The following is a 115,343-nucleotide window of genomic DNA, read 5'->3' as shown; positions in this document are numbered from 1 at the left end:
AATTATACGGACTTGTGTGCCTCAATGAAGGCTGCCGAGATGCATCGTGTGTTTGTGAAGCTTGCGTGCGGCTCCGGGGCTTCAGGAGTTGTTGCCTATCAAGTCAATCCCCGAACGGGTGATGAGATCGCTGTAACAACGATGGGGATCGAACAGATACAGGGCAAGACAATTTTCTTCAATGAAGGACGTCTACGCAAGTATACCCGCAGTGAAGAGATTGCTACGCTGATGAACTGGTTATGTGCAGAAGGTGCACAGATTGAACGATGGATGCCCAAAGCCACGCTTGATCAACGGGCCTATGATATTCGCCAATTGGTTGCGGGTGGACAGGCAGGTCATGCGATTATGCGGTTGAGCCATACGCCAATTACCAATCTGCATCTGCGTAATGAACGTATGCTGCCTGCTGAAGCAGGACTGGATGAACAGCGGATGTCGCTGGTTCGGTCGGCGGCGCAAGCAGCGATGTCTGCATTTCCCAACTCGTGGTCAGCCGGGATTGATGTGATGCTTACGAGTGGTCCAAATCCGCGTGCCTATGTGCTGGATGTGAATCCGTTTGGAGATCTGTTATACAGGGTTGAGCACCATGGCCTCGGAACCTACGAGTGGGAAATGGAACTTTTACGAAAGGAGCCTATTCAACATGCCTGATATGAACACCATTGTGGGCTCCCATGATCTGTTAATGATTACGCTGGATACGTTACGATATGACGTAGCCAAGCTGGAAGAGAAAAATTGTCCTAATCTGTGTGGTTCGGGTCCGTGGGAGAAACGTCATACCCCGGGCAGTTTTACATATGCAGCGCACCATGCTTTTTTTGGTGGTTTTATGCCGACTCCTGCCAATACAGATAAGGCATCTCATGTAAGGCTATTTCATTCCCGGAATACTGGGCTCAAGACACATCCGCACACCTGGTTGTTTGATACACCGGATATCGTATCCGGGTTCGCAGCTGAAGGTTACCGTACAATCTGTATTGGCGGCGTCATCTTTTTTACGAAAAAAAACCCGCTTGCGAAAGTATTGCCCGGTTATTTCCAACAGAGCTACTGGCGAATGAACTTTGGGGTAACCAACCCCAAATCGACAGAACATCAGGTAAAGCATGCATTAAAGCTGCTTGAACAGACAGCGCCGGATGAAAAGATATTTATGTTTTTGAACGTGTCTGCCATTCATGGTCCCAATCGTTACTTTGTAGAAGGAGCCAAGGAGGACTCGGTGGAGACTCAGCGAGCTGCACTTCGATATGTAGATGAGGCTCTTGGTCCATTGTTCGAGGCGATGAGGAAACGCGCCCGGCCTGCGTATTGCCTAGCTTTTTCCGATCATGGTACAGCTTACGGTGAAGACGGGTATCAAGGACACCGGCTTGCGCATGATGTCGTCTGGACGGTGCCTTACCGTGAATTTTTAGTATAGTGTGTATTGATCTTATGAGGACAACAACCGGAGACAGGAGGAAACCGATGGAGAAACATTTACAACATACAACAACAGGCCATTCCACACAGTCCGGATCCAATATAGCTACAGGTCTCAGTGAAGTATTGGCATTCCCTTATCGTTCTTACTTATACTCGTACCCGCACAAGACCGCCTATCGGGAGCTTGACCCACCACTGCCGTTGGGGCCACTGTGGGAACGAGAAAATACCGATACGTATTTTTTATATATGCATATTCCCTTTTGCGCTGCTCGTTGCGGATTCTGTAATCTGTTCACACTGCCGGATCGACGGGATGATACGCATGAACGCTATGTGGATGCACTGGAGCGTCAGGCGAAGCAGTGGGCACCCATTACATCTCGGAGACCGTATTCGCGGTTTGCGATTGGTGGAGGAACGCCTACATTATTGAATGAGGTTCAGTTGAATCGTCTGTTTGATATTGCCGAACATGTGATGGGGCTGGACCCTGCGAAAGCATCGATTTCGGTGGAAACGTCGCCGGATACCGTTACGGAAGCCAAGCTGGCCATTATGAAGGAACGAAGTGTGGATCGTATTAGCATGGGCATCCAGAGTTTTATTGAAGCTGAAGCATCTGCCATCTATCGTCCGCAAAAACCGCAGGAGGTCGAACGAGCGCTTGAGAAGCTTACTCGGTATGATTTCCCATTGTTAAATCTGGATCTGATCTATGGTCTGCCAGGGCAAACGGTTGAATCGTGGATCTATTCATTGGAAAGAGTTCTGGCCTACGAACCGGGCGAAATCTTTATCTATCCCTTGTATACACGGGAAAATACAATCGTGAAGCCTGATGATATTCGCCGTCAGGGACCTGACATCCGGATGGAACTGTATAAAGCTGCACGTGAGACTTTAAAAAGTAAAGGTTATGTGCAATATTCGATGCGCAGATTTGCCAAGGAACAGTCGTCCTCCAAAGTGCTTCTGCCTTATAGCTGTCAGGAGGAGGGCATGGTTGGTCTGGGATGTGGCGCACGCTCTTATACGAGTGAAGTACATTATGCTTCCAAGTATGGCGTGAGTTACAAGGCCACACAAAGCATCATTGCCGATTATGTAGCAACTGAGCGCTACGATGTGGCGGATTATGGCATCGTGTTAAGCCGTGAGGAACAGAGACGTCGCTTTATTCTGAAAGCCTTGCTGCATCGCGAGGGATTGACGTTGTCTGACTACCAACAGCGCTTTGGTACCGATGTGATGTCCGACTATGTCTGGTTGGCTGAACTTTTGACCGAGGGCATGGCGGAGTTGGAGAGCGATGAGGGCAAGCAGGTGCTGCGTCTGACAGAAGAAGGACTGGGTTACTCCGATGCGATTGGAGATTGGCTTATATCTGCCGAAATTCGTGAACAGATGGAAGGGTTTGTTTTCTCATGAGAGCGACTTTGTATTATCGGGGGAAGTTGTCTTCCTGTAATTACGACTGTCCATACTGCCCTTTTAGCAAAACGGTGGACTCCAAAGAGACGTTGGAAGTGGATGAACAACAATTGCGTCAATTTGTGAACTGGGTGAGGGAGCAGGAAGTTGAGGGGCACCAATTTTCGATTTTTTTCAATCCTTACGGTGAAGCTTTGGTACGTCGTTGGTACCGGGAAGCGATGGTAGAGCTGTCACATATGCCACATGTGGATAAAGTTGCAATTCAAACCAACCTGTCCGTCAAACTGGATTGGGCGAGGGAGCTGGATGCGAATAAAGCAGCCTTTTGGGCGACGTATCATCCTCGTGAGACAAAAGAGGCTTCTTTTGTAAAACAATGTCTGACCTTGCGTCAGATGGGACTTGCTTTTAGTGTCGGTACTGTCGGACTCCGTAGTGCTTTCCCCGCAATTGAGTCCATGAGACAGGCTTTGCCGGATGATGTGTATATGTGGGTAAATGCCTTCAAAGATCGACCCAAGTATTACACGCCGGAAGAGATTCAGTTTTTACGTGGGCTTGATCCGCTTTTTGAAGGTAATCTGCAGGATTATGAGAGCTTGGGCAAACGATGTGCTGCCGGTTCGGAAGTGTTTTATGTACAAGGGTCAGGGCATGTGAAGAGGTGTTACAAGGATCGCCGGATCATCGGACATCTATATCGCGATGGTTTGCAGGCTTTGGCCGCTGATCGGCCTTGTCGCATGAAAAAATGTGGCTGTTACATCGGTTATATCCATATGGAGGATTCCCCATTCAGAGAAACCTTTGGTAGCGGGCTGCTTGAACGAAATCCGGTATTGATCAATCGGTAATTTTGAATTGAAATGCGCTGAAAACGATAAAGACTTTACACCAGTAGGTACTGCTGGGTAAAGTCTTTTTTTTATTTTAGTCTAACGATTCAAAATGTGTAATTTAGGATAAAAGAGATGTAGTATATTGTCGGTTGGTTATGTATAAAAACCTAAATTATAGTATGGGTAGATACTATAGACCTATATTTGATTGCGCAATATGCTAACCTATTTTAATTATTCTCATATTTATCCATTTTTAATTGAATAAAAAGGAGGGAGAATTTTAGCATTTAGACTGACTACATAATTCATGATTGAAATACATTGAAACGTATGGGGGAAATGAAATGAAAAGAGTATCCATTAGTAGGAAGTTGCTTTTAGGTTTTGGTTCTGTACTGCTGTTATTGGTGGCCGTTGTAATCATCTCATATACTCAGTTTGTATCGGTTGAGAAAACGTTTACAGATTTAATCCGGGAGCGAACCGCGAAACTGCTCATTATCAAAAATATGATCATTGATGTGAAATCCCAGCAGGTTGCTTTACGGAATTTTGTGACGGAAGAGAATGATCAAAGCGAGCAACAATTCAAGTCTTTTTATGAAGATTACCGTAAAACAAGCGAAGAATTAAGATCAGGGATACAAACCCCAACGATGATTGATTATCTGGATCGTTCAGACCGCAGTGCGGAGGAATATTATGCCTTTGGACAGAATGTCATCGAGTTGAAGAGACAAGGGGAAACTGGCGAAATCACAAGGATGCTGTTAGAGACAGGTCCAACGATTATATCCGGATTTGAAGAAACGGTAACGGCCATGGAACAACATCAACAAAACTCGTTGGACACCGGCATTGTTAATGCCAATCAACTCATTCAAACAGTGCTTCGTTTAATCATAATTATTGGTATTGTCTCGATCGTTTTAGGCGTGGTAATTGCTTTGATCATGGGGAGAATCATATCCAAACCGGTTGCACATGTTGCAAGGGCTGCAAGCCGAATTGCTGATGGGGACCTGACGGGTGAGGCGATTGTTGTTCGTAATCGGGATGAGATCGGAGAACTGGCGGAATCCTTCAACAAAATGATGGACAACTTGCGTCATTTAATCCATCAGGTGGGTCATAATGCGGATCGGGTAGCTGCTTCATCTGAGGAATTAACGGCAAGTACAGAGCAAACGGCGACAGCGACCGAACAGGTAGCTACGACGATGGAAGAGATTGCTACGGGTATGGATACGCAAGTGAGTATGGTTGGAGACGGATTTCATACGATTAGTGAATTGTCCACAGGCTTCCAGCAGATGACAGAGAATACACAAAATATGTCGGATGAAGCAACCAATGCGTCAGCAAAAACCATAACTGGTAATGATGCAGTTCAATCGGCTGTTGAGCAGATGAACTCGATTCATCAGACTGTACGTGTACTTGCTACGGTTATTGAAGAACTGGGTAATCATTCCGATGAGATTGGATCCATGGTTGAAAGTATCTCCGAAATATCGGCACAAACCAATCTGCTGTCTCTTAATGCGGCTATTGAAGCGGCAAGAGCAGGGGAGCATGGGCGTGGATTCGAGGTGGTTGCTACCGAGGTGCGCAAGCTGTCTGATCAATCTGCGAAATCAGCGGAACAGATTAGTGTACTCGTAGCTGCTATACGCAAAGGGATGAATAATGCATCACAATCCATGGGAGAAGTAAACGCTGAGGTTCAGGAAGGTATAGAACTTGTCCGTAAAGCGGGAGGTATCTTTGAGGAGATTCGTGAAGCTGTCAGCAATGTCGCAGGTCAGACTCAGGAGGTATCTGCATCCATTGAACAAATGGCGGCGGGTGTGGAGCAGATCAATGTGTCCATGAAGACTATCATGGAAGTAACAGAGAATGCAGCTGCCGGAACAGAGGAAGTCAGCGCAACGTCCGAGGAACAACTGTCTGCCATGCAGGAAATCGCTTCGGCGGCTAATGACCTTTCCTCTATGGCGGAAGAGTTACAGGAGTCCGTCAGTCGATTTAAGGTGTAATCATGGGTATACTTCTGGGTGAAGTTCAATATTTATGAACGATCATATCGTGTATGTAAAACAAGTGGGTGCCCAAGAGAACAACAGTTATGCTGTTCTCCTGGCACCCCTTTTTTGGTGAAGTAGCGATCAGTGGGTCATTTTAACGAATAGCGACTTTATATGTCCGCAACCAGGTATTGATCTGAGTCAGATATGCAAATAACTGTGGCCCTGACATTAACTGTCCGAACCAGGGGAGGTTGGAAGCTGCATCCGGTGAAGACGCAAGATTGCGGATCTGAGTTTTGTCGATCAAAGGCAAAATAGGTGATGTGGGATCATCCAGGATATCAAGTACCTGCTGTTTGACCGCGGCCAGATATTGCGGATTATGTGTTTTCGGGTATGGACTCTTTTTGCGATATAACACATCGTCAGGCAGGACACCTTCGAGCGCTTTACGCAGAATACCTTTTTCCCGCCCGCCGGTTATTTTCATTTCCCACGGGATGTTAAACACATACTGGATCAGACGATGGTCACAGTAAGGTACCCGTACTTCCAATCCTGCCCCCATGCTCATCCGGTCTTTGCGATCCAGAAGTGTAGGCATGAAACGTGTGATGTTCAGATAGGACATCACACGCATTTGTGCTGCTTTACCTGTTTCCCCATCCAACAGAGGCACTTCAGCCACTGCATCCGAATAGCGGTCTGCCAAATAATCGAGTGGCCGAATCCATTCCCGAATGTCCGGGGATAACAACGCGGCTCGCATATCAGGCGCTACAGACCACGGAAACGTACCGGAGTTCAACATATCTTCTCGATGGAACCAGGGGTAACCGCCAAACACTTCATCCGCTGCTTCGCCTGAAATGGCAACCGTGGCTCCTTTTTTGATTTCTTTACAGAACAAATAGAGCGAGGAGTCTACATCTGCCATACCTGGCAGATCCCTTACTAGCATGGCCTGTGTCAGTGCATGAACCAGTTCTCCGTTCTCAATCTCAATCCAGTGATGGTCGGTCTTGAGTTCATCCACCATTCGCTTAATCCAGGGACCATCTGCACCCGGCTGAAAGGAATGCGCCTGGAAATGCTTGGCGTTATCCACATAATCGACAGAATACGTGCTGACTTGGCCTTGCCCGGTCCGGTTGTAATAATCCACGGCTAATGCAGACAAGGCACTGGAGTCCAGTCCTCCTGATAAAAGAGAGCATACCGGAACATCCGAAGCCAACTGGCGCTCCAGTGTATCTTGCAAGAGAGTTCGCACCTCGGCTGCCGTCTCTTCCAGGTTATGTTCGTGATTCTGGCTTTCCAGTTTCCAGTAGGCATAGGTTCGGATCCCGTTTCGGTTATAGATCAGCGCGTGCGCAGGCTTGAGTTCGCTTAGTGAAGAGTATACGCCGTGTCCTGGTGTCCGTGCAGGACCTACGATAAACACTTCGGCCAATCCTTCCGGGCCAATAGCGGCTTCCACATCGGGGTGAATGAGCAGAGCTTTGGGCTCTGATCCAAATACGAGTGTGTCTTTGGCATTACTGTAGAACAGAGGTTTCACGCCAAGGCGATCTCGTGCGATAAAAACCTGTTCGCGTCCCCCATCCCATATGGCAAAAGCAAAAATACCGTTAAACCGGTCAACACATGCCGGTCCCCACTCAATATAAGAGGCGAGCAACACTTCCGTATCACATTGCGTGCGGAACTGATGCCCTCGCTGGAGTAATTCCTTTTTCAACTCGGGTGCATTGTATAGTTCTCCGTTATACACGACGGTATAGGAGGTATCTCCCTGTAACGCATGCATGGGCTGTGCGCCGTTCTCGGGGTCCATTACACTAAGACGCCGATGTCCAAAGGCACAAGGATTGGAGATCCATGTACCTGAAGCGTCGGGCCCCCGGTTCGACAAGCTATCCGTCATACGGACCAGCAGCTCTGATTCCTGGGTCAAATCCCGATTCCACTGTATGAAGCCGGTAATACCGCACATGGTTTGTTCATCCTTTCTTGGTCGAGTCATTCATCCGTATGGCTGCTTAGTTACTGGCAACCAGCAAATGTTGTCTTTTTCGTCAGAGGTCGTAACAAATATATGCCGAAAGCAGGCATAAAATGTCTGTCCTCTTCGGAAACTAGTTCTAGGGACAACGGCCTCAACATGCCTGTGAAGGAGAGAACATGCAATGGACAGTATGAAGTATTATGTGTCTGTCATGGGCCGCTCCGTTATTCCGGATCCGTCGGTAACATCGTATGAATGGATCATTCAGGCAACGCCGCAGGAAGCGGAGCAATTACTGGGACTGCTGAGCCTCATGCAGGAAAAGGAGGAAGAGGCCTTTCCTGGCATGGTATTCCCATGGCCAGATACACCGGAGGAGTCCGTAAACCGAGCTTATGAAACGGTATTACAACAGGTATATCGGGAGATTTACCGATTGGGTACACCAGAGACACGATACCAGATTGAACAAAGTACATGATAAGCACAAAGGAAAAGGAGCGATGACGAATGTATGCCATTCAAGATGCCAAAATACGCAGATTAACCGAGGTAGATGGATTGTCTTGTGCAGAGGTTGAAGTGCAGCCTGGGAATGCCGGAGATCCGTCGTTACTTGTATACGTGGCCTCAACACAGCCCGGAAATTCGCTGGAAGTTGTTCGAATTGTACGCAATCACTCCGATTCAGCGATCGACTGGTATAACAATAATATGCATACCGCGTTTGAAGAGGCGACAGAAACCGCATTTGAGAACAGCGAAGGCATTACTGCCGAAGAAGATAAGGCTCGGTTTCAGAGTGAGCTGTTTGCTTTTGGTTTGCTGGGTCCAACACTTCAGCGGTACCTGGTTGGGCAGGCTTAAGAGGGAATGCCACAGCAACAGATGTGGTGTTAGCGGGATAGAGTTCGATGTTGAGCTATATGTAGGTGTGACCTGTTGCTGGTTGCTCTGACTGTATCTGTAACAGTAAAAACCCGCCGTTGTTGAACGGCGGGTTTTGTTATGCGATGGTCAGATCAGGTGTGATCAAGCATACTCGCGCAGTACTTGAATTCCTTTAACCACATTGTACACAAAGCTTAATCCGTAGATCACAAAGAATAGAATGACAAACCCAACGGCGGAACCCAGACTATGCGCAGTTACGAAGAAATAAAATAACGGAATGGCAGCGAGGAAGGGGAATACATGTGAGAATAAGGCGCGTTTTGCATGTCCCTCAATGTAATCATCCTTGGCAACAATCCATATAATGATCGGAAACAGGAACGGGGCAAAGAAAATACTAAAGTAGGATAGCGCTGATAAAAGTTGTCTCATGACGATTCTCTCCTTCAATGGATCATTGAATGTATGTATGCAAAAGATTACCCAGCAATTCTGACATTGAAAATGTTTTGTTAATCTTACTCTAAATGTATCAATCTCCTCAATATAACCTGGTTCAAGCTATCATATTCTCAAAGGGGCTGAAGTATGAGAATAACACGGTAAAGTACATTTATCGCCTTTGATTACGAATGATGCCTAGTGGCATCATCAACATCGAATATGGAATTCAGCCTAATAAGCATAAGCTTACGAAGTATGTTTCCTTCGGAAACATTGTAGTTGCTCACGTAGTTTGCCTACGCTCCGCTACTCCATTTCTAGCTTCATTCCATCTTCTCGGTACTGAAAACCGGACTTTCTGAACCTGTATTTAAGTATAATTATTAATTTTTTTATAAAACTATTGAAAAATATAGAAATCAGAGTATAATAAGAACCGCGCCGAAAATTTATTATACATATTTGTCTCAGTAGCTCAGCTGGATAGAGCAACGCCCTTCTAAGGCGTCGGTCGGGGGTTCGAATCCCTCCTGGGACGTAAAGAACAAGAAGCTTCCTTCGGGAAGCTTCTTGTTCTTCGTTCAAGGGAAGAGAACCCCAATGTTTCGTCGGAGTATTCGCTTCGATAGCAATACAACGCAGTCTCGACTGGAAGGAGAGTATCCTTACTGGGACTTAAAAAAGAAACTTCCTTCGGGAAGTTTTTTTGCGTTCAAGGTAAAATTGTTTTATTGGTTATACCTATAAACAATATAGAATTTATATATTTAAAGAATAAACAATTCTATGCCACAATGAGGATATCAATAACGAAAGCGATGGTGGTATTCATGAAATCATTAAATCAATGGCAACCAGATGAGTATGACAACAAACTGGCTTTTGTGTCCGGATATGGCAAAAATCTGATCTCTTGGCTTCAACCCCAAAAAGGGGAAAACATTCTTGATCTGGGTTGTGGGACGGGGGATTTGACGTATGAAATTTCTCTGACCGGTGCTGAAGTTATCGGCATGGATGCATCGACGGACATGATTCGTCGGGCGAGGGAGAAATTCCCTGAACTTGAGTTCGTGGAAGGAGACGGTCATCAGTTTGTGACAAATAGAGTGTATGATGCCGTTTTCTCCAATGCAGCCCTGCACTGGATGCGAAGCCCACGATTAGTGGTGGATAGTATATGGAACTCTTTGAAGCCTGGAGGGCGTTTTGTAGCAGAATTCGGTGGTAAAGGGAACGTTCAGACCATTGTGAATGCATTAGAGCAGGTTATGGAGCGTAACACGGGCATTCGTGCATCGGAACGCAATCCTTGGTATTTTCCTTCGATCGGAGAATATAGCTATATTTTAGAACAACGTGGATTTGTGGTGCGTCATGCCTATCACTATGACCGTCTTACCAGATTGGAAGATGGTGAGCAAGGTATAGTAGGCTGGTTGACTCATTTTGGAGGGGACTATTTTGAGGGTCTCAGTCATGAAGAGGTACAACAAATATGCAAGGAAACCAGTCAGATCGTGAAGCCTCACCTTTGGAAAGAAGATGCTCTCTATGCCGATTACAAGCGCCTGCGTATTGAAGCCGTGAAGCCAGAATAACTAGAATTTTGCGATAGTAGCAATTTTTATTGATGTTAAACGAATTATCGCGATCCTTTGTATACTAACCACGCTTCCCCTATACACCAGGAATCTCTTTCGGATAAAGAGGCTCTTGGTCTTTTTTTGATGCATTATTTTAAAAATGAAATATTCAAACGACAAATAATTACAAATGGATATTTTTATCGTACTCAAGACCCATATAAGTAATTTCTATATCATATTTGTAAGTATTTAGAAGGAAAATGTGGTATTTTGATAGAATAATTTACCAAGGGTCAATCTTCTTGCAGATAGGTGGTGAAATTGGAGTGTGTATTGCAGTACGCACAAACAGCAGGAACCCATCATTTGGTGAGGTATTCACATTTAAAAGGAGGGGCAAAGCCTTGAGTAAACGATTAATATCCACGTTATTAAGTGTTCTGATGGTCTTTTCCATTATTCTCCCCGCGGCTGGAGCCGCTCCCGCAGATTCAGGTATTCAACTTGAGAATTTACCAAGTACGGCCGAAGCCAAACAATGGAGAGAGATTCTTGCAGGACGGGAAGCAAAACTTGCCGCAGATCCATTTTTGGATAAAAGCTTGGAAGGTCTGGGTGGAGAGAACACCCGAGTGATCGTTGAGCTTTCCAATAAACCTGTTGCAGTAGCGCAAGGTGAATCAACCCTCTCCGGAAAATCTTTTACCTCCTCTATGGAAACAAAGGCTGTGACTCAAGTTGAGCAACAACAACAGTCATTTGTACATAGCCTCACTCAGAAGAAAATCAAACATGAAGTATTGGAAGAATATGCATATGCCCTGAATGGTGTAGCGATTGAGCTTAAAGGAAACCAGGTGGGACAATTGCTTCAAATACCTGGCGTGGTCAGTGTATATCCTGACCTTGAAGTTACAATAGCGCCAGAGACAGATGAAGTGAACCCGTACATGAAAGACACAGCGCCTTTTATTGGTGCACCTGAAGTATGGGATCTGGGTTACAAAGGAAATGGCATCAAAGTCGGAGTCATTGATACAGGCATTGACTATGAACATCCTAATTTGCAGGAAGCTTACAAAGGCGGATGGGACTTTGTTGGAAACGACAATGATCCGTATGAAGCAACATATCAGGAATGGAAAGCTTCGGGCGAACCTGAGTTCAATGCTACTGGAAGTGCCTATTACACCTCCCACGGTACGCACGTAGCAGGTACGATTGCTGCTCGTGAAGCAGGGGACTACGGCATTGTTGGTGTTGCTCCAGAAGCGGATATTTATGCTTACCGTGTACTTGGACCGTATGGTAGTGGTCAAACCTCATGGGTACTGGGCGGAATTGATCGTTCTGTTGAAGATGGCATGGACGTAATCAATCTCTCATTAGGTAACGCCGCCAACGACCCGAGTTATATCACTTCTGTTGCCCTGAACAATGCGATGTTGTCTGGTGTGACAGCGGTTGTAGCAAGTGGTAACAGTGGACCTAACCGTTATACACTCGGTTCTCCGGGTGCGTCTGCAATGGCTATCACGGTAGGTAACTCTACAGGACCTAGTCAGCTGATTACAGCTGATACTCACTTCTGGATTGGTGAAGAAGGAGAAGAAACACAACCTGAACAACAACCGGTGCCAGAGGTTGAACTATCTCCTGAACTGGGGACGGCACCTGGAACAGAAGGGCCTGAAAGTTCAGAGCAAGGTGTACCCGCAACTGCTGATGAGGAAAGTGCAGCAGCTGTGGAGGACACAGTTTCTAACGAAGTTGAAGTTCCGAATGTAGAAGAAGCTACAACGGAAGAAAATACTCCATCTGCATCACCTTCTGCACCGGTGGAAGCTTCTCCTGAAGCTGCTCCAGTGGAAGAAGAGTCTATAATTGCTCCGACTGAAGCTCCACTGGCTATTACAGAGTCGGTTTACCGTCTGGATCTGATGGGATGGAGTCTGTCAGCAGATCCTGAAACTGTTTTGACAGGGAAATATGAGCTTGAATTTGCAACACTGGGTAAGCCAACTGACTTTGAAGGTAAGGATTTTACAGGTAAAGTGGCATTAATAGAGCGTGGTGAAATCGCATTTGTAGAGAAAATCGCCAATGCTAAAGCGGCCGGAGCCGTGGCTGTTATTGTATATAACAACATTCCGGGTCCAATCGGTGTAAGTCTGGGCGATAACTTTGAACTCATTCCAACACTGAGCATGTCCAAGGAAGATGGAGATGTGATCAAGGCTGAGCTGGACGCAGGCCAAGCAGTTGAAGTGAGCTTTAGTGACTTTGAACGTTCTCAAACTCCGGGCGATGAAATGAATTCATCCAGTTCACGTGGACCTGCTAAGGTAACGCTGGATATCAAACCGGATATTGTTGCACCAGGTACAAGCATTTTGTCTACGATTCCCGCCTACGGCAAGGATGAGCCAGATGCAGATTACGCACAAGCTTATGATCGTAAATCAGGTACAAGTATGGCTACACCTCATGTAGCAGGTCTGATTGCGCTGTTGATTGAGAAACATCCGGACTGGACGCCATTTGATATCAAAGTTGCGCTCATGAACAATAGTAAGGTGCTGGATACAACCAAGTTTGATGTATTTGATCAAGGTGCTGGCCGCATTCAGGCTGTAAACACCATCGATCCTGCTGCTTTTGTCAAAGTGCTTGATGTAACTCAATACACAGAAAGTGGCTCTGTTGTTGAAAAAGAAAATATTACTGGAAGCATCAACTACGGTAATTTCCTGAGCACAGATGAAAAGACGATTACCAAAACGATTAAAGTTGAAGCGCTGAATGGTAGTGGCGGGGATTACACCGTAAATGTGAATCCAACTCGTAATGTTGCTGGTGTATCCGTTGCGGTAGACAAGAGTTCCTTCACACTGAATGGTGAGGAAGAACTTGCAGTAACAATCACCGTACCACGAGGGGTTACTGCGACTACAGAAGCACAAGGATACATCGAGTTGTCGAACGGAACCAATACCTTTACGGTGCCATATGTTGCTCATTTCAACGTTACGTTGACTGGAGTTAAATATATTGAAACCGTAAAAGGCACTGAAAAAAATCCATTCCACTATCCATTGAAGGCTGATGGTACGTTGGATACCCTTAATGTAGCGATGGAATTCTATAATCCAATGACATTTGCCCTGATTGAGATCTATGATGGTCTTAATCCGGAAGGCGGATATTATCAAGATGGTTATATCGGCTCCATCTTTGGTAACTATTTTAACTTCAATGCCAATGCAAGATACAACCTTGCTTGGGACGGCTCATATGCAGATTACACAACCGATGAAGTGACTGAGATTCCGGATGGTTTATATACGGTAGACATCACTACCATTGGTACGGACGGCAAAACCTATAAGGAAGACACTTCGCCATTTTTGGTGAAAAAGACAGCTCCGGCTATAACTGCACCAGAAGCGTTAGAGTTCACAGAGGATGAGTCTGCTGTTCTTAATGGTAGCGTGGAGGACTTGTACTTCCGTGTAGCTCCTGCGCTTGCCAGCGGATGGGACATCACGTTTGATCCGGCAGCTTCCCTGGAAGCAACGTATGTTGTGAAAAAAGAGGATGGATCGCTTTATAAAGAAGGAGTCTTTGAAGTACAAGCTGATGGCAGCTTCAGCCTTCCTTTGGAGGGGATTGAAGCAGGCGAGTATGCTGTTGACCTTACAGTAAAAGACCAACAGGGGCTTTCGGGTACAGCCAATACGGCACTGAAATTGGAAGCCGTGGAGACCGAACCTGAAACTCCGGCAACTAAGGCCCCAGGTACACCTGTATTGTCTCACAATAACTGGGTAGGCAACGGCTTACCAGAGGGCGCGTATATCGTTACAATGAACCTGTGGTGGGGCGAGAACGCAACTAGCTACAAGTTATATGAGGATGGGGTTTTGGTTGATACGCAAAAGTTGACTTACAACGCGCCGTGGGCGCAGTTTGCTCAGACGAAGATCACGGGCAAAGCCAATGGCACGTATACGTACGTGGCTGAGCTGACTAACGACAAGGGAACAACGCGTAGTCAGACGTTGACTGTTCGGGTTACCAACGCAACGCCAGGCAAAGCGGTTCTTTCTCACGATAACTGGGATGGCGATGGCAATTATAAGGTGTCTATGAACCTGTGGTGGGGAACCAACGCTACAGAGTATCGTCTCTATGAAAATGATAAGTTGATCGATACGCAAGAACTCCGTTCGGCTACACCTTATGCGCAAAGTGCTGTGACTACACTGTCCGGGAAAGCATCGGGCACGTATACGTATCGGGCAGAGTTAATTAACGCAGCCGGAGTTACCAGCACAGACACGATTAAGGTAAAAGTGAAGTAAGTTCATTCCTCATTGAAATTGATTAAAATTGATTAAATTAATGAAGGAATTGTTCTATGAATAAACGGCCTCCATCCTGATTTGCAGGATAGAGGCCGTTTTGTTTTTTTATAAATGAATTATATGACTAACCGATCATTCTATTTTTGCTGGCCTGAATCCCTGCGATTAGCAGAGCGACGGCCAGAATGACCTGTATTAGCAACGGCAGGGTCCATCCTTTTGTCCAGTCATGAAGCATGCCGAACAGTAGAGGTCCCACTGCAGCAAGCATATATCCGAAGGACTGAGCCATTCCGGACAGGCTGGCAGCTTGTCTGGCATCTTTTGTGCGAAGGACGAAGAACATGGTTACCATTCCAAATGAAGCTCCAGCACCTATTCCTGCCAACGTGACACCGATGGTAACGAGCGAAGCGATACCACTTAACAATAAAGCATACCCGACAATTAAAGAAGAGCACGTTATCGCAGTTAGAACACGCTGATCTTGCGTTCGGCCGGCGAGGATTGGAACGATAAAGGTAGCCGGTACACTAACCATCTGCATTAGGGAGAGCATCCACCCTGCTGAGGTGGGGCTGAATCCTTGCTCAGCGAGAATCTCGGGAAGCCAGGTAATCGTTGTATAGAATATTAGAGATTGCAGACCCATAAATAAAGTAATGAACCAGGCCAGAGAAGAGGTCCGTAGACGTACAGGCGTCCCTTCACTTTGTGTGGCTATAAATAACATTCGCTGACGTCCTGCGGCGATCTGGGGGAGCCACAAGAGAAGCGCCAGTATGGACAATAAGGCCCACATGCCTAACGAAGCACGCCAACCCATAGATGTGGCTCCTGCTACGGGCACACTCACACCTGAGGCGATGGCGCCAAATATGTTCATGGATACAGAGTATAATCCGGTGACGATACCTACCCGCAATGGAAAATCACGTTTGATCAAACTTGGCAAAAGCACGTTGCTTAATGCAATGCCGCACCCCAAAATTGCGGTTCCTGCATATAAGGAGAGAACGGAAGGCAACAAGCGTAAGGCCACCCCCATGGTTACGATCATAACAGCCAATAGCAGAGCAGATTCGAGTCCTAAACGTTTGGCAAGACGTGGTGCAAAGGGGGAGACTGCTGCAAAGGCGAGCAAAGGTAGTGAGGTCAGAAGCCCGACCATCGTATGGCCGATACCTGTATCTGAGCGGATCATCTCCACTACAGGTCCGGTTGCTGTAATCGGTGATCTCATGGTAGCGGCGATGACGATAATGCCTGCTAACAACAGGCCGAATCTTTTGGATGTCGAAGAATGTTCTTCCTCCGTATGGATAGATGAGTGTTGCTGTATTGAAGATGACATTGATAAAATCTCCTGTTTCCTAAGAAGTTGATATGTATGGATTGTTACATAATCCACTCCGTAAGCATAACATTCTATGTCAATATTGAGCAATGAAATGAAAAAAACACCCAATGGACCGTGGGTGCCTCGACTAGCCGGTGAACTCTAACGAATCCACGAGGTCTTATAATGGGTAAAATCGCTATTTTCAGATTCTAACGAACCTCAGCGACGTTAATCTGGCTATGAAGTGTAAATAAGTGAGTTAATCCCCAGAATTGGTGAGATAAGCTCTCTAAGATTCGTTAGAATTCAGTGATGCTGAATTTGGAGCAAATAAAGTGTCCCGCGTTCGTTAGAACATCGATTCTTCAACGTGTTGCTTATAGAGTGAGCAAATGCGGACGCTCCAATGCAGCGACATAGAGCATATAACGAAGTGAATGCTCCGACGAACCGTCGGGGTTCTCATCCCCAGAACGCAAAAAAAGCTTCCCGAAGGAAGCTTCTTTTAATACGTCCCAGGAGGGATACTCTCCTTGCAGTCGAGACTGCGAAGTGTTGCTAACGAAGCGAATGCTCCGACGAACCGTTGGGGTTCTCATCCCCAGAACGCAAAAAAACTTCCCGAAGGAAGTTTTCTTTTTATACGTCCCAGGAGGGATACTCTCCTTGCAGTCGAGACTGCGAAGTGTTGCTAACGAAGCGAATGCTCCGACGAACCCTTGGGGGTTCTCATCCCCAGAACGCAAAAAAACTTCCCGAAGGAAGTTTTCTTTTTTACGTCCCAGGAGGGATACTCTCCTTACAGTCGAGACTGCGAAGTAGTGCTAACGAAGTGAATGCTCCGACGAACCCTTGGGGGTTCTCATCCCCAGAACGCAAAAAAACTTCCCGAAGGAAGTTTTCTTTTTATACGTCCCAGGAGGGATTCGAACCCCCGACCGACGCCTTAGAAGGGCGTTGCTCTATCCAGCTGAGCTACTGAGACATGAATTTTTTCAAGCAAAATTGATTTTATCATATGCATACAGGAATATCAAGCATTTTATTTTAAACTGTTTTTCGTATATGATATTTGGCGGCAGTAACGTTTTTTTCATTATATTTAAGGTTATGTTAGAATATCAGGAGAACTCAAAAATAGATCAACAATCGTTTTAATATATACATCTATTTAGGTTGATTCCAACTGGATATTCAGGATATAGAGGAGGTGCTCCCATTAAGGAATCCACGACCCCGGAAACCGAGCATAACAACAATATTGTGCTGTTTCCTAAGACGCTGGACTATTACCAGATTCAATTGACAGTTATGCTTGAAAATGAACGGTATGGTGAAGCGATGAAATTGCTTCACTTTTTGCTGCAATGTCAGGGACAGGAAGAGCGCCACTATGATGAATGGCGGGCCCTGCTTGAATGGCTTCAGGCTGCGTTTCCTCAATATGAAGAAACCTCGCCTGCCGTTCTTGAAGAACGAGAAGAGGAAGAAGAGATTAGTGAGGAGGACATGGCACGGCAGCATGCCCGAATGAAGCTTGAGCAGGATGATGGCTATGCAGATAAGATGCTTCGCACAGTAATGGAGGAGCCGCTGTCTGAACAGACGATGCTGGCTTTGGAGCAGCTTGCCTATCTTGATCTGCCGAAGATTGACGAGGCACTTACGAGTTGGTTAAAAGATAAGTCGCTTCACCCTCTGCTTCAATTCCGGGTGCTGCAAACCTTGCGTCGCCGAGGTGTTCAAGGTATGATCCTGTTTACGAGAGGCGAAGAGCAGGTTGAAGTCGAGATCGACACCGTGCCTCTTAGACCAGAGGAATTCCCAATCCAAATCGTTCAGATTCTGGAACGAGTGGCAGATCAGACGGAGGTTCATGAACCTACGCTCTTTTATTTTGCCCAGGAACTGTGGATACAATATGTCATGGCGGTGTATGGAACCCGTGATTATGTATCGATGCTGGAAGAAAATGATTCCATGACAGATATATGGGCAGCAGCTCTACATATGACCGTTGCAGACAGTCTGGGTGGTTCTCATGATGAGGAAAATACCCGCTCAATGTATGCTGTGACAGGCGCGATGCGCTTTCGACTGGAGCAGGCTTATCGTTCCATGAAACAGTTTGTATCTGCCGGTTTGGACGGTTAATCGAGGCCGGAAACGTTTTCCTTAAACCGTATCAAGGGATTCCCCTTGAAAAAGAATCTAATCTTGTTTATACTAAAATGGTTATTTTGTACGTGATTGCCTACGTGAACATGTGAATTTTGGAGGGGAAAGTATACAATGAAAGCAACTTGGGAAAAGATAGAGAAGAACCTTGGGGTTCTTGAGGTTGAAGTGGATGCAGATCGTGTAACTGCAGCACTCGACAAAGCTTTTAATAAAGTGGTTAAACAAGCAAACGTACCTGGATTCCGTAAAGGTAAAGTACCACGTTCCATCTTCGAAGCACGTTTTGGTGTAGAGAGCCTTTATCAAGAAGCAATCGACATTTTGCTTCCTGAAGCTTATACAGAAGCAATCGACCAAACGGATATTTTCCCGGTTGATCGTCCTGACGTAGATGTTGAACAATTCGCTAAAGGACAAACATTCAAGTTTAAAGCAAAAGTAACTGTGAAACCTGAAGTTACTCTTGGTGAGTACAAAGGAATCGAAGTTGCTGTAGCAAAAGGTGAAGTAACTGACGCAGAAGTGGCTGAAGAACTTGAGCGCCTTCAACAACGTCACGCTGAACTCGTTGTAATCGACGAAGGTTCCGCTGCTAACGGCGACGTTGCAGTAATCGACTTCGACGGTTCCGTTGATGGTGTACCTTTCGAAGGTGGACAAGCTGAGCGTTATTCCCTGGAACTGGGTTCCAACACATTCATTCCTGGATTTGAAGAACAAGTTGTGGGTCTTTCCACAGGCGACTTCAAAGACGTAGAAGTGACTTTCCCAGAGAGCTACCATGCAGCAGAACTTGCTGGCAAACAAGCGGTATTCAAAGTGAAAATTCACGAAATCAAACGCAAACAACTTCCTGCATTGGATGATGAGTTTGCTAAAGATGTTAGTGAATTCGATACACTGGAAGAGTACAAAGCTGACCTGAAAACACAATTGGAATCCCGTAAAGCTGACGAAGCCAAAGCTGCACAAGAAAATGCAGTTGTAGAAAAAGTGGCTGAGAACGCTGAAGTGGACATTCCTGCTGCAATGGTTGAGAGCGAAGTACAAAACATGATGCGTGATTTCGACAACCGTCTGCGTAACCAAGGTATGAACCTTGAAATGTTCCTGAGCTTCTCTGGCCAGACTCAAGCTGACCTGAGAGGACAAATGCAAGAAGATGCTTCCAAACGTGTTCGCAACAACCTGGTGCTGGAAGCTGTAGGTAAAGCGGAAAACATTGAAGTATCTGACGAAGAAGTGAATCAAGAACTGGAGAAAATGGCTGAATCTTACAAGCGTCCTGCTGATGAGATCCGTGGCATCCTCGAAGGTAATGGTTCCCTGGACAGCCTTCGCGATGAAGTTAAACTGCGCAAAACGATTGACGTTCTTGTTGAGAACAGCACAGTTGTTGAACCAGTTGAAGCTCCAGCTGAAGAAGTTGTTGCAGAAGCTGACGAAAAATAAGACAAGCTGTTATCAACTTGTCAGTTGAATAAACGATAAGGCACGTGAATTATTGCGTGCCTTATTTTTAAATTATGACATCCATTTTATAGAAAATGAAGTAATTATATGGATGAACACTAATTTTATTGATCCGTGTACACTTTTTACATACCTATGTACTTCATGCAAATAAAAAACGGCAAGACGGCATAGGATGGCTTCAATTTGCACATACATAGAAAACATGGTTAAATATGATCAGGCTAAAAAAGTAAACAAACGGATGTCTGACCCCTCTTGTGAAAAATGACATTGTCACAGGAAAGTGTTAGAATGAATTTGGGTTTGCTTTACAGGTGGCCTATGTCTAATTACATGTAGAAAAGAGGTTGGTCTCATGAGTCTGGTGCCAATGGTTATAGAACAAACCAATCGAGGCGAGCGGTCTTACGATATATATTCACGTTTGCTGAAAGATCGCATTATCTTTCTAACCAGTGCGATTGATGACGATGTAGCCAATCTTGTCATAGCACAGCTTTTGTTTTTGGCAGCCGACGATCCTGAGAAGGATATCAGCTTGTACATTAACTCACCTGGTGGTTCTGTCACCGCAGGGATGGGTATATACGATACGATGCAATTTATCAAGCCGGATGTATCTACCATTTGCGTAGGGATGGCAGCAAGCATGGGCTCGTTATTGCTGACAGCCGGTGCACCTGGCAAGAGATATGCGCTGACAAACAGCGAAGTAATGATTCATCAGCCGCTTGGCGGCATTCAAGGACAGGCTGCGGATATTAAGATACACGCAGAATGGATTATTAAAACACGTCAGAAACTGAATCAAATATACGTCGATCGTACGGGTCAGCCTCTTGAGAAAATTGAGCGGGATACCGACCGTGACTTCTTCATGAGCGCTGAAGAAGCTAAGACGTACGGCATTATTGACCAGGTGCTCAGTAGACCGATCAATTCCTAAAGGGGTGGTTTCATGTTTAAATTTAACGATGAGAAAGGGCAATTGAAATGCTCTTTTTGCGGTAAATCTCAGGAGCAGGTACGCAAGTTGGTCGCTGGACCAGGCGTGTACATTTGTGATGAATGTATCGAACTTTGCACCGAAATCGTTGAGGAAGAACTTGGTCATGATGAAGAAGTAGACCTGAAAGATATTCCGAAACCAAAAGAAATTCGTAATATTCTGGATCAATATGTTATTGGACAGGAACAAGCGAAAAAATCATTGTCTGTTGCCGTGTATAATCACTACAAACGGATCAACACACAAAGCAAAATTGAAGACGTTGAATTGTCAAAGAGTAACATTTTGCTGTTAGGACCAACAGGTTCTGGTAAAACGTTGCTTGCGCAAACGATGGCGAAAATTTTGAATGTTCCTTTTGCTATTGCGGATGCTACGTCATTAACAGAAGCGGGTTATGTAGGTGAGGATGTAGAGAACATCCTGCTCAAACTGATTCAAGCTGCTGATTATGATGTGGAAAAAGCAGAGCGTGGCATTATTTATATCGATGAGATTGATAAAGTAGCGCGTAAATCCGAAAACCCATCCATTACTCGTGATGTATCGGGCGAAGGTGTGCAACAGGCTCTCTTGAAAATTCTTGAAGGAACTGTGGCTTCTGTACCACCGCAAGGTGGTCGTAAACACCCTCATCAAGAATTCATTCAGATCGATACAACGAACATCCTGTTCATTTGCGGCGGTGCCTTTGATGGTCTGGAGCAAATGATCAAACGCCGGATCGGTAAAAAAGTCATTGGCTTCAATACCGTTTCTGAGCAAAAAGATCTGAAACCAGGTGAATACCTGGGTATGGTATTGCCGGAAGATTTGCTGAAATTTGGTCTGATTCCAGAATTTGTAGGCCGTCTGCCAGTCATCTCCACTTTGGAGCCGCTGGATGAAGATACGCTGGTACGGATTCTTTCCGAACCAAAAAACGCGCTTACCAAACAGTACCAAAAACTGCTTGAGCTGGATAATGTGAATCTGGTATTTGAACCAGCTGCATTGCTCGCGATTGCAAAAGAAGCAATTAAGCGTAACACAGGTGCACGTGGATTGCGTGCCATCATTGAAGGTATCATGCTGGAAATCATGTATGAAGTGCCTTCACGTGAAGATGTTACGAACTGTGTCATTACCGAAGAAGTTGTTGAGAAAAGAGTCGTGCCTGAACTAAGCCAATCGAAGGACGATAAGCAGGAAGAGAGTGCCTAATAAAAGGCCTGAATCCCGTTGAACTCTGAAATATAGACTTGTCAGTTCTCCACTTTGGCAGAAGGCGAATTCATGTCTCTGTCAGGGTGGAGCTTTGACGTTGTGGGGAGAGAAATCACTCATGTATTTAAGACAGGATACACGTCCCGTGAAAGTGGGAAACGTAACGATCGGTGGCAGTAACGAAGTCATTATCCAAAGTATGTGTACAACCAAAACGGCAGACGTTGAAGCCACGGTTGCAGAGATTCTGCGACTGGAAGAAGCGGGCTGTCAAGTGGTACGTGTAACGGTGAATAATGAGGAAGCTGCCGCAGCCATCAAGGAAATTAAAAAACGCATTCATATACCGCTCGTAGCGGACATTCATTTCAACTATAAGTTGGCTTTACTTGCGATTGAAAACGGCATCGATAAAGTTCGGATTAATCCAGGTAACATCGGTAAACGTGCAAAAGTGGAAGAAGTGGTTAAGGCTTGTAAAGACCGCGGCATTCCGATTCGGATTGGAGTAAATGCGGGGTCTTTGGAAAACCATCTCCTTGAGAAGTATGGGTATCCTACGGCAGATGCTATGGTAGAAAGTGCATTGTATCACATTGGTATTTTGGAAGAGCTTGATTTCCATGATATCATCGTGTCTCTCAAAGCATCGGATGTGCCGATGGCGATTGAGGCATATACCAAAGCAGCTCAAATCATTCCGTATCCGTTGCATCTCGGGATTACCGAAGCAGGTACACTGTTCTCCGGTACGATCAAAAGCTCCGCAGGTATGGGAGCCTTGTTGTCGATGGGTATTGGTTCAACGATGCGGATCTCACTGAGTGCGGACCCGGTAGAAGAAATCAAGGTTGCTCGTGATCTGCTCAAAACATTTGGACTCATTACAAATGCAGCCACATTGATCTCCTGCCCAACGTGTGGACGTTTGGATATCGACCTGTTCTCCATTGCCAACGAAGTGGAAGAGTATATCTCCAAACTGAAGGTACCGATTAAAGTATCGGTGTTGGGTTGTGCGGTTAATGGTCCAGGTGAGGCCAAAGAAGCGGATATCGGGATTGCCGGTGCTCGTGGAGAAGGTCTCTTGTTCCGTCACGGCAAGATGATCCGTAAAGTGCCTGAAGAAATCATGGTTGAGGAATTAAAAAAAGAGATCGACAAAATCGTCGAAGCCTACGAAGAGACAGGTGTTATTCCTGGTCGTTCGCACTGATTGATTCATATCTTGTTACAACAAAAGCTCGCCAGTTATGGCGGGCTTTTTATTTTCTCGCATACAAATTCCGCATCGCCCGTTTACGTCGCGTCGAAAAGGCTATACTACCAAGTATTAGCATGATCTCATATGAGAATAGCGACAAAATAGGAGGATGTGAAGACATGGAATTTGGTATGGTCATCATGTTGATTCAGTTATTTTTTGGAGTGGTGATTGGTTTGTATTTCTGGAACCTGCTGCGTGGCCAGAAAACGAACCGCAGTGCCGTTGAGCGTGAATCTCGCAAGGAACTGGAGAAGCTGCGCAAGCTGCGTTCGATCTCACTCACCAAGCCGCTGTCGGAGAAGACGCGTCCAGCTACCATTAACGATATTGTTGGGCAAAAAGACGGGCTACGTGCCCTTAAAGCTGCATTATGCAGTGCGAATCCGCAACATGTTATCATTTATGGCCCTCCCGGAGTCGGGAAGACAGCTGCCGCAAGGGTTGTGTTGGAAGAGGCCAAGAAGAATCCATCTTCTCCTTTCAAGCCAGACGCCAAATTCACGGAGCTGGATGCAACAACAGCCCGTTTTGATGAACGTGGTATTGCGGACCCCTTAATTGGCTCGGTTCATGATCCGATATATCAGGGAGCAGGAGCTATGGGCGTTGCTGGTATTCCCCAACCAAAACCAGGCGCTGTGACGAAAGCGCATGGGGGAATGCTTTTTATTGATGAAATTGGTGAATTACATTCGATTCAGATGAATAAGCTGTTGAAAGTGTTGGAGGATCGCAAGGTGTTTTTGGAGAGTGCGTACTATAACTCGGAAGACACGCATACTCCTGCTTATATCCACGATATTTTTCAAAATGGGCTGCCGGCCGATTTCCGCCTTGTTGGAGCGACGACACGTTCGCCTCATGAACTGCCACCAGCTTTGCGTTCACGCTGCATGGAAGTTTATTTCCGTCCTTTGTTGCCTGAGGAGATTGGGCGAATTGCAGAGGATGCTGTTCAGAAAATAGGGTTCAGTCCATGTCCGGATGCCGTTGATGTGGTCAAGCGATATGCAACCAATGGACGTGAAGCGGTCAATATCATCCAGCTGGCTGCTGGACTTGCGCTGACAGAGAAGCGTGAGACGCTTCAGGCGTCTGATGTGGAGTGGGTGGCGGGTAGCAGCCAGATTCAGCCACGGCCTGATCGGAAGGTCCCTACACAGCCGCAGGTGGGGTTTGTTAACGGCTTGGCCGTATACGGACCGAATATGGGAACCATTTTGGAGATCGAAGTGTCTGCTGTTCCGGCTCTTAAAGATCAAGGCCGAATCAACATTACAGGCGTTGTGGATGAGGAAGAGATTGGAGGCGGTTCGCGTACACTCCGGCGAAAAAGTATGGCCAAAGGCTCGGTTGAAAATGTGTTAACCGTATTAAAAGCCATGGGTATTCGTCCGAATGATTACGATTTACACGTGAATTTCCCAGGTGGGACGCCTATTGATGGTCCATCCGCCGGGATTGCGATGGCGACTGCCATTACATCAGCCATTCAGGGACGCCCTGTGGATCATGAGACAGCGATGACTGGCGAGATCAGTATTCATGGTAGGGTTAAGCCTATTGGTGGCGTGCTGGCCAAGGTGGAGGCTGCCTTTCAGGCAGGAGCGAAGACCGTTATTATTCCCGCGGAGAACTGGCAGTCCATTTTTGAGAATCTGGATGGCTTGCGCGTTATCCCGGTAGATACGGTACAGGACGTATTCCGTGAAGTGTTTGCCTGGGTTCCGGAATCACAACAGATGGAACAAACGAAGCTTGCAGAGGAGACAGTTGCACCTGCACCGGAGATTTTTCCACCAGCATCCGCTTCCTATTTGCGTGCGGACGTGCCTCGTCCAGGACAGGTTACAGATTCGGGAAGCTGCTAAGCGCTTCCCTTCATTGGTTTTTTATGTGAACATTTGATAGAATAATGAATGACTACAACCTGAGAGCCATTGGAGGTGCGAAAGCGATGGGACCGAGCAAAGCGAAAGGTCGTCGTTTTCCTTTACTGCCTTTAAGAGGACTTCTCGTCTACCCGAGTATGGTACTGCATCTCGATGTGGGCCGGGAGAAATCGGTCAAGGCTTTAGAAAAAGCGATGGTAGAAGAACATCTGATTCTCCTATGTTCCCAAGCCGAAGTAAATATTGAAGAACCAACACAAGAGGACATTTTCAGAATCGGAACCGTGGCCAAGGTCAGACAGATGCTGAAGCTTCCGAACGGTACGATTCGTGTACTCGTGGAAGGCTTGGAACGGGCTGAAATTATTGAATATACGGACAACGAGGAATATTATGAAGTACTGGCTAAAGAGCTGCCTGAAGAGGAGAATACCCATCCGGAGACGGATGCCTTGATGCGTACCGTTCTGAACCAGTTCGAGAATTATATTAATCTGTCCAAAAAAGTGACACCAGAGACACTCGCAGCGGTGTCTGACATCGAAGAACCAGGGCGTCTGGCCGATGTCATCACGAGTCACCTGTCCTTGAAGATCAAGGACAAACAGGAAATTCTGGAGACCATCGACGTTCGGGAACGTCTGGAGAAATTGCTGGATATCCTGAACAATGAGCGCGAGGTGCTGGAGCTTGAACGCAAGATTAGCCAACGTGTGAAGAAACAGATGGAGAAAACGCAGAAGGAATATTATTTGCGCGAGCAGATGAAAGCGATCCAGAAAGAACTGGGTGAAAAAGAAGGCCGTGCGGGTGAGGTCGAGGAACTTCGCACTCAGATGGAAGAACTCGGCTTGCCGGACAAGGTGAAAGAAAAGGTCGAGAAAGAAATTGATCGACTGGAGAAAATGCCTGCAAGTTCAGCCGAGGGCGGAGTCATTCGCAACTACGTGGATTGGCTGCTTGGCCTTCCTTGGAGTCAGATGACAGCGGATGACCTGGATATCCAAAAAGCCGAAGATGTGCTCAATGCAGATCATTACGGATTGGAAAAACCCAAAGAGCGTGTGCTTGAATATCTGGCTGTCCAGAAGCTCGTCAAGAAGCTCAAAGGGCCAATTCTCTGTCTGGTTGGACCTCCAGGGGTCGGTAAAACATCACTTGCCCGTTCGATCGCCAGATCGCTGGGTCGGGAGTTTGTAAGAATATCTCTTGGCGGCGTGCGTGATGAAGCCGAGATTCGTGGTCACCGACGCACCTATGTAGGCGCCATGCCTGGGCGTATCATCCAGGGGATGAAAACGGCGGGTTCACTTAATCCGGTATTCCTGCTGGACGAGATTGATAAGATGGCTTCAGATTTCCGCGGAGATCCTTCCGCAGCGTTACTTGAGGTGCTTGATCCGGAACAGAATAATACGTTTAGTGATCACTTTGTAGAATTGCCGTTTGACTTATCCAACGTTATGTTTATAACAACTGCCAACACGGTGCACAATATTCCGCGTCCATTGCTGGATCGGATGGAAATGCTCAACATCCCTGGTTACACGGAGCTGGAGAAGCTGCAAATTGCGAAAAACTATTTGTTGCCCAAACAGAAGCAGGACCATGGTCTGGAAGAAGAGCAATTGGAAATCCCGGATGACGCGTTGTTGCGTGTAATTCGTGAATATACACGGGAGTCAGGTGTACGTAATCTGGAACAGCAGATGGCTTCGTTGTGCAGGAAAGCTGCGAAGAACATCGTATCTGGTGTGGAAGGTCAGATTAACATCTCATCAGATGAGATCAAAGACTACCTTGGACCTGGCAAGTTCCGTTATGGTATGGCCGAACTGGAAGATCAGATTGGTACCGTAACGGGTCTGGCGTGGACTGAAGTAGGTGGAGATACACTTGTCATTGAAGTGACTGTTGTGCCTGGAACAGGTAAATTGACTCTCACAGGTAAACTGGGGGATGTCATGAAGGAATCGGCACAAGCCGCATTCAGTTACACCCGTTCCAAAGCTACACAGCTTGGAATTTCGCCTGATTTCCATGAGAAAAACGATATTCATATCCACGTTCCGGAAGGAGCGATTCCGAAGGATGGTCCATCTGCCGGGATTACGATGGCAACAGCGTTAATCTCTGCCTTGACGAACAAACATGTGTCCAAGGATATCGCGATGACTGGTGAAATAACACTGCGTGGACGTGTGCTGCCGATTGGTGGTCTGAAAGAGAAATCACTGGCAGCCCATCGTGCCGGCTATAAAAAAATATTATTGCCTAAGGATAACGAACGGGACCTGCGTGACATTCCAGACAGCATCAAGGAAGATGTGGAGTTTGTCCCTGTAGCCCATATGGATCAGGTATTGCAGCATGCACTTGTTGAGCAGACAGGAATTCACCTGTAATCCACGTATCCGAAAGGTTCGTATGAAGATTAGACCGTTCTGCGGAGGCTTCGGCGTCCGCTGGAACGGTTTTTTTGGTATGATAGAACAATCCATGGCATAATACCTTCAACAGGTGATGCATAGCACAGGCGTTCAAGAGAGGAAAGATACAATATGAAAGTAAATCAATCTGAATTTATTATCAGTGCCGTTCGGCCTGAACAATACCCCGAGGACGGTCTGCCAGAGATTGCTTTGGCGGGACGCTCCAATGTGGGAAAATCTTCCCTGATCAACCGTTTGATCAATCGTAAAAATTTGGCTCGGACGAGCTCAACACCGGGTAAGACACAGCAACTCAACTATTATAAAATTAATCAGGATCTCTACTTCGTCGATTTCCCGGGATATGGCTACGCTAAAGTTTCCAAAGAGCAACGCTTTGCTTGGGGCAAAATGATGGAGAAATACTTGCTAGGACGCGAAGAATTGAAACTGGTTATGCAGATGGTGGATATGAGACATGAGCCATCGAAGGATGACAAGATGATGAATGAGTGGCTTCGTCATAACGGATTGCCTCTGGTTGTCGTAGCGACCAAGATGGACAAGATTCCAAAAACACGCAGAGCCAAACACATCAAAGTCATTAAGGAATCACTGGGCCTTCGTTCAGGAGATTTGTTTGTGCCGTTTTCATCCGAAGAGGGATTGGGGAAAGAAGAGTTATGGGACATCATAACCCGCCATGCTCAGATAGATAAGTATGCACCAGTGCCGGATGCAGAGGGTGCTTCTGATGAGGAAGAAACCAACGAAATTAACGGATAACCGAGATAGTATATCGTTTTAGTGCAGGAAAGTGAGCATGCTAAGTGAATCTTAGATGAGATCAAGATTAATCCGGTTTTTTATGGAATTTCGTGAGAATTCATCATCTGGGTCTGGAGAAAAATAGTGTTAGGGTAGTGTATAATGAGCATAGGTGCATATTGCCAACAGTACCAAAAATACCGGCCTTGCCGGCCTGAAGAATTTTGAGATGACTGCTACATGTGCAGGAAGACAAAACAATCGGGAAAGAATTGAGGGATTTGTATGGCTCAGCGGTTAGCCACAGAGTATGTTAAGGCCACTATGAAATTGTCAGAACCCCAGATGCATCAGTTTTTGCGCATGACAGAAGACGGCAGGCTTCATCATCGGGTTAAGGTGTTGGACAATGGTTGTCAGGAGGTTGTGCTGGGGGATGTAAGTGGAGAAGAAGTGCATTTCCCTTTTGACCGCATAGAAGGGTTTTATATCTGTGAGTTATCTTGCCGCCTGGTGAATCTGCATTTGACCAACGTTGTCCGGAAGCTCTTTGTGACTTTCAAAGGTGACGGGGTCGTGCATCGGATCTATAAAGGGTTCACCATGACGTATGTTTATGCTCAAGGCACTGTCCGTAAAATTGTGGAGAAAACCGGGGAGAACACCCGAGTGATCTATGAATACAAAAATACGTTGCTTGAATTGCAACATCTGTTCCAGGCAAGAGATGTAGAACGCGAAATCAACCGTGTGTATGCCGAGATCGATTCACTGCTGGACACTAGAAAAGATGCGACTGCTGATCAGCTCCATCAGATTGATGAGACCCTTGCTCGTCATCAAAAACGGTTGTTTGAGCTTGAAGCTTATTAACTTAAAGTTGTATGTTTATAAACGTATATGAATGTAATGAATTCCCTTGTATCTTCCGGGCAGTGGCACTCGCCAATGTGGAGGTTTCAGGGGATTTTTTAATGTGAGATCGAATATTCCGATTAGAAAATATTTATTTTACAATCTTCTGGAAAAGGGTTGATTTCACTCTGATTCAATGTTATTTTTAATCTCGTTGAAAACAATATAGGAACCAGGATTCACTCAGGACATTATATGTTGCGAGAGATTTTTCCCTCGGGAAGTGAATGACGTAGGTCCTAGCGGATGAAATTTTTCAAACATTTTATTCCTAGGAAGGGGGAACCGAAGGATGGAATATTCAACTTTCGGAAGACACGTTGCTGTTGATACTTGGGGTGTCGACTTTAATCTACTGAACAATGCAGAGTATCTGGAAGCCCAAATGGTTGAAGCAGCAGAGGCATGTGGCGCGACAGTGATGTCCGTACAGTCCAAGCAGTTTGATCCACAGGGAGCGACCGTACTTGTACTATTGTCTGAGAGCCATCTCTCCATTCATACGTATCCTGAGAGAGGTTTTGCAGCGATTGATTGTTACACTTGTGGGGAGACTGTAGATCCACAGCTTGCTATTGACTACCTGGTATCCGTATTAAAGCCTGAAAAAACGTATGCAAAGAAGTTGGTACGTGGTTTGGGCGAATTGCAAGTTGAAACACCAGACATGAACAACCAGACTGAACGGGTTTAAATAAAAAGTATATTGCATACACAATGTTCACATATCGGGATGGACACATAACCTCCCAAACTCTAATAGTCATGGAATAATTCCATGGCTATTTGTTTTAATATGCGTATCGTTATGAATATTCATAATCGACACTTTTTAACGCATAACGGTGAACTTTGGTGAGACACTACAATAAATGACAGTGCATATGATGATGAACATGGTGATTTCATAAACATTTCATAAAAAGGACCCGGTCACGGCTATGATGTGTGATATAATTAACCATGTCAATCATAAATGGATAGACATATGCAGTAAGCACTTTGATTGGAAATTTATTAGGCAGGTGAACTTGCAATGCACATCGTTGTCGTTGGTTTGAATTATCGCACGGCGCCTGTAGAGGTTAGGGAACGATTCACATTTGCAGAAAAGGACTTGTCTGAAGCGCTGCAGCAGCTCAAGCTGACCAAGAGTGTATTGGAAGGTGTAATCGTAGCCACATGTAACCGTACCGAGTTGTATGTTGTGGTGGACCGTCTTCACATGTGTGGTTATTTTATTCGAACATTCATGGAACAATGGTTTAATGTACCACGGGAAGAATTTACGCAACACTTATATATATATGAAGATGATCAAGCCATGCGCCATTTGTTCCGTGTCATCTGCGGACTAGATTCCATGGTCATTGGTGAGACTCAGATTCTTGGACAGGTGAAACAGGCTTTTCTTAAAGCGCAGGAAGAGAAATCAACAGGTACATGGTTTAATAAGTTATTTAAGCAGGCAGTTACATTGGGCAAACGGGCACATTCGGAGACTTCCATTGGGGAAAGCGCCGTATCTGTCAGTTATGCTGCTGTTGAACTCGGTAAGAGGATTTTTGGCATGTTCACAGACAAGAAGGTGCTCATTCTGGGTGCCGGCAAGATGAGTGAACTAACCGTGAAACATCTCTATGCCAACGGGGCATCCGAGGTCATCGTGGCGAATCGTACGCTTGCAAGAGCAGAAGAATTGGCAGCCAAGTTCCGGGGTACACCTTGTACGATGGAACAGGCATTAAATCGACTTAATGAAGTTGATATTGTGATTAGTTCCACTGGAGCTGAACGTTATGTCATGGATGCAGCAGTGGTACGGGAGAGCATGAAGCGTCGTCAATCTCGTCCATTGTTCCTGATTGATATTGCGGTTCCACGCGATATTGATCCGGCGATTGGTGAATTATCCAATGTATTTCTCTATGACATTGATGATCTGGAAGGAATCGTGGAGAGCAACCTGGAGATGCGTAAGGTGGAAGCTGCCAAGATTGAGAGAATGATCGAGCTTGAGATGGAGGATTATTACCATTGGCTCAAAACGCTGGGTGTTCGTCCCGTTATTCGCGCTTTGCAGGAAAAAGGTGTCTCCATTCATGAAGAAACGATGGATAGCCTGTTTAATAAACTGCCTGAGCTCGATGAACATCAACGTAAAGTCATTCGTCGTTTGACCAAGAGTATTGTGAACCAAATGACGACAGATCCGATTAATCGGATTAAGGAAATGGCAGGCACGAAGCAAGGTGATGAAGCTCTGCGCATGTTTACTCAGATCTTCGCTCTGGAAGATGCAGTAGAGGTGGCCGCTGAAAAAGTGAGTCAGAGTGATGCTACAGCTCTGGCGAAACCAGCTGCTCACCTTAACGAAAACCGGCAAGACCCCGTGCCGGCTTATGCTCCGGCAGGCGTATAAGGCGGGTGGGCAGCTTGACCCTTGCTGAACAAGTCTATGAAGCTCTAATCTATATGTATGCCCTGAGCCTACTGTTCTATTTCTCGGACTGCATTCGACGCAATGCGGGGGCGAAGCGGACAGGCACAGGGTTTCTTGTCGTTGTTTGGGGACTGCAGGTGACGCATGTCATATTGCGCATGTGGACTGAAGGCCATTTCCCCATCTACACCACCTTTGATTTTTTGTTTATATTTTCATTCAGTATTGTGCTGATGTCTCTTGTCATGACTCGCATTCAGCGTTCCGAATTTGTGATTTTGTTGCTGAATGTTGTAGGTTTTTCCGTTACGGTATTAAACCGACTATGGTTTACGGCCGGAGAGATATCACTGCATAACTGGCAAACGGTACATGGATTACTCATTATGCATATTACCTTGGCGAATCTTGGTTTTGCGGCGTTAACCGTTGCTACGGTATTTGCCTTGTTATATCTGTTCTTGCACCGTAAGTTGAAGAAGAAAAAGTGGAATGATACGATGCGACGGCTGCCAAGCCTGGAAGTGATCGGTAAGTATATGGATGGTGCTACGTTGATAGGAACACCGCTCCTTGGTGTTTCTGTGATGCTTGCCGTATTATCCATTGTGGCGGAAAGACGCTGGATTCTACTCTTGGATCTCAAAGTTATTTCGACAGGTCTTGCTATAGCCATCTATGTGGGTTACTTCGTATCCAAGAGAAGGAAACAGTTCTCTACAATTATCATGGCAAGATGGACACTGATCGGGTATGGATTTGTCATTATAAGTTTTTTATCCAATGCGTATTCAGCGTTTCATCGTTGGACGGGAGAGTGAAGGGGATGGACCGTTACACGCCGATATTTGTGAATACTTCAGGCAAGAAGTGCTGCGTGGTTGGTGGTGGACGTGTTTCCGAACGTAAAATTAAGGGATTGCTGCATGCTGAGGCACAGATTACGGTCATTAGTCCGGAGCTTACTCCCGTATTAAAACAACTGCATCATGAATCCCGAATTCAATGGATAGACCGGTCCTACCGCAATGGAGATTTGCGGGGGGCCTTTCTCGTATATGCAGCGACTGACCATTCAGAGGTCAATTCAACTGTGGTTCGGGATGCTGAGGCTGCGGGCATATTGGTGAATGACGCAATGTCTTCGAAGCACAGCAGCTTTATCACACCAAGCGTGGTAAGGCGCGGGAGATTAAGCATAGCGATATCCACAGCAGGAGCGGGACCGGCAGCAGCTGCGGAGATACGTGCCACACTCGAACGACAGTTCGGTGATGAGTATGAGACGTACCTTGAGTTTTTGCACCAGATGAGGACCGAGGTGAAGTCACGCGTATCATGTTCAAGTCTCAGAAATGCGTTGCTTCGGCAATTAACTGAAATGCACATATTAGAAGATATTCGTACAGGCCATTTTCGTTGGTGGACCGAAGAAGAAATCGGGGACTGGATATCCCGTAATCAGGAGGAAGTGTAGATATGCGTACAATTAAAGTTGGAAGTAGACAGAGCGCGCTTGCGCTAACCCAGACAGGCCATGTCATTCAGGATTTACGTGATATTTGTGAGCGGGAAGGATTAGCTTTTGACTTTGAAGTACATAAGATTGTTACCAAGGGAGATCTCATTCTGGATGTAACGTTGTCAAAAGTCGGAGGCAAAGGTTTGTTTGTCAAAGAGATTGAACAGGCGATGCTTGATCGTACGATTGATATGGCTGTGCATAGCATGAAAGATATGCCCTCCGAGTTACCCGAAGGATTAATCAATGGCGCTATTCCCCGTCGTGCAGATCCACGGGATGCGCTGATCTCCAATGGTGGACTTACTCTGGATCAACTGCCAGAAGGAGCTAGAGTCGGAACAAGCAGTCTGCGCCGGTCGAGTCAATTAAAGGCCTATCGTCCAGATTTGCAATTGGAATCGATTCGCGGCAATATTGATTCCCGTCTGCGGAAGCTGGAGACCGAAGGATTCGATGCGATTATTCTGGCAGCTGCAGGATTGTACCGTATGGGCTGGGAAGACCGGATCACAGAATACCTGACGGAAACAGCTTGCCTTCCGGCAGTGGGTCAAGGCGCGCTTGGTATCGAATGTCGTGAAGACGATGAGGAACTATTGCACTTGCTGCAGCTGTATAACGATCCGGAGACAGCATTTCCTGTACAGGCGGAACGCCGTTTTCTCAGTGTATTGAATGGGGGCTGTCAGGTTCCAATTGGTGCTCATGCGGTATGGCTGCCTCAGGAAGATGCGGATTCCCTGAATGGTGAAAACACGTTACAATTAACAGGTATGGTCGGCACGCCGGATGGTGGACTGATTCTTAAGGAAGCTATGATCGGCAAGGACCCGGTTCGTCTGGGAGAAGAAGTGGCTTGGAGATTGATTGAACGGGGAGCAGAGCAGATACTGGCAGAAGTTAGGGGATGAAGACATGGTGGGAAAGGTCTTTTTGGTAGGAGCAGGTCCTGGGGATGCAAAGCTGATTACGGTAAAAGGGTGGGAATCCATCGGTAAAGCCGATGCTGTAGTCTATGATCGTTTGGCAAGTCCGAGATTGTTGAAACAAATGAAACCCGGCGCAGTCAAGATTTACGTGGGCAAGCGCCCGGATCGGCATACGATGAAACAGGAAGAGATCAATCAACTGTTGGTTGATCTGGCTCTTGAAGGCAAGGTTGTGGTTCGGCTTAAGGGTGGGGATCCAACGATCTTTGGACGCGTGGGCGAAGAGGCAGGTTTGCTGTACAAAAACGGGATTCCGTTTGAGATTGTGCCTGGGGTAACCGCTGCAATAAGTGTACCTGCGTATGCCGGAATTCCTGTGACTCACCGTGACTATGCATCTTCCATCTCTATTATTACGGGGCACGAGAGTCCGGACAAGCTTGATCGCAGTATCCATTGGGATAAAGTGACGAATGCAACGGGTACACTGGTATTTATGATGGGGGTTGCCAAAATTGGATATATCAGCGAACAATTGATTCGTCATGGTCGTCCAGCGCAAACACCGGTCGCTCTGATTCGTTGGGGAACACGAGCGGAACAGGATACCATTACAGGTACCCTTGAGGATATAGAAGCGAAAGTGATCGCAGCCAATTTCCAACCACCAGCTGTTATTGTGGTGGGGGATGTCGTCAATCAAAGGGAACAATTGAAATGGGCAGAAGCGCTGCCGCTGTTTGGCAAACGAATTCTGGTAACCCGTGCTCGCAGTCAGGCGAGTGAACTGGTGAATCGCATTGAGGAACTCGGCGGGGAACCGTATGAGTTTCCGGTTATTGAGACGGTCATGCCGTCCAGTGAATCTGCGCAGCAAAGTGTCAAAGACGCCTTCAGTGCTTTAAATACCTATGACTGGGTGTTTTTCACAAGTGTGAACGGCGTGGAGTTTTTCTTCCGCCATCTGGAACAGGAAGGCAAGGATATTCGCTCGATTCATCAAGCGAGAATTGCCGCCGTAGGACCTTCCACGGCAGATGCTTTGCGCAAACATGGCATCGTTGCAGAGGTTGTCAAAGGTCCTTTCCAGGCCGAAGGTATGCTTGAGGCTTTTGAAAGCGAATTGAAGGAAGGTCAGAGAGTATTGCTTCCGCACGGTGATCTTGCACGTACATGGTTACGTGATCAGTTGAGAGAACGAGGACTTCAGGTCACCGAAGCCATCACCTACGATACGATCCTCGCTGGTGAGAATGATGATGAACTGCTCAAGCTGCTTGAAGAAGGTGGTATTCATGCGGTGACCTTTACAAGTTCGTCCACAGTTACCAACTTCATGAGTATGTTGAAACGTATGGGGTTGCAAGATCCACTGCCTTTATTAAAAGATGTGGAGGTTGCGTGTATCGGACCTGTTACAGCGAAGACGGCAGAAGCCGCTGGACTAAAGGTTACACTGATGGCAGAGGAAGCAACGATGGATAGCTTGATCACAGTGCTATGCGACTGGAAACGGTCAGGCACCAAAGAAGGTGCTCTTCGAAATTAATACACATGTAATCATGTCAACATATGAAGCGTGCTGAATTCGATAGGATACCAGCGCGCTTCCCTTTTTGCTCTATTTAACTTTCAGGGAGGTTTTACTCGTATGAGTTTTCCAATTGTACGGCATCGCCGTTTACGTCAATCCGCAGGTATTCGCAATATGGTTAGAGAGACCCATCTGACCGTGGATGATTTTATTCAACCAATCTATGTTACGTATGGAGAAAATGTAAAATCTGAAATTAAATCCATGCCTGGCGTATTCCGCTTTTCGCTGGATCGTCTTCAGGAGGAAGTAACGGAAATTGCCGAGCTGGGAATTCCAGCCGTGTTATTGTTCGGTATTCCGGAGACCAAGGACAGTGTGGGTTCATCTGGCTTCGCTGAAGATGGCATCGTGCAGGAAGCGACGAGATTGATCAAATCCTGGTATCCAGAACTGCTGGTTGTTGCGGATACTTGTCTGTGTGAATTCACGGATCACGGTCACTGCGGTATGGTACACACCGTGGAGATTGACGGCCATATCTGCGGAGATGTATTAAATGACGAATCATTGGATCTGCTCGTGCAAACTGCAGTGTCACAAGCCAAAGCAGGAGCGGACATTATTGCACCATCCAACATGATGGATGGATTTGTACAAGCGATCCGTGCCGGGCTGGATGAGAATGGATTCAGTCACATTCCGATTATGTCTTACTCTGTTAAATATGCATCTGCATTCTATGGCCCATTCCGCGAGGCGGCAGATTCCACGCCACAATTCGGAGACCGCAAGTCGTATCAGATGGACCCGGCGAACGCGCGTGAAGCCTTGCGTGAAGCAGAGACGGATGTGCTCGAAGGAGCGGACATGTTGATGGTAAAACCATCCCTTTCCTATCTGGATGTTATGCGCACCATCAAGGATCAATTTGATCTTCCGCTTGTTGCCTATAATGTAAGTGGCGAGTATGCCATGGTGAAGGCGGCGGCGATTCAAGGCTGGATCGATGAGAAAAAAGTCGCCATGGAAATCCTGCTCAGCATGAAACGCGCAGGTGCAGATATGATCATTACCTACTACGGAAAAGACGCTTCACGCTGGTTGGCTGAGAAATAAAATAAATTACATTAAGGAGGATATTCATGACTGCACAACAAGGTAATCGTCGAAATGATGAGCGCTCACGCAGCGCGTTTGAGGAAGCGAAGCAGTACATACCCGGGGGTGTGAACAGCCCTGTACGCGCATTCAAATCGGTGGGACTTACTCCGATCTATGCAGAACGCGGCGAAGGGTCCAAAATCTACGATATTGATGGCAATGTTTTTATTGACTATGTGGGATCGTGGGGCCCACTCATTATGGGACATGCACACCCTGACGTTGTAGAAGCTTTGCGTGAGACAGCCCTCAAAGGAACAAGTTTTGGTGCGCCTACCTTGCTGGAGACCGAGATGGCAAAACTCGTCTGTGAGCGTGTACCTTCTATCGATATCGTGCGGATGGTTAATTCCGGTACGGAAGCAACGATGAGTGCCATTCGACTGGCACGCGGAGTAACCGGACGTAGTAAAATTCTGAAGTTTGAAGGATCATATCATGGACATGCCGACAGCTTGCTGATCAAGGCGGGTTCAGGTGTTGCAACACTGGGTCTACCGGATAGTCCAGGTGTACCTGAAGGTGTAGCTGTGAATACAATTACGGTACCTTACAACGATCTGCAATCCGTTAAGCTTGCTTTTGAACGTTATGGTGAAGAACTGGCCGCTGTTATTGTGGAACCTGTGGCAGGTAACATGGGGGTTGTACCTCCGGCTTCCGGTTTCCTTGAAGGCCTGCGCAGTTTGACGACCCAATATGGCAGCCTGCTTATTTTTGACGAAGTCATGACCGGTTTCCGCGTAGGGTTGAACTGTGCTCAGGGACGGTATGGGGTTACACCTGACCTGACTTGTCTGGGTAAAGTGATCGGTGGCGGACTCCCGGTTGGTGCTTATGGTGGCCGTCGCGATCTGATGGAACAGATTGCTCCAACAGGACCGATCTATCAGGCGGGTACACTTAGTGGGAACCCGCTGGCTATGGCCGCAGGATATACGACGCTCAAATTGTTAACACCAGAGGTCTATGACCGTCTGGAGACATTGTCTGCACGTCTGCAAGCCGGATTCGAGAAAAATGCAGCTGAGACGGGTGTTGCGATAACCATCAACCGTGTGGGTTCCATGGTTTGTCCATTCTTCAGTGCCGTTCCCGTAACTAATTATGATATTGCCAAAGAAAGCAATCTGGATCAATTCCGTCGTTATTTTGCGGCCATGATTGATCAAGGTGTGAGTGTTGCTCCTTCGCAATACGAAGGTATGTTTGTCTCTGGTGTGCATACAGAGCAGGATATTGACGATACGATTGAGGCGAATCGTAAAGCTCTTCAATCGCTATGACCATCAAAAGTTGGAAACGCCGCGGGGAATGGCTTGAGCTGATGCCAGGGAAAGCCGTAACAGGCAGTTCAGACAAACCGATGGCTGCAGAGCAATGGCTATTGTCTGAGCTTCAGTTTCCGGAGAAACTGCTTCGTCAGCTGAAATCAAACCAAGGAATACAACTTGCAGGGGACCGGCTTCGGCTGGCCCTTTTTGCGTCCCAGCCAATCGATGTTGAGCCACGCTGGGCTGATGTGGATGTATTGTTTGAGGATGATTTCTGTCTGGTTATGCACAAACCGGCAGGCATGAAACTGCATCCAGATGGAAGCCGTGCTGATCAGGCCATCACGCTGGATCATGTGGTTGCCTCCTATTATGAAATGAACGGAATACAGGCGAGTGTACGCCATGTTCATCGACTGGATGAGGATACAACGGGACCTGTCCTATATGCCAAAAATGCTTTTGCCCTCGCCAAACTGGATGAAGCGATGCGTCGCAAAGAGATTGGCCGTCATTATGTAGCCATTGCAGGTGGACAAATCCCCCTTGAACTCCACAAAATTGATGCTCCGATTGGCAAGGACAGACATCACAAACAGCGCAGGCGTGTCTCGGAAGGTGGACAGGAAGCTGTTACTCATGTGGAGATCGTCGAAGTGTGGGAACGAGCAACCCTTGTACGATTAAAGCTGGATACAGGACGTACACACCAAATTCGTGTACACCTGAGCTACGCGGGACACCCGCTCATTGGTGATGCGTTGTATGGAGGTAGAGCGGATGCCATTGGGCGACAAGCACTTCACGGAGAGATGCTTAGGTTTAGTCATCCGTTAACCGGAGCGATGATTGAAGTGAGCGACCCTTGGCCATCCGATTTCACACAATTGGCAGAGCGTGAGGTGGCTTACTAATACACTATTTAAGTTCGACTAACTATTTACACGAAAACGGAAAGGATAGAAACAACCAGAAGAAGCAAAGCGTTCGCCTAAAAGCTTTCTGAAAGAAAGCTGCTTCGGAAGCATAAGCTATCCCCGGATTTTCCCTTTTATAAAAAGGAATGAAAAAAATCTGGGGATAACAGCGATCAGAGGGTTGTTCTGTCATTGGAGTGACAGTGTAAATAACCATGAGTTGAACATATATAGCAAGGTTTTTCAAAAGGTGGCATGCTCCTCTCATTCAAGGCATATAGATGGGGTAACGAAGGATTTGGACCATGGATCAGTCCCATGAGAAGGATCATGGTGAACATATGCCGAAAGGAGGACGCCACCTTTGTTGAATCAACCTTATGGTTTACGGTTCGATATTTATGAGCGCGTTCATTTGTCTGAGGGAGTCCCTGCGATTGAGGAATTGGAGGAGATTGAACTTTACCCGCGCATTCAAGTCATAGGGCAGGATGATCATGCCACGTTAAGAGGACATCTTTTACTTACAGGTGCGTACAGAGGAGAAAATGAGGCTTCAGAGGAGCTCAAACATTTTATTCCCGTGGAGATCACAGTGCCGCTGAACCGGGTCAGATCGATTGAGGATATTTCCATCGAGATCGAAAATTTTGACGTGGATCTGTTATCCAATCGCAGTCTGAACATTACAGGCGTATTGTCGCTGCGAGGCATCGAGGGGTTTCCTGTTGAAGAGCCACAAGTGTGGTCAGCAGATGAGTTTACAGTTGTTCATTCACCTGATGCTCAGCAATCCAACCGTTCCGATGAAGCAGCACAGACAGGCAGCGACCCCAACACATTTGCACAAGAGTACCTGCTCCAGCGGAGTGAGGAAGAGAGACTTGCGAATGCAGCAGAACTTGCATATGGTGCCCCGGAATTCGCTGACCTGTCTACAAGGGAAGAGACATTAAGGAATAGCGAAGAATGGCAGCAAGAATATGCGGATTCGTCATCGGCCGAGCCAATTCAATCTGAGGAGCAAAGTGCGGAGTACGCTAACGAAAACAGACAACCTGATGTAAACGAAGATCCCGCCTCTCTGACAGAGAATGGGGATGAATTGGCATCTCATGAGCAATACAGCGAACCTTCTCCGATCTCGTCATTTATGGCTGAGACCGCAGATCGGTTAGCTTCTTACCCTGAGTCGGAACCATTGCTGCCTCTGGAAGATGAGTCTTCGGGTTGGTCCGAGCCTTCCGTGGATGCATTGCCTGCGAACTCGAGAAGTGCAGATCAAGCAGTCACAGAGCCTACTGCTCAATCATCTAATGAGTTGGCAGCACCGGATGTACCGGACGCACCAGAGGTATGGCACTTCGAATCAGCGAGATCTGTACCTCAGCAGGAGAATCAGGCAGTTGCCGATGTCCCGAGCGAATCACAGGCGGAGAACTGGCAAGGTGTATTTGCTTCGTCTGAACCACCAGGCAACGCTGAGGAAGACCGACCGTCTTTTGAAGCGACTGGGGTAGACGAGTTCGTACAGAACGAAGCATTTGTTCCTGAACCTGTGGCTGAGACGGAAGACAAGCCGGAGCTGAAGGTTGCTTTTGGCAGCAAAAAAGAATCCGCACCACGGCAAGAAGAGGGCGTAGGTATCTCTTCCTTGTTATCCTCGGGCAGAGCGGCACGCGATGCTGAAGTGGAGCGAGGCGATGAGGTTCCTGCGGGTGTGGTACAGGAAGAAACATATCCAGCTGATGATGGGGAATGGAAGAACCTGTTCCTGGGAACGATTGTCGACCAGACCCCATTCCGCAAGGTGAAACTGTGCATCGTTCAGCGAGAAGACACACTGGATGCCATTGCAGATCGATATCAATTGAGCACGAGGGAACTTCAGTTGTATAACCGATTATCTGAACAAGTTGTGGAAGAAGGTCAGATATTGTACATCCCTTAATCCGTAGTTAAAGCCTTCGTGACAACCCGTGATCCCCTTGAGGATTGCGGGTTTTTGCATAATTCGCCCTAAACCTGCATTCCAGCGCTCTTTATCCGCTGTTGTCAGGTTGACTATCGCGCACGAGCAAGGTATGATGTGTGTAGGTTTTTTGAAGAACAACGTGGAACGGGAGTAGTAGACAGTATGACCTTTCAGAGAGTGGAATTGCAGCGCTGTGAGATTCCGCAGGAACCAACTGATCGAAGTCGCCCGGGAGTTGCCTGTTTGAATACAAGAGATGAATGAGATCTATCGTCATTTATTTCTGAGGTAGGATGGGCCGGTAGCAGCCGTTATCTGCTTGAAGTGTCACGTCATGTACAGAGGGTGAAGTCTATCTTGCTGTAGGCGTGAAACAAAGGTGGTACCGCGAAAGCTAACCTTTCGTCCTTTGATGGATGAAAGGTTTTTTTTGTTTTTTTTGGCGAAGATGATGAAGTAACGGAGGAATGACACATGTCTGAGGAAAAAAAATCAGCTGCAACAGAAATGCCGACCACTTATGATCCTAAGGCGGCAGAGGACAAATGGTACTCCACCTGGATGGAGCGCGGATATTTCAAAGCCGGTCAACGTAAGGATGCCGAGCCGTATACGATTGTAATTCCACCCCCGAATGTAACCGGGATGCTGCACATTGGGCATGCGCTCGATTTTACACTGCAGGATATTCTGATCCGTACCAAACGGATGCAAGGTTACGACGGACTGTGGCTTCCGGGTTCCGACCATGCAGGTATTGCTACCCAAACCAAAGTGGAGCAGAAGCTGCGTGAAGAAGGTCTGACTCGTTATGATCTGGGACGCGAGAAGTTTTTGGAAAAGGTATGGGACTGGAAAGATCAATATGCCACTACCATTCGTCAACAATGGGGCAAAATGGGATTGTCGCTTGATTACTCACGTGAACGTTTTACGCTGGATGAAGGTCTGTCCCAAGCGGTTCGCAAAGTATTTGTTCAACTGTATGAAAAAGGCCTTATTTACCGAGGCAAACGCATCATTAACTGGGACCCGGTGAACCGGACAGCTCTGTCCGACATTGAGGTTGAATATAAAGAGGTTCAGGGTCACTTGTACCATCTGCGTTACCCGCTCAAAGACGGAAGTGGCTACGTTACAGTGGCAACAACACGTCCTGAAACGATGCTGGGTGATACAGCGGTTGCTGTTCATCCGAAGGATGAGCGCTATGCAGATATGATTGGTAAAGTACTTGTACTGCCTATCATTGGACGAGAAATTCCAATTATCGCTGATGATTATGTGGATAAAGAGTTTGGAAGTGGTGCAGTTAAAATCACGCCTGCGCATGATCCAAATGACTTTGAAGTAGGTCTTCGTCATGATCTGCCTCAAATTACGGTAATGGATGAGAGCGGCACAATGAATGCTGAGGCTGGCAAGTATCAGGGACTGGATCGCAGTGACTGCCGCAAGCAGATTGTTGCTGACTTGAAAGAGCAGGGCGTATTGATCAATATCGAGGATCACACGCATCAGGTTGGACACAGTGAGCGTACCGGAGCTGTTGTTGAGCCGTATCTGTCTACACAGTGGTTCGTTGAGATGAAGCCACTTGCAGAGAGAGCGATTAAGAAACAACAGAGTGGTGAAGGAGTTAATTTTGTTCCAGATCGTTTTGAGAAAACCTATCTGAACTGGATCGAAAACGTTCGTGACTGGTGTATTTCCCGTCAACTGTGGTGGGGACATCGTATTCCTGCTTGGTATGATGAAGAAACGGGTGAAATCATTGTATCTGCTGAAGATCCAACAACGCTGCCAGAGTATGCTGGACGCAAGCTCAGACAGGACGAAGACGTACTCGATACTTGGTTTAGCTCCGGCTTATGGCCATTCTCCACACTAGGCTGGCCGGAAGATACGGAAGACCTGAAACGTTATTATCCGACAAGTGTACTTGTGACAGGGTATGACATCATATATTTCTGGGTTGCACGTATGATTTTCACTGCATTGGAATTCACCGATGAGATTCCGTTCAAGGATGTGCTGATGCATGGTCTTGTTCGTGATGCAGATGGACGCAAAATGTCCAAATCACTGGGCAACGGTGTAGATCCGCTGGATGTGATTGAGAAATACGGCGCAGATGCAATGCGTTACATGATCTCAACCAGCAGCACGCCAGGTCAGGATCTCCGTTTCCGTTGGGAACGGGTGGAACAGGCTCGGAATTTCGCCAACAAGATCTGGAATGCTTCGCGCTTTGCATTGATGAATCTGGAAGGATTCACTTATGAGGAACGTGACATTAGCGGAGAGCTTGGTACAGCGGATTATTGGATTTTGCACCGTCTGAACGAAACTTCCCGCGATATTACGCGTCTAATCGAAGCGTATGAATTTGGGGAAACGGGTCGTGTGTTGTATAACTTTATCTGGGATGACCTGTGTGACTGGTACATTGAGTTTGCTAAGCTGTCCTTCTATGGGGAAGATCCGGTTGCCAAGAAGAAAACACAATCAGTACTTGCTTATGTTCTGGATCAGACGATGCGCCTGATTCATCCGTTTATGCCATACATCTCCGAAGAGATCTGGCAGCATCTCCCACATGAAGGTGAGACCATTACGCTGGCAGCGTGGCCGGTATATGATCCTGCTCTTGAGAACCCAGAGGCTGTTGCCGAGATGAACCTGCTCATGGATACCATTCGTGCAGTTCGAAACATTCGTGCAGAAGTGAACGTGCCGATGAGCAAAAAGATCGAGTTGATGGTCAAAGCAAATAGTGCTGAGACGTCCAGCATCATTGCGCGTAACAGTCACTACATCAAACGTTTCTGTAATACGTCCGAGTTCGATAGTGGGCTGGATCTAAACTCACCGGATAAGGCAATGACTGCGATCATTACGGGGGCAGAACTATACTTGCCGCTCGCAGGTCTCATTGATATCGAGCAGGAAGTGGCTCGTTTGGAGAAAGAGTTGGAGAACCTTGAGGGCGAAGTTCTCCGTGTAGAGAAAAAGCTGGCGAACGAAGGCTTTGTTGCCAAAGCTCCTGCCAAAGTTATTGAGGAAGAGCGCGCCAAGCAAGCAGATTATTCCGATAAACGGGATAAAGTGATTGCACGAATCAAGGAACTTAAAGGTTAATATATTTGGGTCGGATGGAGAGCGATTATGCCATCCGGCCGCTTTTTTCACTCAAACTCGGGACCGAAGGTGAATCAGATGACGGAATTAGACGGGACAGATGCAGCAGCTCCTTTACTTACGTATAACGAGGCCGTGGACTGGATCAATGGCCTTATTCCTTTTGGCATCCGACCTGGATTGGAACGAATCGAGAGTCTGATGTCCATGTTAGGCAATCCACACCAACGTCTCAAATTTATTCATGTCGCGGGAACGAACGGCAAAGGTTCGACTTGCGCTTTTTTGACGTCAGTGCTTCTTCAGGCGGGATATGATGTGGGTACCTTTACGTCGCCTTATATCACCAAGTTTACAAACCGTTTTCAATACAACGGTGAGGATATTCCTGAAGAAATCCTGCTTAAGCTCTCGAATCGATTACAACCACTGGTCATGGAAATGGCCTCCACTCCGCTTGGATCACCCACGATGTTTGAGGTGTCCACGGCTCTCGCGCTTCTGTACTATGCAGAGGAGTGTTACCCTGACGTTGTGGTATGGGAGACGGGGCTAGGGGGAAGGATGGACGTAACGAATATTGTCGCACCTGTTGTGTCCGTCATCACCAACATTGGTATGGATCATACGGATGTGCTTGGAGATACGATTGAGCAGATTGCTGGAGAAAAGGCAGGTATTATCAAGCCGGGAGTACCCGTTGTGACTTGCGCGACTCAACCCGAAGCTGTGAAGGTGATTCAGGAGAAAGCACAGCAGCTTCAATCAAGCGTGTATTTGGCTGGAGATCAATTCTCTTATCATAGACTGGACAGCAATGAGAACGGACAATCTTTTCATTTTACAGGCCCGTTTCGTGATCTGGACGTTCGCATACGCATGCAGGGCTCACATCAATGTGACAATGCAGCGGCCGCACTTATGGTGCTTGAATTGCTCAGACAATACATGGCATTTATGCTGGATGACAACGATATTGCACTTGGACTGGAGAATGCTTTCTGGGCAGGGAGATTCGAAAAAGTCGTCGATGAACCTCGAATTGTGCTCGATGGAGCACATAATCCGGAAGGGGCAGAGTCACTGGCCAAGAGCATTATGGATGTCTATCCGCACAACAAGTTAATTTTGATGATGGGTATGTTGGCAAATAAGCATCACGAAGCGTATTTGCAGCATATACTGCCACTAGTGGATACGCTGATCCTGACCGAGCCAGATTTCCGACGCAAAATGGATGCAGCCGAATTGCTGCAGATTGTCGAACGGGTACGTCCCGCCATTGCGAAGCAGGAACTGGAAATCATCGTCGAGCCCGAATGGGCAAAGGCACTTGATCTATTGAAGTCACGGACGGAAGCGGAAGATCTGGGGGTGGTCTCCGGCACACTGTACCTGATTGCGGATGTGCGGGCAGCCCTTTTGCATCAAACCGATTCTGAAAAAGGTTGGTGAAAGTTTTGTTAAATACATCGGAACACGTTCATTTTATAGGGATTGGCGGATATGGCATGAGTGCCATCGCAAGAGTTATGTTGGAAATGGGATACACCGTTACCGGATCGGATGTCGCTTCACAGGAGTTGACCGAGAAGTTGGCAGCCAAGGGAGCGAAAATATATATCGGACATACGGCAGAGCACGTCACTGGAGCAGATCTTGTTGTCTACTCTACGGCAGCGCCTGCTGATAATGTGGAACGGGTAGCAGCTGCAGAGCTGAACATTCCGATTCTGCATCGTTCCCAGATGCTTGCACGTTTGTTGAACGAACGTAAAGGTGTGGCTGTTGCTGGAGCTCACGGTAAAACAACCACCTCATCCATGATTGCACTTGTTATGGATAAATGTGATACGGACCCGACATATATCATTGGCGGAGAAATCATGAATGTGGGTACCAATGCCAAAGCAGGCCAAGGAGACTGGGTTGTCGCTGAGGCGGATGAGAGCGATGGCTCATTTTTGCAGTACCATCCATGGCTCGGTATTGTAACGAATATTGAGGCAGATCATCTGGAGAATTATAACAGTGATTTTGAGGAGCTCAAAAAGGCTTATGTGCAGTTCCTGAGCCAGATTCGTCCGGAAGGAACAGCGATTGTGTGTTCTGACGACGAGAATGTTCAAGCGATTTTGCCAGAACTCAAGTCACGGATTACAACTTATGGTATTGATCGTGCTGCGGATTATACGGCAACGGATATTGTATTGGGCGATCGCCGTATCTCCTTTACGATGAATCATCAGGGTGCTGCTATGGGCACGGTGGAATTATCAGTGCCGGGTAAGCATAACGTTTATAATGCGATGGCTACTGTGATTACCTGTCTGGAAGCAGGCATTCCATTTGAGAAGATTGTGGCAGCTATCATTCAGTTCCACGGAGCCAAACGCAGATTCCAGGTATTGGGCGAGGCGCGCGATATGCTGATCATTGATGATTATGCTCATCACCCGACTGAGATTGAAGCTACCATTAGTGCCGCCAAAGCAACGGGCAAACGTATTATTGCGGTATTCCAGCCACAGCGTTATACGCGTACGTTCTTCCTGCTGGATGCGTTCAGTCGTGCTTTCGCGGAAGCGGATGAGGTGCTTATTACGGATATCTATTCTCCTGCAGGCGAAAAACAGATCGAAGGCGTAACCTCAGCCAGACTGGTTGAACTGATCGTTCAAAACAGTAATGCTTCTGCACGTTACCTCCCTACAAAAGAAGAAGTTGTAGCTGATCTGCAGCATCGTTTGCAGCCAGGAGATCTTGTGATTACGATGGGTGCAGGTGATATTTGGAAAGTCGGCGATACACTTGCCAAAGGTTTGAAATAAATCAAATGAGAAATCGCCTGTCTTCGATACGAAGCAGGCGTTTTTTTGCGTTATATGGAATGTTTTCTCCAGTCTCTGCATATAGCTGATATAAATGGGACAAAGGAGAGGGTACGGGTGAGCAATGCTAGAATGACGTTTCGCTTCGGGGATCATGAGTCGGACAAGCCTGAAAACAAGAGGATATCCGCGTCCAGTCCATTGGTGACGTTAAGTGAAGAATTACCGCATAATCAACCGCTAACGCCTAAGCAGATGGATACAACCCCATCATGGACGCCTGAGGATATCCCCGGAGACTGGGGAGAGACGGTGCTGACAAGCTCTACTGTACCTGAACCTGACGAGCGGGTGAGCCATGATTCGAACTTGAACTTGGATGAGGCCCATTATTTTGGGAACCGTACCGGTTACGGTTATGTTAATCACACCGATAATCCGGAGGAAGAGCGTCGTGATCTGTCCAATACACATGATGATCAAGGCCACGACTGGCTTGCAGATTCAGAGAACTATTCCTATAAACGCAATCGCCCTCCAAGGGGATGGAAAATGATTGGTTCTGTCACTGGGGCACTTGTTACCGGAGCGCTTTTCGGCATGGTTATTCTTTCATTTTTCAATAAAGAAGGAGCCGTCAAGCCAGGCGATCTTCTGCCCGTCAATCAGGCAGTTTCCACTGTGACGGGTCAGGAGGGGGCTGCAGGTACAGAACAGCAGGTTCAGACAGCGGCGACTGGCAGCACGTATTATGCACTTCAATACGGCGTATTCAGTTCTCCTGAACGAGCTGAGCAAGCCAAGCTTGAGCTGGCTCAGGCAGGTATAGCCGCGGGTTCTGATCCTGAAGATGGCAATCGAGTATATGCAGGCATTTCAGCTGATCGTGAAGAGGCCAAGCTACTTAGCTCCAGGCTAAAAGCCCAGGGAGTTGAACTGTACGTCAAGGAGATCGTGAACCCTGAGATCAATCCGGCTATATTCGGTGGCAAGCAAGAGGATGTGCAGCTTTTCTTCACAAACAGTTCTGCACTGGTTGAACAATTATCTACCTTGTCCATTCAGCAACTGGGTCAGTCTGCTCCGGCAGCAGTCTCTACAGAAACAATGACCGCGATTCAAAATAAGCACGAGTCATGGCTGACGGGATTGAATAGTCTTACACCTGGTCTGACCACAGATGTACAACCTATTATTGGCGGAATGGAGAAATCAATGAACAGCGCAATTACGGCTATCGCGGAGTACAACAAAAACCCGGATGATGTGCACATGTGGTCCGTGCAGTCCGATCTGATGGAATATGTACTGCAGCAGAAAAAATGGCTCGAAGCGATAAAGCAGTAACATGCTCTTTCCCATAACAACGCTTGGAAATACCCATCCGGCAAGGAACTGGAAATAGTTCCCCTTGCCGGATTTGTGTTTGTATTGACGTACAAAACCCCGTATAATAATGTGGGTGTCAAAAAATGGCGAGGGAAGATTACCGATGAAAAAAAACTTCGGCATGTTATTGCTGTTTCTGCTGCTCGGCTGGATGGCCGGAGCGTGGATCGCCAAGGCACTGCAGCCTGTTAAGGCAGTAGCCTTTCTTACGAAAGCCACGACCATACGTTGGTCGCCGCAGGCTGATCTGGATATTATCAGTTATGATATTTCACTTCAATTTCAAATGAGCCTTCTGAGTCTGATCGGTATGATTGCCGCTGTGTGGCTGTATCGCAGACTGTAGGAGAATGACGAGTTATGACGAAAAAAAATTAAACCAGTGACATCTATTATCGTGATCCGGACAGGATGTTGCCGTGGCATAAGGAGCCGTTCATTTTGGATAACACTCAACAGCGCCCTATTATTCTGGCCTCCACATCGCCTCGGCGCAAAGAACTGATCGCATCACTCCACCTAGCGTTTGATGTAATACCAAGTCATGCCAATGAAGATACACCACCAGAGTGGACACCTGAACAGACGGTACAGGAGCTTGCTTTGCGCAAGGCGCTTGCCGTGTATCGCGGGCTTGAAGGCCGCGAGCAGGAAGCCATTATTGTAGGTAGTGACACCGTTGTTGTTCTGGATGGTGAGATTTTAGGCAAACCCGTAGACGAAGCGGATGCTGAACGTATGTTATCCCGGCTGCAGGGCCGTGTACATCGGGTGTTTACGGGCGTCGCTTGTATTGATGCGGGCAATGGACAGTCGTTAGTTCATTACCGCCAGACCGATGTAACGATGAAAGAACTGTCGGATGCGACCATTCGTGCTTATGTGCAGACAGGTGAGCCTTCAGACAAAGCAGGATCATATGCCATTCAGGGCATTGGTGCTTCACTGATCGACCGCATTGAAGGATGTTATTTTAATGTGGTTGGCTTGCCGCTATCCTTGCTAAGTGATATGTTGGACGGGTTCGGCGTACATGTGTTGCCACGAACATGAATGAAGCAAAATGTTGTGAAATGAAAAGAGGGAACATATGGAGTCGCCTCAATACATGATGCGCGACATCCCCCAGGAAGAACGCCCGAGAGAACGCATGATGGAATACGGGGCGGGCGCCTTAAGCCATGCTGAATTGTTGGCAATTTTACTTCGAACAGGCACAAGACAGGAATCGGCGGTGCATATGGCACAGCGGATTCTGACCGAGGCGGGTGGAATTCGCTCGTTAATGGATCTGAGTCTGGAAGAATTGACTGCGATGAAAGGGATCGGCAATGCCAAGGCTGTGCAATTGAAAGCTGGCATTGAGCTGGGGCATCGGATTGCCAAGAGCAGACTCACACAGTCGACTTCAATTCGTACACCGCGTGATGCAGCTGATATCCTGATCGAACAATTGCGTTATTTGCAAAAAGAACATTTTGTGTGTCTCTTTCTGAATAGCAAAAATCATATTATTGCCCAGGAAACACTCTCCATGGGCAGCCTTAACGCTTCGATTGTACATCCGCGTGAAGTGTTCCGGGCTGCCATCAAATGCAGCAGCGCATCGATTGTGTGCGCACACAACCATCCGAGTGGTGATCCTACGCCCAGTCCGGAGGATATCCAAATAACCAAGAGACTGATTGAAGCAGGCGCTATTGTTGGCATTGACGTGCTTGATCATATTATTATCGGAGATGGAACGTACGTAAGTTTGAAGGAGAAGGGCTTAGTATAATATAATGGTTGGCGTTGATGTTTTCCTATGAATGTTAACGGCGTTGTCCGTAAAAGATAGGTTCACTTTACTAATGCAAAAAAACAAATGCGAATATTAGCTCCACGTGTTGCGTGGGAATGAAATTATCACGCTCTGGATCAGAATAGAGCGGCTATATGAGGCAGAAAAGGAGATTATGTTATGTTTGGTGGTTTTACGAAAGATTTGGGTATTGACTTGGGGACAGCAAATACGTTGGTTTATGTACGAGGAAAAGGAATTGTGGTGCGCGAACCTTCGGTTGTCGCTATACGGACAGATACAAAAAGCATTGAGGCAGTAGGTGAAGCCGCCAAAAAAATGATTGGTCGTACACCAGGTAACATTCGTGCCATTCGTCCAATGAAAGATGGCGTTATTGCCGATTTTGATACAACGGCAACGATGATCAAATATTTCATCCGTGAGGCGCAGAAACAACGCTCCATGTTCCAACGTCATCCAAACGTGATGGTATGTGTACCATCCGGGATCACGGCAGTAGAACAACGTGCGGTTGAAGATGCAACAAAACAGGCTGGAGCACGTGAAGCCTATACAATTGAAGAGCCTTTTGCAGCTGCAATTGGTGCAGATCTTCCTGTATGGGAACCAACAGGTAGTATGGTTGTAGATATTGGTGGCGGTACAACGGAAGTGGCTGTTATCTCTCTTGGTGGTATTGTGACGAGCCGTTCGGTTCGTGTAGCAGGTGACGAGATGGACGAATCCGTTATCCAGTACATCAAACGTCAATACAATCTGATGATCGGTGAGCGTACATCGGAGCAATTGAAGATGGACATCGGATCAGCAATGCCATTGGAACAAGTAGAAACGATGGAAATTCGTGGACGTGACCTTGTAACAGGTCTGCCGAAGACAATTACGATTACTTCGGACGAGATCAGTGAAGCGCTGGCTGATACCGTGAATGCAATTGTTGAAGCGGTAAAAGTAACACTGGAAAAATGCCCGCCTGAACTTGCAGCTGATATCATGGATCGGGGTATCGTTCTTACAGGTGGTGGGGCATTGCTTCGCAACCTGGACAAGCTTCTGGCTGGTGAGACAGGAATGCCTGTCATTGTGGCTGAGAACCCGCTGGATTGTGTAGCAATCGGAACAGGTAAAGCGCTAGAGAATATTCATTTGTTCAAAAGCAGAAGCAGTTCGGCAGTTCGTTCCAAACGTTAATTGGTATTTGCCTAACTTGGCATAGCGACCAAGTGGCAAGGTATCTTTATAGAGGACCCGGTTAACCCCGGGGATGAGCTATTACCCGCTTAACAGGGGAGGATCGGCTGATATTCTCGCAGGGACTACAGGTCTGACAGTCTCCCCGCCGGGCATGGCTCGGAAGAGAATATGGATGTTAGAGGGTGTTCGAACTGTTTAAACTGCTAGGCAACAAAAGACTTTTTGTTTTGCTGGTGGGCCTTGTTACATTTATCGCGTTAATGGGCTTTACGCTCAGTCCGCGAACCACTCTATCCTGGCCGGAGAAATTCCTGAAGGATTCAGTTGGATTTGTACAATACGTATTTTACAAGCCCGCTTCCTATGTAGCGGGCTTTTTCAAAGATGTAGCGAACATGCGTACGGTATATGAAGAGAATGAAGAGCTTCGTATCGCAATGGGTCACTATACCCGTGATCGGCTGAAGTACAATGATATGGAGCAAGTGAATGAGCAGCTTCAGAAAGCGCTCAATTTCACCGAAGAACAGAAAAATCGTTATAATTACGGTTCACGAATTGCTCAGGTTATCAGTGCCAATTCGGATCCAAATAGTAGAACCATTAACATTGATATCGGTGAAAATGCGGGAATTAAGCCGGGGATGGCCGTTACCTCCCAGGAAGGGCTGGTCGGCGTAATCAGTCATGTTAGCTCATATACATCAACGGTTAATCTGTTAACGTCCATGGACGCCAACGATCCGACATCCAATGCCATTGCAGCAACAGCAGTAGGTAAAGAGAAGGTGTTTGGTATGATTGAGAGCTACGATCCGAAGACGGGCATGCTCAAGATGACCAAAATCTCGGAGGATTCAAACATCAAAAAGGGTGATGAGATCATCTCTTCGGGGATCATCAATAACTTTCCCAAGTATATGCGGATTGGTGAAGTGGAAAAGGTTGAAGTTGGGGAGTACGGTTTAACTCGGACTGCGATTATCAAACCATATGCTAGCTTCCTTGACTGGAAAGAGCTGATTGTCATTATCCCGCCTGAGGTAAAAGAATAATGGTAACGCGCAAGCAAGTTTTGTTTCTGTTACTATTCGTTTTGTTCATTGCGGAAGGTACAATTTTGCCGTTGCTCATCCCTTCTGGCTGGCAGATGCGTATTTCTGCCAATCTGGTCTATATCGTAATTTTGTTTATTGCTGTATATCATCATCGACACACGGCACTAGTGCTCGGTATATTTTTTGGACTATTGCATGACGTCGTATTCTACGGCGAGATGATTGGACCTTATGGATTCTCGATGGGATTATCGGCATACATGATGGGACTCATTTTTCAAGCACCGCGTGCACCACTGCCGGTTATGGTATCGGTTGTCATTTTGGGAAGTCTGCTTAATGACACCATGCTATTCTTCCTGTACAAGCTCTTCCAACTTAACCACGTGACCTTTGACTGGGCGTTGATTGAATACATGATTCCTAATTTGTTCATTCATTTTGTGTTTGCCTTGATCATATATGTCCCGCTTCGGAAACAATTGGAGCGGATCGGCAAGAGACGGAGCAAGACAGAAGAAGCTTCCTAAATACATTTATGGAGCGCAAAGCAGGAACTTGGGGCCCCGGGCACGAAATGTAATGAGATGGGAGGGACAGGCTTATGACGGTAAAATCGAATCACGTAACGATTAAAGGCATCCGAGACGGCCTGGTTTTCCTGTTGGACGATCAATGTGAATTCGAGGAATTGCTCTATGAGCTCCGCTATAAGCTGGAACACAGCCATCAAAATATTTTGACCGGACCGATTGTTCATGTGGATATCAAGTTGGGTGCCCGCGAAGTGACAGAGGACCAGAAAGAAGCAATTCTCGATATATTGAAGCAAAAAGGGAATCTTCTTATCCGATCCATCGACTCACCTGCACTCCAACCGGAGGTTAAAGGACCGCCGCCGATTGTAACCATGTGTGGTATGGTGCGTTCAGGTCAGGTGCTTCATCATGAAGGAAATCTCCTGTTTCTTGGGGATATCAATCCGGGGGGCACAGTGACGTGTACCGGAGATATATATGTGTTGGGTTCACTCAGAGGTATGGCTCATGCCGGAATTGGCGGGGACGAGGAAGCGATCATTGCCGCTTCGGTATTTGCACCGACGCAGCTACGGATTGCGGATATAATCAGTCGTCCTCCCGATGAATGGGAGAGCCGAGAGACCGGAATGGAATTTGCTTACTTACAGGACAATCAGATGCAGATAGACAAAATGAGCAATATCGTTCGGTTACGCCGAGATTTTAATGTGTTTAAAGGAGTGTAGCTCATGGGAGAGGCGATCGTGATCACTTCGGGTAAAGGCGGCGTGGGTAAAACAACCACCTCGGCAAACATCGGGACAGCGCTGGCGCTGCTCGGCAAAAAGGTTTGTCTGGTAGATACCGATATCGGCCTTCGTAATTTGGATGTCGTGATGGGACTCGAAAACCGTATTATTTACGATCTGTGCGACGTTGCGGACGGCCGCTGCCGTCTGAATCAGGCTTTGGTCAAAGACAAGCGTTTCGAAGAATTATATATGTTGCCTGCGGCGCAGACGAGAGACAAAAACTCAGTGTCGCCAGAGCAGGTCAAGGATATTATCCTTGAATTGAAAAAAGATTTTGAATACGTCATTATTGATTGCCCAGCCGGCATAGAGCAGGGTTTCAAAAATGCGGTAGCAGGAGCAGATCAGGCCATCGTGGTCACTACACCGGAAAATGCTGCAGTACGTGATGCGGATCGTGTCATTGGCCTGCTGGAGAGCTCACACATTCAATCACCAAAGCTGGTGGTGAATCGAATTCGCAATAATATGGTTAAATCGGGTGACATGTTAGATATCGATGGTATTTTACAAGTACTTAATATTGACCTGATTGGCATCGTGCCTGATGATGAACTGGTCATCAAAGCTGCCAATTCAGGAGAACCTACGGTCATGAATCCGGATTCACTTGCGGCGATTGCGTATCGGAATATCGCACGACGCATTCTGGGAGATACGGTTCCATTGATGCAGCTGGAGCAGAAAAAGGGAGCTTTCACTCGTTTCAAAAAGTTCTTCGGAATGGGTTAACTCATTAAACGAACTTATTCATAAAGCAATTACATGACAGCCGTGGCTCATAGCCCGGCTTTTTTTGTTACCTGCTGGCAGGCTTGTTCATATTATCAAGCGCCTCTTCATAGGATGTAGTAAACAAGCCTCGGCGGGAGGACATTCCATGAACATGAAACTCAGAATCAAGCAGAGACGAGAAGAACGCATCCGGCGACTGATGGATGGTGCCACTGTGGAGGTCCTACAGGAGCAGAAATTAGGTTCACTGTTGGACAAGAATGAGAACATACACCCAAAACCATTTACGCCTAGTGAGGGGATACAGGAAAGAGATCCGGAATGGTTGTGGAAAAAAGAGAATGGTCATTTCGTTCCAGGGGGGCATTCGAGATTCAACCTGTTCAAGTCACTTCTCAAACGGACGGTTATTAGCGCTTTGATATTTGGCGGAGTATGGGGTCTGTTTCAGTTGGATACATCGTGGACGACATCACCCAAAACAGTAATTGCCGATGCACTCCATCGGGATATGGATTTTGCCTCAGCAGCGGTCTGGTATGAACGGCATTTTGGAGGAACACCTTCGTTTCTTCCAGTTCTCGGACATACGACGGATGCCGTGAACGGATTGAAAGTAAGGCAGTTACTGGGCAAACCGATCTCAGGCACAGTCGTGCAGCCATTTGCGCTAAGCATGAAGGGAATTGAGATCGTTCCGGATGCCGCGGGTGCAGAACTTATACAGGTCGCAAGTTCGGATGCAGGGCGTGTCATGGAGGTTATCGGGGATGCAGCCAGTGGATTCACAGTTGTCATCCAACATACAGGCAATGTCACGGCAATATACGGTCGGTTGAACGAAAGTGAAGTGAACGTGAATGATTGGGTGGAAGCGGGGAATCCAGTGGGGAGTCTCAAGGCTACGGGTGGTGAACAACCGGCCACGCTCTATTTTGCAGTCAAAGAGGGGGAGGAGTACGTAGACCCGGCGGAAGTCGTTGCCCTTGATTAGGGTGTGGGGAGTCCGCATTACGTTTCATCCTTTTTTTGTAATTATCATGATGGCCTCCCTTCTGACTGGACATTTTATTGAGCTTATTACGTTGTTTGCCATCGTATTCATTCATGAATGTGGACATGCTGCGGCTGCAGCCCTTCTGGGCTATCGTGTCTTGTCAATCCAGATGCTCCCTTTTGGAGGAGTAGCGGTTATCGAAGATGGAGGTACTATAACGGCCTACCGGGAAATCATGATTGCTCTGGCAGGTCCATTACAAAACATGCTGATGGTTGGTGTGGTTTTGCTGTTGCAGTATGGCAATCTGGGCGATCCGGTTTTTCTCAATTATATCATTCAGGGGAATCTGCTTATCGCCCTCTTCAATCTGCTGCCTGTACTTCCTCTGGACGGAGGTAAAATTGTTCAGGCACTTGTCAGTCTGTGGGCACCCTACTATACAACATTAATGTGGACTTACAGAATTAGCATTCTGTGTAGCGTAGGGGTTATTTTATATGCTATCAGCCGATGGTTTACTGGGGACTACGGCTTACCGCTCAACATTCTGTTAATCGGACTTTTTTTGTTTTATTCCAACGTAACGGATTACCGAAATGTGCCCTATCGCTTCATCCGTTTTCTCATGAATCGTGAGGGTGTGTTCGCTCGTCATGCGGCTACCGGCAGTTTGGCGCAGCCAATAATCTCATTTCCGGCGAAACCTTTGGACACTATTTTGCGTCTATTAAAGAGAGAAAGATACCATATGGTATACGTGATGAACAGACAGGGTCGAATTATGGCCGTCTTGCCTGAGCAACGGATTATCGGTTCCTATTTTCAACAAAATGGTGATAAATTGTAGTGTTCTGGTGGACCTGTTCTGAAATGGGTTAATACATGTACAATGAGAATTGAAAAGATATTGAAATGGATGTGGATGAATTGAATTGTCTTCTAGAGGTGAAGCCATGAAACAAATGATAGTACATAATGAACATAACCTCATGCAAATGGCGCTTCTGGAAGAAGGCAAAGCTGTGGAATTTACGGCAGAGCGTACACGCGAGCGTGGACTGCTGGGTTCCTTTTTCAAGGGACGGGTCGTGAATGTGTTACCGGGTATGCAGGCTGCTTTTGTGGATATTGGTCAGAAAAAGAATGCGTTTCTCTATGTGGACGATGTGTTGCATCCCCATCTGGAGAAACAGCCCAAGGTGAAGCCTTCCATCTCGGAGTTGCTTCGTCCGGGTCAGGAAGTCATTGTTCAGGTTCTGAAAGAACCGGTAGGAGGCAAGGGAGCCCGGGTGACGACTCATTATTCACTCCCGGGCCGTTGGCTTGTCTACATGCCTGTTGCTGACTATGTAGCGGTATCCAAGAAAATTGCCCGTGAAGGGGATCGTTCCCGTCTTAAGGCACTTGGGGAGCAACTGAGGCGGGATGAAGAAGGACTTATTATTCGAACCGTATCTGGAGAAGAGCAGCATGAAGCCATTAAGTCGGACTTGGAAACATTACGCGCGCAGTGGTATCTAATTCGCGAAAAAGCGGACAGTTTGCCTTCACCAAGCCTCTTGCATCGGGATCATAGCATGGTACAGCGAATCATCAGAGATGTGTATACCCCAGGGAGTGACGAAGTCATCACTGATAGTGAAGGACAAGCCCGTGAGGTAAAAGCATTGCTGGAAGAGATTAGTCCTGGTCATCAACCCAAAGTACAGGTGTATCGGGGAACAGAATCCATCTTTGCTGCCTATGGTGTGCAGGAACAGTTGAATAAGGATTTTGCCCGGAAAGTGTGGTTACCCGGAGGCGGATACATTGTCATTGATCATACCGAAGCTCTGACTGTAGTGGATGTGAACACAGGCAAATATACGGGAGCTGGCGGTGACAGTCTGGAAGAGACCGTGACAGAGACCAACATACAGGCAGCAGTGGAGATTGCCCGTCTGATGCGCCTGCGAGATATCGGTGGCATGATTATTGTCGACTTCATTGATATGGAGGAAGCCTCGAATCGGCATGAAGTCGCAGCAACTTTGGAGGGTGAGCTCAAGAAGGATCGGACTAAAGCGTTTGTAATGGGTTGGACCAAGCTGGGCTTGCTGGAACTTACCCGTAAGAAAGTGCGGGAAGAAAGTACGTTACCCTATGTGGAGCCGTGTTCTTCCTGCCATGGTACGGGAAAAAGATATATTTCACCTTTGCATTGATTTTTGATATATTGCGTGATATAATCTTCAAGTATGTGTTTAGCCTAATGGTCTTGCACATGCTGTAACCGCACTGGCCGGGTATAAGAACAGTTCCGCAAGGACACTGTCACCTGAGAACGGGCGAGTCTGAGACATGAGGAGGTGCAAGGCAAATGTACGCAATTATTGAAACAGGCGGCAAACAGTACAAAGTCCAAGAGGGCGATGTTCTGTTCATCGAGAAATTGACTGCGAACGATGGCGAAAGCGTAACGTTCGACCGTGTCCTGGCTGTATCTAACGATCAAGGTTTGACAGCAGGTACACCATTGATTTCCGGAGCTACTGTAACGGCTAAAGTGGAGAAACATGGCAAAGGACAAAAGGTTATCGTATACAAATACAAACCTAAAAAGAACTACCATGTGAAGCAAGGTCACCGTCAACCGTACACTAAAGTAACTATCGAAAAAATCAAAGCGTAAAGAAGGTGCGATAAGTGATTATCGTTCAAATCTTTCGTGATGAGGACGGGAACATCGAACGATTTTCCATCGAAGGGCATGCTAATTTTGCCAAGCGGGGAGAAGACATCGTATGTGCCGGGGTATCCGCTGTCACAGTGGGTACGGTGAACTCGATTGAAACATTGACCGGTGTCGAAATGGATGCCAAGATGAAGAATGGCTTTTTAAGTGGTTCTTTACCTTTGTTAGATAGAGGAGAAACTTGGTCCCAGGTACAATTGTTACTCGAATCCATGGTGGTTATGCTCTCTAATATTGCAGAGTCATACGGGAAGTATATTAAAATACAGCAACTCAAATAAGCAAAGAAGGAGGACAACCAATCATGTTGAAATTAAATCTTCAGTTATTCGCATCGAAAAAAGGTGTAGGTTCCACGAAGAACGGACGTGACAGTAATGCTCAACGTCTGGGTGTTAAACGTGCTGATGGTCAAACTGTAACTGGTGGTAGCATTCTCGTTCGCCAACGCGGAACGAAAATTCACCCAGGAACTAACGTTGGCATCGGTAAAGATGACACTTTGTTCGCGAAAATCGACGGCGTTGTAAAATTCGAACGTTGGGGACGCGATCGCAAAAAAGTAAGCATCTATCCTGTTAATGTTGCTCCTGTAGCAGCAGCAGTAGAAGCGTAATATCGGCATTCCGCCTAAGGAGCCTTCGGCATTTTTGCCGAAGGTTTTTTGTATTCAACGGTTATTCGATAATGAACTGGCAGAAAAGACATGTTATACTTGGTTACGGTGGGTGTAGACCAACCGAGTTTTGTAGAACGGGGAGAAGCCATGAAATCTTGGAAAAGAGTGCCGTGGATTGCGGCATGTTCACTTCTGATTCCTTTGGTTTTCGTTATGTTGTATCCGGCGATGATCTCAAGCGTCGTGTGCGCATTGTGGTCCGTCGCAGTATTGCTCATTTCTGTGAATGCGATGAAGAAACAGGCGGAGGCGGAACGCAGAGCCATCATACAATCCATGGAAAAAACAGCAATTGCTTCATTAAATCATCATCGACACGACTGGATGAACGACCTTCAGGTGTTATATGGATATCTTCGGCTGGGCAAACTTGATAAATCCTTGCAATGTGTGGAAAGAATAAAAGAGCGGGTTACAGAAGAAAGCCGAATCTCCAGATTAGGCATTCCTTCCCTCGTATTTTATCTTCAGTCTTTTCGCGCCAGTGGAATTGCGCTGGACTTGCATGTGGAAATAGAAGATGAGTTGCAGCTTAGTGCTCTGGTCTCTCCCGAGGATGGCGAGTCACTTACCGGGGCGATTGCGGATGCAATCAGGGCCTATCAATATGGCGGCGGCCGGTCTTCTTGGGGAGAGGTTCGCAAACTGACCTTGAACTTCGGACAGGATCATGGAGATGTGGTTGTCCGACTGGATGGGGATCAAACACCCGATCCGGAAACACTGCGGCAGCTTACTGCCGTACTCAAAGGAAAAAAAGTCAGAACGGAGCAGTTTCCGTCTGAGGATACGTTTATACAATTCAGAATGCCGTGTGGAATATAGGAAGAAGGGGTTAACCAATGTTTGTAGATAAAGCGAAGATTTATGTAAAAGCCGGAGACGGAGGGGACGGAATTATTTCGTTCCGTCGTGAGAAGTATGTACCAAACGGCGGACCTGCCGGGGGCGATGGAGGCAGAGGAGCTGACATCATTTTCCGCGTGGATGAAGGTTTGCGTACATTGATGGATTTCCGTTACCAGCGTCACTTCAAGGCCCCGCGTGGTGAGAAGGGACGTAATAAAAGTCAGCATGGTGCAAACGCGGAGAACATGATTGTGCGCATTCCACCAGGAACTATCATCTTGGATGAAGACAGTGGAGAAGTACTGGCGGATATGACACGTCACGGTCAACAGGTTGTTATTGCACGTGGTGGACGGGGCGGACGGGGTAACATCCGATTTGCTACACCGAACAATCCTGCACCTGAACTTGCTGAGAACGGTGAAGAAGGACAAGAGCGTTACATTGTACTCGAACTGAAAGTTATGGCAGATGTTGGTCTGGTTGGTTTCCCGAGTGTCGGAAAGTCCACATTGCTTTCTGTCGTTTCGTCAGCCAAGCCAAAGATCGGTGCATACCATTTCACAACCATTACACCGAATCTGGGTGTAGTCGGTGTAGGAGAAGGCCGAAGCTTCGTCATGGCCGATTTGCCTGGACTGATTGAAGGTGCGCATGAAGGGGTCGGACTGGGACATGAGTTCTTGCGTCATGTCGAGCGTACTCGTATTATTGTTCATGTCGTAGATATGTCGGGTTCGGAAGGGCGCGATCCTTTTGAAGACTGGCAGAAAATCAATGACGAATTGAAGTTGTACAATCCGCTTCTCGCCGAGAGAACACAAATTGTAGCAGCTAATAAGATGGATATGCCAGACTCTGAAGCGAACCTGGAGCAATTTTTACAGCAAGTTCGTGAAGTTCAACCTGATATTGAAGTGATGCCAATTTCATCCTTGACCCGAAAAGGGATTCAAGAACTTCTGTATCGTGCAGCTGATCTGCTGGATCAGGTTCCAGACGAGCGAGTGGTTGAAGAGGTAGCAGATGTATCTGAACGTAAAGTATACAGTCTGGACAAAAAAGAAGACGATGGTTTCAAAATTGTGCGTGAGAACGAAATGTTCGTTGTCGAAAGTGCCAAGATTGACCGCATGATGAAACGGATGCAATTGAACTCACATGAAGCTATACTGAAGCTCGCACGTACACTGCGTTATATGGGTGTGGACGCTGAGTTGCGTAAGCGTGGAGCTGTAGAAGGCACCATCGTGCGTATTGGAGACTTTGAATTCGAATTCGTGGAAGGCAGCAGTTACTACTAAGTAGCCGTCTTCCGTGGAGAGACAGATTGATATAGGAACGCAGAGAAGTGGGAAGTTGACCCGCAACTCTGCGTTTTTTTTGTTTTTTCCTGACATGGGAGAGGGATAAACTTGTATACTGTGAGGAACGTATTTCAAAAAATAGGCGTGTCATGTATTGCCCTTTTGTCATAGATCCTATATAATGTCCACTATATGAATACATGAGTCTTTGAGGAGAGGACGTTCTGTGAACGAACGCTATTACTTAGTACGGGAAGATATTTTACCAGAGGCAGTGGTGAAGACCATGCAGGTAAAAGAACTACTGGCTTCTGGTGATGTTAAAACAGTGCATGAGGCGGTTGAGCAGGTCGGATTAAGCCGGAGTGCCTTTTACAAGTACAAAGATGGGATTCATCTGATCAACCAGCTTGAGCGTGAGAGAATTGTAACGATCTCCATTGATCTGGAGCATCAGTCGGGTATCTTGTCTCGTGTGCTTGGACATGTAGCTGGTTATGGAGCTAATGTACTCACGATTAATCAGAGTATCCCGCTTCAAGGAAGAGCCAATGTTGTCATTTCGGTGGAAACGACACATCTTCATGGCGAAATTGGTGAAATGCTGGATCGAATGCAAGATATGCCTGGCGTAAGACGTACACGTATTGTAGGCCAAGGGTAATTAGGCTTTAACATACAGGACTGACAGACAAGAATAGACATTAGGGGGTAGATCGTTAGTGAAACCAGTAAAAGTCGGATTGTTGGGTCTGGGAACTGTTGGAACGGGAGTCGTTCGCATTGTGGAAGGGAATCAGGAGGATCTGAGCAGTCAGGTTGGATCGCCGATTGTCATCGAGAAGATCGCAGTGAAAAATACAGAGAAAGAACGTGTTATTGCTGTAGACCGTGCCAAGCTTACGGAAGATCCTTGGGAAGTCATTCGTCATCCGGATATTGATGTCATCGTTGAAGTCATGGGCGGCATTGATCAGACGAAGGAGTATATTCTTGAAGCATTGGAACGTGGGAAACATATCGTAACAGCAAACAAAGATCTCATGGCACTGCATGGTACAGAGATTTTGGCGAAGGCCCAGGAGAAGCAATGTGACGTATTCTATGAGGCAAGTGTTGCTGGAGGGATTCCGATCATTCGTACGCTGATTGAAGGGTTCTCTTCTGACAGGATTACCCGCATTATGGGGATTGTGAACGGAACAACGAACTTTATTCTGACCAAAATGAGTCAGGAAGGTGCATCCTATGAAGAAGTACTGGCTGAAGCACAGGCTCTGGGATACGCCGAATCCGATCCAACTTCCGATGTGGAGGGACTTGACGCAGCTCGCAAAATGGCGATCTTGAGTACACTCGGTTTCCGCACCAATGTGGAGTTGAAGGATGTAACCGTTAAAGGAATATCCTCCGTAACTCGTGAAGACATTATGTATGCCAAAAGATTGGGCTATGAGATGAAGTTACTTGGTATTGCGGACCGTATTGGCGATGAGATCACAATTAGCGTTCAGCCGACGATGGTTAGACAAAATCACCCGATTGCTTCAGTCAACGGTGTGTTCAACGCAGTATATGTACACGGTGAAGCTGTAGGGGAGACGATGTTCTACGGTGCAGGTGCGGGAGAACTCCCAACGGCAACTTCGGTTGTAGCTGACATTGTAGCGGTTACCAAAAACCTTAAACTTGGCGTGAACGGTCTCAAAGCCATTGTGCCTTATAAGACGAAGCGACTGCAAAGCGACGAGCAGATCGTGTCGAAAAACTTTATTTTATTACACGTAGACGATAAAGCCGGTGTATTGGCACAAATCACACAAATTTTCGCAGAGTATGATGTCAGTCTGGCGTCGGTTGTTCAACAGCCGAATGAGCACAACCCGGATGCCGAGATCATTATCGTTACACATAATGCAAGCAAGGCAAGCATGGATAAGGTGTTAAAACATTTTGAATCACTCAGCGTCATTCGCCGCATTAAGAGTGTCTACCGGGTCGAAGGATAAATGTCACTATCCCATACGGCATCTCAATTATTTCAGTTATAACGTACAAGTTAATCATATCCGGTTCAACAGGTCATCATTTCAGATTATTAAAACATAAAGGAGATTACCCACAATGAGATATCAAGGACTTTTGCAAACGTACAGAGAGCACCTTCCGGTTAATGAAAATACACCCCTGCTTACGCTTCAGGAAGGAAATACACCGTTGATTCATGCAGAGAATCTGTCTGAGGAACTTGGCTTGAATGTTTACTTCAAATACGAAGGTTTGAACCCTACGGGATCTTTCAAAGACCGCGGTATGGTTATGGCTGTTGCCAAAGCTATGGAAGAGGGTAGCCGTACGATCATGTGTGCATCCACAGGTAATACATCAGCAGCTGCAGCAGCCTACGCCGCACGTGGTGGCCTCAATTGTATCGTACTAATCCCGAATAACAACATTGCACTGGGTAAACTGGCCCAAGCCATGATCTATGGAGCTAAGGTGATTGCGATCAATGGTAACTTTGACCGTGCACTGGAGATTGTGCGTGAGATCACAGCCAAACATCCGATCACGCTTGTAAACTCTGTGAATCCGTTCCGGATTGAAGGACAGAAGACAGCAGCGTTTGAAGTAATTGAACAACTTGGCGAAGCGCCTGACGTTCTGGCAATTCCAGTCGGCAATGCGGGGAATATCTCGGCGTATTGGAAAGGTTTCAAAGAATATAAAGAGGCAGGCAAGTCCAGCACACTTCCACGTATGGTTGGTTTCGAAGCAGAAGGTGCGATGGCCATTGTAAAAGGTGAGCCGATCCTTGAACCTGAAACAGTAGCAACAGCGATTCGAATCGGTAATCCGGCGAGCTGGAAAACGGCAGTAGCTGCAGCTGAGGAATCTGGTGGACAAATCAACTATGTAACGGATGAACAAATCCTGACAGCGTATCGTACGCTTGCTTCTCGGGAAGGAATTTTTGCTGAACCTGCTTCTGCGGCTTCCCTTGCCGGTGTATACAAACTGAAGAGTGAAGGGTACTTTAAAGGCGGAGAGACTGTAGTTTGTGTACTGACAGGTAATGGCCTGAAAGATCCTAATATTGCGATCAAAACAGTAGCGACTGAGCCACTTGTTGTTGAAGATACGGAAGAAGCAGTAATGGCGGCCATTGCACAGTTGGAGCAGCAATCTGTATGAGTTTGCGTGAAAAGGTAACCGTAAAAATACCTGCAAGCACAGCCAATCTCGGTCCGGGGTTTGACACCCTGGGCATGGCATTGTCTTTGTACGCCTGGTTGGAAATGAAACCTGCCGAGCAGACGACATTTCATCTTCACGGCGATCATTTGACAGGACTGCCTACGGATAAATCGAATTTGATCTATGAAGTCGCACAGATGGTATTTGATGAAGCTGGGGTATCCGTACCTGAATTGGAGATTTCCATGTATTCCGATATTCCGCTTACGCGGGGACTTGGGAGTAGTGCATCAGCCATCGTTGGTGCACTGGCGGCAGCGAATGCATTAATTGGTGCTCCTTTATCCGATGCGAAACTCCTGGATATGGCCACATCCCTCGAGAAGCATCCTGACAATGTGGGAGCATCTCTGTATGGCGGTATTATTACGGCTGCATGGAATGGTCAACAGGTAGATCATATACGTATTGAACCACACCAGGATTTGCAGGCTTTGGTTATTGTACCTGAATTCCAGCTGTCTACTTCAAAAGCTAGGAATGTGATTCCTGAGCAATTTGGCATGTCTGATGTGGTGCATAACATCAGCAGATCCTCACTGCTCGTTGCTGCTTTGGCGAGTGGGCGACTGGATATGATTCAGAAGGCGATGTCAGATCGAATTCACCAACCGTACCGGGCATCATTGGTGCCAGGCATGGCTGAGATATTGGAACATGCTGTCGATCATGGAGCGTTGGGAGCTGCCCTGAGCGGAGCCGGACCGACCGTATTGACTTTGGTGGATCGTCATGACACCCGAAAAGCGGAATTGGAACAATATTTGCTGGAGACCATGAAGCGGGAAGGCATATCTGCTACTGCACTGTGGCTCGATCCGGATTTGGACGGTGTAACCGTATTGCCTGATCAAGACGAACGTCCTTTTCTGGACAGAATCAAAGGGGAAGTTAATGTATGAAACGAATTGCAGTGTTACCTGAAGGCTCGGTTTCCCATGAAGCGATAGATTTCCTTTTTAACAGTGAACCGTTAGATTTGCATCACTCCAAGCTGATTTCGGATGTTTTTCGAGCAACGGACAGCGGGACTACACAATACAGTGTCATTCCGATTGAAAATACCATTGAGGGTTCCGTTAGTCTGCATATGGACTGGCTTGTGAATGAAGTCGACATTCCAATGCAAGCGGAGTGGGTATACCCATCCATCCAGAATGTCATTGGACATGGCTCGGAATTTAAGACGGAGAGCGGCGAGTATGATTTCAGTAAAATTACCAAGATCATGTCTCATCCTGTGGCTATTCCGCAGTGTCAGAATTTTATTCGGCTGCATTCGCCTGGGGCGAACCTTGAAGGTGTGAACAGTACAGCCGAAGCTGTAGAAATTGTGAAAAAAAATCCGGGTAAGGGCTGGGTAGCCATCGGTACCAAGCTTGCTGCTCAGAAGCATGGTCTGGACATTATGGCTGAACGGGTTACAGATCATGACAACAACTATACCCGTTTTGTGCTCATCGGCCATGAACCTGTGAACATTCCACGTGAACCGGATCATGTGAAAACCAGCTTGCTGGTGACGTTGCCAGAAGATGCACCGGGTGCGTTGCATCAGGTATTGTCGGCATTTGCCTGGCGGAAGCTGAATTTGACCCGACTTGAATCTCGTCCAACGAAGAAACAATTGGGCAGTTACTATTTCTACATTGACGTTGTGGAAACGGTGGATTCGGTATTGCTCACCGCAGCCATGGGGGAGATTGAGGCGTTGAATTGTCAGGTGCGCGTTCTTGGTAGCTATCCTTGTTATACATATCCTTCGAGGTAATCGACCTTTATGCTGGTTGTGATTGTTAGAAGGTTGTCATAATTCTGGGTAGAGTGAACAAGTAAGAGCTTGTCATTTTGGTGTACAATGGACGGGTTAATAAACGTTTCGGAGTACAGTGAATGGATATTTTATGGAGGTGCAGTCATCGGTGGCAGAACAATGGATCTATTTGGATGGTCAGTATGTGACCAAGGAGAACGCAACCGTTTCGGTATATGATCATGGATTTTTGTATGGAGACGGGATTTTCGAAGGTATTCGGATATATAACGGAAATATTTTCAGATGTAAGGCCCACTTGGATCGTTTGTATGATTCGGCCAAATCCATCAGTTTGAACATCCCGCTGTCCATTGATGAGATGCTGGAAGTGATGGCTGAAACGGTGCGCCGCAATGATATGCGTAATGGTTATATTCGTCTTATTGTATCGCGTGGCCCTGGTAATCTGGGGTTGGACCCGCTTCGTTGCCCCAAGGCATCCGTAATTATCATTGTGGAGCAATTGGCGATCTATCCGGAGGAAGCGTATCTTACTGGATTGAAAGCAGTGTCTGTATCCCAACGCCGGAATATCCCGGACGCCTTGAATCCAAAAATTAAATCATTGAACTATCTGAATAACATCCTGGTTAAAATCCAGTCTAACTATTCAGGTGCCGGAGAAGCTATTATGTTGAATTCCCAAGGTTACGTTACTGAGGGTTCAAGTGATAACATCTTCATCATCAAAAATGGTGTAGTGTATACGCCGCCTTGTTATCTCGGAGCACTTGAAGGGATTACACGTCAAGCCATTATCGATCTATGTGGCGAACTGGAGCTTGAATTAAAAGAAGTGCCATTCACCCTGCATGATGTGTATATCGCAGACGAAGTCTTTTTCACCGGGACAGCTGCAGAAGTTATCGCTGCATATGAAGTCGATGGAAGAACAATTGGCACGGGAGTAGCAGGTCCGGTAACGCTGAGACTGCTGGAAGCATTCCGTCAGATTGTTGACAAAGATGGATATAAAGTGTGGGAATCTTAAGTTAGAATTGCATAGCATAGGGAACAGGAATCCTCCTTGTCCGATAAAATTCTGCATACCTAGTGTATGGGGATTTTAGAGACAGGAGGATTTTTTTTGTTTAGTTGATGTCATTAGCCCGGTTTCTGCATAGGATGTAGTAACGGTATGGGCGAATGTACTGCCCAAGTATGACGTCTAGGAGGTTAGTTCCCTGTGAAAATACACATGGTGAAAAAAGGCGACACATTATATCTGCTGTCCCAAAAATACAATGTAGCGCTGGACAAATTGATCGCGGCTAATCCGCAAATCACAAATCCCGACAAGCTGGATATTGGCATGAAGATCAAAATCCCTGCAGAGCCAGTAACACCGAAGCCGGAGGGTGTGCTCCACAGTCACAAGGTGCAGCAAGGAGATTCGTTATGGAAGTTGGCACAAGCCTGGGGAGTTCCTTTAAAAGATATGATCAATGCCAATCCACAGTTGAAAAATCCGAATGCTCTGCTGGTGGGGGAGACAGTTTATATTCCATCTATGCACGCACAAGGAAACAGTACATCTAATTCGGGTGCTGGCAACATTGCTGCTCAAGAAAAGTTGTCACCTGAAGGTAAGGAATACACGGGAGTCAAAGAACCGGAACCACCGGCGCCAGTTATGCCAACTCCTCCTGCTCCGGTAGCAGAGGTTCCTGTTCCAGTCCCAGTTCCTGCTCCACCACCAGCCAATACGGAGAAGCCGAATGTGAAGCCTGAACTGGAGGTACTGCCGCAGTTACCAGAGCTTCCAGAAGTGAAACCTGAAAAGGAAACGCACAAAAAAGAAGAGGTTAAACCCGAAGTTCATGTAAAACCGGTAGCAGAATCCAAGAAATACACAATGCCTAATCTTTCGCCTGAAATTATGCCTTTGCCTGTAATGCCTAATACTAAGTCTCCAACTGAGGTTGCACCGGCAACGAAAAAGCCTTGTGGTTGTGGTAATAAGTTGCATCATGCTCCAGCCGAGCACCCTTATGTTCAAATCCCGGTTCCTGTACAAGAGGTGTATGGTGCTCAGCAAGACATGTACACGGCAGGAGCGAGTAACAATGCGTCGTTTCCAGGGATTCCGGAAGTTAGTCCATATAGTGGCAGTGATCTGCCTAACAGTCCGTGGACTGGCGCGGAGCAGGGTTATAACCACAATAACGTTATGCCGAATCTGTCCGCAGAAATACAAAACAACTCATTTCCGATTGCGCCAGCTGGCGAAGTGAATAGTCCATTCCCAACGTATGCAGCACCTAGTCATATGAATCATCAGCCGCCTTTCATATCTCCATACTCAATGCTTCCGTACCCTCCATGCGGATGTGGCTCACATACACATATGCCTCAGTATACTTATCCTTCTCATGGTTATCAGGATCCGGCTTGGAATATGTATGGTCCTTCGTACGGTATGCCGCCTGAAATGTCCACATCAACGATGCCAAACCAGCCTATTGAGTATGCTTATCAGAATCCGTATCCTACTCAGAACATGGTTCCGCCGTCCCCGCTTGGAGCATTTGGTGAAATGTATCCTCCTCAAGAGCAAGGCAAGGGTGGTAAAAAAGGGGGGCGTGAAGACGCTAACTTAAGTCAGGTAGCAATTGAAGAGGTTGGATCAGATTCGGAAGGGAAGTCCAAACAAGCAGGGAATAAGCCGGGAGCTGCAAAACGCAGAACAAGCAAGGCTCCTCTGAAGAATAAATCCAAGGTATCCGTGTCCGGGAAAACATCCAGAGAGGGTGCAGCTACTTCCAACCAACGGAAATCCGATAAAAAGCGTCGTAATCCATGGATACAAAACTAACCTGGGGATTGCGATTAATGAATAAGTGAGGTACCTGTTATATAAGCGGGAAGCCAGCTCTGCAATAGAGAGCTGGCTTCCCGCTTACCTGAGTGAACATTGAGTTGCACACAACGGAGATATAGTTGCTCAGGAAATGATATAAAGTATTTTATTAAGAAGTTATTGTAAACCCTTTCATAAATGTGTTAAAATATTTGTACCCTATGAGCATGACCTAATATGATTAGGAAAAGATAGGGAACGGATATGATAGCTTTAGCTAATGTAAAACTACTAAAGAAAAGAAATGAAAAAAACTGTTGCATTACATTCAGCCGTATGATATATTATTTAAGTCGCCGCTGAAACACACGGCTGACACGGGAAACACAATAAATAATGAAATAAGTTTGATCTTTGAAAACTGAACAACGAGTGAGTAAACATTCTGCTTGCAGAATGAACGCGAAAGTTGAGACGAGCCTTGGCTTGAATCGACTGGAGCACAAATGAGATTTTTAATCTCGTCAGATTCAAAATGAGCTTATCGCTCTTTTCAATACTTTATTGGAGAGTTTGATCCTGGCTCAGGACGAACGCTGGCGGCATGCCTAATACATGCAAGTCGAGCGGAGTTGATAGGAAGCTTGCTTCCTTGATACTTAGCGGCGGACGGGTGAGTAACACGTAGGCAACCTGCCCTCAAGTTTGGGACAACTACCGGAAACGGTAGCTAATACCGAATAGTTGTTTTCTTCGCCTGAAGGAAACTGGAAAGACGGAGCAATCTGTCACTTGGGGATGGGCCTGCGGCGCATTAGCTAGTTGGTGGGGTAACGGCTCACCAAGGCGACGATGCGTAGCCGACCTGAGAGGGTGATCGGCCACACTGGGACTGAGACACGGCCCAGACTCCTACGGGAGGCAGCAGTAGGGAATCTTCCGCAATGGGCGAAAGCCTGACGGAGCAATGCCGCGTGAGTGATGAAGGTTTTCGGATCGTAAAGCTCTGTTGCCAGGGAAGAACGCTTGGGAGAGTAACTGCTCTCAAGGTGACGGTACCTGAGAAGAAAGCCCCGGCTAACTACGTGCCAGCAGCCGCGGTAATACGTAGGGGGCAAGCGTTGTCCGGAATTATTGGGCGTAAAGCGCGCGCAGGCGGTCATTTAAGTCTGGTGTTTAATCCCGGGGCTCAACCCCGGATCGCACTGGAAACTGGGTGACTTGAGTGCAGAAGAGGAGAGTGGAATTCCACGTGTAGCGGTGAAATGCGTAGATATGTGGAGGAACACCAGTGGCGAAGGCGACTCTCTGGGCTGTAACTGACGCTGAGGCGCGAAAGCGTGGGGAGCAAACAGGATTAGATACCCTGGTAGTCCACGCCGTAAACGATGAGTGCTAGGTGTTAGGGGTTTCGATACCCTTGGTGCCGAAGTTAACACATTAAGCACTCCGCCTGGGGAGTACGGTCGCAAGACTGAAACTCAAAGGAATTGACGGGGACCCGCACAAGCAGTGGAGTATGTGGTTTAATTCGAAGCAACGCGAAGAACCTTACCAGGTCTTGACATCTGAATGACCGGTACAGAGATGTACCTTTTCTTCGGAACATTCAAGACAGGTGGTGCATGGTTGTCGTCAGCTCGTGTCGTGAGATGTTGGGTTAAGTCCCGCAACGAGCGCAACCCTTATATTTAGTTGCCAGCACTTCGGGTGGGCACTCTAGATAGACTGCCGGTGACAAACCGGAGGAAGGTGGGGATGACGTCAAATCATCATGCCCCTTATGACCTGGGCTACACACGTACTACAATGGCCGGTACAACGGGCTGCGAAATCGCGAGATGGAGCCAATCCCAACAAAGCCGGTCTCAGTTCGGATTGCAGGCTGCAACTCGCCTGCATGAAGTCGGAATTGCTAGTAATCGCGGATCAGCATGCCGCGGTGAATACGTTCCCGGGTCTTGTACACACCGCCCGTCACACCACGAGAGTTTATAACACCCGAAGTCGGTGGGGTAACCGCAAGGAGCCAGCCGCCGAAGGTGGGATAGATGATTGGGGTGAAGTCGTAACAAGGTAGCCGTATCGGAAGGTGCGGCTGGATCACCTCCTTTCTATGGAGAATCGTTTCCTGCAACGGAAACATTCAAATATGCAGCTTAGCTGCAAAAACACTCACTCGTTGCTCAGTTTTGAGAGCTCAAACTCTCAAACAGCTTGCTTTTGCATGGAGCTTGTTCTTTGAAAACTAGATATCGAAACGAAACAAACGCGAATTAGAACATTCCTTTAAGCTGATCTTGTGTAAACAAGTGAAGTGTTTATAAGGTAGATTGCATGAGCGAGTGATCGAAATGGAACGACTTTTGGATTTGCGCAAGCAAACCAAGTGGAGTGACAGCTCGAACACGAGCGATATGGTTAAGCTACTAAGAGCACACGGAGGATGCCTAGGCGCTAGGAGCCGATGAAGGACGTGGCGAACAACGAAACTGCCTCGGGGAGCTGTAAGCAAGCTTTGATCCGGGGGTGTCCGAATGGGGAAACCCAGCTGGGGTAATTTCCAGTTACTCACAACTGAATACATAGGTTGTGTAGAGGCATACCAGGGGAACTGAAACATCTAAGTACCCTGAGGAAGAGAAAACAATAGTGATTCCGTCAGTAGCGGCGAGCGAACGCGGAGAAGCCCAAACCAGAGAGCTTGCTCTTTGGGGTTGTGGGACGTCTCACATGGAGTTACAAAGGAACCGGTTAAGTGAAGAGGTCTGGAAAGGCCCGCCAAAGAAGGTAAAAGCCCTGTAGTTGAAAGTCTGTTCCCTCCGAGACGGATCCCGAGTAGTGCGGGGCACGTGAAACCCCGTATGAATCCGGCAGGACCATCTGCCAAGGCTAAATACTTCCTAGCGACCGATAGTGAAGCAGTACCGTGAGGGAAAGGTGAAAAGCACCCCGGAAGGGGAGTGAAATAGAACCTGAAACCGTGTGCTTACAAAAAGTCAGAGCCCGTTTTAGGGGTGATGGCGTGCCTTTTGTAGAATGAACCGGCGAGTTACGTTCCCGTGCAAGGTTAAGGTGAAGAGCCGGAGCCGCAGCGAAAGCGAGTCTGAATAGGGCGACATAGTACGTGGACGTAGACCCGAAACCGGGTGATCTACCCCTGTCCAGGGTGAAGGTGCGGTAACACGCACTGGAGGCCCGAACCCACGCATGTTGAAAAATGCGGGGATGAGGTGGGGGTAGCGGAGAAATTCCAATCGAACTCGGAGATAGCTGGTTCTCCCCGAAATAGCTTTAGGGCTAGCCTCGGAAAACAGAGTCGTGGAGGTAGAGCACTGATTGGGTGCGGGGCCCGCAAGGGTTACCAAGCTCAGTCAAACTCCGAATGCCATAGACTTACTTCCGGGAGTCAGACAGTGAGTGCTAAGATCCATTGTCAAAAGGGAAACAGCCCAGACCATCAGCTAAGGTCCCCAAGTGTGTGTTAAGTGGGAAAGGATGTGGAGTTGCACAGACAACCAGGATGTTGGCTTAGAAGCAGCCACCATTGAAAGAGTGCGTAATAGCTCACTGGTCGAGTGACTCTGCGCCGAAAATGTAACGGGGCTAAACACACCACCGAAGCTATGGCTTGATGCTTTGCATCAGGGGTAGGGGAGCGTTGTATGAGGGTTGAAGGTGTACCGTAAGGAGCGCTGGACATTATACAAGTGAGAATGCCGGTATGAGTAACGAAAAGATCAGTGAGAATCTGATCCGCCGAAAGCCTAAGGGTTCCTGAGGAAGGCTCGTCCGCTCAGGGTAAGTCGGGACCTAAGGCGAGGCCGAAAGGCGTAGTCGAAGGACAACAGGTCGAAATTCCTGTACCACCGTAAGCCGTTATGAGCAATGGGGGGACGCAGTAGGGTAGTGACGCGGACTGATGGATGTCCGTCTAAGCAGTGAGGCTGATGTGTAGGCAAATCCGCACATTGTAAGGCTGAGCTGTGATGGGGAGCGAAAATTATAGTAGCGAAGGTCATGATCTCACACTGCCAAGAAAAGCCTCTAGCCAGGTGAAGGTGCCCGTACCGCAAACCGACACAGGTAGGCGAGAAGAGTATTCTAAGGCGCGCGGAAGAACTCTCGTTAAGGAACTCGGCAAAATGACCCCGTAACTTCGGGAGAAGGGGTGCCCCGGTAGTGTGAATAGCACGAGGGGGCCGCAGTGAAAAGGCCCAAGCGACTGTTTAGCAAAAACACAGGTCTGTGCGAAGCCGTAAGGCGAAGTATACGGGCTGACGCCTGCCCGGTGCTGGAAGGTTAAGGGGAGTGGTTAGGGAGTAATCCCGAAGCTGTGAACCGAAGCCCCAGTAAACGGCGGCCGTAACTATAACGGTCCTAAGGTAGCGAAATTCCTTGTCAGGTAAATTCTGACCCGCACGAATGGCGTAACGACTTGGGCGCTGTCTCAACGAGAGATCCGGTGAAATTTTAATACCTGTGAAGATGCAGGTTACCCGCGACAAGACGGAAAGACCCCATGGAGCTTTACTGCAGCTTGATATTGAATTTGGGTACGATCTGTACAGGATAGGTGGGAGCCTTTGAAGTGGGAGCGCAAGCTTCCATGGAGGCAACGTTGGGATACCACCCTGATCGTATCTAGGTTCTAACCTGGTACCGTAATCCGGTGCGGGGACAGTGTCAGGTGGGCAGTTTGACTGGGGCGGTCGCCTCCTAAAGAGTAACGGAGGCGCCCAAAGGTTCCCTCAGAATGGTTGGAAATCATTCGAAGAGTGCAAAGGCATAAGGGAGCTTGACTGCGAGACCTACAAGTCGAGCAGGGACGAAAGTCGGGCTTAGTGATCCGGTGGTACCGCATGGAAGGGCCATCGCTCAACGGATAAAAGCTACCCTGGGGATAACAGGCTTATCTCCCCCAAGAGTCCACATCGACGGGGAGGTTTGGCACCTCGATGTCGGCTCATCGCATCCTGGGGCTGAAGTAGGTCCCAAGGGTTGGGCTGTTCGCCCATTAAAGCGGTACGCGAGCTGGGTTCAGAACGTCGTGAGACAGTTCGGTCCCTATCTGTCGTGGGCGTAGGAAATTTGAGAGGAGCTGTCCTTAGTACGAGAGGACCGGGATGGACGTACCGCTGGTGTACCAGTTGTTCCGCCAGGAGCACCGCTGGGTAGCTATGTACGGACGGGATAAACGCTGAAAGCATCTAAGCGTGAAGCCCCCCTCAAGATGAGATTTCCCAGTATGTAAGACCCCTTGAAGACGACGAGGTAGATAGGCTGGGGGTGGAAGTGCAGCAATGCATGGAGCTGACCAGTACTAATCGGTCGAGGGCTTATCCAATTAGCAAGTTCTAAATCGCATGTTTCGTTTCGAATCTAGTTTTCAGAGAAAGATCTCTGAATGTAAGCTATGCGTTTGGTGGCGATGGCGGAGGGGTTCCACACGTACCCATCCCGAACACGACCGTTAAGCCCTCTAGCGCCGATGGTACTTGGACCGCAGGGTCCTGGGAGAGTAGGACGCCGCCAAGCGAACTCTTTCATCATACATAGAAAACAGGCTCTGCATGTTGATGTTGTACGATGAATTGCATTTGCAGTGCAAATGCATATATTCCCTGATAGCTCAGTTGGTAGAGCACTCGACTGTTAATCGAGTTGTCACAGGTTCGAGCCCTGTTCGGGGAGCCATTAAGGCCCGTTGGTCAAGGGGTTAAGACACCTCCCTTTCACGGAGGTAACAGGGGTTCGAATCCCCTACGGGTCATATAGATGGAGGCTTAGCTCAGCTGGGAGAGCATCTGCCTTACAAGCAGAGGGTCGGGGGTTCGATCCCCTCAGCCTCCACCATATGAACTTTAATAACGACGCGGGGTGGAGCAGCCCGGTAGCTCGTCGGGCTCATAACCCGAAGGCCGCAGGTTCAAATCCTGCCCCCGCAATTATACTTTCCTTTGCGAAAGTGATCTGGAACCGTGGTGTAGTTGGCCTAACATGCCTGCCTGTCACGCAGGAGATCGCGGGTTCGAATCCCGTCGGTTCCGCCATTTTTATATTAATAATACCGTGTGCGGAAGTGGCTCAGCGGTAGAGCATCGCCTTGCCAAGGCGAGGGTCGCGGGTTCGATTCCCGTCTTCCGCTCCAATATTTGCGCCCTTAGCTCAGCTGGATAGAGCGTTTGACTACGAATCAAAAGGCCGGGAGTTCGAATCTCTCAGGGCGCGCCATTATAACTTCAAATTTGCCGGCGTGGCGGAATGGCAGACGCGCTCGACTCAAAATCGAGTGGGAAACCGTGGAGGTTCGAGTCCTCTCGCCGGTATATATAACGGGATGTAGCTCAGCTTGGTAGAGCACCTGGTTTGGGACCAGGGGGTCGCATGTTCAAATCGTGTCATCCCGATCTCTAAAAAGCACTATCTAATTATAGATAGTGCTTTTTTATATTTATCTATATAAGATTCTATAAATGCAGGTTCCGGTATTCACTATGACAAGTTCTCTAACCTAACACATGTGTGTTCCTTCTTCAGACGATAAGCTAGTTGTGCATAAAGCCTCAATCTTTAGGTCACAATAGGTTTAAAAAGTGATAGAAGGGGTTCATGTGAACACGTTTAACTTTAGAAAACAATTCAAGAGACGGTGGCGACGGTGGAAACGAACAGTATGGATGACGGCGGCTTTGCTTGCAGTTACGATATTGGCTTACAGCGGGTTGTCTATCTCATCGGCCATAGAGCGTTTGTTGACAACTAATTTTAGTGAGGCAACCAGTGTGATGGGCCCTGTTACGCAGGAAACAAGATCTGAACAGGAGATTCAGGCGTTAGTAGAGCAACTTGATTCTGATCCGGATCATTTAACAAGTGTGGTTTTGGAAACACAGTACATCTGCGGAGTGGAGACAGAGCAGTTAGGCAAGATGGCTAGACCGCAGTTGAAGATGCTGCTGGCTCAACATCCGGAATGGGATGCTACCGTTGGAACATCAGATGAGTTACATTTGAAGCAACGTGTAGATGACCTTTCACCGCTTTGTAAACAGCAGGCTTATATCAGCATAGATGCTGTAGGGAACCTTAATTTGTACGAAGGTAAGCCTACAGATGAGAAGGTTATTCGTACGTTCTTTCAGTTGGATGTTGGGACGTTGGAGAGTTCTTTGCCTGAAGGCGTACTGGAGCAATTGCAGCAGGGTATTCGGATTCAGGACAAGGATGAGTATGATAGCGTGATCTCTACGTTCAGTGACTATGCCGTGGATGAAGATCATCATTTAATCCGCAATGGCGGGTAATCCAAACGTCCTCACCTACAGTATTAAGATTGTTACGTACTGAAACGATGATGGCAATAGCAATAACAATGGTGGTTTAGGGAATCAAGCGATAGACCCAAAAATATGTGGAATATGATGAAGGACATCGAAGAGATGTCCTTTTTGTGGTTTGAACTGAAATAGTTGGAAATACGAATAAACATGTAAAAAATCCGCGAATAAAGACGAGTAATCAGTTAGACAAAGTTTTTCCTGCCGCAGGGTCTATCTTTTGTTATAATGAAATGAACGATACATATGTTCGCTTTTGTGAGGGAGAGATGGTTTTGCGTTTTTTGGGAATTGACCCGGGGATTGCGATTGTTGGTTTTGGTTTTGTGGATAAAATCGGCAGTAAGGTGGTACCCGTACAATATGGATGTATTCAGACGGAAGCTCATACCCCTGAAGAGGAACGGTTGCTTCACGTATATGAAGGTATGGTGCAATTGATTGATAAATACAAACCGGACGCAGTAGCGCTGGAGAAACTTTTTTTCAATCGGAACGTTACAACAGCGATGTCTGTCAGTCAGGCTAGAGGCGTCATGGTACTCGCTGCCGCACAGAAGGGTTTGCCTATTGCAGAGTATACGCCAATGCAGATCAAGCAGGCCGTTGTGGGGTACGGTAAAGCGGAGAAGAAGCAAGTACAGGAGATGGTCAAAATGTTCTTGCGTCTTCAGGTCGTTCCCAAGCCGGATGACGTAGCGGATGCATTGGCTGTAGCCGTGTGCCACGCACACTCTTATACATTAAATTCCAAGTTGAATGAGGTATTGCGAAAATGATTGATTTTCTAAGAGGACAGTTCATTCATGTAGAGAATGATTATATTGTGCTGGATGTTCATGGTGTAGGGTATCGCGTATTCTGTCCAAATCCATTTGCGTTTGCGAAGCAAGAAGGCGAAATTACCGTGTACACGCACCATCATGTGCGTGAGGATGCGATGTTGCTGTTTGGATTTGTTACACGGGATGAGCAACGTTTGTTCCGTAAACTGATTGAAGTATCCGGTATCGGTCCAAAAGTAGCTCTGGGCATACTTGCTGGAGGTACACCAGAACATGTGGTTACGGCGATTTACCAGGAGAATCTTACGTTCTTGACCAAATTGCCAGGCATCGGCAAGAAGACTGCACAACGCATGATTCTGGATCTCAAGGATAAGCTGGATAGCTTCGGCGCGGCAGCGTATGCAACAGGGTTGTTCGCTCCTCCATCGGAAGAGTCGGGAAGTGGTTCAGCCTGGGATGAGGCACGTGAAGGTCTCAAAGCACTTGGGTATACTGACAGTGAGCTTGATAAAGTATGGCTCAAATTGAAAAAGGATGTTACTACAGCAGATTCCGTTGATGTGTTGATGAAAAAGGCGCTGCAAATGCTGTTTACGGGATAATACAAATTGCATATTATAATATAGCTGTAGCCTGCAAAAAAAGGTAGGGATGAACATGGATGATCGGATTATTTCCGCGAACCTGATGATGGAGGACCAAAATGTTGAATTGAGTCTTCGTCCCCGGTATCTGAATGAATATATCGGGCAGAATCAGGTGAAGGAAAATTTAAAGATATATATTGAAGCTGCCAAATTCCGTAATGAGGCATTGGATCACGTTTTGTTATATGGCCCACCTGGACTGGGTAAAACAACACTTGCCAACATTATTGCCAACGAATTGGGTGTTAATTTACGAACTACGTCAGGACCGGCTATTGAACGCCCGGGTGATCTTGCAGCATTGTTAACCAATCTGCAGGAAGGCGATGTCTTGTTTATTGATGAGATTCATCGTTTGCATCGTACAGTTGAAGAAGTCATGTACCCCGCTATGGAAGATTCCGCATTGGACATTATGATTGGTAAAGGTCCAAGTGCACGTTCCGTTCGGCTGGATCTGCCACCATTCACTCTGATTGGGGCTACAACGCGTGCTGGCTTGCTGTCTGCTCCACTTCGAGACCGATTTGGTGTTATCAGTCGCTTGGAATTCTATACGGTTGATGAGCTGGCTTATATCGTCTCACGCTCTACCGAAATTTTGGGTGTGGAGATTGTGGGAGATGCTGCGCAAGAGATTGCATTGCGCTCACGTGGGACACCGAGGATCGCGAACCGTTTGTTAAAACGAGTACGCGACTTTGCACAGGTGCGTGGTGATGGGATTATAACGCAGACACTGGCGGAAGAAGCACTGCAACGTCTCCAGATTGATCCGCGTGGCCTGGATGAGATTGATCACAAGATGCTCAAATCGATGATCAATAGCTTCCGGGGAGGCCCGGTAGGGCTGGATACAATTGCTGCTACGATTGGTGAAGAAAGTCAGACGATAGAGGATGTCTATGAACCGTATCTGCTTCAGATTGGTATGATTCAGCGTACACCAAGGGGCAGGATCGTAACAGATCTCGCCTATCATCATTTGGGTCTACCTGTTCCTCCAAGAGACGGTAAATAATCAAATCTGTTGAACATTCATCATAAACATTGAAATAATCACGTGTTAACCCGATATAAAGTGAAAGAAATGCATGGAGAGGAGTCTGATTGTGGGAAAAGCAATACGAACGAAGAAGTGGAGTCGTCGATTGAAGGTACTGGCGGCAGCTCTTTTGACAGTGGGTTGTCTGCAAGTGCCTGCATATGCAGCAGGAAATGATGGACAGACGATCCGGGTAGCCATGTTTGCGAATCTGGGCAGTACGTATAAATCAACTACACCACTCATTACGCTTGAATCGACAGGACAATGGAGCATCCAATCGGAGAGCGGCGCAAATGTAAACCTTCCGGCAGGACAAGTCCGTTTCAGTGCAGATGGATTCCGAGTAAAGGTGTTGGAAACAGCGGACTTTAAGGCAGCATCTGCAGCAGCAAAATTGTTGCAGGCAACCGCAGATAAACCGTTGCTGTTCACAACGTCTGTGAATGGAAATGCCATTTACCAGCTCTACACAGGCAACTATGCAACGGAGGCACTGGCAGGACAAGCTGTTACACGAGTACAAAAGGTAGCAGCAGCTCAATTGGCTGGTCAAAAGCCAGCTGTAACAGGAAGTAAACGCCTGTCTGCTGGAACCTATGGTTCGATTCAGGAAGCAGAGGCAGCACAAGCCAACCTTTTATCAGCAGGAGTTAGTAGTGTCTATCCAGTCCTTCAACTGAGTGGAGGAAGCCAAGCATACACGGTATGGGTGGGTGAAGCTTCAACGGATGCGGAATTAACCGCATTGAAGAACAGTGTGGAAGCCAAAGCTCCAGGGGTAAGCCTTTCACCTGTCAACAATAGTGCAGGACTCATCATCCGCCAAGATGCAGGATTAAGTACGGATGCAATCAAAACAGCTCCGCATTACACCATTGCAGGTACTGAATCCAAAGCATTGGTACAAGGGAATGGCAATGGGATCAAAGTAGTGGAACGTTCTCAGCGAACGTATCGTGGAGATATGGAAATCAGCATCGTAAGTGGTGATCTGGCGTTGGTCAACGTCGTTCCACTGGAGCAATACCTGTACTCTGTCGTAGGGGCAGAGGTGTATTCCTCCTGGCCTGCTGAAGCTCTGAAAGTTCAAGCTGTAGCTGCTCGATCCTACGCGCTTCAACAGGGTGAACGATTCAAAATTGCGAATGTCGTGGATACAACGCTCAGCCAAGCCTATAACGGGATTGGTTCGGAGAACGATAAAGTAACCAGTGCAGTGGATGCAACTGCTGGAGAAGTGGTCAAGAGCGGTGGGAAAATCATTGAAGCTGTATTCTCCTCCAATGCTGGCGGCCAGACGGCTCATCCTTCTGAGGTATGGAACGGCGGAGCAGGTGTGTTCACCAATGTGGTTAGCTCGGGAGATACATCAGCCCAGGCAGGATTACATACGTGGTACCATGTGCTGCTCAGTTCAGGCGTTAGCGGGTACATTCGTGAGGATAACATCAAAGAATTAACGACCAAGACCAATGCAGGACTGGCAAAAGTAACGGTAACGGCTCAGAACACCAATGTGCGTGCCGTTCCGTTAATTCAATCCACCGTTGAACCTGTAGCCAAAATGAATCCAGGCAACGAAGCTGTTGTATTGGCAAAAGTGCCTCAATCCAATGACTATGCCTGGGTGAGAGGACCTTTCACGTCAGCTCAGTTGGTTAAATCCCTTCAGGGTAAAACAACAGCGTCTGTTCCTGCTTCAATCTCAACCTTGGAAGTGACCAAGCGTGGACCTTCCGGAAGAGCACTTGAAGTCACTGCCAACGGACAGGCAATGACGGTGAAATATGCCGATACATACCGCTCTGCACTCGGTGGATTACCGAGCACTTTAATTGATATTGCAGGGACCGGAAGTTATACTGTATTAGGCGCTGACGGCAAAACAGCCAGTAAAACCGGCTCAAATGGTGCCTCTGTATTGTCTTCTTCTGGCGCAGGAACATCATCCGGTAATGCACTTGTCGTTATGAGTGGTGATGGTCAAGCGAGAGCGGTAACGCAGGGTCAGACCTTCATGTTCATCGGTCAGGGCAATGGCCACGGTTTGGGCTTGTCCCAATGGGGAGCCAAAGGCATGGCAGATGAAGGGTATGATTACCAGGCAATATTGAAACACTATTATCAAAATGCGACTATTGTTAAGGAATGAAACTAAATGAATGTGAACTTATATGATTTTGAATTACCAGAGCAATTGATAGCACAGACGCCGTTGCTTGATCGCACGGCATCCCGTTTGCTTACCTTGAACAAAGATAGTGGTGAGATTAATCATCAAACGTTTCCCGATATTATCGATTTTCTGAATCCCGGCGATACATTGATTCTGAATGATACACGTGTTCTACCAGCCCGTCTGTTCGGTACAAAGGAAGATACCGGAGCAAAAGCGGAAGTGTTATTGCTTAAAAATGTGGAAGGCGACAAGTGGGAAGCACTGGTTAAGCCGGGTAAAAAGCTGAAAGCCGGTTCGGTCATTGTATTCGGTGAGGAACTGAAGGCAATCATTGAAGAAGAGGGCGAGATGGGGGCACGTACACTTACGTTTACGTATGATGGAATCTTTCAGGAGATTCTGGACCGTCTGGGTGAGATGCCGTTGCCACCTTATATCAAGGAGACATTGGATGACCGCGAACGGTATCAGACCGTGTATGCCAAGCATGAAGGATCGGCGGCTGCACCTACAGCGGGACTGCACTTTACGGATGAATTGTTGGATCAGATTCGTGCCAAAGGTGTTAATGTGGCCTTCATCACGCTTCATGTAGGACTGGGAACATTCAGACCGATGTCGGTTGACGTTGTTGAAGATCATGTCATGCATGAAGAGTATTACTCCTTGTCACAAGAAACGGCAGATCTGATTAACCAGACCAAAGAGAATGGACACCGTGTTTTTGCGGTTGGGACAACGAGCTGCCGGACTTTGGAAACGGTAGGCAGCAAATTTGAAAATGGAATACTGCAAGCGAGCAGCGGATGGACCAGCATTTTCATCTATCCGGGCTATTCCTTCAAAGTGATTGATGGGATGCTTACGAATTTTCATCTCCCGAAATCCACGTTGGTTATGTTGGTTAGTGCACTAGCAGGCAGGGAACATATTATGCAGGCATATGAGGAAGCCATCCAAGAGAAATACCGGTTCTTCAGCTTCGGCGATGCCATGTTGATATATTAGTATAACGGTATAACGATTAACTTTTAGAGGATGATTAAAACCAATGGCAGCAATTACGTATGAACATATCAAAACTTGCAAACAATCCGGTGCACGTCTGGGACGTGTACATACACCTCACGGTATTATTGAGACACCAACCTTTATGCCTGTAGGTACACAGGCGACTGTCAAAACAATGAGCCCTGAAGAATTGAAAGAAATGGATGCTCAGATTATTTTGAGTAATACCTATCACCTGTTTCTGAGACCAGGACATGAAATCATCCGTGAAGCTGGCGGATTGCACAAATTCATGAACTGGGATCGTCCAATTCTGACGGACAGCGGCGGATTCCAAGTGTTTTCTCTTAGCGAGATGCGCAAGATTACGGAAGAAGGCGTTAACTTCCGTTCTCATCTGAATGGAGACAAAAAGTTCCTTTCTCCTGAAGTGGCGATGGAAATCCAGAATGCACTTGGCTCCGATATTATGATGGCGTTTGACGAATGCCCACCGTATCCGGCTGAATATGAATATGTAAAAAAATCACTCGAAAGAACAAGCCGCTGGGCAGAACGTTGTCTCGAAAGTCACGCTCGTCCGCATGACCAAGGTCTGTTTGCCATCGTACAGGGAGGCATGCATGAAGATCTTCGCCGTCAGAGCGCCGCAGATTTGACTTCCATGGATTTCCCGGGGTATGCTATTGGTGGACTGAGTGTTGGAGAACCGAAACATTTGATGTATGGTGTATTGGATTATACGTTACCTTTGTTGCCGTCCAATAAACCACGATATTTGATGGGGGTAGGTTCGCCCGATGCGTTGATTGAGGGATCTATTCGTGGAGTGGACATGTTCGATTGTGTTCTGCCTACTCGGATTGCCCGTAACGGAACAACGATGACCAGTCAAGGACGTCTGGTAGTTCGTAATGCCAAGTTTGCAACTGATTTTGGACCATTAGATCCTGAATGTGATTGCTACACTTGTCGCAACTATTCCAGAGCTTATCTGCGTCATTTGATCAAAGCAGATGAAACATTTGGCTTGCGTTTGACAACGATCCATAATCTTCATTTCTTGCAGAATTTGATGCGTAATGTACGTAAAGCCATTATGGAAGATCGTTTGCTTGATTTCCGGGATGAATTTTTCGATCAATATGGTCTTCATGACAATGACAAAGGTTTCTGATTGAGGTTTTAAGGGAACCGGCTTAACAAGCAATATCTGTATGTATAGTCGATAAGGGGGAGTTTGAATGTTTCAGGGAATGACTCTAGCAGGAACACAAGCAGGCGGAGGCATTGTATCTTTGATTGTACCTCTGGTACTCATGGTTGCAATTTTCTACTTCTTGATGATTCGTCCACAGAACAAAAAGCAAAAGCAACGGAATTCGATGCTTAGCCAATTGAAAAAGGGCGATAAAATTGTAACGATTGGTGGCCTTCACGGTACGATCGCTGAGATTACGGACGATGTGGTTGTATTGCGTGTAAACGATGTAACTAAGCTTACATTTGACCGTAATGCAATCAGCACGGCTGTAGCTCGTGATACGGCTGTTGAATAGTTACTGTAACATAGAATAACGAGGGTGCGTTTGTGGCGTATTCCCTAGTAGAGAACCGGATCTCCTTGGAGACCCGGTTCTCTTTTTTGATTTATGAGGGAAGGTTGATGTTCTTTACCAGTCAGTTAGGAGCGATGCGTATTAACACCGAACATGCCACCGAGAGCTGAAATGAAGAAAGCGCTAAGCAGTTGTAAACTATCTTTCCAATTAAACGAAGCATCCAGCGCGAGAAATCCGATCAACAGCACAAGGAGTCCATATACGATTCCGGTAATTCCTCCGTAGTACCATCCTTTTTCACCAGATCGTTTGCCTGCGACAAAACCACCGACCAATAATGACAAGCCATGAACAACATAGGTATACAACGAGAGGTCCTGTTCCCGCATTCCGCTCATCCAGAGAAACAAGGAGAGAATTAATGCCCCGATAAACATCCATACAAAAGCCTGACAGAGGCCTGACAGAATCGGATTGGACACTCGAAACGAAACCAAGCGGCGGATCAATTGCATGAAGCAACCCCCTTGTACAAGTTATAAGTTAATACAGTGTATGGTCAAGCCTTCGGACTTATGAACTGTTTTCCATTAAATGAACGGATTATTTCTGCATGAGCATGTAAGGTTCAGGTCAAAATAGGGATTGCACTACCCAGCAAACTGTTAAAAACTCAGTTTCGAAGGAGGACCCCTGTTGTGAACTTCCCAGATGTCGGATCACATATCTTTCGAACCATTCTCATGTACTTTCTGGTGTACTGTGCAATGAGGGTTATGGGTAAACGTGAGATTGGTAAGCTATCCATGTTTGATCTTGTTGTCTCCATTATGCTTGCTGAAATGGCTGCTTTTGTCATTGAAGATATTGATAAACCGCTCTCTCATGGGATTGCCCCCATGCTTACCTTGATTATTGTACAGATCGGAATGGCCTTTATAGGTCTTAAAAGTCGGCGTCTTCGCCTGATAATTGATGGCAAACCTACTGTTTTGATCTCCAAAGGTGTTCTTCACCGGGATGAGATGCGGAAGCAACGATATAATCTGGATGATCTATTGCAACAACTCCGTGAACAGAATGTAGACAGTATCGGTGAGGTTGATTTCGCTATTTTGGAGACAACAGGCAAGCTGACCGTTTTTCCCAAGGATGAGAATACTTCTAACGATAGCAATTCTTCTGGTTCTGACTCAGAAGATTCTTCTTCCAGTAAATCCAAAACGGGAAAAAACCAGATTGACGGATCTCCAAATATCAAATTTCCAAATATTAAATATGAAGGTCTGCCACTACCCTTAATTATGGACGGAAAGGTCCAGGATCAGAATCTGGAGATCATTCAGAAAACGAGATTTTGGCTGAAAAATCAAATTCAACATAACGGAATTCTGGATTTTAAGGATGTATTTATATGCTCCATTGATCACAATGGGAAGATATATGTCAGTCCAAAAGATGATAAAAAATGAAAATCATTTGCCTGAGCGGCGCTTGAACCATGAACCAATCAAAGGAGCACGGGACAGATCATGAAAGTCAATCATTTTGGTCCAGCCCATGACGATGAAATACACGATAAGCCCGACAAAAGGAGCGAGAAGCATCCTGACCCAAAAAGGCAATATCATGGCAGTCTCTTCGTATACGAGTAGGGTCGCTGCTCCCATGATAAACATTCCTGCACCCGTCTTGACCCAATCCATCATTTTGAAGCGGAACTGTAGCAGGCTACGTACGCTTTGGGCATGTAACAGGGTAACTACCGTAGAATTCACACAGATGGCGATGACTGCACCGAAGATGCCATATTCAGGCCGGGAAGCAAGCGTTAAAATCAACGTGATTTTGATAACAGCACCGATAAACGTATTCAGCAATGCTTTACCCGGACGGTCAAGAGCTTGTAATGCAGCTTGAAGAGGAGCTTGAATATAAATGAACAAAGCAAAAGGAGCCATTAGTTTCAGCATGCTTCCGATCGATGCATCATTATACAGAACAAGACACATCGGTTCGGCAAGCACATACATAAACACAGAAAACGGAGCACCTGTCACAAGTGCCAAACGTAAGGCCTGATGCATTCTTTTGTGAATCAGTGCGCGATCTCCCTGAGCAGAAGCTTCGGACAGTGAAGGCACAAGTGATGTCGCGAGCGAAGAGGTTAGTGCCCCCGGCAGCAGCAGCAAAGGAATAATCATACCTTGTAATGCACCATATTGTGCTGTAGCGAGCCCTTTGGATATGCCTGCCAGAGCCAGACTCTGGGCAGTAACGATGGTTTCGGCCAAATAGGATAAGGAGCCAACCAATCGGCCTGCTGTAACAGGAATAGAGATTGCAAGCAAACGCCGGATTAATCCGGGCTGTGGAGTACCCGTTTCTTTCAGAACTGAAGGTATTGGGTTTAAAGGTTTGGCTGAAGGTTTGGTTGTGAGATTGGACATGTTCTGTTGCTTAGCGAGCGGTAACTCTTTCTTCTGCCTGTTATACTTCCACAAGAGTACAAGCATACCGCCGAATTCTCCAACGAGCGCGCCCAGCATGGCACCAGCAGCAGCTTGGGCAATACCGTGGGGGAGGAGAAGCCAGGCAAACCAAATGACACAGACGATACGAATGATGGTTTCAACAATGGATGAAATGGCAGTAGGCATCATGTTTTGCTTACCTTGGAAATACCCTCTGTAGACAGCAGATACGGCGATAATGGCAATCATGGGGCTCATACTAACGAACGTATGGTACACCCGCTCATCTGTGAGCACGTACTTGGTAACCCAGGGCGCAAATAGAATGCATAAAAACATGAATACAACACCCAGGGTCAACGTAAAGCTTAAGCTTACTTGCAGGATTCGCTGGGGGGAATAACGATTGGCACCGGTATCAGCTTCGGCTACGAGCTTGGCTACGGCGAGCGGAATACCACCCGTAATTAATGTCACCAGTACGATAAAAAAGGGATAGCTCAATTGGTAGATGCCAACACCTTCTGCACCAATGACTCGTGGCAGCGCAATGCGCGGAATGAAACCAAGTATTCGATTAATTATGCCTGCCGCGAGCAGGATCATGGCCCCCTGGATAAATGTCTGTTTCTTCAAGACTACCCCTCTTTCCCGGTTGAAAGTACAGGCTATCAACATAAACGGGACAAAGCCGTTGTTCTTCATCCTATGCCAGTCCTTTATCTTCTCATGACAACTTGGACACGATTAACAAAAAGAACCATAATCAGCAAGAAGGAATATGATCAGGCGAAGTCGAATCATGTAATATTGATGCCGCATAAAGGCTTGGATGTATGAAGGGAGGCTCCCCGTTGGAAGAAATGAATGATGTGGAGTTGGAACAGTCAATAGAGATGCTCTGCCGTAGCAAAGCGGAGGAATTAAGGCTTGTCGGTTACGAATATGTCACCAGCAAAGATGTCTGGAATTGCGTCAGTCATAAATATGAAAAACAGGGCATTCCACCGCTTCACCAGCTGGTGAACGACATTTTGTCACTGAAAGCAACAAGCTTTATGAACTTTATGACCGTGTCTGCATACCGGGGGTCCTCTTTCTAGACGAAAGGGATCTTTTTTGTTGAAAATTGACTGCTTTTTACGGCATCGCTATAATAGGAATATTGAGAACGAAAGGGGATCTAGGAACGGCATGAAAAGAATTATCAGTTTCATTCTGGTCGTGCTTGTCACCACAGGGGTAATGGTGGGAACAAGCCCGGAACTGCTCAAAAATATACGCTTGGGCCTTGATTTAAAGGGAGGCTACGAGATCTTATATGAAGCAGAGCCGCTCGAAGCAGGTCAACAAGTCACCAAAGCATCTTTGGTGCAAACGGCCAAAAGTCTTGAAAGCCGCGCCAACGCGCTCGGAACAAGCGAACCGGAGGTAACCACTGAAGGAAGCAACCGGATTCGATTGAAGTTGGCAGGGGTTACGGATGAGGCTGAAGTTAGAGCCAAAATGAAAGAACCGGCTGTTTTGACCTTCCGTAGTAAAGCTGAGAACGACAAGGAAGGCGAATACACCAAAATTGAACTTCGCGGAAATGAATTTGTTGAGAATGCAGCCAAAGTTGTTTTTACAAGTTTGAATCAGCCGATGATTGACATTCAAGTGAAAGACAAAGCTAAGTTTTCCGAGATTACCAAACGTTTGATCGGACAACCTCTTGCTATCTATCTGGATGATCAACTACTTTCTGCACCAACAGTTCAACAACAGTTGACAGATGGATCTGCCCAAATCTCAGGTGCCTATTCACGTGACGAAGCAAACCAGCTTCGTGACACCATTAACCTGGGTGCATTGCCACTGAAACTTACAGAGAAGTATTCACAAAGTGTTGGTGCAACACTTGGTAAGCTTTCTCTGGATCAGACCATTAAAGCGGGATTGATTGGTTCCGTTATTATTCTAGTGTTCATGATTGGGCTTTATCGCATTCCTGGTATTATCGCGAGTTTTGCCTTGATCACACATACGTGGCTGGTACTTGCAATCTTCTATTTAGGAGAATTCGTGCTTACCCTTCCAGGTATTGCGGCGTTTATCCTGGGTATAGGGATGGCGGTGGATGCCAATATCATCACGTACGAACGGATTAAAGAAGAGATGCGCAGTGGTAAGTCGATCTTGTCTTCGGTTAAAGCGGGTGGTAAACATTCCTTCCGAACAATCATTGACTCCAACATCACAACCATTATTGCTGCGGCTGTTATGTTCTTCTTGGGAACAGGTGCGGTTAAAGGTTTTGCACTCGTGCTGATTTTTGATATTGTCACCAGTATTATCACGAATATTTTCTTCTCCCGCTTCCTGTTGACCCTGCTTGTACGGGGTAACGTGTTGAAGAAGCCTAAGTACTTCGGAGTGAAGGAGAGTGAAATTCGTGCGCTTTAATTGGAATTTTGATTATGTTAAAGGTAGTAAGATTGCCTATATCTTCTCGATTATTCTGACGATTACGGGGATTGTCAGCATTCTGGCTTTGGGTTTGAATTATGCGGTTGATTTCCGTGCTGGATCAAATGTGGATATCTCGGTATCCAAAGCAATCACAGCGGAGCAGATTAAACCTATCGTTAAGGACATCGGTGTTGATGAGGGTGATGTTACCATTACACCGGGGGCTGACCGTGTAAATGTTCGTTTCTCGAACGTATTGGATGAAAATCAAGAAAGTAAGTTCAAAGAAGAATTTGCTAAACTGGATGCATCGGCTTCCTATGAAGTAAATACCGTTGATCCAGAGATGGCCAAAGAATTGGAGCGCAACGCGATCTACGCGGTACTCATTGCAAGTATCGGGATCATGATCTATGTTGCGATCCGGTTTGAGTGGCGCTTTGGTTTGGCTGCGGTTATCGCACTCTTCCATGACGCATTTGTTGTAATAAGTGTGTTCTCTATCTTCCGTTTGGAAGTCGATCTGACCTTTATTACTGCAGTATTAACCATTGTCGGGTTCTCGATCAACGATACGATCGTTATCTTTGACCGAATTCGTGAGAATCTGCGTTTTGCCAAAAAGACAACCAAAGCCGACTTGCGTGAGGTAGTCAACCGCAGTTTGGCTCAAACGATGACACGTTCCCTGAATACAACATTCACCGTGTTTGCAGCTTCAATCTGTTTGTTCATATTTGGTGGAGAATCCATTCGCATGTTCTCGCTTGCGATGGTTATCGGAACACTGTTCGGCGCATATTCTTCAATCTATATCGCCGCTCCACTATGGCTGATGCTCAAAGGTAAACAAGTGGAAAAGCCAAAAACAGTAGCTAAAGAATCTAACTAAACATCTTATTGTGAAGCCGCGTCTGCCAGGCGCGGTTTTGCAACTTTATGTACAGAATTAAGGGGGAATATTCATGACCAGAGAACATATCCCATCTGCTCAGGCTGCCACATGGAGCGGTATTGCCGGTAATATGGGACTTGCGGTGATCAAAGCGGGAGTCGGTTATATGGCAAACAGCAAATCATTGCTCGCTGACGGCTTGTATTCTGCTTCTGAAGCTGGTTCTGCCCTGGCTGGTCTCTTTCCCTCCAAGTCTGTACGCGATAAGAGCAAGGCTCGCAGGGGACGGTTTAAAGAACATTCAAGTGTTGCTAGACCCGGAATCTCAGTATTGTTATCTGTGCTAATCCTTATGGGTGGATTACAGCTTGCCATCTCCGCATTGGGTAGTCTCTCCGGAAGTGATCCGGAAGCACCCGGCAAGTCGGTACTTTTGGTGGCTGTTGCAGCTCTGGCTGTGAAAGAAGCGATTTTTCAATTTCAGTACAGATATTTCCGTAAACGAAATCAGTCTCAGGCGCTGGCTTATGCACAGCAACATCGCCGTGCACTCTATTGCTCGCTCACCGTATTAATCGGTATTATCGGTTCGATGGCTGGTGAAGAGACGGGCTTGAGCATGTTGCTCTACCTGGACCCCACGGCTGCGTTGATTGCTTCCTGTTTTGTGCTTCACAAGGGTTACCGAATGATTGTGGACACGGTGTATGGTTCACTTGTTCAGGAACTGGAACAGGAAGAAGCGTCCGATTTCAAAGAGACTGTACAGCGGGTGTATGGCATCATTACCATTGAACATTTGGTTGCACGTGAACAGGAACATGACGTTACGATTGAGCTGGTCATTAGTGTGAATCCAAGAATCTCAATACTGGAAGCACAGGAGATTGCGAATCGGGCCAAGACACTACTGCTAACCCGGTTCAGTCATGTGAAAGAAGTACAGATTCAAGCGATACCTTATGATCCAGGTTATCCTTATAAATCCAATCATGAACTGCCCGATCACGAAGCGACATTAATTCAGTAGTGAAGCGCGGGTCCAGTAGATCAGGAAAGGAGCGTTATCATTGCTTTATTCGCAATACCGGTGGAATACACCGAATATCGATTTGGAGGCGGCTGCGGGACTCTCGCAGGCGCTTTCCGTTTCACCCCTTGTTGGACGTTTGCTTGTGAGTCGAGGAGTGCACAATGAGAAGGAGGCCGAACGTTTTTTGCATCCTGACCTTAATCAGATGCATGATCCCTATCTGCTCCTCGGCATGAATGAAGCTGTGCCACGTATCAAGCTGGCATTGGAGCGGGAAGAACATATTTTGATCTACGGGGATTATGACGCTGATGGCGTATCCAGCACATCACTCATGATCCATTTGATGCGTCATCTTGGGGCTTCGTACGATATATATATCCCTCATCGCTCGAATGAAGGGTATGGATTGCACAATCATGCGTTGGATTGGGCACATCAACAGGGCGTCTCATTGATAATTACCGTGGACACCGGAATCAGTGCTGTTGAACAGATTGCCTATGCGGCAACGCTGGGCATCGAAGTCATTGTGACAGATCACCATGAGCCGCCTGAAATTTTGCCCGAAGCCTTTACACTTATTAATCCGAAACTTCCAGGCTGTCCGTATCCTTTTAAAGGTTTGGCAGGAGCAGGAGTAGCCTTGAAGCTCGCTCAGGCATTAATCGGGGAAGTGCCCGGTGAATGGATGGAGATTGCCGCCATCGGTACCGTTGCCGATCTGATGCCTTTGGAAGGGGAGAACCGGGTTATCGTCAGTTATGGAATAGAATCGATGCGTGGTTCACGTCTTCCCGGTGTAAGTGCATTGCTGGAAATCAGTGGTGTGGATCAGAGTCAGGTGACTTCAATTAATATTGCCTTTGCCATGGCACCTCGTATTAATGCCAGTGGACGTTTGGATCATGCTGGGAGAGCCGTATCACTTCTCACCACCGAGAATCTGGATGAAGCTCATACGCTTGCGGGCCAGCTTGATCTATTGAATCGGGAACGGCAGCAAGTCGTAGAGGGCATATTACAAGAAGCAACGGCACAGTTGGAACAAAAGATACAGCTTCGTTCAGGATCCGTTCCAGATGTAATCGTATTGGCTGGTGAGGGCTGGAACGTTGGAGTGATTGGTATTGTGGCTTCCAAATTGCTGGAGCGTTATTACCGACCTACACTTATCCTTGGGATCGATCCAGAGAGCGGTGTCTGCAAGGGCTCAGCGCGCTCCATTGAGGGCTTGGATATCTACGAGGCGCTCACAGTCAATAAACACACTATGGACCATTACGGGGGACATCCTGCTGCAGCAGGTATGACCTTGCATCGGGATCAGTTGGAAGAACTTGAGGCTGGTTTGAATAAGTTTGCTGCATCTGTATTGACTGAAGAGGACTTTGTACCTCAACGTCTTGCGGATGATGAATGCAGAATCAGTGATGTTCCACTGAAAGTAATCCAGGAGATCGACAGATTGCAGCCTTTTGGGATGAGTAATCCTTCGCCGCGGTTTGTATTGAGAAGTGTGACTGTGAAGGAAACCAGAACAATGGGACGAGAGAAACGCCATCTGAAACTGGTTCTGGAACAGGATGGTCAGCAACTGGAAACCGTTGCTTTTGGCAAGGGAGCGTTAGCAGAGTTTCTTCTCCCTGGTTCCGTTATTGATGTGATGGGAGAACTGTCCATCAATGAATGGAATGGGATGAGAAAACCTCAACTGATGCTTCAAGACATTCATGTTCCTCAGGTCCAAGTGTTTGATTTGCGCGGTAATGCCGAGCCATTAAATGCGATGAAACATTTCTTGAGCTCACTTGAGGTACATCTGCGATATAAATCTGGTTCTGTTGGTGCTATTGTTCGGAAAGAAACAGACGTTTCCGAGGGAAATTCATTGTATGAACCTTGCCTTTGGGTATATGATAGAAAGGTCGGGTTATTTCCGTGTAATGCTGCTGCACAGCATTATGGACAGGAACAAGTCCGGACGTTATTTGTGTTTGATACGCCGGAAACCCCGGAACAACTTAATGCCATGCTGGCTTTGTTCAGTGGAGCTGAGAATATCATCCTTCTGCACGGATCAGGCAACCGCCGAGATCGCCTTCAGATGCCTTCCAGAGAACTCTTTAAGCGTATTTATATGCAGGTGTTGAAATGGAAAGCTGAACCCGTGGAGGAACAAGAGATTACTCCTGTGCTCAGTCGTCAGTGTGGTTGTTCGCCGCGCATGATTACGATGATGTTGGATGTATTCGAAGAGTTATCCTTCATTACCCGTGATAACGGCAAAATTGCGTTTGTGGATAACCCGCCTAAGCGTGAACTAACCGCTTCACGTCACTATCAGGCGCTCGAAAATATGGCCGAGATAGAACAGGTGATGCTGGATGCAGCCACACCGCAACTGACACAATGGATGATATCCCGGATGAAGGGCGTATCTTAGATGGAAGTTTGTGTATTTATTTTAGGAGGAGATTATTTTGGATTTTAAAGATTATATTCGTGTCATTCCTGACTTTCCACAACCGGGAATCAGCTTTAAGGACATTACAACATTGTTGAAGGATGGAGAAATGTACCGCAATGCGATCAATGAACTGAAAGTGATGGTTTCTGATCTTAAAATTGACGTTATTGCTGGACCTGAAGCACGTGGATTCGTTGTGGGCGCCCCTCTGGCATACGCTCTCGGTGTCGGTTTTGCTCCGATTCGCAAAAGTGGAAAACTGCCTGGAGAGACGATTGAAGTTGGTTATGATCTCGAGTATGGCAAGGATACACTCGCAATGCACACAGATGCGATTGAAAAAGGTCAAAATGTCCTGATCGCAGATGATCTGCTCGCAACGGGTGGAACGATTGCAACTTCCATCAACTTGATTGAACAATTGGGTGGGAAAGTTGTCGGTGCTGCGTTCCTGATCGAGCTGTCTGATCTGAATGGTCGTGCTAAATTGCCAGAGAAAATCGATGTATTCACATTGATGAACTACTAAGTTTAAAATCTCCACTTGGAGTGTTGTGATTAAAACCTGAATTGCTTTTCCCTTTTCCCGGGAAATAATATACAGCATTAATGATTATCAAAAAGCCTGTTCTTCCAACCTAAAGGTTAGGGAGAACAGGCTTTTTGATGTGTATACGATGAAAATTAATCGGGCGTTTTTTCAGTAATAGGCTGTTTTTGCGAATCGTCATTTAACCAACCCAGGACTTCAAACAGTTTGAACAACAAGCTCATCAGGATTCCGACGATGGTTGCCAATGCCATCCCTTTCAGATGAACGCCGTAGAAGGTAACTTCTGTACCACTCAGTCCGATGACCAATACAAGTGTAGTAAGCAGCAGATTGGTCGGTTTGGCAAAATCGACTTTCTGTTCAACCAGAATACGCAGACCGGATGCAGCAATAACTCCGAACAGAAGCAGGGATACCCCACCCATAACAGGCACAGGAATGTTAGCTACAAGCGCAGAGAATGTTCCTGAGAAGGAGAGTACAATTGCAATGACTGCTGCGCCACCAATGACATATGTGGAGTATACGCGAGTCAGTGCCATAACACCGATGTTCTCACCATAGGTTGTATTGGGAGTAGATCCTACAAACCCGGACAAAATGGTGGAGACCCCATTACCAAGTAGGGAACGATGAAGGCCAGGGTCTTTCGAAAGATCTTTACCCACAATGCTGCTCGTTACAAGCAAATGTCCAATATGTTCTACAATAACCACGAGTGCTACAGGTAAAATGGTGAAGACAACAGACCAGTCAAATGTAGGAGTGGTTACGGTTGGCAGTGAGAGAAAATCAGCGTTTCCAATAGCCTGTTTATCAACCAGACCCATAGAATAGCCAAGGATATAACCCACTACAATACCGATTAGAATATGAATGATTTTGGGGAATCCACGGAACGTTACGGCTCCAATGACAGTGATACCGAGTGTGGCCATGGATAAAATAATGGGTTTGGCCTGAGGCACCCAGTTGGGGTTAGCAACAGGATCAGAGTTAATCAATCCTGCCATACCAGCTGCAACAGGTACAAGCTCCAGGCCGATCAGAGCAACGATGGCACCCATAACTGCTGGTGGGAAGACTACGTTAATCCATCCTGTCCCGGCATATTTAATAATTAAAGCCACCAGGCAGAAAACAAGTCCAGTTATAATAAAAGCTCCAAGTGCCATGGAATAACCGTTCTCTGGATGGGTTTTCAATACCGAAGTGACAGGAGCAATAAAGGCAAAACTGGACCCAAGGTATGCGGGGATCTTTCCTTTACACATCAGTATGTACAACAGTGTTCCAATTCCGTTCATCAACAGGATCATACTTGGATCGACACCGAACAGGTTAGGTACAAGCACCGTACTGCCAAACATGGCGAACAAATGCTGAAGGCTAAGCAGTGAACCTGAGCCAAGTGGCATCTTTTGATTAACCTGAATTTCGCGTTGCAATGAATTTCATCTCCTTTTCCGAAACACAAACTTTCAATAGATTACAGAGTTTCTCTTAATTAAGCAATAACATTTTTGACGTAGCAGAGCGATGGAATTTATATTTTCATGAATTTTCCTTCTATTTCAGCAAATAACGGCAATAATACATAAGAAATAAGAAATACATTCAATCCCCTGTGAGTCATAGGGAAATGGGTTAGAAGTAATTCAGATCACGAATATAAAAATTGGATAAGCGCTCTTATTCGTCAGCAGTTGACGGGAAACGGGCGAAGCGTCATAATTATAGGAAATTACTTTTACGGGGAACCTGTGTTGCAGCACTGTCACGGGTTCCATTTGGTATAGAAAGGACACGGAACAGATCAGAATGGGCATAGAGCAATTACTCGAGAAGGCCGGGGCATATATCAAAGAACCCGATCTGGTGCGCATACGAGAAGCTTACGAATTTGCTGATCAGGCCCACCATGGACAGACGCGAAAATCGGGAGAACCGTATATTCTGCATCCGCTTGCGGTTGCCGACATTGTTGTGAACATGCAGATGGACACCATCTCCATAATAGCAGCGCTTCTTCATGATGTAGTAGAGGATACTACGGTCTCACTTGAAGAGATCCGCAATCATTTCGGCAATACGTGTGCCATGCTTGTTGACGGCTTGACGAAGCTGGAACGTATTCAGTTTCGCTCCAAGGAAGAACAGCAGAACGAGAACTACCGCAAAATGTTCATCGCCATGGCGCAGGACATCCGTGTCATCGTGATTAAATTGGCTGACCGTCTGCATAATATGCGGACACTCAAGTTTCAGTCGGAAGAAAGCCAGCGCCGGATCTCATATGAGACGCTGGAAATTTTCTGTCCGATTGCGAACCGTTTGGGTATCTCTGCGATCAAATGGGAAATGGAGGACATCGCCCTCCGTTATTTGAATCCGCAGCAGTACTATCGAATTGCAAACCTGATGCACAAAAAGCGTGCGGAACGTGAGCAATATATTGATACGGTTATGGATGGGATTACGAACAAACTCGATGAGATGGGAATTCAGGCAGACCTTTCGGGCCGCCCGAAACATATCTACAGCGTGTTCAAGAAAATGACCACCAAAAATAAGCAGTTTAACGAAATTTATGATCTGCTTGCCATTCGTATTATTGTGGATAATATCAAGGATTGTTATGCTACCCTGGGAATTATACACACGTTATGGAAACCGATGCCTGGACGCTTTAAAGACTACATTGCGATGCCGAAGGCGAATATGTATCAATCGCTCCATACAACGGTAGTTGGTCCCAATGGCGAACCAACGGAAGTACAGATCCGGACATGGGATATGCACCGGACTGCAGAATTTGGTATTGCTGCCCACTGGGCCTACAAAGAAGGCGCTGCGAACGGAAATCATTTTGAAGATAAGATTACGTTCTTCCGTGAAATTCTTGAACTTCAAAACGAAGCACAGGATGCATCAGAATTCGTAGAGTCACTCAAAATGGATTTCTTCTCTGATCTGGTATTTGTATTTACGCCAAAAGGAGAAGTCATCGAATTGCCAATTGGCTCTGTTCCTTTGGATTTTGCTTATCGAATCCATACGGAGGTTGGTAATCGGACCATTGGTGCCAAAGTAAACGGTCGGATTGTTCCGCTCGATTATCATCTGAAGACAGGTGATATCATCGAAATTTTGACGTCCAAACATTCTTACGGACCGAGCCAGGACTGGTTGAAAATTGCGAAATCTTCTCATGCACGTGCGAAGATCAAGCAATGGTTCAAGAAGGAACGCCGTGAAGAAAACGTTGAAAAAGGTCGAGAGAGCTGTGAGCGTGAACTGAAACGCATGGGGCTTGATCCTTCTGCGTGGATGACGGATGACAAGTTGATGGAAGCTGCCAAAAAATATGCGTTTAACGATATTGATGACATGCTTGCGGCTGTTGGATTCGGTGGGATTACTGCTGCACAGATTGTAACCAAAGCAACTGAAAAACTGCGTAAAGAGCAGGAAGAGTCCAGTTTGCTGGAATTAAATTCCGAGATGCGCGAGCTGAAACCTGCACCTGAGCGGAGAAATCGACCAACCAACGGTATTCGTGTCAAAGGCATCGATAATCTGCTTGTTCGTTTCGCACGATGCTGTAATCCTGTACCTGGGGATGACATTATCGGATATGTTACACGCGGACGCGGCGTTTCCGTTCACCGTAGTGACTGTCCAAATATCCCGACAAGTGCAGACGGAGAAGAAGCAGCACGTGTGATTGAGGTCGAGTGGGAAGAGAATATCGAAGCGAGTTACAGTGTGGATATTGAGATTACAGGTCATGATCGGAATGGCTTGCTCAACGAGGTACTTCAGGCTGTATCCGAAAGTAAAACCAATATATCTGCCGTTACAGGACGGACAGACAAAAATAAATTAGCATTGGTGCACGTCACAATACTGATTCGTAATACGGATCATCTGCAATCCGTTGTAGAACGGATCAAACGGGTGAAAGATGTTTACTCGGTGCATCGGATTATGCAGTAAGGAGCCTGTAAGATGAGGGTGCTTGTACAACGCTGTAAAGAGGCTCAGGTGACCGTGGGAGACGAGCTGACAGGTAAGATCGAATCCGGATTAATGCTGCTCGTAGGCATTACCCATGAGGACACCGAGAAGGATGCCCAGTATCTGGCTGACAAAGTTAGTGGGTTGCGGATATTTGAGGATGATCAGGAGAAGATGAATCTCAGCCTTCTTGATGTAGGCGGTGCTGTATTGTCTGTTTCCCAGTTCACCCTGTACGGAGATTGTCGCAAAGGAAAGCGTCCGAGCTTTGCGGCTGCGGCCCGACCTGAAGCGGCGGAACGGTTATATGGAACGTTTAATCAACTACTACGGGATAAAGGTATTCAGGTTGAAACCGGGCGTTTCGGAGCGATGATGGATGTAACATTTACCAACTGGGGACCCGTGACTTTGATGCTTGAAAGTCCGGTTCGTCAGGAACCACGTGCATAATTTCATTGGGTTCAGGCCATAATAAGGGATAATTCGTTGATGACTATTTCATGATCAAAGGAGTATCCATCCAATTATGCGCCAATCTGCGAAAGAAACACGTACCCGTTCAGAACCTTTGTTACTCCCTGGCAACCTGTATGAATCATTGCACCTTGCCCGTTCGGCTGCTGATTATGTTGCAACGATCTGGGCACTTCAGGATTCGGACAAAGGGAAGCAGAGTCATCTTCCGCGATCTTGAATGTTTACACAGGTATATAAATATCCGATATTTGGATTATCCAGATTCTGAAAAAGTCCTGATTCCTTCCCGAATCAGGACTTTTTTTCGTGAGTAGAACTTTTTAAGTATTTGTTTGACGACTTCGTTACAAAATGAAATTACATCAAATTGTTATAAATTGCTCTGGTGAGGGTAATAACAAAACGAGGCACAACGGAGTGCCAATGTACTGCAAGACCCGATTTTATAAAGAAAGTTCGAACACGGAAAGGAGAACATACGTTATGAGTAAAGTTGCTTTTTTATTGGCGAATGACTTTGAAGATTCGGAGATGCAGGTTCCGTATGACGAAGTAAAAAAAGCTGGACATGAAGTGGAGATTATCGGGTTAAAAGCCGGTGAGACCCTTAAAGGTAAAGGAGGAAAGGCCTCCTACACTACAGATAAGGCAATCGCTGAGGCATCCGCTTCAGATTATGATGCAGTCGTGATTCCAGGTGGATCATCCCCTGAGAATTTGCGAAGTGATGCGCACATCTTGAAGTTTGTCACCGAGATCAACAGTGCGAAGAAACCAATCGCAGCGATCTGCCATGGTCCGCAAATTTTGGCTAGTGCCGGTCTGTTGAAAGGCCGCACCATTACATCCTATCCACCACTTAAGGATGACATGGTAAACGCAGGAGCAGAGTTCAAGGATCATGAGGCGGTTGTGGATGGAAACTATATTACATCCCGTACGCCTGAAGATGAGCCAGCGTTTGTACGTGAACTGCTAAATGTTATATAACTTCAGCTAGTGCAACTGACATATATTGATGTATCTTAACTACGTTACATCGTGGGGCTACGAAACTTCACGTTGCATTTCATTCCGAAAAAGGAGGGTTTGACATGACAAAACATATTCAGGCGTATTTTCGAACCGAAGACGAGGCAGAGGGAGCAAGAACTTCACTTCAGACGTTCCGTACAGAGCATTTGGAAGTAGGTCAACTCGATAGTGCGGTAGGTAGAGACACGCGTGTTATGGTACCACTGGTGCCATATAATACGGCGGGTGGCGTAGGCACTAACGGAGCAATGGGTGTAGGTGCAGCCCCAGGCGTTCCAGCCAGTGAAAATGTGATCCCCGTGGTAGCCAATGTGGATCGTGATGCAGAACGGGATACTCGTGACAGAGTGAATGAGGATGGAGACATGCTGAATGCTGCGGATGTGTCTTCGGCCGATTATGATGATCTGCATTATGTTCTGTCTGCCAAAGTAAGGGATGAGGATTATGACGAGATTGTTCATAAGCTTCGTTCCAACCATGCCTATGTGGAAGAGTTGAACTAACGTGTAGATACTTCTTGGCCCTTGCACTGCTTGACTACAGAGTCGGGTAATGTGCAAGGGTTTTTCAATTATAAATATATTAAAAAACACAATTATAAAGCGCTATCATTTTTGTAATATTACTGTAATATTAGTTACATAAGCCTTTAACATAGTGGGCTTATAATAACACACATGACCCCCTTTTTTTATATATCCTTTGAGCCTGCACACCGTGTGCAGGCTATTTTTTTTGAACTGAGAATGTGTATGTTTTGGGCAGAGCTTACCCCTTTATTCAATTTTTGCTAGAATAGAGAGATGGGTTTATATATTCTACAGCGAATTGTTTTCATAGTTGGGCTACATTGGACGGTAAATCTAGCTCCAGCGATTGGGTTCAGGCGAATCCAATCCTATGACAAAGAGTATGAGGAATTCATCGCCAGAGTGATCCGTCATATTCCAGATGAACATATACTCGCTGAAACGGCCCCGCCTTTTTATATAAGTACGGGGCAGCCGTTTCTGCTTGATCGATGGAATTTGAAAGTTATATAGAATGCCTCGTTTGAGAAATGACACCTACAATGCTAAAGCAACAGAGTTCTCATGCGAATGGCTAGAGACAGATTTAAGGGGGAATTAGTTTTGAGTAAGGTTGGAAGAAATGATTTATGCCCATGCGGTAGTGGGAAAAAATATAAGAAATGTTGTCTGAACAAGGAGTCCTCTGCAGTAGAATCCATACTAGGGATAATATCAACGGAGCAACCGGTTCGGGAAGCCTCCATTCAGCCTGAGAGCAAACTGACCTTGACCAAGCTGAAAAAAATGGTGGCAAGCGATTTGAAATGGGAGCATCCGGCTCACGAACAGCTGGCCCTGCAGACTATTGAGAACATGAGGAAACAATACGAGCCAGAGGTAATTTTGGAAGCTCTGGTGTTATGGAACGGCTACTCCCGTCAGACCCGCCCTACTGTGAAGAAGACAGGCTCGTTCTCTGCTGCAATTGAGTATTTGCTGTCCGAGGAATACGGCTTCAATGTCTCAAAGGCTGAGCTGGCTGATAAATATGAGGTAACGACAGGCACGATCTCCCGGAAGGTTAAGGAGATGAATAGTTACATCGAAGAATACGGCATGGGCGGTGAAACGGATGAGCTATTGATGCTGAACGGCCCAGGCACATCGAAAGACAAAGCACAGGCTCTGCTGGATAAGGCGAGGGAAGCCAGTTCTTCCAAACGGAGAGTACAGCTGGCGGAAACAGCGCTGGAGATGTATCCTGACAGTTCTGATGCGTATCTCATTTTGGCTGAGGAATCGGACAATGAGAATGATGCACGATCTTACCTCAAGGAAGGAATCGCTGCTGGCAAACGTGAACTGGGCGAACTGTTTTTTGAGGAGAACAAAGGGGACTTCTGGGGGCTTCATGAGACTCGTCCCTATATCCGGATATGCAAAAGCTATGCCGAATCCTGCTGGTTTGGCGGAGATACGAAAGAAGCAGCACAGATCCTGGAGCATATGCTAGAGCTTAATACGGAAGATAATACCGGAGCACGTTACCTGCTCGCTGCTGTGTATTTGTACAGCAACCAATTGGATCAGGCAGAGCAATTGCTGGAGGAGTATGGAAAAGGTGACGCTGCAACGGCCTTTGCCTATGACCAGATCATTCTGGAGTATAAGAAAAACGGAATCACCTCCCAGCTTAAAATGCTATACCGTGTGGCCCGAGGTGTGAACAAACATGTGCCTGATTACCTGTTGGGTTTGAAACGGCTGCCGCATAACCTCCCTGACTTTGTCGGAATGGGCGACTCAGACGAAGCGATTGCATATGTCATTATGCATTCCCGTTTATGGGCGAGCGCGCCGGATCTGTTGAAGTGGATGCTGAAACAATAGAGGAATAAGAAGCGAATAGAAGTTGGAATTCATATGATGAATCCAGCTTCTATTCGCCGTTATTTCTGTTGACTCCCATCCCGTGCAGCGTGTGAGCAAATTTTTTAGAGCTATCTTTTTGTGTTAACCCTTGACTTTAGCACTGCGGTTCATTACAATCAGAAAATAATACGTTGACTATAGTCAATACAAGTCGATTTTTGAACTATATTACTGATTTGATGACGGGACCAAGTACTCCGTGCCCACATGACCAGAGAGGAATCCCAAGGCTGTAAGGATTCTCTTGATGAGCGGACGAATGACTTCCCCGAGAACAGACGGCGAACATAACAGAAATGATCTGTTGACTAGTAGCCGGCCTGCGCAGGACGTGCGTTACACGTAGAGCGGAATATCTGCTTGATCAGGGTGCCCTTGGCAATCCTGAATCACCAGAGATCACCTGAACGGCTAAAGTGTCAGGTTTCCGGAATGTGGGTGGTACCACGGGTGAATGTATATTACACAATCTCTCGTCCCTTTGTTTGCTATACATAGCAGACAGGGCGAGGGATTTTTTTGTTATATAAGTTGATTTAAAAGAAATACACGAAAACGGAGAGGGCAGAAAAAACCTGTAAAAGCGAAGCGTTCGCCTTTATCACCGGATTTCCACATTTAAAATGAAAATTAAAAAAATCTGGGGATAACAGCGATTGTAAGGTTGTTCTGCCCGCGCAGTGATCACGTGTAGAATTTTTTAACTTTTAGAGGAAAAAATCAATGCTGGAGGGATCAAGATGGCTTTTCAAAAACCGACTGGAACGCAGGACTTACTGCCTGGAGTTGTCGAGAAATGGCAGTACGTAGAAGAAAAAGCACGAGATCTGTGTCGACGGTTTAATTACCGTGAGATTCGTACACCGATCTTCGAACAGACTTCTTTATTTGTACGCGGTGTAGGAGAGACTACCGATATCGTTGAGAAAGAAATGTATACCTTTGATGACAAAGGCAATCGCAGCATGACTCTTCGTCCAGAGGGAACAGCGGGGGTTGTCCGTGCGTATGTAGAGAATAAAATTTACGGAGAACCGGATGTAAGCAAGCTGTATTATATCGGTCCGATGTTCCGGTACGAGCGTCCGCAGGCAGGCCGTCAGCGTCAGTTTCACCAGTTTGGTGTAGAAGCCATCGGTGCGCTGGACCCGGCGATTGATGCCGAAGTAATTGCACTGGGCTACCAGTTGTGTGTAGAGCTCGGTTTGAAGGATGTCAAAGTGGAGATCAACTCTGTTGGTAACTCGACCAGCCGTGCAGAATATCGTGAGACGTTACTTGGATTCCTTAGACCGATGAAAGACAGCCTGTGCAAGGACTGTCAGTCCCGGATGGAGCGTAATCCGCTACGTGTGCTCGACTGCAAAGTCGATCAGGACAAATTCGTTGGGGCACCGTCCATACTGGATAGCTTGGATGAAGAGTCTTTGAATCACTTTGCCAAGCTGCAGGCATACCTGGATGATTTCGGAGTGGATTATGCTGTGAACAATCGTCTGGTACGGGGCTTGGATTATTACACGCTGACTGCGTTTGAATTAAAAGCCCAAGGTATTGGAGCGATTGATACGGTTGGCGGCGGTGGTCGATACAATGGTCTTGTTGGTGATATCGGCGGACCTGATCAGCCGGGCATCGGCTTCGGTATTGGTCTGGAGCGTATTCAACTGATTCTGGAGCACCAAAATATTGAGGTTACTACGCTGGCTCCACTTGATGTGTACTTTGTTGCTCTGGGAGAGGCTGCTGATCGTGAAGTAAACCGACTGTTGTTCAAACTTCGTCAGTCTGGACTGTCTGGGGAACGTGATTATCTGGGCCGCAAGATGAAAGCACAGATGAAATCAGCTGACCGTTTCAAATCCCGCTATACCGCCATCCTTGGTGATGACGAGCTGGAGCGTGGTGAGATCGCCCTCAAGTCGATGGATACGGGTGAGCAACAAACCGTGAAGCTTGATGATCTGGTAACAGCAATTCGCGAAGGCAAATAAGCACGAATTGTTACATTAAGTCTTAAACATTCAAGTAAAACAATTGATCCGGCAAAATTACTGAGGTTCACCGACGATTCCAATTAACCGGAAGTTGGCGAGCCAGAGGTAACATGCCTTTTCGAATACATGGTCTACACGTAACCGGACTGTTGAAGAGCAGGTACTAACTGCCCATACAGAACGGAAATTCACATAATGAGGAGTTTGGTTATGAAAAGAAGTCATCATTGCGGCGCATTAACACCCGCACACATCGGTGAAACAGTAACATTGAACGGTTGGGTTCAGACCCGTCGTGACTTGGGGGGCGTACTCTTCATCGATCTGCGTGACCGCAGCGGGATTGTACAAGTTGTCTTTAACCCGGCATATTCCGGTGAAGCTCTGCAAATCGCAGATCGCGTACGTAGCGAGTATGTTATCGCTGTAAAAGGTAAAGTTGTTAAACGTGATGCAGAAACAGTTAATAAAAACCTGCCTACTGGCGAAATTGAAGTTCAAATCACTGAAATCGAAGTGCTGAACGCGGCAAAAACACCTCCATTCTTCATTGAAGATGGTGTCGAAGTTGATGAATCCCTTCGTTTGAAATATCGTTACCTGGACCTGCGTCGTCCGGAAATGTTCGAAACACTGAAACTGCGTTCCAAAGCATCCAAAGTGTTCCGTGACTACCTGGATGGAGAAGAGTTCGTTGAAGTGGAAACACCGATCCTGACTAAGAGCTCCCCGGAAGGTGCGCGTGATTATCTCGTACCAAGCCGTGTGCATGAAGGTGAATTCTTCGCCCTGCCGCAATCCCCACAAATTTACAAACAATTGCTGATGGTCGGCGGACTTGAGCGTTATTATCAGATCGCTCGTTGTTTCCGGGATGAGGATCTGCGTGCAGACCGTCAACCAGAATTCACTCAAGTCGACATCGAGACTTCTTTCCTGCAACAGGATGACCTGCTGCCAATGATGGAAGAACTGATGGCCAAATTGCTGCGTGAAACCAAAGGCATTGAGCTGGAACTGCCTTTCCAACGGATTACGTATGCAGATGCAATGGGTAAATACGGTTCAGACAAACCAGATCTGCGCTTTGGTATGGAACTGGTTGAAATGAACGATATCGTAGCAAACAGTGGTGTAAAAGTATTTGCTTCTGTCATCGAAAAAGGTGGAGAAGTGAAAGTGCTGAACGCTAAAGGCTGTGGCACATGGAGTCGTAAAGAGATCGATGATCTTGGACCATTTGCTGCACGTTACGGTGCGAAAGGTCTGGCTTGGATTCAAGTAAAAGACGGCGAGTTCAAAGGGCCAATCGTGAAGTTCTTCACGCCTGAAGAAATCGAAGCTGTCAAAGAACGTACAGGTGCTGAGGATGGCGACTTGTTGCTCTTCTCCGCAGATACGAAAAAAGTGGTTGCTGACGTTCTGGGTGCTTTGCGTCTGAAAATCGGCCGTCAACTTGGATTGATCGATGACAGTAAATTCAAATTTGCTTGGGTTGTGGACTTCCCACTCCTCGGATATGATGAAGATGCAAAACGTTATGTGGCAGAACACCATCCGTTCACACGTCCAAAAGACGAAGATGTACATCTGTTCGATACAGATCCAGGTTCAATCCGTGCTCAAGCCTATGACCTTGTTCTCAATGGTTATGAAGTAGGTGGCGGTTCGATGCGTATCTACAAACGTGATGTTCAGGAGAAAATGTTTGCTGCCCTTGGACTCTCACCAGAAGTAGCGAATGAGAAATTCGGCTATCTGTTGGAAGCATTCGAATATGGAACTCCACCGCATGGTGGTATTGCCTTTGGTCTGGACCGCCTCGTGATGTTGCTGGCGGGCCGCACGAATCTGCGTGAAACGATTGCCTTCCCGAAAACGGCAAGTGCAACGGATCTGCTGATGAATGCACCTTCTGAAGTGGATGACTCGCAATTGGAACAACTTCATATCCGCGTAGCCCGTAAACCGGTAGCGGAAAAGAAATAAAGGAGGCATCGATTCTCAATGCTCCATCAATTTTCAAGAACAGAACTTGCGATCGGACCTGAAGGTCTGGATGCATTAAAGAATAGTACAGTCGCTGTGCTCGGTATTGGCGGCGTAGGTGGTATTGCTGTAGAAGCTCTTGCCCGTAGCGGTGTTGGGCGCATCATCCTGATTGATAAAGACGTCGTGGACATCACCAATATTAACCGCCAGATTCATGCTCTGACCACGACAGTGGGACAGAAAAAAGCGGACCTCATGGTGGAACGTGTAAAACTGATCAATCCCGAATGTGATGCAATTGCATTAAATATGTTTTACACGGAAGAGACGTATGAGGAATTGTTCAAATATGAACTGGATTATGTGCTGGATGCATCCGACACGATTATCTACAAAATCCATCTCATTAAAGAGTGCCTGAAACGTAAAATTCCGATGATTTCCAGCATGGGTGCGGCGAATAAAATGGATCCAACGAAATTCCAGGTTGCGGATATTTCGAAAACGACCATGGACCCAATTGCCCGTGTTGTGCGTACCACACTTCGCAAAGACGGCATTAAAAAAGGCGTGAAAGTGGTCTTCTCGACTGAAAAGCCGATGAAACCGCGCGAGGACGTAACACAAAAAATCGTTCCAGAGAATGCTCCGGAAATTCGTAAGGCTAAACAGCCACCTGCGAGTAACTCATTTGTACCTCCGGTAGCCGGACTGATTATGGTCAGTGTTGCGATTAAGGATTTGTTAGAAATTGCAGAGAACAAGCAGCAGTAACTTGCTGCCAACTGAAGAAGCGTGGATGCTGATAAGGCATCTGCGCTTTTTGGTGTGATCATACTTCGCAAGACGGAGCGGATGGGACGTCAATCGTCTATGATAGACGAACTGCATACCCGGAGAAATGTCAGAGTTACGTCATGTACTTCAAAGTCAAAACCGTGTATGATATTCACTGCTGCGCGAAATGATGATACATACATAAAGATTTGCGGCATATAGGTTCAATTTAACTTTTTACACGAGAACGGAGAGGACAGAAAAAAGCTGGAGATGCGAAGCGTGCGCCTAAAAGCTTTCTGAAAGAAAGCTACATCGGAAGCATACGCTATCACCAGATTTTCCCTTTGGAGAAGGAAATGCAAAAAAATCTGGGGATAACAGCGATCGGAAGGTTGTTCTGTCCGCGTAGTGGTGGAGTGTAAATACTCAGTTATTCAGCCTATATAGAGAGAGGGGAATAAAACGAAATGAAACACGGATGGATGACCAAACGTCTTGGCATGGAACCAGGAGACCAGTGGAAAAAGGAAGTTGTGGCGGGAGCCATTTCCTATTTTGCCGTGGTCTATATCGTTATGGTCAATGCTACAATTCTTTCCGATGCCGGAATGCCATTGCAGGCAGCTATGGTTGGAACCTTGCTGACATCTATTGCAGGCTGTTTGCTCATGGCATTTGGCGGAAAATCACCGATTATCGTGGTACCCGGAATGGGGATTAATGCATTTTTTACGTATACACTCGTACATTCCATGAAATTAAGCTGGCAAGAAGCACTGGCCGTTGTAACCGTTACAGGTATACTGTTTGCCATTGTTGCGTTTACGTCACTATACAAAATGATCAGCGAAGCAATTCCAAAAAATTTGCAGCATGGCATTACGGTCGGGATAGGTTTGTTTCTGACATTTATCGGTTTGCAAAAAAGTGGAATCGTTATCGCACACCAGACCACGTTTGTTGCGATTGGGCATTTCAATGATCCAAATGTCATTACAGCCTGCGTTACGCTGGTGCTTGCCTTAATTTTATTTATACGGAACGTACAGGGTGGACTTCTGATCAGTATTCTGGTCGGGACAGGTCTTGCCTATGTACTTGGAGCAGTGAACCCGGGTGAGTCCGTATCAGCGATGGATGCGTTGCGTCAATACGGTGGGTTGTTTGGCGAATTGTCTTTGATGAAGCTGGCTGATGTCGCCTTCTGGATCGCAGTATTTTTGCTACTGCTAATTGTGGTGTTCGAAAATATCGGATTAATTACCGCTCAGACACAGATGATTGGTCGTCCAGAGCGGTTCAAAGGAAGTCTGCGCGCCCTATCCATTAGCACCGTGTTGGCAGGTGTATTCGGAAGCAGTCCTCCAGTTGCCGCAGCAGAGACTACAGCCGGAATTGCCGCAGGCGGACGCACAGGTTTGACTCCACTCGTTACAGCTGTGTTATTCGGGGCTACTTTCTTCTTCATCCCGCTACTCGGTTACATTCCGGACAGTGCCATTGCTCCCATTTTGATCATTATTGGTGGCCTGATGGTGCAAGGTGTGAAAGATATGGATTTTGGTGACTTCACAGAGGCATTCCCAGCATTTCTAATCATGGTCATGATTCCATTTACATATAGCATTGTGGACGGTATGGCGTTTGGGTTTATTGCCTATCCATTAGCGAAGCTGGCAGCAGGTCAAGGTAAACAGGTACCTGTGGTCATGTATGGCATTTCCATCCTCTTTTTAGCCAATTTTGTGTTACATGGTATCTTGTAAAGCTATGTTAACTAACAAAAGGCAACGTCATGTAATTTCATACGTATGATCTCTGGTGAGCTGATGGAGAACGGGAGGAACGGGAATGGAAGAACAGCAACAAGCAGGGCATAATGAACCGAAGGTAGGAAAAAAGGGATTTAAGGATTTCGTCAAGCTTATTGCTTCCACGAACCCGCCAAAACTGATCCTGATTCTGGCCCTCATTTTAACCCTGATTCAAACGACGGCCGGACTGATTGTGCCACTGATGACCAAAGGTCTGATTGATGGACTTACCACTTCGGCACTGAACAAATCTGTTATTTTGTTATTGCTTGGGGCATTTGTGATTCAGGCGATTGCCTCAGGTATCAGCATTTATATGTTAAATTACGCAGGACAACGCGTGGTCGCAACGCTTCGCACGAAGCTGTGGAACAAGGTATTGTCGCTGCGAATGCCGTATTTCGATCGCAACCGCACTGGCGATACCATGAGCCGAATTACGAATGATACAAGCCAGATCATGACGTTGATCGCAGACTATCTGGTTTCCTTTGTGTCAAACATCGTTGCCGTTGTGGGTGGTGTGGCGTTACTGTTCTATTTGGATTGGGTGATGTCGCTCATTATCCTGAGTCTGGTGCCACTTACGTTGTTGATTCTGTTGCCGGTCGGGAAGAAGATGTACAAGATCTCCAAGAAACAACAGGATGAGATGGCAGGTCTTACGTCCGTGCTCAGTCAGGTTATTGGCGAGATTCGCTTGGTGAAGGCCTACGGCACGGAGAAACAGGAATCGGAAGCAGGGGATTCCCGAATTCGTAAAATGTTTGCTTTTGGTTTGCAGGAAGCACGCATTCTTGCTTTGATCGGTCCCTTGTTTACATTTGTCATGACTGCCGTGTTGGTCGTTATTCTGGGTGTGGGGGGAATGCGTGTAGCGTCTGGACTGTTGTCGCCTGGTGAACTGGTTGCGTTCATTTTGCTGTTGTTCCAGGTCATTATGCCAATGGGACAATTCACGACGTTATACTCCCGTTTGCAAAAAGTTGTAGGTGCAACGGAGCGCATACAAGCGATCCTTGCCGATGAGGAAGAGCCACATGACAGCACCAAGGTAGCGCCAAAAGGAAATGAGACGATTACATTCCATGATGTGCACTTTTCCTATGTCACAGGTGAGGAAGTGCTGCACGGGATCAATCTGACGGTTCCCACGCGCAAGGTGACAGCCATTGTGGGTCCAAGCGGTAGCGGTAAATCAACACTGTTTTCTTTGATGGAGCAGTTTTATATGCCCGATTCAGGCCACATTTCGTATGGGGGACAAGCCATAACAGATTATTCTTTGGCCTCCTGGCGTAGCAAGATTGGGTATGTATCTCAGGAAAGTCCACTTATGGCGGGCACGATCAAAGACAACATCACGTACGGATTGGATCGTGAGGCCACGATGGATGAGATCCGGCGAGCTGCTGAGATGGCCTATTCTGCCGACTTTATCGACAAGCTGCCACAGGGTTATGACACGGAAGTGGGCGAGAGAGGAATTAAGTTATCCGGGGGCCAACGTCAGCGGATTGCTATTGCTCGTGCCTTACTGCGCAGTCCGGATATTCTTATGTTGGATGAAGCCACATCCAGTTTGGACAGTACCTCAGAATATGAAGTACAACAGGCTTTGTCCAACCTGATGGAAGGCAGAACCACGATTGTGATAGCACATCGGTTGTCCACAGTAGTGGACTCCGATCAGATTGTTGTATTGGAGCATGGACATGTTACCGGAACAGGAACTCATAAGGAATTAATTAGCAATCATCCGGTATACCGTGAATTAGCTCAAAAACAGTTTGTGGCACAGGAAGGAAATGCAGCTACGGTGCAAAACGAAGAGTAATTCTCATTAATGCAGGGTCTCCGTTATACCCATGAGGTATTTCAACGGAGATCCTTTTTCTAGTTCTATAAATTCATAATATTTACAATAGGACCGACATAATCTATATTATAGATACCGACCGTTGGTATGTATAAGGAGGAACTTATGGCCAGAAATAAATACCCTGAGCAGACACTGGACCTGATTCTGACAGTCTCAACTCAAATGTTTACCGAAAAGGGATATGAAAAGACCAGTATTCAAGACATTATAGATGAATTAGGTATGTCCAAAGGTGCAATATATCATCATTTCAAATCCAAGGAGGATATCCTTAGTGCAGTGATGGAGAAGGAGCTTGGGCGGGCAGAAGAGATGTTTATGGAACTCATCCAGAACACGCATGCTCCGGATGCCAGACAGAAGCTCATCAGTATTTTGGAAAATATTATCGTTGATCCTGGAATCCAGTCCAACTCAATTGATCAGGTTCTAAGCACTCAGATCAAGAATCCACAGTTTGTACTTGGTGGAATCAGGAAGGGTGTTCTGAAGGATGCTCGAATTATTGCCGACATTATGGAACAGGGCAAGGAGGATGGGTCCATTTCAGTCGAATTTCCTTTGGAGTGTGCCGAAATATTCATGTTGCTCGTCAACATTTGGATTAATCCCTTACTTTTTGGCCGAGATCAGGGACAGACATTGGAGAGACTCAAGTTTCTACAGCACATGATGAAGCTCTTGGGAGCAGATATCGTTAGCGAACAGCTCATTCAGCGAATTACGAATCGGCATGCCAGCACGGGGGGCTATGCGGAGGCGGAATAAACATACACCTATTGTTTGAAATGGAGAGGGAAAAGATGTTGAAAAGTAGTGAGCTTGCCATATGCAAGACCATAGACATTGATCAATCCATTCAAGATATACAGCTAAATTGGTTGTCAGGAGATATCAGAGTTCTTCCGAGTGTGGATGAACTGATTCACGTCATGCAATATGCGGATGCGTGCTTTTCCAAGCGAAGGCTGCTGCAAGTTAACATACGAGGGGATACCTTAAGCATTGTGGACGGAAGAAAAAGGAGAGGCCTCGTTGGAATAAATATCGGTAGAACAGCATTGGAGATTCAGCTTCCTGCTCGGGTTTTTGATCGTATTTTACTAAACTCCACAGGAGGACAACTCCGGTTGAATCGGCTTTTGGCTACTCGCTGTCAATGTAAGATCACCTCAGGTAGTGTAGATCTATCAGGGAGGATGGAGGAGCTTGAACTGAGCGCAGTGGCATCCGTAGTGAAAGCGCAACACCTTAGTGCAGATAAGCTCAATCTTCAATCCAGTTCAGCCAAGATCGACATTTCGGGGGAGTTTCGTCACTTGCAAATTAACACAACAGGCAGAGGATTAAATATGGACTGTCTCAAGATGCCAGAGAGATTGCATTCCGTATCAACAGGGGCAAAGGCAGTGGTTTCCATTCCAGATAACGAAGGTTTTCAAATTATACTTAAAGAAAGATCAGGAGCGTTTAAAAGTGAATTTGATCTGACTCCCCTTCATGGGGACAGCAACGATCTAATACACAAAAGTGGAAAAAGTGAATTCCATGTGGATATTCGAGGAGGAGCTTTTCATCTAAAATCCAGGAAATGAGACACCGATCGTGTACTGATAATAAAGGGGGCAGATATAATGGCTGGTTGGATCGTAGGAATTAGCTTTTCCTCCATCGTACTGCTAATTGGGATTTACGGCGCATTGAACAGTAGGCGCAGGCTGGCCAGAAACAAGTGGGCCTGGTGGTTTATTTTGTTTGGTTGTTGTGCGCTTGTCAGTGCCATCATTAATTATCAATTCAGATGAGCCTCATATATTACAAAAGTAAGACTACAAAACGGATGTGGCTTTCAATTGCTCTATGTGATATAGTAAGTATCCTTTTGTATTGCCAGATCTAGGTGATGCAGAGCAAAACATATTCTTAGGAGGTAACTGAAACATGTCAGACAGCTTTCAAAGTGCCTATCAAGAAGAAGAGTACAGGTTAGAGCGAACGATGGAGGAAGTGGACAGTCAGCTGGAACGACTTCAGAACATTCCGGTGTATACCGGCCACGACTTCACAGAACAAGTGCTGGAAGCTGGACGCGAAGAGCGCCGCACCGCCTTGTCCAAGAGCGCGCAGCAACCCTATTTCGGACGCTTGGATTTCGAAGAACAGGGCAGTGGTGCACGGAAACCGCTGTATATTGGCAAAATCGGCGTAGACCGCGAAGAGGTGGGAGAGCATCCGCTCGTCATCGACTGGCGTGCTCCTGTCGCCAGCCTGTTTTACTCATTTACCGGAGGCGAAGCCTCCGCTACGTATGAAGCCCCGGAAGGGCTTATTGAAGGTCTGGTATACCTGAAACGAAACGTTGTCATTCGACAGCGGATATTGGAACGTGTGGCGGATACATATAACCGTGACAGCGACCAGCCAGCGGTATCTGATGAATTCCTCGTTTATCGTCTGGGAGAGAACAAGGATAACAAACTGCGTGATATCGTATCTACGATTCAGGCGGAGCAGGATCTGATCATTCGTGCGGCTCGAAATACCGCATTAATCATTCAAGGTGTAGCCGGATCCGGGAAAACAACGGTTGCCCTGCATCGGCTTGCCTTTTTGCTGTATCAGTATAAGGAGCAGGTATCTGCAGAGAAAATGGTTATTTTTGCACCCAACCACATGTTCCTGGATTACATCTCGGATGTGCTCCCGGAACTCGGAGTAGGGGATATTCAGCAGCGGACATTCCCGGATTGGGCGATGAATCTGTTGGGGCTGGAAATGCCTTTGGCGAATACGTCGGATACATTGAACACATGGTTTGAAACACCTGATGCACGACCTGAGTTGAATGATGATGTACCTGGACGTTACAAAGGATCGATCCGTTTCATGGAGCTTATTCGAGAGTGGCTCTCGGGGATGGAAGCGGATTCCGTACCAGATATGGACTTCAGTCCATGGGATGGTAAGGTGCTCAGCAAGACGGAGATCGAGAACTGGTTCGGTGAGGAATACAAACATTATCCGTTGGCCAAACGCAAAGAACGGGTCATGGCGCGAGTTCACCGCTGGATTGAGATGGAACTTAAGAAACCGATGCCAGAAGCTGTGCGCAAAGAACGCAAGAAAAAAGCGTCTACTCGTGAGAAAGCCTATGCCAAAAAATGGCCTCAATACGAGCCGCTTACGTTATACAAACAGCTGTTCAAAGCTGCAAAGGGTGGTTCTGTGCCAGCCTCGCTCAGCGGGCTTATTCCAAAACTAGTCATGAAACAAACGGCAGCAGATCTGAAGCAGGATATCGTCCGTGAAGAGGATCTGCCTGCATTGGTATACATTCATACATTGGTCCATGATATTGAGGGTTCGGAGCGGTTCGATCATGTCGTGATTGATGAAGCACAGGACTTTTCTCCTTTTCATGTGGCGTTATTGGATCAGTTCGTCAAAGGGCATTCCTTCACTATACTGGGTGACTTGTCTCAAGGCATTCATGAGTACCGTGGTGTTCATGCGTGGGAAGAGATGAGTTCTCTGTTTCCTGAGGAACAGAATGCATACTTTGCATTGACCCGAAGTTATCGTTCAACGATGGAAATTATCGATTATGCCAATACGATTCTGGAACGTGGCGTCAAGAGCGGAATTACGGCGATTCCTGTTTTCCGGAGTGGTGATCCGGTTCGGACGCTGGCTTATGGAGGCGAAGGGCGGACGGCGAGTCTGGAGCAGGCTTTGAAGGTGTTAACGGTCAAAGACTACCGAACAGTCTCCATCCTGACCCGTACACTGCATGAAGCAGAGGAACTTCATCGTGAACTTCAGGACGCAGGCTGGGATCTAAACCTGATCGATGGTGGCAAAAAGCAGTACACGGGTGGACACTCCGTTTTACCGGTCTACTTGTCCAAAGGGTTGGAGTTTGATGCCGTTATTGTGGCAGACGTAGACCAGAAGCATTATTTGCCAAATGCGGGTGATGCAAAGCTGTTGTACGTTGGTTGTACACGGGCCTTGCACGAATTGTGGTTGTTCCATGACGGTGTACTGCCGATCTATGCGGCTGCAACACATAATCCCGATGGCGAACCCGTAACCATTCAGGGTTGGCCAGAGCTTGGTTAGATAAAGTTTGCTTATACAAGAAAAGGCATGGCGTTCATGGGAAAATCCCATAAGCGCATGCCTTTTTTGCTTTTGTGCGAGAATTGCTTAATCTTCCAACGAAGAACGACGGGGGAGTTCAAGTTTATGTTACGCTATTTCTCATTTTGGATGAGCGACGGTTCACCAGGAATATACCAACACCAATGAATAAACCGCCTGCTAATGCAAACCACTGAACGTGCTCTCCCAGCAAAATCCAACTCGATAGTACACCAAAGAACGGTGCCAGAAACAGATACGAACTGGTTTGGGCTGGGTCACTATTCTGCAGCAGATAAAACCAGAGTGAAAACTGAATGATGGAGCAAACAAGCGTTAACCAGAGCAGCGCCATAACCGAGGTGGTATTGACCATAAAGTGAGGTTGTTCAGTCCATACGCTCAGCAGAAGCAACGCAGCACCTCCAGCAAGCATCTGATAGGCTGTTAAGACAAAAGTATCATAGCCATTACCCCAGCGTTTGATGAGCAATGTGGACACGGCAAAGGAAATCGCTCCACCAAATCCAATCCAGGTTCCGGGGCTAAAGCTCATCTGCCACCCAAAAGTTAACATTATCCCGATGAAACCGAGTATAACACCGATCCACTGACTGAAACGGTAGGTCACTCTATATAAGAGAGCACTGAGGATAATGACCAGTAGCGGATTGGTAAACGTAATAATGGCGGATTCACCGGATGTAATCCAGTTCATGCTGTAGTAGGCGCAGCCCATCACTCCTGCGGATTGGAACAGACCAATGAGGGTTATTTTCAACCAAGACTGCCATCCAGTAGGCAAAGGACGTTTACGAAGGAACAAGGCCATCAATCCACCAGCCAGTACATAACGTATGCCCATGAGCAGGAAAGGTGGGGCATATAACATGCCGATCTTGCCAACTGGAAAAGAAGTACCCATGATTAGCGTTGTCAAAATGATCAATAGTGTATATTTTAATGGTTTTATGATCCGGGTATCTTTATCATGACTGGAGCTCATAACGTCTGTCCGCTATCTACAGTAATTAGCTGCCCGGTCATGGATTGCTGTTCAAGCGCAGC

At 46.8% G+C, this 115,343-nt stretch carries 93 protein-coding genes, 11 tRNA genes, 3 rRNA genes and 2 other annotated features (2 of these 109 only partly in view); of the genes, 98 read left to right on the top strand and 9 right to left on the bottom strand.

The window, feature by feature from the left end:
• From QNO02_RS24065 to QNO02_RS24045, 5 genes are all read left to right on the top strand, one after another.
• Positions 1–660, top strand: the 3' portion of a protein-coding gene (locus tag QNO02_RS24065; protein ID WP_289390250.1) for an STM4014 family protein. Its footprint begins 588 nt before the window's first position; only the last 660 of its 1,248 coding nucleotides appear in the window; its start codon lies beyond the left edge, outside the window; the stop codon is at positions 658–660.
• Entirely contained in the window at positions 653–1,438 is a 786-nt protein-coding gene (locus QNO02_RS24060) for an STM4013/SEN3800 family hydrolase (protein WP_289390249.1), read from the top strand. Before QNO02_RS24065 ends, QNO02_RS24060 begins: the two co-directional genes overlap by 8 nt.
• Before the next feature lie 47 nt (positions 1,439–1,485).
• Positions 1,486–2,874 carry an STM4012 family radical SAM protein gene (locus QNO02_RS24055; RefSeq protein WP_249912904.1) on the top strand — a complete coding sequence of 463 codons (1,389 nt, stop codon included), beginning with the start codon at positions 1,486–1,488 and terminating at the stop codon, positions 2,872–2,874.
• Complete coding sequence (locus QNO02_RS24050) at positions 2,871–3,734, top strand: STM4011 family radical SAM protein (RefSeq protein ID WP_289390248.1); 864 nt, start codon at positions 2,871–2,873, stop codon at positions 3,732–3,734. Before QNO02_RS24055 ends, QNO02_RS24050 begins: the two co-directional genes overlap by 4 nt.
• Positions 3,735–4,066: 332 nt before the next feature.
• Positions 4,067–5,761: a methyl-accepting chemotaxis protein gene (locus QNO02_RS24045; RefSeq protein ID WP_249912906.1), complete on the top strand. Its 1,695-nt coding sequence runs from the start codon at positions 4,067–4,069 to the stop codon at positions 5,759–5,761.
• 142 nt (positions 5,762–5,903) lie between these two features.
• Here the strand turns inward: QNO02_RS24045 and asnB are convergent, their stop codons facing one another.
• Positions 5,904–7,748, bottom strand: a complete 1,845-nt coding sequence (gene asnB / locus QNO02_RS24040; protein WP_249912928.1) for an asparagine synthase (glutamine-hydrolyzing) — start codon at positions 7,746–7,748, stop codon at positions 5,904–5,906.
• A 193-nt stretch (positions 7,749–7,941) separates the two neighbouring features.
• Here asnB and QNO02_RS24035 point away from each other — a divergent pair, with 193 nt between their 5' ends.
• Positions 7,942–8,241 carry a hypothetical protein gene (locus QNO02_RS24035; RefSeq protein ID WP_017692581.1) on the top strand — a complete coding sequence of 100 codons (300 nt, stop codon included), beginning with the start codon at positions 7,942–7,944 and terminating at the stop codon, positions 8,239–8,241.
• Between the two features lie 29 nt (positions 8,242–8,270).
• Positions 8,271–8,627, top strand: a complete 357-nt coding sequence (locus QNO02_RS24030) for a hypothetical protein (RefSeq protein ID WP_062837823.1) — start codon at positions 8,271–8,273, stop codon at positions 8,625–8,627.
• Positions 8,628–8,792: 165 nt separating this feature from the next.
• Here the strand turns inward: QNO02_RS24030 and QNO02_RS24025 are convergent, their stop codons facing one another.
• Positions 8,793–9,086, bottom strand: a complete 294-nt coding sequence (locus QNO02_RS24025) for a magnetosome magnetite crystal formation protein family (protein ID WP_017692583.1) — start codon at positions 9,084–9,086, stop codon at positions 8,793–8,795.
• Positions 9,087–9,562: 476 nt separating this feature from the next.
• Here QNO02_RS24025 and QNO02_RS24020 point away from each other — a divergent pair.
• The 3 genes from QNO02_RS24020 to QNO02_RS24010 all read left to right on the top strand — a co-directional run bounded on the left by QNO02_RS24020 (position 9,563) and on the right by QNO02_RS24010 (position 15,051).
• Positions 9,563–9,636, top strand: a tRNA-Arg gene (locus tag QNO02_RS24020).
• A gap of 292 nt (positions 9,637–9,928) precedes the next feature.
• A complete protein-coding gene (locus QNO02_RS24015) occupies positions 9,929–10,699 on the top strand; it encodes a class I SAM-dependent methyltransferase (RefSeq protein WP_289390247.1) in 771 nt (256 codons plus the stop codon).
• A 392-nt stretch (positions 10,700–11,091) separates the two neighbouring features.
• Positions 11,092–15,051, top strand: coding sequence for a S8 family serine peptidase (locus QNO02_RS24010; protein WP_283945805.1), 3,960 nt, complete (start codon positions 11,092–11,094; stop codon positions 15,049–15,051).
• A gap of 127 nt (positions 15,052–15,178) precedes the next feature.
• Here QNO02_RS24010 and QNO02_RS24005 read toward each other — a convergent pair whose 3' ends face one another.
• Both QNO02_RS24005 and QNO02_RS24000 read right to left on the bottom strand, forming a co-directional pair.
• Positions 15,179–16,408: a CynX/NimT family MFS transporter gene (locus tag QNO02_RS24005; protein WP_249912908.1), complete on the bottom strand. Its 1,230-nt coding sequence runs from the start codon at positions 16,406–16,408 to the stop codon at positions 15,179–15,181.
• Positions 16,409–17,307: 899 nt separating this feature from the next.
• Positions 17,308–17,381 (bottom strand) — tRNA-Arg (locus QNO02_RS24000).
• Positions 17,382–17,614: 233 nt separating this feature from the next.
• Here QNO02_RS24000 and QNO02_RS23995 point away from each other — a divergent pair.
• The 66 genes from QNO02_RS23995 (at position 17,615) to yajC (ending at position 83,806) form a co-directional block, all read left to right on the top strand.
• A complete protein-coding gene (locus tag QNO02_RS23995; protein ID WP_434060091.1) occupies positions 17,615–18,550 on the top strand; it encodes a hypothetical protein in 936 nt (311 codons plus the stop codon).
• Between the two features lie 138 nt (positions 18,551–18,688).
• Entirely contained in the window at positions 18,689–20,029 is a 1,341-nt protein-coding gene (gene tig, locus QNO02_RS23990; RefSeq protein ID WP_091037594.1) for a trigger factor, read from the top strand.
• A 379-nt stretch (positions 20,030–20,408) separates the two neighbouring features.
• Complete coding sequence (gene clpP / locus QNO02_RS23985) at positions 20,409–20,999, top strand: ATP-dependent Clp endopeptidase proteolytic subunit ClpP (RefSeq protein ID WP_036605886.1); 591 nt, start codon at positions 20,409–20,411, stop codon at positions 20,997–20,999.
• Between the two features lie 12 nt (positions 21,000–21,011).
• Positions 21,012–22,265: an ATP-dependent protease ATP-binding subunit ClpX gene (gene clpX, locus QNO02_RS23980; RefSeq protein ID WP_036605887.1), complete on the top strand. Its 1,254-nt coding sequence runs from the start codon at positions 21,012–21,014 to the stop codon at positions 22,263–22,265.
• A 121-nt stretch (positions 22,266–22,386) separates the two neighbouring features.
• Entirely contained in the window at positions 22,387–23,484 is a 1,098-nt protein-coding gene (gene ispG / locus QNO02_RS23975) for a flavodoxin-dependent (E)-4-hydroxy-3-methylbut-2-enyl-diphosphate synthase (protein WP_076216934.1), read from the top strand.
• Between the two features lie 167 nt (positions 23,485–23,651).
• A complete protein-coding gene (gene lonB, locus QNO02_RS23970) occupies positions 23,652–25,406 on the top strand; it encodes an ATP-dependent protease LonB (RefSeq protein WP_133387115.1) in 1,755 nt (584 codons plus the stop codon).
• An 86-nt stretch (positions 25,407–25,492) separates the two neighbouring features.
• Entirely contained in the window at positions 25,493–27,832 is a 2,340-nt protein-coding gene (lon, locus tag QNO02_RS23965) for an endopeptidase La (RefSeq protein WP_091037589.1), read from the top strand.
• A gap of 156 nt (positions 27,833–27,988) precedes the next feature.
• Positions 27,989–28,645, top strand: coding sequence for a ribosome biogenesis GTP-binding protein YihA/YsxC (gene yihA / locus QNO02_RS23960; protein WP_091037586.1), 657 nt, complete (start codon positions 27,989–27,991; stop codon positions 28,643–28,645).
• Between the two features lie 267 nt (positions 28,646–28,912).
• Positions 28,913–29,500 (top strand): hypothetical protein, encoded by a 588-nt coding sequence (locus QNO02_RS23955; protein WP_036605891.1) that lies wholly within the window; start codon positions 28,913–28,915, stop codon positions 29,498–29,500.
• Between the two features lie 334 nt (positions 29,501–29,834).
• The gene (gene speD / locus QNO02_RS23950; protein WP_036673526.1) at positions 29,835–30,236 is read left to right on the top strand and encodes an adenosylmethionine decarboxylase; all 402 of its coding nucleotides are present in this window, start codon (positions 29,835–29,837) and stop codon (positions 30,234–30,236) included.
• A 342-nt stretch (positions 30,237–30,578) separates the two neighbouring features.
• Positions 30,579–31,964, top strand: coding sequence for a glutamyl-tRNA reductase (gene hemA, locus QNO02_RS23945; RefSeq protein WP_091037583.1), 1,386 nt, complete (start codon positions 30,579–30,581; stop codon positions 31,962–31,964).
• Between the two features lie 14 nt (positions 31,965–31,978).
• Positions 31,979–32,806 (top strand): cytochrome c biogenesis protein CcsA, encoded by an 828-nt coding sequence (ccsA, locus tag QNO02_RS23940; RefSeq protein ID WP_371129100.1) that lies wholly within the window; start codon positions 31,979–31,981, stop codon positions 32,804–32,806.
• A gap of 5 nt (positions 32,807–32,811) precedes the next feature.
• Complete coding sequence (locus QNO02_RS23935; protein WP_289390246.1) at positions 32,812–33,462, top strand: precorrin-2 dehydrogenase/sirohydrochlorin ferrochelatase family protein; 651 nt, start codon at positions 32,812–32,814, stop codon at positions 33,460–33,462.
• A 2-nt stretch (positions 33,463–33,464) separates the two neighbouring features.
• Positions 33,465–34,421 carry a hydroxymethylbilane synthase gene (gene hemC / locus QNO02_RS23930; protein WP_249912911.1) on the top strand — a complete coding sequence of 319 codons (957 nt, stop codon included), beginning with the start codon at positions 33,465–33,467 and terminating at the stop codon, positions 34,419–34,421.
• A 4-nt stretch (positions 34,422–34,425) separates the two neighbouring features.
• Positions 34,426–35,988 carry a uroporphyrinogen-III C-methyltransferase gene (cobA, locus tag QNO02_RS23925; RefSeq protein WP_249912912.1) on the top strand — a complete coding sequence of 521 codons (1,563 nt, stop codon included), beginning with the start codon at positions 34,426–34,428 and terminating at the stop codon, positions 35,986–35,988.
• Positions 35,989–36,090: 102 nt separating this feature from the next.
• Positions 36,091–37,092, top strand: coding sequence for a porphobilinogen synthase (gene hemB / locus QNO02_RS23920; RefSeq protein WP_091037572.1), 1,002 nt, complete (start codon positions 36,091–36,093; stop codon positions 37,090–37,092).
• Positions 37,093–37,118: 26 nt separating this feature from the next.
• Complete coding sequence (gene hemL / locus QNO02_RS23915; protein WP_249912913.1) at positions 37,119–38,423, top strand: glutamate-1-semialdehyde 2,1-aminomutase; 1,305 nt, start codon at positions 37,119–37,121, stop codon at positions 38,421–38,423.
• Positions 38,420–39,325, top strand: a complete 906-nt coding sequence (locus QNO02_RS23910) for an RluA family pseudouridine synthase (RefSeq protein WP_249912914.1) — start codon at positions 38,420–38,422, stop codon at positions 39,323–39,325. The genes hemL and QNO02_RS23910 overlap by 4 nt, the downstream gene beginning before the upstream one ends.
• 367 nt (positions 39,326–39,692) lie before the next feature.
• The gene (locus QNO02_RS23905) at positions 39,693–41,279 is read left to right on the top strand and encodes a LysM peptidoglycan-binding domain-containing protein (protein WP_289390245.1); all 1,587 of its coding nucleotides are present in this window, start codon (positions 39,693–39,695) and stop codon (positions 41,277–41,279) included.
• Between the two features lie 155 nt (positions 41,280–41,434).
• Positions 41,435–41,716: a binding site (T-box leader), on the top strand.
• A 61-nt stretch (positions 41,717–41,777) separates the two neighbouring features.
• The gene (locus QNO02_RS23900) at positions 41,778–44,444 is read left to right on the top strand and encodes a valine--tRNA ligase (RefSeq protein ID WP_289390244.1); all 2,667 of its coding nucleotides are present in this window, start codon (positions 41,778–41,780) and stop codon (positions 44,442–44,444) included.
• A 78-nt stretch (positions 44,445–44,522) separates the two neighbouring features.
• Complete coding sequence (locus tag QNO02_RS23895; protein WP_091037984.1) at positions 44,523–45,899, top strand: bifunctional folylpolyglutamate synthase/dihydrofolate synthase; 1,377 nt, start codon at positions 44,523–44,525, stop codon at positions 45,897–45,899.
• 5 nt (positions 45,900–45,904) lie between these two features.
• Positions 45,905–47,275, top strand: coding sequence for a UDP-N-acetylmuramate--L-alanine ligase (murC, locus tag QNO02_RS23890; protein WP_076333701.1), 1,371 nt, complete (start codon positions 45,905–45,907; stop codon positions 47,273–47,275).
• A gap of 117 nt (positions 47,276–47,392) precedes the next feature.
• Complete coding sequence (locus tag QNO02_RS23885; RefSeq protein ID WP_165980408.1) at positions 47,393–48,622, top strand: SPOR domain-containing protein; 1,230 nt, start codon at positions 47,393–47,395, stop codon at positions 48,620–48,622.
• Between the two features lie 145 nt (positions 48,623–48,767).
• A complete protein-coding gene (locus QNO02_RS23880; RefSeq protein ID WP_047841183.1) occupies positions 48,768–49,010 on the top strand; it encodes a DUF4321 domain-containing protein in 243 nt (80 codons plus the stop codon).
• 95 nt (positions 49,011–49,105) lie between these two features.
• Positions 49,106–49,717 (top strand): Maf family protein, encoded by a 612-nt coding sequence (locus QNO02_RS23875; protein ID WP_091037560.1) that lies wholly within the window; start codon positions 49,106–49,108, stop codon positions 49,715–49,717.
• Positions 49,718–49,754: 37 nt separating this feature from the next.
• Positions 49,755–50,444: a RadC family protein gene (gene radC, locus QNO02_RS23870; RefSeq protein WP_091037557.1), complete on the top strand. Its 690-nt coding sequence runs from the start codon at positions 49,755–49,757 to the stop codon at positions 50,442–50,444.
• A 183-nt stretch (positions 50,445–50,627) separates the two neighbouring features.
• Positions 50,628–51,662, top strand: a complete 1,035-nt coding sequence (locus QNO02_RS23865) for a rod shape-determining protein (protein ID WP_024633969.1) — start codon at positions 50,628–50,630, stop codon at positions 51,660–51,662.
• 185 nt (positions 51,663–51,847) lie between these two features.
• Positions 51,848–52,720, top strand: coding sequence for a rod shape-determining protein MreC (gene mreC / locus QNO02_RS23860; RefSeq protein ID WP_047841182.1), 873 nt, complete (start codon positions 51,848–51,850; stop codon positions 52,718–52,720).
• On the top strand, positions 52,720–53,253 hold the full coding sequence (gene mreD, locus QNO02_RS23855) for a rod shape-determining protein MreD (protein ID WP_036605906.1): 534 nt from the start codon (positions 52,720–52,722) through the stop codon (positions 53,251–53,253). Before mreC ends, mreD begins: the two co-directional genes overlap by 1 nt.
• A 74-nt stretch (positions 53,254–53,327) precedes the next feature.
• The gene (gene minC, locus QNO02_RS23850; RefSeq protein WP_017692615.1) at positions 53,328–53,990 is read left to right on the top strand and encodes a septum site-determining protein MinC; all 663 of its coding nucleotides are present in this window, start codon (positions 53,328–53,330) and stop codon (positions 53,988–53,990) included.
• A 3-nt stretch (positions 53,991–53,993) separates the two neighbouring features.
• On the top strand, positions 53,994–54,788 hold the full coding sequence (minD, locus tag QNO02_RS23845; protein ID WP_053783092.1) for a septum site-determining protein MinD: 795 nt from the start codon (positions 53,994–53,996) through the stop codon (positions 54,786–54,788).
• A gap of 148 nt (positions 54,789–54,936) precedes the next feature.
• A complete protein-coding gene (locus tag QNO02_RS23840) occupies positions 54,937–55,785 on the top strand; it encodes a M23 family metallopeptidase (RefSeq protein ID WP_289390242.1) in 849 nt (282 codons plus the stop codon).
• Positions 55,778–56,638 (top strand): M50 family metallopeptidase, encoded by an 861-nt coding sequence (locus QNO02_RS23835; protein WP_289390241.1) that lies wholly within the window; start codon positions 55,778–55,780, stop codon positions 56,636–56,638. The genes QNO02_RS23840 and QNO02_RS23835 overlap by 8 nt, the downstream gene beginning before the upstream one ends.
• Before the next feature lie 106 nt (positions 56,639–56,744).
• On the top strand, positions 56,745–57,995 hold the full coding sequence (locus QNO02_RS23830) for an Rne/Rng family ribonuclease (protein WP_091037546.1): 1,251 nt from the start codon (positions 56,745–56,747) through the stop codon (positions 57,993–57,995).
• Between the two features lie 56 nt (positions 57,996–58,051).
• Positions 58,052–58,136 (top strand) — a sequence feature (ribosomal protein L21 leader region).
• 14 nt (positions 58,137–58,150) lie between these two features.
• Positions 58,151–58,462: a 50S ribosomal protein L21 gene (gene rplU / locus QNO02_RS23825; RefSeq protein WP_091037543.1), complete on the top strand. Its 312-nt coding sequence runs from the start codon at positions 58,151–58,153 to the stop codon at positions 58,460–58,462.
• Between the two features lie 14 nt (positions 58,463–58,476).
• Positions 58,477–58,806 (top strand): ribosomal-processing cysteine protease Prp, encoded by a 330-nt coding sequence (locus QNO02_RS23820; protein ID WP_091037540.1) that lies wholly within the window; start codon positions 58,477–58,479, stop codon positions 58,804–58,806.
• Between the two features lie 23 nt (positions 58,807–58,829).
• Positions 58,830–59,141: a 50S ribosomal protein L27 gene (gene rpmA, locus QNO02_RS23815; protein WP_017692622.1), complete on the top strand. Its 312-nt coding sequence runs from the start codon at positions 58,830–58,832 to the stop codon at positions 59,139–59,141.
• 90 nt (positions 59,142–59,231) lie between these two features.
• Positions 59,232–60,029, top strand: coding sequence for a Spo0B domain-containing protein (locus tag QNO02_RS23810; RefSeq protein ID WP_235193928.1), 798 nt, complete (start codon positions 59,232–59,234; stop codon positions 60,027–60,029).
• A 17-nt stretch (positions 60,030–60,046) separates the two neighbouring features.
• Complete coding sequence (gene obgE / locus QNO02_RS23805) at positions 60,047–61,357, top strand: GTPase ObgE (protein ID WP_076216952.1); 1,311 nt, start codon at positions 60,047–60,049, stop codon at positions 61,355–61,357.
• 229 nt (positions 61,358–61,586) lie between these two features.
• Positions 61,587–62,024, top strand: coding sequence for an ACT domain-containing protein (locus QNO02_RS23800; RefSeq protein WP_017692625.1), 438 nt, complete (start codon positions 61,587–61,589; stop codon positions 62,022–62,024).
• Between the two features lie 58 nt (positions 62,025–62,082).
• Positions 62,083–63,369 carry a homoserine dehydrogenase gene (locus QNO02_RS23795; protein ID WP_133387123.1) on the top strand — a complete coding sequence of 429 codons (1,287 nt, stop codon included), beginning with the start codon at positions 62,083–62,085 and terminating at the stop codon, positions 63,367–63,369.
• A 115-nt stretch (positions 63,370–63,484) separates the two neighbouring features.
• On the top strand, positions 63,485–64,555 hold the full coding sequence (gene thrC / locus QNO02_RS23790) for a threonine synthase (protein ID WP_036673546.1): 1,071 nt from the start codon (positions 63,485–63,487) through the stop codon (positions 64,553–64,555).
• Positions 64,552–65,520: a homoserine kinase gene (thrB, locus tag QNO02_RS23785; protein WP_091037538.1), complete on the top strand. Its 969-nt coding sequence runs from the start codon at positions 64,552–64,554 to the stop codon at positions 65,518–65,520. The genes thrC and thrB overlap by 4 nt, the downstream gene beginning before the upstream one ends.
• Positions 65,517–66,389 carry a prephenate dehydratase gene (gene pheA / locus QNO02_RS23780; protein WP_091037536.1) on the top strand — a complete coding sequence of 291 codons (873 nt, stop codon included), beginning with the start codon at positions 65,517–65,519 and terminating at the stop codon, positions 66,387–66,389. Before thrB ends, pheA begins: the two co-directional genes overlap by 4 nt.
• Before the next feature lie 151 nt (positions 66,390–66,540).
• Positions 66,541–67,425, top strand: coding sequence for a branched-chain-amino-acid transaminase (gene ilvE / locus QNO02_RS23775; RefSeq protein WP_017692630.1), 885 nt, complete (start codon positions 66,541–66,543; stop codon positions 67,423–67,425).
• 195 nt (positions 67,426–67,620) lie between these two features.
• The gene (locus tag QNO02_RS23770; protein ID WP_289390240.1) at positions 67,621–69,249 is read left to right on the top strand and encodes a LysM peptidoglycan-binding domain-containing protein; all 1,629 of its coding nucleotides are present in this window, start codon (positions 67,621–67,623) and stop codon (positions 69,247–69,249) included.
• A 546-nt stretch (positions 69,250–69,795) separates the two neighbouring features.
• Positions 69,796–71,348, top strand: a 16S ribosomal RNA gene (locus QNO02_RS23765).
• Between the two features lie 305 nt (positions 71,349–71,653).
• A 23S ribosomal RNA gene (locus QNO02_RS23760) occupies positions 71,654–74,581 on the top strand.
• 74 nt (positions 74,582–74,655) lie between these two features.
• Positions 74,656–74,772 (top strand): 5S ribosomal RNA (rrf, locus tag QNO02_RS23755).
• The 16S, 23S and 5S rRNA genes sit together here with 9 tRNA genes alongside, the layout of an rRNA operon.
• Before the next feature lie 83 nt (positions 74,773–74,855).
• A tRNA-Asn gene (locus QNO02_RS23750) sits at positions 74,856–74,931 on the top strand.
• Between the two features lie 4 nt (positions 74,932–74,935).
• Positions 74,936–75,007 (top strand) — tRNA-Glu (locus QNO02_RS23745).
• A 7-nt stretch (positions 75,008–75,014) separates the two neighbouring features.
• Positions 75,015–75,090 (top strand) — tRNA-Val (locus QNO02_RS23740).
• An 18-nt stretch (positions 75,091–75,108) separates the two neighbouring features.
• Positions 75,109–75,182, top strand: a tRNA-Met gene (locus QNO02_RS23735).
• A gap of 27 nt (positions 75,183–75,209) precedes the next feature.
• Positions 75,210–75,287: transfer RNA gene (locus tag QNO02_RS23730), tRNA-Asp, on the top strand.
• A 23-nt stretch (positions 75,288–75,310) separates the two neighbouring features.
• A tRNA-Gly gene (locus QNO02_RS23725) sits at positions 75,311–75,385 on the top strand.
• A gap of 6 nt (positions 75,386–75,391) precedes the next feature.
• Positions 75,392–75,468: transfer RNA gene (locus tag QNO02_RS23720), tRNA-Arg, on the top strand.
• 16 nt (positions 75,469–75,484) lie between these two features.
• Positions 75,485–75,563, top strand: a tRNA-Leu gene (locus QNO02_RS23715).
• A gap of 7 nt (positions 75,564–75,570) precedes the next feature.
• A tRNA-Pro gene (locus QNO02_RS23710) sits at positions 75,571–75,644 on the top strand.
• 204 nt (positions 75,645–75,848) lie between these two features.
• Entirely contained in the window at positions 75,849–76,541 is a 693-nt protein-coding gene (locus tag QNO02_RS23705) for a BofC C-terminal domain-containing protein (protein ID WP_289390239.1), read from the top strand.
• Between the two features lie 308 nt (positions 76,542–76,849).
• Positions 76,850–77,353, top strand: coding sequence for a crossover junction endodeoxyribonuclease RuvC (gene ruvC, locus QNO02_RS23700; protein ID WP_017686765.1), 504 nt, complete (start codon positions 76,850–76,852; stop codon positions 77,351–77,353).
• Positions 77,350–77,964 (top strand): Holliday junction branch migration protein RuvA, encoded by a 615-nt coding sequence (gene ruvA, locus QNO02_RS23695; protein WP_036616866.1) that lies wholly within the window; start codon positions 77,350–77,352, stop codon positions 77,962–77,964. The genes ruvC and ruvA overlap by 4 nt, the downstream gene beginning before the upstream one ends.
• Positions 77,965–78,019: 55 nt before the next feature.
• A complete protein-coding gene (ruvB, locus tag QNO02_RS23690; protein WP_091020485.1) occupies positions 78,020–79,030 on the top strand; it encodes a Holliday junction branch migration DNA helicase RuvB in 1,011 nt (336 codons plus the stop codon).
• A gap of 91 nt (positions 79,031–79,121) precedes the next feature.
• A complete protein-coding gene (locus QNO02_RS23685; RefSeq protein ID WP_289390238.1) occupies positions 79,122–81,209 on the top strand; it encodes a SpoIID/LytB domain-containing protein in 2,088 nt (695 codons plus the stop codon).
• A 6-nt stretch (positions 81,210–81,215) separates the two neighbouring features.
• Positions 81,216–82,244, top strand: coding sequence for a tRNA preQ1(34) S-adenosylmethionine ribosyltransferase-isomerase QueA (gene queA, locus QNO02_RS23680; protein WP_091027605.1), 1,029 nt, complete (start codon positions 81,216–81,218; stop codon positions 82,242–82,244).
• Between the two features lie 43 nt (positions 82,245–82,287).
• A complete protein-coding gene (gene tgt, locus QNO02_RS23675) occupies positions 82,288–83,424 on the top strand; it encodes a tRNA guanosine(34) transglycosylase Tgt (RefSeq protein ID WP_036616872.1) in 1,137 nt (378 codons plus the stop codon).
• A 67-nt stretch (positions 83,425–83,491) separates the two neighbouring features.
• Positions 83,492–83,806, top strand: a complete 315-nt coding sequence (yajC, locus tag QNO02_RS23670; protein WP_091027608.1) for a preprotein translocase subunit YajC — start codon at positions 83,492–83,494, stop codon at positions 83,804–83,806.
• Positions 83,807–83,931: 125 nt separating this feature from the next.
• Here yajC and QNO02_RS23665 read toward each other — a convergent pair whose 3' ends face one another.
• Entirely contained in the window at positions 83,932–84,324 is a 393-nt protein-coding gene (locus tag QNO02_RS23665; RefSeq protein WP_017686772.1) for a TIGR04086 family membrane protein, read from the bottom strand.
• Positions 84,325–84,552: 228 nt separating this feature from the next.
• Here QNO02_RS23665 and QNO02_RS23660 point away from each other — a divergent pair, with 228 nt between their 5' ends.
• On the top strand, positions 84,553–85,281 hold the full coding sequence (locus tag QNO02_RS23660; RefSeq protein WP_091034732.1) for a YetF domain-containing protein: 729 nt from the start codon (positions 84,553–84,555) through the stop codon (positions 85,279–85,281).
• 3 nt (positions 85,282–85,284) lie between these two features.
• On the opposite strand, the gene spoVB is transcribed toward QNO02_RS23660, so the two are convergent.
• Positions 85,285–86,919 (bottom strand): stage V sporulation protein B, encoded by a 1,635-nt coding sequence (spoVB, locus tag QNO02_RS23655; protein WP_091027613.1) that lies wholly within the window; start codon positions 86,917–86,919, stop codon positions 85,285–85,287.
• A gap of 227 nt (positions 86,920–87,146) precedes the next feature.
• Between spoVB and QNO02_RS23650 the strand changes: the two genes are divergently transcribed.
• The 6 genes from QNO02_RS23650 to QNO02_RS23625 all read left to right on the top strand — a co-directional run bounded on the left by QNO02_RS23650 (position 87,147) and on the right by QNO02_RS23625 (position 93,661).
• Positions 87,147–87,386 carry a post-transcriptional regulator gene (locus QNO02_RS23650; protein WP_036617497.1) on the top strand — a complete coding sequence of 80 codons (240 nt, stop codon included), beginning with the start codon at positions 87,147–87,149 and terminating at the stop codon, positions 87,384–87,386.
• Between the two features lie 91 nt (positions 87,387–87,477).
• Positions 87,478–88,728, top strand: a complete 1,251-nt coding sequence (secD, locus tag QNO02_RS23645; RefSeq protein ID WP_133385900.1) for a protein translocase subunit SecD — start codon at positions 87,478–87,480, stop codon at positions 88,726–88,728.
• Positions 88,718–89,626, top strand: coding sequence for a protein translocase subunit SecF (secF, locus tag QNO02_RS23640; RefSeq protein WP_289390237.1), 909 nt, complete (start codon positions 88,718–88,720; stop codon positions 89,624–89,626). The genes secD and secF overlap by 11 nt, the downstream gene beginning before the upstream one ends.
• Positions 89,627–89,699: 73 nt before the next feature.
• Positions 89,700–90,659: a cation diffusion facilitator family transporter gene (locus QNO02_RS23635; RefSeq protein WP_091027617.1), complete on the top strand. Its 960-nt coding sequence runs from the start codon at positions 89,700–89,702 to the stop codon at positions 90,657–90,659.
• A gap of 40 nt (positions 90,660–90,699) precedes the next feature.
• Positions 90,700–93,108 (top strand): single-stranded-DNA-specific exonuclease RecJ, encoded by a 2,409-nt coding sequence (gene recJ / locus QNO02_RS23630; RefSeq protein ID WP_289390236.1) that lies wholly within the window; start codon positions 90,700–90,702, stop codon positions 93,106–93,108.
• A 37-nt stretch (positions 93,109–93,145) separates the two neighbouring features.
• A complete protein-coding gene (locus tag QNO02_RS23625; protein WP_289390235.1) occupies positions 93,146–93,661 on the top strand; it encodes an adenine phosphoribosyltransferase in 516 nt (171 codons plus the stop codon).
• A gap of 155 nt (positions 93,662–93,816) precedes the next feature.
• On the opposite strand, the gene uraA is transcribed toward QNO02_RS23625, so the two are convergent.
• Positions 93,817–95,133: a uracil permease gene (gene uraA / locus QNO02_RS23620; protein WP_289390234.1), complete on the bottom strand. Its 1,317-nt coding sequence runs from the start codon at positions 95,131–95,133 to the stop codon at positions 93,817–93,819.
• Between the two features lie 373 nt (positions 95,134–95,506).
• Between uraA and QNO02_RS23615 the strand changes: the two genes are divergently transcribed.
• The 15 genes from QNO02_RS23615 to QNO02_RS23545 all read left to right on the top strand — a co-directional run bounded on the left by QNO02_RS23615 (position 95,507) and on the right by QNO02_RS23545 (position 114,254).
• Complete coding sequence (locus tag QNO02_RS23615) at positions 95,507–97,684, top strand: RelA/SpoT family protein (RefSeq protein WP_091027624.1); 2,178 nt, start codon at positions 95,507–95,509, stop codon at positions 97,682–97,684.
• A 12-nt stretch (positions 97,685–97,696) separates the two neighbouring features.
• Positions 97,697–98,158: a D-aminoacyl-tRNA deacylase gene (dtd, locus tag QNO02_RS23610; protein ID WP_289390233.1), complete on the top strand. Its 462-nt coding sequence runs from the start codon at positions 97,697–97,699 to the stop codon at positions 98,156–98,158.
• A 76-nt stretch (positions 98,159–98,234) separates the two neighbouring features.
• Positions 98,235–98,402 carry a hypothetical protein gene (locus QNO02_RS23605; protein ID WP_165980258.1) on the top strand — a complete coding sequence of 56 codons (168 nt, stop codon included), beginning with the start codon at positions 98,235–98,237 and terminating at the stop codon, positions 98,400–98,402.
• 266 nt (positions 98,403–98,668) lie between these two features.
• A complete protein-coding gene (locus QNO02_RS23600) occupies positions 98,669–99,175 on the top strand; it encodes a type 1 glutamine amidotransferase domain-containing protein (RefSeq protein ID WP_289390232.1) in 507 nt (168 codons plus the stop codon).
• A gap of 104 nt (positions 99,176–99,279) precedes the next feature.
• On the top strand, positions 99,280–99,726 hold the full coding sequence (locus tag QNO02_RS23595) for a hypothetical protein (RefSeq protein ID WP_091027632.1): 447 nt from the start codon (positions 99,280–99,282) through the stop codon (positions 99,724–99,726).
• Positions 99,727–100,356: 630 nt separating this feature from the next.
• Positions 100,357–101,625 carry an SEC-C metal-binding domain-containing protein gene (locus tag QNO02_RS23590; RefSeq protein ID WP_289390231.1) on the top strand — a complete coding sequence of 423 codons (1,269 nt, stop codon included), beginning with the start codon at positions 100,357–100,359 and terminating at the stop codon, positions 101,623–101,625.
• A 782-nt stretch (positions 101,626–102,407) separates the two neighbouring features.
• The gene (gene hisS, locus QNO02_RS23585; protein WP_192133253.1) at positions 102,408–103,661 is read left to right on the top strand and encodes a histidine--tRNA ligase; all 1,254 of its coding nucleotides are present in this window, start codon (positions 102,408–102,410) and stop codon (positions 103,659–103,661) included.
• A gap of 213 nt (positions 103,662–103,874) precedes the next feature.
• Entirely contained in the window at positions 103,875–105,653 is a 1,779-nt protein-coding gene (gene aspS, locus QNO02_RS23580) for an aspartate--tRNA ligase (protein ID WP_289390230.1), read from the top strand.
• An 18-nt stretch (positions 105,654–105,671) separates the two neighbouring features.
• Positions 105,672–106,430, top strand: a complete 759-nt coding sequence (locus QNO02_RS23575) for a tRNA threonylcarbamoyladenosine dehydratase (protein ID WP_091020457.1) — start codon at positions 105,672–105,674, stop codon at positions 106,428–106,430.
• A gap of 473 nt (positions 106,431–106,903) precedes the next feature.
• Positions 106,904–108,202 carry an NCS2 family permease gene (locus QNO02_RS23570; RefSeq protein ID WP_133385893.1) on the top strand — a complete coding sequence of 433 codons (1,299 nt, stop codon included), beginning with the start codon at positions 106,904–106,906 and terminating at the stop codon, positions 108,200–108,202.
• Positions 108,203–108,287: 85 nt separating this feature from the next.
• Positions 108,288–110,087, top strand: coding sequence for an ABC transporter ATP-binding protein (locus QNO02_RS23565; protein WP_289390229.1), 1,800 nt, complete (start codon positions 108,288–108,290; stop codon positions 110,085–110,087).
• Positions 110,088–110,234: 147 nt separating this feature from the next.
• Positions 110,235–110,900, top strand: a complete 666-nt coding sequence (locus QNO02_RS23560; protein WP_133385891.1) for a TetR/AcrR family transcriptional regulator — start codon at positions 110,235–110,237, stop codon at positions 110,898–110,900.
• A gap of 35 nt (positions 110,901–110,935) precedes the next feature.
• Positions 110,936–111,727 carry a DUF4097 family beta strand repeat-containing protein gene (locus QNO02_RS23555; RefSeq protein ID WP_165980257.1) on the top strand — a complete coding sequence of 264 codons (792 nt, stop codon included), beginning with the start codon at positions 110,936–110,938 and terminating at the stop codon, positions 111,725–111,727.
• 39 nt (positions 111,728–111,766) lie between these two features.
• A complete protein-coding gene (locus tag QNO02_RS23550; RefSeq protein WP_165980256.1) occupies positions 111,767–111,937 on the top strand; it encodes a hypothetical protein in 171 nt (56 codons plus the stop codon).
• 136 nt (positions 111,938–112,073) lie between these two features.
• Positions 112,074–114,254, top strand: a complete 2,181-nt coding sequence (locus QNO02_RS23545) for a HelD family protein (RefSeq protein WP_249911885.1) — start codon at positions 112,074–112,076, stop codon at positions 114,252–114,254.
• A gap of 124 nt (positions 114,255–114,378) precedes the next feature.
• On the opposite strand, the gene QNO02_RS23540 is transcribed toward QNO02_RS23545, so the two are convergent.
• Both QNO02_RS23540 and QNO02_RS23535 read right to left on the bottom strand, forming a co-directional pair.
• Positions 114,379–115,281 (bottom strand): DMT family transporter, encoded by a 903-nt coding sequence (locus QNO02_RS23540; RefSeq protein WP_249911886.1) that lies wholly within the window; start codon positions 115,279–115,281, stop codon positions 114,379–114,381.
• A protein-coding gene (locus QNO02_RS23535) for an SDR family NAD(P)-dependent oxidoreductase (protein WP_289390228.1) crosses the window boundary here: on the bottom strand, positions 115,278–115,343 show its end. Its footprint extends 678 nt past the window's final position; only the last 66 of its 744 coding nucleotides appear in the window; its start codon lies off the right edge, out of view; it ends in the stop codon at positions 115,278–115,280. The genes QNO02_RS23540 and QNO02_RS23535 overlap by 4 nt, the downstream gene beginning before the upstream one ends.

This window comes from Paenibacillus sp. PK1-4R (genome assembly GCF_030369595.1).
Classification (GTDB): domain Bacteria; phylum Bacillota; class Bacilli; order Paenibacillales; family Paenibacillaceae; genus Paenibacillus.
Note: the sequence above shows the minus strand (reverse complement) of the source record. Positions and strands in the feature narration are given on the sequence as shown.

Coding starts and splice junctions, on each gene's coding strand:
- QNO02_RS23935 (WP_289390246.1), top strand. CDS start 32,812: ATGGACCGTTACACGCCGATATTTGTGAATACTTCAGGCAAGAAGTGC.
- ruvA (WP_036616866.1), top strand. CDS start 77,350: ATGATTGATTTTCTAAGAGGACAGTTCATTCATGTAGAGAATGATTAT.
- QNO02_RS23635 (WP_091027617.1), top strand. CDS start 89,700: ATGACCAGAGAACATATCCCATCTGCTCAGGCTGCCACATGGAGCGGT.
- ispG (WP_076216934.1), top strand. CDS start 22,387: ATGTATTTAAGACAGGATACACGTCCCGTGAAAGTGGGAAACGTAACG.
- QNO02_RS23550 (WP_165980256.1), top strand. CDS start 111,767: ATGGCTGGTTGGATCGTAGGAATTAGCTTTTCCTCCATCGTACTGCTA.
- QNO02_RS24050 (WP_289390248.1), top strand. CDS start 2,871: ATGAGAGCGACTTTGTATTATCGGGGGAAGTTGTCTTCCTGTAATTAC.
- QNO02_RS23810 (WP_235193928.1), top strand. CDS start 59,232: ATGTTATACTTGGTTACGGTGGGTGTAGACCAACCGAGTTTTGTAGAA.
- pheA (WP_091037536.1), top strand. CDS start 65,517: ATGAAACGAATTGCAGTGTTACCTGAAGGCTCGGTTTCCCATGAAGCG.
- QNO02_RS23910 (WP_249912914.1), top strand. CDS start 38,420: ATGACCATCAAAAGTTGGAAACGCCGCGGGGAATGGCTTGAGCTGATG.
- QNO02_RS24055 (WP_249912904.1), top strand. CDS start 1,486: ATGGAGAAACATTTACAACATACAACAACAGGCCATTCCACACAGTCC.
- QNO02_RS23880 (WP_047841183.1), top strand. CDS start 48,768: ATGAAAAAAAACTTCGGCATGTTATTGCTGTTTCTGCTGCTCGGCTGG.
- QNO02_RS23565 (WP_289390229.1), top strand. CDS start 108,288: ATGGAAGAACAGCAACAAGCAGGGCATAATGAACCGAAGGTAGGAAAA.
- speD (WP_036673526.1), top strand. CDS start 29,835: ATGGAATATTCAACTTTCGGAAGACACGTTGCTGTTGATACTTGGGGT.
- QNO02_RS23605 (WP_165980258.1), top strand. CDS start 98,235: ATGCGCCAATCTGCGAAAGAAACACGTACCCGTTCAGAACCTTTGTTA.
- queA (WP_091027605.1), top strand. CDS start 81,216: ATGAATGTGAACTTATATGATTTTGAATTACCAGAGCAATTGATAGCA.
- QNO02_RS23575 (WP_091020457.1), top strand. CDS start 105,672: ATGCTCCATCAATTTTCAAGAACAGAACTTGCGATCGGACCTGAAGGT.
- clpP (WP_036605886.1), top strand. CDS start 20,409: ATGAGTCTGGTGCCAATGGTTATAGAACAAACCAATCGAGGCGAGCGG.
- rplU (WP_091037543.1), top strand. CDS start 58,151: ATGTACGCAATTATTGAAACAGGCGGCAAACAGTACAAAGTCCAAGAG.
- mreD (WP_036605906.1), top strand. CDS start 52,720: ATGGTAACGCGCAAGCAAGTTTTGTTTCTGTTACTATTCGTTTTGTTC.
- tgt (WP_036616872.1), top strand. CDS start 82,288: ATGGCAGCAATTACGTATGAACATATCAAAACTTGCAAACAATCCGGT.
- QNO02_RS23660 (WP_091034732.1), top strand. CDS start 84,553: ATGTACTTTCTGGTGTACTGTGCAATGAGGGTTATGGGTAAACGTGAG.
- asnB (WP_249912928.1), bottom strand. CDS start 7,748: ATGTGCGGTATTACCGGCTTCATACAGTGGAATCGGGATTTGACCCAG.
- yihA (WP_091037586.1), top strand. CDS start 27,989: ATGAAAGTAAATCAATCTGAATTTATTATCAGTGCCGTTCGGCCTGAA.
- QNO02_RS23830 (WP_091037546.1), top strand. CDS start 56,745: ATGAAACAAATGATAGTACATAATGAACATAACCTCATGCAAATGGCG.
- QNO02_RS23615 (WP_091027624.1), top strand. CDS start 95,507: ATGGGCATAGAGCAATTACTCGAGAAGGCCGGGGCATATATCAAAGAA.
- hemC (WP_249912911.1), top strand. CDS start 33,465: ATGCGTACAATTAAAGTTGGAAGTAGACAGAGCGCGCTTGCGCTAACC.
- QNO02_RS24045 (WP_249912906.1), top strand. CDS start 4,067: ATGAAAAGAGTATCCATTAGTAGGAAGTTGCTTTTAGGTTTTGGTTCT.
- QNO02_RS23540 (WP_249911886.1), bottom strand. CDS start 115,281: ATGAGCTCCAGTCATGATAAAGATACCCGGATCATAAAACCATTAAAA.
- QNO02_RS23570 (WP_133385893.1), top strand. CDS start 106,904: ATGAAACACGGATGGATGACCAAACGTCTTGGCATGGAACCAGGAGAC.
- ruvB (WP_091020485.1), top strand. CDS start 78,020: ATGGATGATCGGATTATTTCCGCGAACCTGATGATGGAGGACCAAAAT.
- radC (WP_091037557.1), top strand. CDS start 49,755: ATGGAGTCGCCTCAATACATGATGCGCGACATCCCCCAGGAAGAACGC.
- secD (WP_133385900.1), top strand. CDS start 87,478: ATGAAAAGAATTATCAGTTTCATTCTGGTCGTGCTTGTCACCACAGGG.
- hisS (WP_192133253.1), top strand. CDS start 102,408: ATGGCTTTTCAAAAACCGACTGGAACGCAGGACTTACTGCCTGGAGTT.
- lon (WP_091037589.1), top strand. CDS start 25,493: ATGGGACCGAGCAAAGCGAAAGGTCGTCGTTTTCCTTTACTGCCTTTA.
- QNO02_RS23900 (WP_289390244.1), top strand. CDS start 41,778: ATGTCTGAGGAAAAAAAATCAGCTGCAACAGAAATGCCGACCACTTAT.
- QNO02_RS24035 (WP_017692581.1), top strand. CDS start 7,942: ATGGACAGTATGAAGTATTATGTGTCTGTCATGGGCCGCTCCGTTATT.
- QNO02_RS23840 (WP_289390242.1), top strand. CDS start 54,937: ATGAACATGAAACTCAGAATCAAGCAGAGACGAGAAGAACGCATCCGG.
- hemA (WP_091037583.1), top strand. CDS start 30,579: ATGCACATCGTTGTCGTTGGTTTGAATTATCGCACGGCGCCTGTAGAG.
- QNO02_RS23560 (WP_133385891.1), top strand. CDS start 110,235: ATGGCCAGAAATAAATACCCTGAGCAGACACTGGACCTGATTCTGACA.
- QNO02_RS23600 (WP_289390232.1), top strand. CDS start 98,669: ATGAGTAAAGTTGCTTTTTTATTGGCGAATGACTTTGAAGATTCGGAG.
- QNO02_RS23650 (WP_036617497.1), top strand. CDS start 87,147: ATGAATGATGTGGAGTTGGAACAGTCAATAGAGATGCTCTGCCGTAGC.
- minC (WP_017692615.1), top strand. CDS start 53,328: ATGACGGTAAAATCGAATCACGTAACGATTAAAGGCATCCGAGACGGC.
- QNO02_RS23555 (WP_165980257.1), top strand. CDS start 110,936: ATGTTGAAAAGTAGTGAGCTTGCCATATGCAAGACCATAGACATTGAT.
- clpX (WP_036605887.1), top strand. CDS start 21,012: ATGTTTAAATTTAACGATGAGAAAGGGCAATTGAAATGCTCTTTTTGC.
- QNO02_RS23865 (WP_024633969.1), top strand. CDS start 50,628: ATGTTTGGTGGTTTTACGAAAGATTTGGGTATTGACTTGGGGACAGCA.
- aspS (WP_289390230.1), top strand. CDS start 103,875: ATGAAAAGAAGTCATCATTGCGGCGCATTAACACCCGCACACATCGGT.
- hemB (WP_091037572.1), top strand. CDS start 36,091: ATGAGTTTTCCAATTGTACGGCATCGCCGTTTACGTCAATCCGCAGGT.
- cobA (WP_249912912.1), top strand. CDS start 34,426: ATGGTGGGAAAGGTCTTTTTGGTAGGAGCAGGTCCTGGGGATGCAAAG.
- yajC (WP_091027608.1), top strand. CDS start 83,492: ATGTTTCAGGGAATGACTCTAGCAGGAACACAAGCAGGCGGAGGCATT.
- QNO02_RS24030 (WP_062837823.1), top strand. CDS start 8,271: ATGTATGCCATTCAAGATGCCAAAATACGCAGATTAACCGAGGTAGAT.
- QNO02_RS23895 (WP_091037984.1), top strand. CDS start 44,523: ATGACGGAATTAGACGGGACAGATGCAGCAGCTCCTTTACTTACGTAT.
- QNO02_RS24015 (WP_289390247.1), top strand. CDS start 9,929: ATGAAATCATTAAATCAATGGCAACCAGATGAGTATGACAACAAACTG.
- QNO02_RS24060 (WP_289390249.1), top strand. CDS start 653: ATGCCTGATATGAACACCATTGTGGGCTCCCATGATCTGTTAATGATT.
- obgE (WP_076216952.1), top strand. CDS start 60,047: ATGTTTGTAGATAAAGCGAAGATTTATGTAAAAGCCGGAGACGGAGGG.
- thrB (WP_091037538.1), top strand. CDS start 64,552: ATGAGTTTGCGTGAAAAGGTAACCGTAAAAATACCTGCAAGCACAGCC.
- tig (WP_091037594.1), top strand. CDS start 18,689: ATGAAAGCAACTTGGGAAAAGATAGAGAAGAACCTTGGGGTTCTTGAG.
- QNO02_RS23665 (WP_017686772.1), bottom strand. CDS start 84,324: ATGCAATTGATCCGCCGCTTGGTTTCGTTTCGAGTGTCCAATCCGATT.
- QNO02_RS24025 (WP_017692583.1), bottom strand. CDS start 9,086: ATGAGACAACTTTTATCAGCGCTATCCTACTTTAGTATTTTCTTTGCC.
- QNO02_RS24005 (WP_249912908.1), bottom strand. CDS start 16,408: ATGTCATCTTCAATACAGCAACACTCATCTATCCATACGGAGGAAGAA.
- QNO02_RS23955 (WP_036605891.1), top strand. CDS start 28,913: ATGGCTCAGCGGTTAGCCACAGAGTATGTTAAGGCCACTATGAAATTG.
- thrC (WP_036673546.1), top strand. CDS start 63,485: ATGAGATATCAAGGACTTTTGCAAACGTACAGAGAGCACCTTCCGGTT.
- QNO02_RS23545 (WP_249911885.1), top strand. CDS start 112,074: ATGTCAGACAGCTTTCAAAGTGCCTATCAAGAAGAAGAGTACAGGTTA.
- hemL (WP_249912913.1), top strand. CDS start 37,119: ATGACTGCACAACAAGGTAATCGTCGAAATGATGAGCGCTCACGCAGC.
- minD (WP_053783092.1), top strand. CDS start 53,994: ATGGGAGAGGCGATCGTGATCACTTCGGGTAAAGGCGGCGTGGGTAAA.
- dtd (WP_289390233.1), top strand. CDS start 97,697: ATGAGGGTGCTTGTACAACGCTGTAAAGAGGCTCAGGTGACCGTGGGA.
- QNO02_RS23595 (WP_091027632.1), top strand. CDS start 99,280: ATGACAAAACATATTCAGGCGTATTTTCGAACCGAAGACGAGGCAGAG.
- rpmA (WP_017692622.1), top strand. CDS start 58,830: ATGTTGAAATTAAATCTTCAGTTATTCGCATCGAAAAAAGGTGTAGGT.
- lonB (WP_133387115.1), top strand. CDS start 23,652: ATGGAATTTGGTATGGTCATCATGTTGATTCAGTTATTTTTTGGAGTG.